Consider the following 115,343-nt stretch of genomic DNA (forward strand, 5'->3'; position numbering starts at 1 on the left):
AACCGTGTCTAACTTTTGGGGGTCACTTCATCGACGCAGAACAAGCTGGCTTTTTTTCATGAAACAATAAGGAAAGGTCCCTTTCTGAATATTGCTAAATACAGCCATGCTTGTATGCAAGACGACTGGCCGTATGCTGTTCCAATATGCGCGGCCTTGCTCCATCTACATCACCATTTCCAGCTAATTGTGAGGATCCATTTATGGCTCGTGAGGAGTTAGAGATAAGGGTCACAGATCAGATCATATATGTGTATCGCAAGTTTTTGATAGTTTCAGATAATTCCTGATTTCGCTGTTATATGATAATTTCCACGTTGTCTTCCGAGGTCAAGTCATCATATGCTATATAAAGGCCTATGCCTGCGGCGATTAGCACTAGAAGTGCCGCAATAAATGCTAATTGTTTAAGCGTAGCCGTATTCGAAGTTGCTTGCTGGTTTTTTTGATTTTTGCCCTGCGTTCCTTGGCCCATACTACATACCTCCCACTTCCCTGCCTTACCATAAATTATGATTCCAATATGAAAATGTTGTTAGGCAAACTACGCTTTTATAGTTTTCGTGACAAGAGTCCATGCACAGCTCCGGTATTTTGATCTGATTACACCCATCGCGGCCAAGTACAGACTGTAGCGGCTCCATTTCCCTTCACCGTCCTGAGGCGTCATGGACAGAAAGGGCTCTCTGCAGTTATTTGCTAATTCTATCTAGCTCTACTCCAAAAAACAAGACATGTCATAAGCAAGGCCATCAAGAAACTGCTGATCGCCGGTACGACTAACTGCAATATAAATGCCAAGCCATCTCCATCCACCACCGTAATCATCGCCATAACCATCATGACGATAAAGATTGCTGCCCACACACACCAAAATGGTAAAATCGGATGCTGATATTTCCTTTTCTCAGGCATTACGTACAAATGGCGATGAATCCACCATACGATCAGACCCAAACCGAGGAGGGTGCTGCCATGCTGGCACAGCTTATACACCGGGATATGTATAGATCCCATTTGAATTGTTTGTGTAAGCAAGGGAATATGATTGACGAGCCATGCTCCCTTGTGCGTAAACTGATCCCACAGCAAATGTGTGGCAACACCTGTCATTCCCATGACAAGAACGAGGAGCCAGCCTTTTAATGATATGGGCAGCTTCCTTTCCCTACTCCAGCGATATGGGAACCATGAAGGTAAATACACGTGTAGAACTGGTCTTGCGACACATTCAAACAACAGGTAAAGCAGCACGATCATGGGCAGATTGAACAAAATAACGCCTAAGCCCTCGTGGCTCCATACCGAAGCCGCTCGAAACCGGATAAAATACTCGAAATCCGGTGCCATGCAGCCGATTACGAGAGCAGATACTGGCAGCAATTTTTTCCTCCACCAGGGCATGGTAATGACAGGATGAGCAAATGTAAAAGGCATGGCTTCTCCTAATTTCTTCATAATTTAAGCGAATACGTTCCTTACCTTTTAACGCTCCACACGCAAACAAAGTTGCTCTCCTGCATCTGCTTCCAACCTGTTGCCTACAACACAAATGCATGAAAAAAACGCCAAGTCTCTTCAGTCGAGGACTTGGCGTTTGATTTGATGAAATCTATCACGAGCCCAGCAGTTCGCGAGCCAGCAGCCGATATACCTCAAGCCGTTTCTCCTGCGAATGGGGAATGCTGCATATCATCGCTTCCTGGAATCCGTACTGGGCTTGTTCTTCCTGCAAGCGTACGGCGATGTCTTTAACCGCCCCAACCAGATGGATCTTGCGCCCTTCTGCGATGGCCATCCGGTCGATTTCCGTTAAGGATACCTCTTGAGCCTGCTCGGGTGTCAGCACTTGAGTAATTCTGCCTTTACTCATCATCAGGCGAAAGATATCCTGCGGTAACGCCTCATACTCGGCTTCTTCCTTCGTTTCAGCTGTAGTCACCATATAGGATACATTAATCTCCGGCTTGTCCATGAAGACAGAAGGCTGGTAGTTATCCCGGTAATGGTCCAATATCTCATTACTCATCGCACCGTTGAAGAATTGTGCGAAGGAATACCCCACTCCCATCTGCGCAGCTTTGAGTGCACTATTGCCGCTGGAGCCGAGCAGCCACACCTCCGGGAGTGCTACATCTGTTGGAGCCGCGAGATTCTTCGTATACAGCTCATCTTCTGGAATCTGGTCTTGAAGCAGCTGCATCGTAATACCGAGTTTGTCATACATGTTATGCAGCATTAACTGGCGCCCTTCAGACAGTGCATACATGGCACTTGTATCGCCGCCGGGAGCCCGTCCGACGCCGAAATCAATTCTGCCCGGGGAAAAAGCACTTAGCGTTTTAAACACTTCCGCCAGCTTAAGCGGAGAATAATGCATCATCATCACGCCGCCGGTGCCGATTCGAATACGATTCGTTCTGGCGGCCAGCCGGGCTGCCGTTACTTCCGGTGCTGAACTGGCAAAGGTATTTCCGCCATGGTGCTCTGCCATCCACATTCGGCTGTATCCCAGTTCATCGGCCAAGACAGCCAGTTCTTCTGCTTTATTCAAGGCACCCTCCGCTGTATTGCCACTTGTCACGGGGGCCTGATCCAATACGCTTAATCTCATGCAAATTCCATCCCCTTCTTCGGTTAGACGACCATTTTGTTGTTAATCCATTCCTCCAAAGCTGCCACTTTGTCCTTAAAGCGTTCACCACACATCTCCTCCGACAGCGAAGCAATGGTCTCCCGCTTCAATACAGCTTTCCAGGAGGATTCAGCTTCTTCCATCAAATTCGTTAACAGGCAGCAGCTTTCTTCCTTTTCCAAATCCAGCATGTCCACCAGAATTCCGTGGGATGAATACAGCGACTGCTGTCCTTCCACCGCGAGGTAAACATCGTATACACGAATATCTTCAGGCTTCTTCTTTAACCTGAAGCCACCTTTAATGCCGGGCACAGACGTAATAATGTCGGCTGTGACCAGCTTTCTTAACAGTTTTTGAAAATAGGTTGCCGATGCTCCAAGCTGTTGGCTAATCGCTTCTCCAGGCAGCACCGCTTTGTCGGGCAGCATGTTGAGCAGGACCAGAGCATACACCGACTGTTCCACCCCTGTTTTCATATGCATGAACAGCACCTCGATTTTAGGTAAGTAGCGTGACTCAAATTGCAGTTTCTCAATTTATGCTTAAAGCGGATAATCATTATCCACGTTATATATTATATCAGTTTGCCCCGAAAGTAAAACCTCACTGAGCTCAAATGCAATGAATTCTGATAAAACAAAGAACAAGATGGCGTCACCAACGCCATCTTGTTCAGTTTCAACGTATTTCCCTCGCATAACTACTATAAGTAATGAGGGGGCCAATTGGTATGACCATTACATGACAAAAGGCATGACATTTGTATGATCCTTATATGACTTTTATATGACAGGAGTAACTGTTCCAAACGACGATCAAACCCTATACTCGTAGATATGCATGACAAAAAAACACCACTTTCCATAGAAAGCGGTGTTCTTGAAGATCAAAAAAATGTCAATCAAAATCTCTAAGAGCATGTTTAAGCAGTGGAATGGCCTTGGTCCGATCATTCATGCCGATTTTCTCATAGATGACGCTAATGTAGTTCCGAACCGTTCCTTCCGTGATATATAACATATCGGCGATTTCCCGATTATTCTTATATTCCGTCATCAGCTTTGCAATCTGTAACTCTCGTGGTGTCAGATTATAATGTTGTGCCGGAAACTGAGGAGCTCCGGTTGTCCTTAACCGGGCTGCTAATTTTGCCGCCACCTTCGAGGGGAGCATCATCTCGCCGCGGACCGCCTCTTGGATCGAAGTAATGATTTTGTTGGAAGAGAAGTCCTTAAGTAAATATCCCGATGCTCCATTGGCAAGACACTCTATAATGAAATCCTCTTCTGTGAACGTCGTGAGGATCAGCACGATGGTTTCCGGATGTGACTGCTTAATCTGGCGTGTTGCCGCAATTCCGTTCATAACCGGCATTTCGATGTCCATTAACACAAGCTGAGGGCGCAGCTGCTCCACCAGCTCGCAGGCGGTCTGTCCATTGTCCGTGGTGGCAACAACATCCATGTCGGGCTCCAGATTGATAATCGTCTCCAGGCCCTCACGAACAATGGTTTGATCCTCTACAATAAGTATGGTTATGCTTGACATATCTGATCACTCCTTAAGCGTGGATCGGGGCATGGTGAGTACTAGCATACAGCCTGCTCCATCCTTCGTGCTGACCTGGAAGGTACCGCCCCTTCGCCGGGTAGTTTGGCGCATCATAGTCAAACCGAATCCAAGCCGTTCGGATTCGAAGGGAAGTCCATTATTCTCGAGTGTAAACCGAATGGATTCTTCGGTCTCTATTAATTCAAACCGGAAGATTGTACACTGCCCGTGACGTATTCCGTTGGTGATCCCCTCCTGCAGGGCATGGCGGATCAGCTTCTCAGCCTCCGGCTCGAGACTGCCATCCGAAACTTCAATTTTGTGCTCCACTATAACTTCCGCATATTGCTGGGAGTCATTGATAATCTGCAGCAAGGAGTTCCGGAACGTTGCCGAGGCAGCCTCCTCCTCGGCAAGCATATGCACAGATTTCCGCATTTCATGAAGTCCTCTGCGGAGCAGGTCCGATGCATGTTTCAGTTTCTCTGTTGATTCCGGTGCGTTATGGGCAGACATTTTCAAACCGGCCTCCAGCTGAACAACGCTGGCTGTAAGAATATGCCCCACGTGATCGTGGATATCTCCAGCAATCCGATTCCGCTCTGCCAGAACGGAAACCTTCGACATAGCCCTGGCCCGTTCTTCCAAAGAATGCTCAAGCTCAATTGTTCTTGCCTCCACTTCGCGTTCCAGCGTTGCATTCCAGCGTGCCAGTTGGAGATGCAGCTCCAGACGGGCTAACAGCTCCTGCTTGGCAACGGGTTTGGCAAGATAATCATTGCCGCCGTGTTCGAAACCGGCAACGAGATCCGTCATTTGACTTTTTGCACTGAGGAACAGGATAGGCAATTCCCCCGAGTTGTAATGCTTGCGTATTTCTTCTCCTAGCTGAAGTCCGGATACATACGGCATCATGACATCCAGCAGCGCGATATCCGGTTTATATCCATTCTCGATCCACTCCAAGGCCTCTTGTCCGCTGCATGTCGACCTGTGTGAATACTTTCCGCCCAGGAACTGCAAGAGCACCTGGACATTAATCGGATCGTCATCCACGATAAGCACGGAGGGCAGCTGCATGTTAGAGTTCGCTGGCTCCCTCTCGGTCTGAACGATCTCCCAATGGGGGAATGACTCGGTCTGGATATAGTCTGTGACGGGTAGAGGAGATTCCTTCGGTTTTCCCTCACCAGCCAAGGGAAGTGTAAAGCTGAACGTTGATCCTTCACCAAGTCTGGACGTTACTCCAATGCTGCCATCATGCAGCTCGATTAACTTCTTAGTAATGGAGAGTCCAATCCCGGTACCGCCTTGCTGCGATCGATGCAAGGGATCAACCTGCTCGAAGGATTCAAAGATGCGGACCTGATCTGCTTCTGCGATCCCGATTCCGGTATCGCTTATCTGAACCGATACCTGTCCATACATTCTCCTCGCCGTGACAGTAACGGTTCCATTTTCCGTGTATGCAATCGCATTGCCGATTAAATTATGCAATATTTGCTGCAGCCTATTCTCGTCTGCCATCACGTAGATATCGTCCGGCAATTGGTGAGATAATAGGAGCCCTTTCTTCTGGGCCAATGGGTTCAGCACTTGAAGGGTCAGCTCTACGGACAGACGCAAGTTAACCGTCACGATGACCAAGCCAATCTCCTGATGCTTTAGCTTTGAGAAATCCAGTATATCGTTTACCAAATGCGCAAGCCGCTGACCGCTAACCTTCATTAGCCGCAACAGATCGACAACGGGGGATGGCAGCTTGCCGGAGCTCCCATCAATCAATGCATCCGCTAAACCGATAATGCCATGGAGCGGAGTACGCAGCTCATGCGAAGTTTTTGCCAGGAATTCATCCTTCAGCTTGTCCAGCGTTAACAATCGCTCCGATAAACGCTCCACCTGGGAAAATGCCCGGGAAAATTTCATGGACAACAATAATGCCTGCAAAAAGACAAACCCGAGTACGCCGAATTGCAGCAAAGCTGGTGTGGCCAGGACTCCATTGCGATTTAAGGTATCATTAACCGCTGTCAGGAAGATGAGACTGAACCCGAGTATGAGAAGGACAGCCCCTTCTTGTCTTTGTCTTGCTAGCCGAATGGATGCATAGACGGCATACAGGACAAGCCCTATGGAATAAATCTGAAACGGGATCAGTGAATAATCATACACCCGAATACGGGTTGTAAGCACCAGCACAGTTAAGCCCATCGTGAATAACTGCGTCAAACGCCATACCTTGCGGGACAGAAATTGAGGAAACAAGTGATAGATATATGAGATCAAAAAGAACTCGCCGACGTAAATCGTTAGATACGATGCTTTGGCAAACCATTCCCATGAGAACGCTGGGAATACTTCCAGTACAAATCTCGAGCCAACCAGCATCGTTCGAACTGCAATGCAAATACAGAACAACCCGAAGTACAGCGGAGTGACGTCGTTGCGCCTCAGCATGTAAAGGATTATATGATAAACGGCGATAACCAGCAGGGAGCCGATGACAAGACTGTCTCGTACAAGCTCCTTTGACTTCTCCAGTTGCAGTTGCTTGGCATCTCCAAGCTCAAAGGCGTTATTAATTCCTCCCTTGGGATACGTAAAATTGGCAACCTGTATCAGCAGTGTTAATCGTCCATCCAAGTCGGGCTGCACGGGTACGACTAAAGATGCACCGTACTTCGGAACGGTGGAATCAGGCGTTGATCCTGGTTTTCCGGCCGAAGCTGCCAGGGTATCGTTCACCCACAAGTTGTAAGAGGAATATGTATTACGCAGCTTGAGTGCAATGGACTGTTCTGAATCAAGTCCGTTAATCGTCAAACGATACGTTGCATATCCGTCGGCTGGAAGTTTCATTCCATTTAAGGTATAGTTCGTCCAATAATCGGGGACATTCACGTAGGCGCTGACTGAAGGAATCGTTCCCTGTTTCAGGTCAGCAGGCTCTAGCAGCTGATTCCAATAAAATGCCCACTTCCCGTTCAGCTCCAAACTCCCATCTGTGGCAAAATTCCATTCTATAAACTGTAACTCACCGTCCTTCACCGAAGTGGAGGACTCGGCTGCCGCAACCTTCGAATGGCAATCCACAGACAGGATCAGGTAAAAAAAATGAGTGCCGCCGCGTGTTTACGCCATTTCATGTGAGAATCGACGCTGCATCAATGTAAATTTCATCGCTTAATCTAGCATTTCCCAGCAGAGAAAGATGTCGCTTCGACGTAAAATCTTTGGGTTCGTAACTGTTAGGTGCCTTAGCTGAGGATAGCAGTTTTAATTGGATATAAGTTTCCGCCACCAGTTTACTACAAAAAAAGTCGCGGAAGGAAGATGTAATGCCAAACTTGCCTTCGATGATTTCCCAATACATCTGTTTTTTATCCGGAAACACGGCATCATGCACCTGCTCGATAAAATGATCCAGCTGCTCATACATTTCAGGTGTTCGATCAGCATGCAGATGACGGATCGCAAACATCGTATCATAATGGTTACTAACATCCGTTGACAATCGATCCCGCAGCTTCACAATCTGAGGACCTGACTTTTTGACATGTAACCATGAATCCTCCAGATTATCGAGCGATGTGGATTCCCATAAGAGCACTTCATCGTTCGGCGCACGTACGACCATCGCAACATGTGACCATGGGCAGTGCTCCAGCTCTTCAATGCGCAAACTTCCCTTGGCTACACCGTGAGCGAGCAGAATATCTCCGGTCTGCAGCTGCGGCTCAATCTCGTTATAAGGCACAGTGGTTTGGTTCATATTATCCCCCTTGGCTGGTGATGATCACCATAAAATTTATCCTTCAGTTTAATACTAAACGCAACCCATAAATTGTCAATCACTGATATTGGTCTCTCGCATCCTATTTGTCCATTTCAGCATCCATTTTTACTAGATACAGGTAGATTTCACTTCGTATTGGGCAGCAGTCGATTCATCAGTGAATCTGCACAAAAAGGCCAGCCAGGATTATACTCCGTGGCAGGCCTGCTTCATGTATATAGTCCCGGTCAAACTCGCCTTACGATTCGCTGATTTGCGAGCCTCTGCTGCTAGACTTCCTCCCATACTCGTTATCGAAATGGGCCGCATAATCGGCGATCTGCTGGCATCCTTTCCCAATCCATTTCAGGTGGGGTTCCAGATAATCGATGCCCATCTTCTCTGGAGGTAGCGTGAATGCGTGAATGCCGTCACATCATGACGCATGTGCTTGATTCCTAACCTGCGAACCATATCCACATGGCGTTTAATCCGCTCAACTTTTGCTTCAAAGTCATCTCTGCCCTCCTGGACAAAAATTAGCAGGCATGGAATAGTTGCATAATGCGATACCGGCCGTGTCGGCCCGTTCACGTAGCGTAGATCATCTGCTGCGCAGGTGAAATGTTCAGACCCAAGATCACATCAGGATAATCCTCGCTGGCAAGCACCAGATTGAGCTTTTTTTGTGCTCTATCACAGATTAATGGAGGCTGCGGGCCAGCGATATTCGCAAAAGGTGAAAAGAAATGTTGATTTCATTCAAAATGACAATTTATACAAAGTGATAGACTAATTGTGAAATTTGGTTATGGTCTTCCCCATCCCTTATACTGGATAAGAAGCTAACATTTTCGAGAGGAGACCCTAATGTATGAGTGCGAACGAATCTCTGAAAAATGCGTTGTTTACTGAGGAATTCACCCAAAACCCTTATCCTGTTTACGAGAAATTAAGACAAAGCGAACCGATTCTGAATCTGAAGTTTCCTGATGGTCGCTATGGATGGCTGATCACCCGTTACGACGAGGCGGTTGCCGCGCTGAAGGAAGGCCGGTTTATAAAAGACATTACCAAAGCTTACGGAGCAGAACATACCAGTGTATTCAGCACCAACATGCTGTTCGCCGATCCGCCGGATCACAAACGCCTCCGCGGACTGGTGCAGAAAGGCTTCACTCCCCAGAGAATTGCTGATATGCGGAGCCATATACAAGACATTGCCGATACCCTTCTGCATGAAGCCTCCGCCAAAGATACGATGAATCTCATTGATGAATATGCCTTTAAACTTCCTATTATTGTGATCAGCGAAATCCTTGGTGTACCTACGGAGGACCAGGACAAGTTCCGGCTATGGTCCAACTCCATCATCGGCGCTTCGAATCGGGAAACAAGCGAAGAGGTCGCTCAGCATATGCATGAATTTATCGCCTACTTGAAGGATTGGTTTGCCAAGGTTCGCGAGAATCCGGGCGATGATATGATCAGTCAGCTGGTCATGGCCGAGGATCAAGGGGATCGTTTATCTGAACAGGAGCTGTATGGCGTAGTCACGCTTATGATTATTGCCGGCCATGAAACAACGGTTAACCTGATCGGCAATGGCGTGCTTGCACTGTTGGAATATCCGGAGCAGCGCAAGCTGCTGCAGGAACAACCCGAACTCATTCATGGCGCTATTGAAGAAATGCTTCGTTATAACGGTCCAGTTGAATTCAGCACCTCACGCTGGGCCGCGGAGGATATGGAGTTTCACGGTGTTCAGATGAAAAAAGGCGATTTGGTCGTGGTTTCCCTGAACTCCGCAAACCGTGACGCAGGTCCATTTGAACATCCCGATCTCTTTAATATTACGCGGGAGAAGAGCCAGCATTTAGCTTTTGGCAAAGGGATACATCTATGCCTGGGGGCGCCGCTAGCCAGACTTGAAGGCGAAATTGCAATCAACACGCTGCTCCGACGCTATCCTCATTTTGAGCTTCAGGCTGGTGTGGATGAACTTAGATGGAGACCTGGCATGATCGTCCGGGGCGTGGAAGAAATACCGCTGGCCCTCCACCCTGAATCATGAGCAATCCTGGAATCATAGTCTTCAAATAACAGGAGGCGAATCCGCTAAACGGGATTCGCCTCTTACTTATAGAAAACAACACGGGATACCCGTATCGATTTCCACAACTAATTTGTGTGCATTTCACATATATACCATAATAAATATTATGTAAACTAATGTACAGGTCAGCAGCGGTTATTTACGGGACAACTGGCTGGCTCTGCGACATCAACCGATCAACGTTTACGCTTTTCCAGCGCGATGAAGGATCTTGAGCAGCAAGGCGTGACCTTTGTACCCGGTCGTGTAACTTCTCAGGATTTGAAATCCCGGCTGTCACCGATTCCGGTCGTGCCACGATTTTGTTTATTGAAGCTGTTCCAGATGGGATATTGGACACATTCAAGGGGATTAAAACTTCCGAAGCGTTCGAAGAACGTATGCGGATCACTGTCGAGGTCGAGGAATATTTTCCGGAAATCGCTGCTCGTAATCACTCCTGTTTCATTGTGGGCTCCTTGATGAACAGGCTTATCTTCAGACAGCGATCACTTCGATCATTCACCGCCCTTATGTCATGGAGAACCACACCCTTATTTTGGGATGCGGCGACAGTGTCTTTTTGACTGATCCGATTACAGGTCAGGGCTGTAATACGGCATCCTATGCGGCTGAGCAAATCTATGAAACCCTTGTAACAAACAAGGAAGCCGCATGGGATGAAGCTGTTAGCGCAGCTTATTGGAACCGGGTAAAGGCCTATATCGTTGCGGTTACGGAATGGACCAACGCAATGACACAGCCGCTTCCCGAGCATATTGCAGGACTACTCATGAAGGCCGCCGCTGACCAACAGACGGCTGATGAAATCGCGGCCTGGTTCGAAGACCCCATCAAGGCAAGGGAAGCTTTCATTGGCAATTCCATTAATCCCCGCTGACAGGATTGTGCAGGCTGTCTTTTGTTTCCTCCGGCAATCGATTCGATATGCTAGGCACATTGCGCGGCTTGTATTCAATGAGCTCAGAGGAAAATATGGATACCGTCATTCTTCCGCCACTACCGTAGGCCCGAATTAGAATAGGCTGGTTATATGCATTCTCAAACACAAAGTCAGGTCCGCCCCAGCTGACCGTCGCATCCCGCCCCGGAAGCACATAGGGAACATTACGGCTGTGGGAGTACCGCTTGACGATTTGCAATCCAGCCCGGTCGATGGCATTGAACAGTGTGGAGGATACCTGACAGATTCCTCCCCCCACTCCCTCTGACAGTTCACCTCTTACAATAACGCCTGCACGCTTATAACCTCTGTCTATCGTTCGCATGCCCACAACCTCATTGAAGGAAAAGGTTTCGCCCGGAAATACGACGGCACTATCAATCGCTTTTGAAGCTAATGCAATATTATGGGAACGATTTTTATTGCTGGAGTTAAAATAAGTGACATAGTAACCGATGGGTTTAACCCGGATTGCCGCAAGAAGCTCCGTGTCCACCTTGGGATAAGTCGGGTACCATGGAGCCTCGATGGAAGCAGATCCGGTGCCGTACATATAAGCATAGTATTGCTCCAGCAGCTTACGACGGTTCAGCCGATGACCGTTCTGTCCGGGAACGAATCTGTCCGCTGCTGCCAATGCGGGCATTCTGTGCTTCAAGATATGTTTTCCGATCAAGCATATCCACCCACTGCTCGTATTTATCCATGTCCAGCAGCGGGAACACGTCAAGCGCATGTTCGCTACGACTTACACTGGTCATGACTTTTCCTTCTTGCATAATCGTTAAATTGTTGTTATCCGGTTCATTCTCTTGCAAGAGTAAGAACAATAGGCTTACAACCGACATCCATCTCAAACCAGTTCACCCGCTTTTTCTTTAGGTTATCCTCTGTCCGTGCTTGCTCGGTCTACTACTCCGTATATTTCTTCTCTATGGTATTATGATTGCTTAACAGACAATTCATGCAAAGCCTTATAAAATGTTAAAAGAAACCCGCACCATGAAAGGTCGGGTTTCTACACAAGGTACTTATAGTGCAACGTGAGTGTCTTTGCGGCGGGTGAGCGGCATGACCAGGAATAAAAACGAACTGATCGCCAGCAATTCTGCAATGCCGATTACCGTTCCCATCGGTGCCGCCGTTGTGCCGTCACCCAGTCCCACCAGGGGACTGGCCGCTGCACCTAACAACAAGGGCAGCAAACCAAGCAGTGCCGAGGCGCTCCCCGCTGTACGGGCTTCCTGCTTCTGCATCGCGAGCGATGTTGTCGTAGCACTTACCATACCGACGGCCGATACAATCAGGAACAGCATCGGTGCAATGAATAATAATCCTCCGCCAAGCCATGTGATGACGAATAACGAGGTCCCTCCAAATGCGGCAATCACAAGTCCTGTCATTAACAGTTTCGTTTCACCGGTGCGAGAAGCCAATCTGCCTGTTATCTGCGAGAACAAAACAATACCAATTCCATTCACGGCAAAAAACAGACTGTACATCTGAGGGGAAACACCGAATATATCCTGCAGAACGAACGGAGATCCCGAGATATAAGCAAACATTGCGGCGGATACAAACGCTTGAGACAGCGCATAGCCAACGAAAACATGGTCCTGGATCAGTGTACCGAATGTGCGAAATGTCTGCTTAATGCCACCGGTTGCTCTTTTCTCCCGGTTCAGCGTCTCGGGAAGACCGAAGAGGACAGCAAGCAGCATCAACACACCGATCAGGAACAATACAACAAAAACCCCGCGCCATGAAACAAAGTTAAGGATAAATGCTCCGAACACAGGCGCAATAATCGGTGCCAAACCATTGATTAACATCAGCAAAGTGAAGAATTTGGTCAGCTCGGAACCGGTGTATAAATCCCGGACGACTGCCCTGGAGATAACAATGCCCGCCGCTCCGCTTGCTCCCTGTATGAAACGAAGTGCAACCAGGACCCATATGCTAGGCGCAAATGCACAGAGCAAGGAGGTCACCGAATAAATAATCAGTGAGACGATCAGCGGCCCTTTCCTCCCCCTTATGTCACTTAACGGTCCGGCTACCAATTGTCCGAGTGCAAGTCCGAGCAAGAATGCCGTCAGGCTGAGCTGAGCTAATGAGGCAGGTGAACCCAAACTTTCTGACAGCTTGGGAAGCGCCGGTAAATACATATCAACAGATAATGGCCCAAATGCTGAAAGTGATCCGAGAATCAGAGCAAACTGAAGCCTCTTTCTGCGCGTTAGTACCATCGTAGAGCTGGCTTCATTGGTGGAAATCGACATACGAACGGTTACTTCCTTTCCTGCAACACAACGATGCATATCATGATTAATCTCTTCTCTAAAACATCCGACTGCTAAATAACTATCCTATCATAGGATATATTCCACGATATTGCTATCCATTTTTTCTAGGCCAACGGAATCCGCAAGGTAAATGTCGTACCCTTACCAAGCTCACTTTGTACGGTAATTCTCCCGCCATGATCCTCTACAATTTTCTGACACAGGGACAGTCCGAGACCCGTGCCCTCTTCTTTGGTTGTATAGAACGGATCAAAAATTTTCGCCAGATTTTCATCAGCAATCCCTTTACCTGTGTCCTCGACCCTTACCACTGCAAGCGCTTCTACTGCCTCTAGCGAGATACGAACCGTGCCGGTATGCTCCATCGCCTGAAATGAATTCCGGATCAAATTAATCAGCACCTGAATGATCTTGTCGCGGTCCATGACGATATGGATCGGATCATCGCTTAAATCGAGCGTAAAAAGATGTCCATGGGAAGCAGCTTCGGATTCACATAGGGAATAGACACGGGTCATACAATCCGTAAGCGACTCAACTTTCATGTTGCTGGCATGCGGCTTGGAAAAATGCAGAAACTCCGCTGTCAATTCCCCTACCCTCGTGATTTCGCCCATAATCACCTCATACCAGGGCTGTATGTTATAGCTTTGATTTTTCGAAAGTTGTATGAAGCCTTTAATCGAAGTGAGGGGATTCCGGATTTCATGAGCCATCCCGGCAGCCAGCTCTCCCACCATCTTCATCTTTTCAGTTCGAAGGATCTCCTCCTGGCTTCTCATCCAGGAATTGCGCCGCATCTGAAATATCCGGTCCTCCGCGGTGCTGAGCATCTCCTGATAGGTTAACGCTTCATGGGGATAACACGTAATGCTGTATGTCACCTGAACACCGATATGCTCAAAGTTAAACATGCTGCTCTCGATGTTTACATGCTCCGGGAGCAGTATAGCAAAGCGATCTCCTGCGTACCGGGAAGCTGCAAGCATATCGTTCAGGAACAGCTTGCGCAGTGCGCGCGAGAAACTGATAAGAATCTCATTGGCGGTCGATATATCTTTGGCATTCAATGATTTGAAGTTGTTGATATCCAGCAGCACCAATTGAAAAGGCTTGTTCAATTTAATTAAATGCTGAACTTTATGCAAATATCCATCATAATTGAGCAAACCCGTTAAAGGATCGTGATACGTCAGATAATCATTTTGCTTATATAACTTCTTCTTCTCCGAATCGAGAAAGTTCACGAAATGAAAAGAGATCACGATGACAAAAGACGCCAAGGTATCAAACACAGAGACCAATATATGATACTTCGTTAATGGCAAATAGGTCAGACGAATGACGGAATATTGAAGAATCATGAGAAAGCACAGCGACATCGAGTCTCTAAAATTCTCTTTCTTATGAATGAGATTAATAATAAATATGTAATACAAGAGAATGCACCAATTCAATTGGCTAACATAGTGAAAGGCCCCGAGGAAGAGAAATTGAACATTGCGGAGCCATTCATACTTTCGATCGAACACGACGGATAAGTACAATAGTGTTGCCAATAACAGCATCATAGGGATGGATGATTGGTAATCCAGATAAACCGACGACACGATAATAAAGACCGATATCAAAGGAACAAATAGGAGCTTAAGGACAATAAACGGCAAAGCGAATCACTCCTAAATCGCTATATACTGGCGCAAAATGTAGAAATAACGGAGGCAAGTATCACCAAATATGGTACACCATAAGCAGACGTCTGAACAGCAGGAAAACACGACTTTCAGAAAAGCATGTGTAATTTTTTTCCTGAAAATGGTGTTATCCCTGCTTCCAAACCGATATTCCTTTTAGAATTCCTCGTATCGTATCGTTATGAATTGATCCGTGGTCGGATTGAACACAACGATCGCATAAACGCCGAATTCACGGGTTCCCTTCTTCAACCAAAGCTTGAATTTCTCCTCCGCCAATTCGCTGGATTTCGTGGTTCTCCCCATATAGAGATAATCAATTACGTCCATATGATAATGGTCCTTCGTTTGATTTACTGCGAGATTCCCCCACTTCGCATAAGTCGGGTCTTTGCTATCAACGACATGAATTAGAGACTGCGCGATTTCTGTCAACTCCTGTTGACTGATTGCCGACGAGGCTTGATTGGCTGCCGTCAACAGATACTGCCAGTCGCCTTTTTCGAATGCCAATAGCTGGATTGAGTTGATGGGTCCCATGTAGAACTTGGCCACGTTATGATCCGCAAGCTCCGTTTCATCAAACGACAGATAATTCATTTGTTGTCGGTTCTTTCTTGGATACAGCTCGATTGTATACTCATTCTCAGGCTTGTGTTGATGTTGATAATGAATCTCCAAATGCTCGTCCAATCCTCCCTGTGTGTCATAGCAGCGACCATACTGATGCGTGAAAGATACGGATGGCAGCTGCGGAGGCAAAAGGATCTTCTTTCCGAAATGTACCTCACAAGTCCTCACGGCCTCTTCGACGAGCTGGGCGCCGGATTCAAGAATGGCCTGCTGGTAGTCATTAATCGAGGATTCTTCCATGCTCTGATGATCACCGGGACTTATCCCGAGCCATAATATCCCTGTCAAAAAAAATGCTGTTCAGCATGTAACCCCTCCTGCTTATCCTTAATATCAACCCTGTCTGAGCCTAAGGTTCCCGCTAAAGATGTTCCTATGCGCGATGTGGCATTCGTTGGATATTCGTTAGATATATTTTAAGAGGAATAGAACATCTTCGGTTAATTATATGTTAATTTATCTAACATAAATATTGACTAACTTTCTATGGAGTGCTACATTTATCCAAAATAAACACCATTACGCAGCTTGTCAGTCTACATTCACAATTATGTGTTATGTATTCTGACGCAAATTATTGCAAAGGGAGTGACTTGGATGCATCTTACTTACCAAGAGAGTGACAAATTATTGCTTTTTCTAGCGTCTGAATTAGCGCAGAAACGTTTGGCCCGCGGGTTGAAATTAAACTATCCTGAAGCGGCCGCACTTATTTCAGGTTACGTTGTTGAAGGTGCTCGTGACGGCAAGTCTGTAGCGGAGCTAATGGAAGAGGCGCGCCATGTCCTGTCTGCGGATCAAGTCATGGATGGAGTTGCCCATTTGCTTACAGAAGTCCAGGTGGAAGCTACTTTCGTGGATGGCACCAAGTTGGTCAGTGTTCATGATCCGATCCAAGGCATTCTCGCTTCAGCGGGTATGATTGCCGGGGAATACGATCTTCGTGATGAGCCCATCGAGCTGGTTCCTGATCGGCCCCGCATTAAGCGTGAAGTAACGAATACCGGTGATCGCCCGATCCAGGTAGGCTCACACTTCCATTTTTACGAATGCAACCCGGCCCTGCAATTCGATCGGAACGGCACGCAAGGATACAGGCTCGATATTGCCTCTGGTTTATCCACAAGGTTTGAACCCGGGGAAACTTCAGAGGTTGTCCTTGTGCAGATTGGAGGCAGTCAAGAAATTCATGGCTTTGCTGGTTTGATAAACGGAAAAACGAATGGGATGGTGAGCTTATGACAAAGATTGATCGCGCTACCTACGCCAGTATGTATGGGCCTACGACAGGAGATCGCGTAAGACTCGCCGATACCTCCCTCTGGCTTGAGATTGAAAAGGACTTTACCGTTTACGGGGATGAATGTGTTTTTGGAGGCGGTAAAGTCATTCGTGACGGCATGGGTCAGCATCCACTGGCGACCCGTGCGGAAGGCGTACTGGATCTGGTCATTACGAATGCCATCATCATCGACACCTGGGGCATCGTCAAAGCCGATATCGGGATTAAGGACGGATTCATTAGCGGCATTGGTAAAGCGGGGAACCCCCTGATGATGGATGGCGTTACCGACGGCATGATTATCGGAGTTGGTACCGAAGTCATCTCAGGCGAAAATTTGATTGTAACGGCTGGCGGCGTGGATTCGCATGTACACTTCATCAGTCCGCAGCAAGTGGAAATTGCACTTCAAAGTGGTGTGACCACATTTGTTGGCGGAGGCACTGGACCCGCCACGGGTACGCTGGCTACGAACTGTACTTCAGGGGTATGGAATTTGCAGCGCATGCTGCAGGCAACCGATGCATTGCCGATTAATATGGTATTTCTGGGGCGCGGGAACAGCAGCCGCCCTGAAGCGCTGGCGGAACAGGTGCATGCAGGCGCTGCCGGACTTAAGATTCATGAAGACTGGGGCAGCACGCCTTATGTCATCGATAAATGCCTGAATGTCGCTGAAGAGCTGGATGTACAGGTTAATATTCATACCGATACACTGAACGAAGCCGGTTTTGTTGAAGACAGCCTGCGCGCCTTTAACGGCCGGGCAATTCATACCTATCATACCGAAGGCGCCGGAGGCGGCCATGCACCTGACCTGCTTCGGGTGGCTTCCATGCCGAACGTTCTCCCCTCCTCTACCAGCCCAACGATGCCATATACCGTCAATACGCTGGATGAACATCTGGATATGCTGATGATATGTCATCATTTGGATCCTCGCATCCCGGAGGATGTTGCCTTTGCCGCTTCCCGAATCCGGGCAGAGACGATTGGTGCGGAAGACATCCTGCATGACATTGGAGCCATCAGCATGACCAGCTCCGACTCTCAAGCCATGGGCCGTGTTGGTGAAGTCGCCATCCGCACATGGCAAACGGCGGACAAAATGAAACAACAGCGCGGTCCGTTAGGTCCGGATACAAATGCTGACAATTTCCGGATTAAGCGCTACATTGCCAAATACACCATTAACCCTGCCATCACCCATGGCATCTCGAATTATGTCGGCTCCATTGAAGTGGGGAAAATGGCCGACCTCGTGCTCTGGAAGCCCGCCTTTTTCGGCGCCAAACCGGAGATGGTGCTGAAAAGCGGCATGATTGTCCATGCGGTCATGGGAGATCCGAACGCTTCGATCGCCACACCGCAGCCCTATATGTATCGGCCGATGTTTGGCAGTTACGGTGGAGCGCAGGCTGCACTTAGCGCGACCTTTGTCTCGCAATCCTCCCTAGAAATGGGGACGCTGGATCCATTAGGATTGCGAAAGCAGCTCCTGCCTGTTCAGAACTGCCGGACCGTGAGAAAAGCGGATCTTATCCACAATGGTGAGACGCCGGAAATTATGGTAGACCCTGTGACTTACGCAGTTACCGTGAATGGCGAGAAGCTGACAAGCGCACCATCTGCCAATCTGCCCCTGTCACAGCGTTATTTCCTCGTTTAACCCCAAGATATATAAGACTTCGGGATAGTAATACTAAAAAACCATGAACTGCTTACCACGCGTTCATGGTTTTTTGTTCATGAGAAGTTTCTTAGCAGCGCATGCGAGCATGCGGTTTGAAGGTCCCTCCAGCAGCGGTTCACTTCCGCATCCTCCATAGCTGCGGACAGTCCCAGCAGTGGAAACAACTGCTGACCACAGGATAAAGCCGTATTTGCCGCTGCTATGCTCTTCGCCGTTACCTCGGCCTCTGTCTCAGCTGACAATCCGCCGACGCGAAGCAGTTCCTCCCATGATTTCTCTACCGTCACATAAAAGACGGACATGGCTTGCTCCAGCGCTGCCTTACATTCCTCCAGCTTGCCGATGACGTAAGATGAGCTTCCCCGCTGGACCGCAAGTACCTCTGCCGCCTCCAGAAAATGCTCTGCGATCCCGGCCGCAACACCTGCAAAAGAAACTTGTGCAAAAGGAAGGAAGGGATAGCGATAGATGGTTTCTCGCTCATATCCCTTGGTCTCCGTGAGCAAGAATGTCATGTCATCCGGTACGAATGCATCCACCGCCGATATCGTATGGCTTCCAGTTGCTCGCAGACCGAAGGCGTTCCAATCTGCCAGAATGTCAATCTGCTCCGGATTCAGGATGAAGGAACGAATCTCGGATTCGCCAAGTGCTGAAGAGGATACGGCATCATTACGGTTGGGCGCTGGCTCAATGACAGCATTGGCTGTAAAGGTGGTCGCATAAGTAGAACCGCTGCAATATCTCCAGCTGCCGTTCACAACATACCCGCCTTCTACCCTTGTTGCAGTCCCGGACGGCATCCCACTGCCGGCAATCACAGCTTCCCTGTATGCGAATACGCCGCGGCTGACTTCCGGATGCAAAGAACCCACCGCCTGCCCCAATCGTAACCAGCCACCCCAAATTCCCATCGATTCTGGCGCTCTCCTGAAAAATACGTGTTGCCTCAGGAAGCGGAGTCATTCGACCTTCAAGCTCATCAGGCACAAACAAGTGAAACAGACGATGATCATATAGGATATCTAATACTTCCTGAATTACTTGTCTTTCCTTGTCCATACTTAGCGCATGCTCTCTAATGGTTCGTAGCTGCTGATTCGTAAATAACATATCGCCACCACTTTCCGTCATTCTCTGTCTATTCTATTGGCACCGCACCCAGGTTGTACAGACTGGCCTACTCTTTATGAGTATCCTGATGCATGTGGTTTAACATCTTGCCCAGCGATTCCATGATGGATATCCGTTGTTCTTTATGTTGTTGGTAGGTAATCAACAGTTCATCTAATAGAGCTTGGATACCACCTTCATCCACTTCCGGCTGAGGAGAAGGAGGTTTGCCGAGAGCGGCAGCATCCAACTGGCTCAATTGCTCCATCACGTCTTTCTCCGAAAGATTGATCTCCATCATCTCACGGAGCAGCGACCTCACCTTCACGACCTTGGCCAATCGCTGTTCATGGCTCCATTGCTCCTCAGGTATCGAAGGATCCACAAGAGACACGCTGTAGTTACGCATTGTACTCAGATCACCGGTATGAACTAAAGCTCCTTCCCGAATCAGGTGGCGAACCCTGTACTCAACGAATAAGTCCGGAACGGTCAGTTCGCCATTGCCGATCACATCGCCAATGATACGGGCTGATTTCTTGAAGAACCCGTGTCTGGCTTCAACCCGATATGCGGCTTCTAATATATCACCATCATAATAAGACACCGATACCGTGTGCAGCTCCTTGCCTTTCAGCACCCGAAGTGTCCCGTCTTCGTTCAACAGCCGACTCCACTCCTCGCGGTAACCAGCCTGCTCTTCTGGCGATAGCCTCACAAGCTCGGATACGTTCAGTACGGTTTGGAGTTTCTTCGGAGTCATCTCATATGTTCCCTTATACCAGGTATTTGGATCTTGTTCATGAAGAATGCTTGTTGCATTGATCACCATGGCATCGGGATGGTCTGGCATCAAGGACAACAGCCTGCGCAGACCTAATTGTTCAGAAGCGGAATCTCCAGCCCATATAAGACAAGGCACCTCCATCAACTGCTGTGGCCATATGTGCCAACTAAACGCCGCTTGCAGCATGCTCTGCTTCCTGTCGTCTGCATATGCAGTGCTGTATCGCTCCTGAATCCATTCATTTCTGCCGGAGAACGAATGGGAGAAATCACGGTCGTTCGGAAGCGGTCCGACCATGAGGTTATCTCCCAGTGTAACTACAATCTCCCCGGGGTTCGATTGCAGCATTAATTTTAACGAGCCGGCGGTAGAGTCATCAAACGAAATATGAACTCTGGTTACATTGCCGCGGTGAATGGGAGATTCAGACAGGTATGCGTTATTCCCGATCGCCCATTCCTTGTCGAACGCTTGCAGGAAAAGTTCGAGACTCTGATGCTTGTTATCTGCAAGAAGTCTCGCTGATTCCGTGTTCATTCGATCCTTCAGCTTCAGTAGTTTCTCGTAGAAATGGTTGATGGCCGTGCTTTCACCCGACCGGTATTCCTCTTGCGTCATCTTCTCTCGAAGAGGAATGAAAGGATCATACATCTTCTGCCCCTTCCAGCCGGAATAAGCAAAAGTACGGGCAATGCCGATGACGCCAAGCGCATCCAGACGATCGGCGTCCTGCACGATTCGGCCTTCCAGGGTCCGCATTGTATTTCCCGTTCCGCCTGAAAATGACATCGTGTTTATGATTTCAAGCACTAATTCCCGGTCAGTGGTCTCAACACCGGCTTGCATCAGCCAATTCTGAACCCGCTCGTAACCCGCTTCCTTGGATTCATTTAACTTCTCGTCCGCCACGTCATGAAGCAGCGCCGACAGCTCACATATGTATACATTGGCACCTTCAAGATTCGCCAGGATACGGGCGATGCGGGTGACGCGCTGGATATGCCACCAATCGTGACCGCTCGAATCCCGTTCAAGAATCGAACGTGCAAACTCCTGGGCGTGCAATATGATCTGACGCTCATTTGACTTCATTAGATTCGTACCCCCCCCTCCATCTATAAATCCGGACACCAAGCTCTATTATTCCCCATTTACCAGATGGTCGCAACCCAAGAGAATGTGAGATGCGATTTGTATCCGCCCCTCATGTAGGGGCATACGATAACAAGGAACCTGCATCATATCCATTGCACCTATGTACATATGCAGCCTTAAGGACAAGACGAGGGAAAGGAACGTGAGCGGATGTTGGTATTTATTCTACCGGGAACGCATTCTCAATTAAGCGAGAGCACCCTATCCTCGGTTCAACGCGTTTTTCCGGACGCTCGTCCGATTGTGATTCCAAGTGAAGAACGCGCTGCATGGGTCATGAATGAAGCCTTGTCCGTGGAGATGTTTCCCTGGTTTATGACGCTCTACGCTGGTGATGATGTACAGCCTCATGCAAAGATCGAGCTGGACCGATGGCTGCGAACCACCTCTGACCAACTAGCAGGTTTTATTCTGAATCCCGTCCATACATTAGGTCAGCCACAAGTTTCGTCTTCCAGGGCCGCTTCACCTCCCCACATTCCCAGAGGACCCCTGATATGGCGCACGCAGGCTGTAATGAACGGCCATCAAAAGGGTTTTGCAACAAAGGATCAGCTTCCGTTTCAGAAATATGTGTTAATTGATAAACAGCTCCAATTATCCGGCCAATATGAATGGTCTGAAATTGATTGCCAGGCCATATTGTGTCATCATCGCAGGGCCCCTGCCTGGATGAAGGAAGCAGAAGAATGGTTGGCGGTGTCGCCGCTTCTTCTTGCAGCTGCCCATACCCATTCACAGCGGGCGGAGGCGGTTAGCCCCCCGCTTGTCACAATTGCTCTGTGTACTTATAATGACAGCGAGTATCTGACTTGGGCTGTCCGATCCGTGTTGGTACAGAGCTGTAAGGATTGGGAGCTTGTAATCCTCGATGATGGTTCAACGTCTGAAGAGACAGAAGCCTGCCTGCAGCATCTGCCCGAAGATTCCCGCATTACAATAGTAAGACAGCAAAAGAATCGGGGTAAAGCGCATGCATTAAACCGAATATTGCATCTATCCCATGCCCCCTGGCTGCTAGAGCTGGATGCCGATGATTGGCTGGCACCAAATGCGCTTGAAGTCCTTCTGCGAGAAGCCCATAGGGTGCAGCATGCTGACGTTATTTACGGCAATCATGTAGAATGGCTTGAGCGTGCAAACAAACAGCTGGTGTATCAAAGAGTACACACGGCCCCCTCTTCCCTGTCTTGCGATAGTCTGCGAAACGATGCATATGCTATAGCTCCGCGCATGTTTAATGTTTCTTCGCTTAAACAGGTAAAAGGCTGGAACGAAGACATGCTTTTTGAAGGAAGACTCTATGAAGATATCGATCTGCTGTCCAGACTATCCCTTCATCACAAGCTGTACCATGTACCAGAGTCGATATACCACCGCAGACTCCGAAGCTCCAGCACCACTCATCGCCATCCTCTGCACTATTCAGCATGGAGAAACTCTACAAAAGATGTGTTCAATGAATTGGAATAAGCCGATCACTCAAAGAGGCAAAATGCGAACAAATGAAATGCTCTCATTAAGTACTGTGACCACTTGTGATGTAGGGATATAATTTGAGCTTACAACCTCCACTGTAATGAATCCATCCGTTGCGGATCGTAACTGTCCCTGCAGAAATTGATTGGTTTGGATGATCTCTACCGTCCTGCCTATGAAAGTCGCCAGAATTTCCGAAAAATCCATTGTGTTCCCCTCCTCGGACTGTGATCAAGAAATAGATAAGAAGCTGCGCATCGGTATGATGGCAATACTGCCATTCGGCTCTGCGATCTGAACGAAATCCTCACCGATCGCGATCAGCGTTCCGAATACGGAGCCCGCCGTCGTTTCAACCGTCAGCCGAGTATTCAATTTTCCAGTTAACAAAGCGGTGACACTGCTGCTTGGACCTCCTTGCCGTTCGTTCACCTGCTCCTGTAATGCTTGAACCCGGGCAGTTAACCGGCTAAGCTGCAACCGGATCTGTGCCAAATTCCGTATGAGCTTACGATGAAGCATCCGGAGTTTACACCATATCGAATGTGAAGGTCGCCCCTGTTTCTTCTTTCTTCGCCCCGTGATCTCCTTACACTCCCCTTGCTGCCCCCGGCTCCAATATCTCCTCACTAGTGCATCCCCCCTGTATATACTCATTGGTACCGTATGTTACGGTCAGGACAATGGCAACCTGGAATGCCAAAGATAAGAAAATGGCCTACTCCGAGGGACATTAGGGTTCAATCAAGCCATAAGGAGACCCCGAACATTTTGGGTATTTCCGTTCCAAATGGTGATCTACCCATACAGATGATTTAGATGATACATATTTTGTTAAATAGACCTTTGCACCAGAGAGGAGGCTAATCTTGAATAAAATCAAGCACGACCGCCGACCGCAAGTCTTCGTTCCAATCGATCGGCCTCACGTCAGTGGAAAGCCCGCCACAGACAGTCTGAACGTTCAACCGAAAGAAGTCGGTCGGCTTCCAGGGTGTCCCCCGTTGTCTCGCTGCCAATGACGTATTCGCGGTCTTTGTTGCATACTGAACCTGAGCCTGAAAAGTCTGGGGAAGCCGACTTGCAGACGGCCGAGAAGACCGAACCTATATCCGCGCCTCTATACGATATCATGCGTTTTCCCGTAATTGACTGGCAGTTTCGATGGCAGCGTCCCCAGCAGTTATCGGAGCAGTTTGCGCAGCAAGGACATCGGGTTTTTTATGTAACGACGGAGATGGTTGGTTTAGGTAAAGAGGAAGCATCAAGGGAAGAAATCAGTCGCCAGGTAACGGTTAAAAATATTGATCGGAATGTTTGGCTTGTCACCTTATGTGCCAATCAACCGTTAAATTTGTACCAGGACGAAATGGATCTGTGGGATATCCAGTACCTGAAATGGTCAGTTGAGTATGTCCGGGATAAATTCGGACTGTTTCAATTGGTCTCCATCGTGGATCTTCCGTTCTGGACTCCACTCGTGACGGCAATGGATCAGCATCATATCGTTTACGATTGCATGGATCACCATGCCGGTTTTTCAACCAACGACCAGACCATGCTCCATCAAGAAGAACAGCTACTGCGTGAAGCCGAGCTTGTTGTAACCACCTCACAGCATCTGTACGATTGGGCCGCTCCCTATAATCCGTCCACAGTACTTATTCGCAATGCAGCAGATACTGTTCATTTCTCCAAACCGCCTAATGATAATGAACCTCTGTTCGAGCTTGAAGGGATCGATCAGCCGATCATTGGTTATTATGGCGCCATCTCCGACTGGTTTGATATTCAGCTGATCGAATCGCTGGCTCGACATCGGCCGGATTGGACGTTTGTCCTCATCGGACACACCTTTGGCTGCGATACCTCAGGCATTGAGGGTCTAAGCAACGTATTGCTGCTCGGGGAGAAGCCGTATCATGAACTCCCGGCTTATCTGCATCGATTTCAGGTCGCGTTAATACCGTTCATAAAAAATGAACTGACGCAAGCTACCAATCCCGTCAAGCTGTACGAATATTTGGCGGCCGGCAAGGCGGTTGTCTCTACGGAGCTACCTGAAGTGAAGACCGTTGCGGGCGACATGATCTCGATTGCCAATACGGCTGCCGAGTATGAGGAGGCAATTGAAGCTGCACTGATTGAAACCGAAGCTGGCGTTATGAAGCAGCGGCAGCAATTTGCGGAGCATAACAATTGGGAGCATCGTTATGAAGCACTGAATACCCATATTGTGCAGAAGCTGTATCCCAAGGTCAGTGTCATCCTGGTGGTTCATAATAACTGCTCCTACACGCAGCAATGCCTCCACCGGCTGATGCAGCCGGGTCATTACCCTAACCTGGAGGTTATTATTGTAGATAATGCCTCAAGGGACCAAACCTCCTCCTATCTTAGAAGCCTGAGCAATCCGCTCATCAAGGTTATAACCTCGCCTACGAATCTTGGCTTCGCCGCCGGAAATACGCTGGGGTGTGAAGCATCTACGGGAGAATTCATCATATTGCTCAATAACGATACCATCGTTCCGGATGGGAGCTGGATCTCCCGTCTGCTCAGACCTTTTCAAGAGGATGCCTCGCTTGCCATGACAGGACCGATGTCCAATCATGTGGGAAATGATCAAGCGCTCGATCATTTCATAGGGGATGCTGTACAAGGCGCCAGTCCGCGTTGGCTTAGCGAGTTCTACGAGCGGTACCGGAGAAGAACCCGTTATACGGATCTCCTAGGATTCTTCTGCGTGGCTATTAAACGGAGTGTCTGGGAACGTGTAGGAACTCTGGATCCCGCATTTGGTCTGGGGATGTTTGAGGATGATGATTATTGCGAGCGCGTAAGAAATGCCGGGTACCGCCTGGCGATTGTCGAGGACGCTTTTGTATACCATCACGGCAGCGCTACGATCAAGAAGCTGAAGAATAGCGTGTACAACTCGCTATGGAACAAGAACAAAGCATATTACGAGCAGAAATGGAACAAGTCGTGGAGATTGCCAAAAGGACCGCATAGCATTTTTCATATGGTGGATCAACCTTCGGAAATAGCGTCCAGGATCCGGCAAACCGGTAAGCACGTTGTGCTGGTGCTCGGACTCACTCTATGGGAGACCAACTCAAGGCGATGGCAGCAGATCGTGAAGGGATTAACCGAAGATGAAGATCTGTTGGTGATTGTGTATACCCACTTATACCATGGCAATCTTATTGTGGGCACTCGGAAGATCGGGCCACAGCTTTATTTTACGAACCGGATTGATCTGTTCTCTGAGGTGTTATTCGATCAGGTCATCTACTGCGGATCCCCAGTTGTTCATGCGCAGATTCACTCCGAACAGTACTGGGCCGATCCCCTAAGCTATCATGAGCAACAGCTTACATCCTTGCAGACTCGATTACCGAATCTCCGGATACTGGAGCGGATCGCAGTATCTCAAGTCGTAAACGATCTGCGCTGCTCTGTGGATCATGTAACAAAATAAAGATACTCTAAAAAAAAGGCGCCTCCGCTCTGACTGAGTTCCGCTCAGCTCTAGGAGGGGCCTTCTTTCTTCTATTCTTCTATTGTTGTATTCTTTTATCCGAAACACGCTGTTCAGATCCTCAAATCCCCTGCCGACTCAAATGGTTGATGATCACTTCCGGATGCTGGCCTTGATAAGGCTTGGTGACGATTTCATATTCCTCGGGTCTGTAATTCCAATCCGGCTGTCCGTCATTCAGCTGCACATTTACGTCGCCTCTTCGATTGTCATTAAATTTGATTTTGTTGCCCAGTGCATAGTGATAGTGATACACGTTCACATCACAGCGCCTGCGGGGAATGCTCCATATACTCCGCCCTTCCGCAGCTTCCAGCGTACAATGATGCTTCTCGTCGCGATAACGTATGCCCTGATGAGCCCGCCACATTCTGGTGATGTCGTTGGACCAGCGTTCATCCCCGGGACTGTTGACCCGAATCGTCCAAGGATCTCCCCAGAAGTTGACGAAGGGAAACTGATAGACGTCCACATCTGTACGATTCATGAGCTCTGGCAAAACCTCGACAAAACGGTCATCCATGAGCTCGTCGATGTCCAGATTCATGATCCAGTCTCCCTGAGCCTGTTCAATCAGAACATTGCGGACCACGGACTCGTTCCAATCCTCGGTATAGGGCAAGCCCTTTTGTTGAACATGCAGCAACCGGATCGGATACCGATTCTGCAGACTGTCTATTTGTTCTAACGTTCCGTCCGTACTGCCACCATCGGCGATGATGATCTCATCGGCGTATCGGCTTACACTTTCTATATATAAGGGGATAAAAGTGATTTCATTTAATACCGGAACAATGACTGACAGTCTCATCGCTAGGGTACCTCCTTATTAACAAGTTTGTTCGTGAATCAAGTTCAGCATGGCGGACATGTGGCCGCGTGCCTTTTGATACCGCTGGTATAACGCGTAATTTGAATCGTAGTTGGGATTCCCGGAAGGCCCAACGAATGGGTGCCACAAGTGAACCATTTCTCCGTCCAGTCGAACATGTTGGCCAATCAGCGTATCCAGCGCGTACGCAAATGCTTCATCCTCCCCGCCCCAGCCGATAAACCGTTCATCATAACCTCTTACCGTTTCATATGCCTCGCGGCCAAGCACATTAAACCCTCCTACAAAAGAAGATGCCTGTTCTGCTGGCATGTCAATCTTTATAGACAAGGGCCATTCGCTTGCTTGCTGCAGCACAAGCCCGGTAATATCCTCGGATAAACGCAGAATTCGGCTGAAGGGGATTACCCACTGTCTGCTGTTCACGAGCGCGATGGATTCCTTCAATAGATACGGGTCATAAGCGATATCACTGTCTGCAATGACAATAATTTCTTTGGTAGCCTGAGTGTAGGCTCGATTGATGGCTTTGGATCTGCTGAAGGGCTCCTCGGTCCCGGATATTTCGCCTATGCATAACTCGATTTCCGGCATGGACTTCGCATAGTAGCCTAACACCCATTCCAATGCACAATCTCTGGGTCCGTTACCATCCGATTGATACGGAATCAGTACCGATACGCGGTCAAACACATCCTTCCCTCCTTACTCCTAGGCGCTTCCTATTTCTTTAAATTGAATAATACGGATAACCAGAGCGGGATCACTTGATCCATGGTCCAAAATGATTCAATGTGACGTCTGCACTTCTGCCCCATACCAGCCAGCTCGTGCTTCTGTCCGATCCACTGATGGATCGAAGCAATAAAATCTTCCGGGTTGTCGCTATCCAGTATCAACCCATACGCATCCGGATGAGCCGCGGCCTTTATGTTGCCCACATGAGTGCCTAGAACAGGCACTCCACATGCATAGGCCTCCAGCGCGGGTGCTCCGCTCCCCTCATTGGCTGCTGTGATCAGCAGCAGATCCAGCTGTTGATAGAATCTCGGCATCTCTTCATATGCATACGCTCCGGCTGTTTCCACGAACCTGATCCGTTCATCATTCCGGAAGTGCTCTCGGATGTGTTTATATAATGTATTATAATTTTTGGAACGTTTGGCAGGATCCCCGGCCCAGCCAACCACCAAGTGAGCACGGCCCTCGCGGGGCGTATCTAACGGTCGAAATAATCGGTGATCCACAAAATGCCCGATATACTGCACGTCTGCCTGCGGAGCAGTCACTTGCAAAGCGCGGCTCAGCCGCTCATTCATCGCGCCTATGACTCCAACTCGGGGTATGACTAACCTGAGGAATTCCGGATCGGGGATGAGCTCATTATTCGTCCATTCGCGATATGTCTCGTAATTCTGACTGAAGTAATAATAGGAGACTGCGGCAGAGGCATCAATACGAATATGCTTGAATATACAATAGGCAGCGATGCCCAGACACATCGCACATGTTCGGTCATAAGCCTGATTAAGCTCTTCGCTGCTGTGCTGCTCCAAATACCGATCCAGATCCTGAATGGACATCAGGTATAGATCAGGATGATGACGCTGTATGACCTTTGCATGTTTCCCTAATATCCACCAGTCCACATCATAGATCAGCAGATGCCTTCCCATGAATCGCACACTCCTTTTTGCTCATAATAGATTATATTCGTCTTCGAGCCTCCAAGTTTGCTCCTTGGACATAAATGATGAATTGGTCCATATTTGCATGAAAAAAAGCCGCCCCTTGCAGATGATATTCTGCATGGTAACGGCTCTTTAGATGAAATGATGATCAAGCTGGATCAACTATCGACTAGACACTTTGATCCACGATATGCCTGTTCACTTCGTTAACGCTTAGTTGAATAAATCCCTTAAGCAAGCTCTGCAGCACTGCATAGACCAGCTCGGAATCCTGAAGCTCGTTCGCCTGAATCCGCCGCAAGCATTCCTGCACGCTCAGCCGGACCACGTCAATGTTCTCATATCCTTCGAGCTGTTGTTCAGCTTGTCTGATTCCGTCATCCGTATAATAGACATGCGCAATCTCATTGCATCTCCAGGATGCCGGGTACAGCCAGCCCAGATAAACAAGCTTGCCGCAAGTGCAGCCTGTTTCCTCCAGCAGCTCCCGACGGGCTGCAGATTCCAGATCCTCCCCTTCATCAACGCCACCTCCAGGGAGCTGAATAACATCTTCATCCACGGCAGCGCGATATTGGCGGATCAGCAAAAACTCCTCACCTTGCTTAGCCAGAACAACAACGGATTGATGATGTTCCTTGGTATAATAGATTTTACCTGACGCTTCTTCGTAAATCGATATCCCATGATGACGAATCAACAATTCCGTTTTTCCCATGACGGTAGAATCCCCTTTTCAACCCTATGTATTTCAAGCTTCGAATTCTTCTTTCAGGAGGGAAAACAGATAAGAATCGTGGTATCCGCCTTTAAACCATAAGTGCTGCCGCAGATGCCCTTCCTGCTTCATTCCAATGCTGCACATCACACCTGCTGACCCGACATTGCCGGGCCGGCACGTAGCGAATATCCGGTTCACGCCCAGCTCTTTGAAGCCGAACTCAGACATGGCTCTTGCAGCTTCCGTAGCATATCCCTGACGCCAGTAATGAGAATTCAAGCAGTATCCAAGCTCCGCATTCGTCTTGGAACGATGAAGACCCACACCGCCGATTAATCGGCCGTTTTCCTTCAGTACGATCGCTAACTCATAGCTGTCCCTGGGGTTCTGCTTCATCATCTGAAAAATCTCTTTCAAATAATTCGATGTATCCTCTTCCGTGTTCGGTCCCCACATCGTGTATTCAGTCACCAACGGATCTGAAGCATATGCGTGGATGCTTGCCCAATCCTCTTCCTGAAAATCCCGGATCATTAGTCTTTTCGACTCCATCTGCATATGGACGCACTCCTTGAAAACGGCTATCATTTCATGCCGCTACAGAAATTTTACTAATTATACCACATGGCTTTGAAGGTTACGTTATAAAAAAAGAAGCCTGGGCATGCTATTCGCCCAAGCTTCTTGCAACACGTAATGTCAGGATGTACCATCCAGTTTCTCCTGGCTGCCGTGCGTATTGAATTTATGAAGATAACGGGAAAGCACGCCATGTTTTGGAGAGAACAGGAAGCTGATGAGAAATACGATTCCTGTTGCAAAAGCCATCGATCCTGAGATCGAGGTGTCCAGCCATACCGCGATATAGTAACCCGTGAATGCGGAGATCACGCCGAACGCTCCGCTTAACACCAGCATAATCGAGAGTTTATCCGTCCACAGATAAGCAGCCGCTGCAGGTGTTATCAGCATGGCCACCACCATGATTGCCCCCACGGCATCAAACGCGGCAACGGTTGTGATCGATACCAGCGACATGAATACATAATGCATCAACACCACGGGAATTCCGATGCTGGCAGCCAGAGCCGGGTCAAAGGATGTGATTTTCCATTCCTTGTAGAACGTCAAAATCACAATAACAACGACAAGTAATACGGCACCCAGCATAAAGGTTGCTTTCGGGACCTCACCTAACAACGGAACATGCATCAAATCCCATGGCACAAATGTAATTTCCCCCATGAGGGCATGCTTGGTATCCAGATGGGCATTGCCTACTTGGGTTGCAATCAGAATCACACCAATCGCAAACAGGGTAGTAAATACAACACCGATAGATGCATCCTGCTGGACGCCCCGGGAATTAAACCATTGAACGAGCACTGCGGTAAGCAATCCCGCCACAATAGCACCGATTAACATATGAGGACCACTTAGTTCCCTTGTGATGAGGAAAGCTGTTACGATTCCAAGCAGCACCGTATGGCTGATCGCATCTGCCATCATCGCCATTCTGCGCAGAATGAGGAACACCCCAACGATCCCGCAAGACAAACCGACAAGTGAGGCGGTCAATAATATCCATCCTGTATACGTCATTGATGGCTCCCCCTCTCCGACAGCTGTGGTTTTATAACGGCTTGATTGCTGGATTCGATATGCTCCTTTTTCTGGGAGCGCAGCTGCATCGCCTGGATAAGGAGTCCCTTCTCTGCACCAAATACGAGTGAAATGGTAAATAACACAGAGGAAGCGACTACGATGAATGGCCCTGTTGGCCATCCTTTTCCGAGTGTGCTGATCAACGTGCCGATAAATCCGGAGCCGCCGCCAAATACAGCAGACAGGATGACCATCGTTCTAAACGATTGTGTCCAGTATCTTGCACTGACTGCAGGGATGATCAGCATCGCTGCCATGAGAATGACGCCAACGGCCTGGATGCCGATGACAATCACGAGAACCAGCACCCCCATGTAAAGACTGTTCATCAGTCGGCTGTTCAGCCCCAAACCACGGGCAAAATCGGGATCGAACAGGAACAGTTTCCATTCCTTAAAACCGATCGACACAACCAGGATAACCAATACAGCCAGAATTAGCATCGTAAAGACATCCTTGCGCACCATGGACGCTGCCTGACCAAAAATAAAGTTATCAAGGCCACTTTGATTCCCGCCAGCCGTACGGTTAACAATCGTGAGCAGCATAATGCCTAAACCGAAAAATACGGATAAAATCATGCCCATTGCCGTATCTTCCTTAATGCGGCTGGAGGAACGAATCCACTGGATCATCCATGCCCCGATCAATGCGCTCACGGCTGCTCCGAGAATCATGACCAGCAGGTTCTTGCTCCCCGTCAATGCAAAAGCGATCACGACACCAGGCAGAGCCGCATGCGACAACGCATCACTCATGAGACTTTGACGCTTCCAATAAGCCAGACAGCCGATCATACCTGCTGCCATGCCTAATATCAATGTGCTTAACAGCACCCATTGCGTGTTCGGTGATAGTAGTGAGTTCAGCACAGGTTACGCCTCCTTCATCCAGCGAAGCGTACCGCCATATGCGCGGTATACATGCTCCTTCGTGAATGCTTCTTCCGTCTTGCCGTGCGCGATGACCGTACGGTTCAGGAGCAGAACATGGTCAAAATAATCCTCAACCGTTTGCAGATCGTGATGGACAACCATAACAGTTTTACCTGCCGTTTTGAGATCCTTCAGCGTGGTCATGATGGCTCTCTCGGTTGCTGCATCAACACCTGCAAGCGGCTCATCCATGAAGTATAGATCGGCATCCTGTACAAGCGCCCGGGCGAGAAACACCCGCTGCTGCTGTCCACCGGAGAGCTGGCTGATCTGTCGGCCGGCAAAATCGGCCATGCCCATCTGCTCAAGGGACGCCATTGCTTTCTCTTTATGGCTCTTGTTGGGACGTTTCAGCCATCCCACGCGGCCGTATAAACCCATCATGACAACATCCAGTGCGTCTGTTGGAAAATCCCAATCCACGGACCCGCGCTGCGGCACGTAGCCAACGCGGGTTTTGGTCTTGCTTAAGCTCGAACCGAAGAAGGAAACATCGCCAGATAGACTTCGGGTGAAGCTCCAGCATGACCTTTAACAGTGTCGATTTACCGGCACCAATTCGGTCCGACGATACTGGTTAGAGAACCTTGCTCCACTTCAAAGGACACATCGTGAAGCACTTTATTTTTTCTGTAGGATGCATTGAGGCCTTGAACTTGGAGTACAGACATTTTATTCACCACTTCCTGTTAGTGCATGGTAAATCGTTTCGACGTTATGGCGGTACATTCCGATATAAGTTCCTTCCGTTGTTCCTGCTTCACCCATTGCATCGGAGAACAACTCGCCACCAAGCTTTAGATTAAGGCCATTCTTGGCGGCACCTTCGATGACGGCATTGATGGAAGCAGGATTGACACTGCTCTCAACGAATACGGCAGGGACTTTGTGCTGAAGCAAAATATCTATCGTTCCATTGATATCCGATAGGCCGATTTCATCCTCCGTACTAAGACCCTGCAGGCCCACCACCTCCAGCCCATACATGCGGCCGAAGTATCCAAAGGCATCATGCGCGGTAACCATGATCCGCTGCTCTTCAGGAACCTGACTCAATTTATCCTTGGCTTCTGCTTGTAATTCGTCTAATTGCGCAAAATACTTCTGCTTGTTCTCTTCAAAATACGCCGCATCATCCGGTGACAGAGACTTCAGCTTCTCTACGGCAGAATCCAGGGAGGTTTTCCACAAATCGATATCAAACCACACATGGGGGTCTGTAGCCTGTGTATCATCCTGCAGCAGCTGATCCTTCGGAATGGCGTCAGCAATGGCCAGTACAGGTTTATTCTTGCCGATCTGCTCGAAAATTTCCGTCATATTTCCTTCCAGATGCAGCCCGCTGTAGAATATGACATCCCCGCTGTCCAGTTTCTTGATATCACCTTGAGTTGCGTTATATAAATGCGGATCAACGCCTGGTCCCATCAAGCTGAGTACCTCCACGCGGTCTCCCCCGATAACGGAGATCGGTTCCGCAATCTGTCCAATGGTCGTGACTACACGAATTTTCTTATCGGGCTGCTCGCCTGCCGCACCCTCCTGATCAACTTCCCCCGTTGCGCATGCAGATAATACCAGCAGCAAACTCAGTATGGCAGCCCCTATCAATATCCTGGTTCTTCTAGTCCCCTTGTTCTTCATCTTCTTCTCCTCCACTCCAATAAATGATGAGTTCGCTCAATTCATTCAGATAAAATGTATAATCCCCTAAAACTCGTCCTGCCATTTGCCAATTATTTTGCTCTTGTGCAACTTTAATTCCCATGTACAAAAAATAATCCATCTATAGGCTTTTGTCAATGCAAATTTTATACTTTTTTGGTTCTCACCCTTCCTCTTCTTTTAGGAAAAGCTTGTTTTCATTAGTTTAATCGATGATTTACAGCTTGTTTTTTCATATGCGCAAAATATTTAGCTCTATATAAATATTTTAATATGATTGAAATGAAATCAGCTCCGCGACCGCAAAAAGACGACTTCTCATGAAGAGAAATCGTCTTTTTGATAATCCTGATTCAGATCTAGCTTAATATTCCACACCGCGCACTTTAGAATAGATCTTCAAGTGAGAAAATCCGCCAGAATCATTAGGTTTCACATTACGCAATACACCTTTCCAATATGAAACCGCAGTTCTCACGCGACTCTGACACTTCAATCATGTCTGGAAAAGACAACAAGATCGGATTTTTCTCCATTGGTGTTTCCATTCCCATTCAATCCTTCTCCTTGTTTAGCCACAGACTATCCAAAAAAACGGATATGTGCGAGTTTGGTTCTTATTCGGTCGATTGTTTTCTTAGCAGGGCTTCGATGATCGGGTAAAAGATCCACACGCGCCAAAGCGCCAATTGTCTCCACCACTGCATCAATCGTTAAATGGTCGGTATCAATATGATGGCGGAACACTTCACTTGAGAAACCGTCGATGCAGCGATCGATTTGCTGAGCAGCCCATGAGTTTGGACCTTCCCCTCTGCTTCGCAAACGTCGGAGGAGTATTTCCTTGGATGCGCACAGTGTAAAGTGCTGCACTGCAACCCCATCACGTCTTAAATGACCGACAATTTCATTGAAATAATCAGCATTTGTTATCGTCATCGGTGCAATGATTAATTGATTGGATTCCTGATCCAGATACTTAAACATGGAGTAGTTGAATTCCCTCCACATGGGATAGTGCTGGAAATCACCACGTTTGACATCGGCTGGTAGATTGTCCCGAATGAAATAACCGGCATTCTCAGGATCATACACATACGAATTCGGAATTCTTCGGTGAAGCTCGTACGCTGCCTGGGTCTTACCGGAACCAAATGCTCCGTTAACCCATATAATCATCGGTGAATCCTCCCTTCTAAGCAGGGTTATGCGCAAGGATTCTGACATCCCTTACTACCGGAATCAGCATCTTTAAGGAGGCAATTACTCTTTTTTAAGAAAATCCGGTCTTCGGCTCAACGTCTTCCCGTGGTCACGGACAAAACCATATTGCTCATAGAGACCATGGGCATCTTGTGTTGACAAGATTCCAAATAAATTGCGGTAAGTTTCATGGGTGGTAATCGTTTCGATTAATTTCTTACCCACTACCCAGTCCGCGGCAGGCAGTATCCACAAACACATCACATAACCAATATACCGTGGCACCATCGGTAACGACTCGGGCAAAGCCGATCTGATGATCGTTATAATAAGCCCCAAAGCATGTAGAACCCTCAAGCGACTTCTGGATTTTCTCCTCTGACCGTTCCTTAGCCCAGTAGCTCTGGCGCAGAAAGTGCACAATTGCCTCAACATCCAACAGTGCGGGGTCACTGCTAATCAAGACCTGTTTTATGTCGATGTTCTTCATCGATCCGTTAACTCTTTTTCCCCGAGCCAAAAGCGATAACATAGTTGTCCGGATCTTTAATCGCAAAATCCTTCCATACGCCCCAATCCGCCTCCATTAATACCGGCTCCTGTACCACTTCTGCCCCTTTGGAGGTCAACTCTTCATACAATTCATCAAGTTCATGATGTGTATCCACATATGCATATGTATCCCATGGCGTCTGTTGATCCTTGCCTGCTTGGTTTGGCGTTACGTCTGTAGCAGAATTCGCCTGAAGCAATTTGAAGCCGAGCGCAAAATCATCCCGCACAGCCCAGACGTCGTTCACGTCACATCCAAGCACCTCTTCGTAAAATAACTTGGAACGGGTAAGGTCTGATACTAAACGAACTTGAACCGAGAATTGAATTTTGCTCATTAGATCATCTCCAGCTATATTTTTCTTCCATAATACAACCGTCCAGTTCGCTTAACAAGAACTTTCCGTAAGTGGGAGCGTCCCGCCCTTCAACCTATCCAGACCGGCAGATGAATGGAACTTATGCAATCGGAGTTCCGTTGGGGAGGTCGAAATCCGGCTTCAGGAGCACAACATCCCCCTGCTCCGGAACTCCGCCGATGACGAGAACCTCAGAATCATAGCCCGCGATCCGCCTAGGTGGGAAATTCACGATTGCTACCACTTGTTGTCCGACGATCGAATTCTCATCATACCGCTTCGTAATCTGCGCACTGGTTCGTTTAATCCCAAGCGGCCCGAAATCGATCTTCATCTTAATAGCCGGAACACGGGCTTTAGGGAAGGGTTCTGCCTCTATAACCGTCCCGACTCGAATGTCCAATTGGGTGAAATCCTCAATAGTTGCCATAACGATATCTCCTTAGTGAGTAATGAAGCATGTAATGTACACTCCACAACACGAAATTTTTTATGAAACATCTTATCATTGGGGTACGTGGCACTTCAAGGGAGAGATCCGTTAAATAGGTTTTGTCCCTGATAAATCAAACAAGAGACCACCTCAGGCGCTCATTATAATTTATGACTTCATGCTGGAATTCTTACTAAATTATACCTTAAAACCATCCGCGAAGAGCATAGTCATCGCAATCATATCCGCATAATTTTACCTGTATGTACAAAACCTAGGAACAAATAAACGTGAGTCCCTGACTCACCTCACAGGAGATGGAATAATGCAGGGTTGGCATAAAATTAAAAAATACCTCGTAGCTGACCTGTCTCAGACCCAAAATCCAAATGCTCCATTCGCATTGAGACCTTTAAAAAATGATGAAGATGCCGGATTGTTGAATGGACAAGAACCTGCCAGCATGCCACAAATCAAGCCTTTGCTTGGGGATAATGGTCCCCTCGCGATGACGTCGACATTAGAGCAGAATATCAATTGGCTGAAGGGGCATTTCTCATATCCTCAGAACAGCGGATTGGTCTTTCGTCCTTTTGTCATCGAACAAACAGGGGCGGTGGTTCAGGGCATGATTGTCCACTTGGAGAGTCAGGTGGATTCGCAGCATCTCAACCAATTCGTCATTCATCCCTTGATCAATGCCAAGCTGACGGAGGATCAGCCTTTAAGCGTGGATACTTTGAAAACTCATATTGTCACAGACTGTCATTTAACATCAACCTCTTATTTCGGAGAAATCGTCCATGAGATTCTGAACAGTTCCGCCGCTATTCTCATCGATGGATTAGATACTGCGATTCTGGCTGATGTCAAAGGCGGTGAGAAAAGAGGTCTTGAAAGTCCAAAAACGGAAAATGTAGTGCGCGGCCCACAGGTAGGCTTCACTGAAGATATGCAAACCAATTTGTCTTTGCTCAGAGGACGTCTTAGCACTTCCGATCTGATCGTTGAATCCGGTGTTGTAGGCACGGTCTCCCAAACAGCCGTTTCTATTGTGTATCTGAAATCTATCACGAATGCCGAACTGGTCAACGAAGTTCGCCGGCGTATAGCCGCAGTTCGGATCGACTACATCGGGGATAGCGGAATGCTAGAACAATTGATTGAGGATAAGCCCTATTCCATATACCCGGGGATGCTTAGTACAGAGCGTCCGGATCATACGGCAGCTCAAATTGCGGATGGCTATGTTGCAATTCTGGTTAACAACTCGCCCTTCGCTCTCATCGTACCGACACAATTCCCGCTGTTCCTGCAAACCGCCGAAGACAGATATCTTCGTTGGCAATACAGTTCCTTCCTGCGAATCATACGGGCGATTGGATTTCTCATGTCCCTTTATTTACCAGCGGTTTACGTGGCGATTGCTAACTTCCATCATGAGATGATACCGACTACTCTCGTTCTTGCCATTGCGGGGACACGCGAATCGATTCCGCTTCCCGTGGCGGCAGAAGCATTTCTTCTGGAATCCATGTTTGAGCTGATCCGGGAAGCAGGCGTCCGCATTCCGAGTGTCATCGGTCCCACAATCGGTATTGTCGGCGCTCTTATCCTGGGACAAGCCGCCGTCCAAGCCAATATTGTAAGTCCGATCATGGTTATCGTGACAGCCGCCACGGCGCTCGCATCCTATACCATTCCTAATTACAATATGCAATTCACAACGCGAATCCTCCGTTTCGTTTATTTGGCATTCGCATCTTTTATGGGATTAATCGGCATCGTCTTGCTCTCCATCATTCTCTGGACAAGCTGGATGTCTGTGAACCGATTCGGCGTACCGAGTCTGGCACCCCTTACTCCTCACCCTAAAAATAGAAAATACACTGCTTCGCGGCCCCCTGCAGAAACCGCTCGCGCGGCCCTTCTCTGTGCGCCCGCAACGATCAAAGAAAAAGCCGGATGGACAAGACGGTGCTCCCGAGCAAGGGGGAGAAAACTAATGTACCAGCATCATATCGGAATAAGGGAAGCCGCATCCATTGGGATCATTTTCATCATCACCAAGATATTCCTTCCTTTTCAGAGATCACTGGCGGAAGCAGGAGGTACGGCAGGATGGATGATAGCCATTATCGCCGCCATCTTCTGTCCGTTGACGTGGTGGGCGATCCGCGGTGTTCTCCGGAATGCGAAGCAAGGCTCCACGCTGATCGAAGCTACGGAAGAAATATGGGGCCCCTGGGTGGGGACCTTTTTGAATCTCGCTTACTTTTGCTTTTTCTTTGCGATAACCTTTCTCGTGCTGCGTGAATTTTCGGAGCTTCTATCCTCCGATATTTTACCGCGTACGCCGATGAATATGATTCTGATCTTTCTGATCGTTCCGATCGCCTTTGTAGCGTACTGCGGAATCGAGTCATTGGGCCGAATCTGCTGGCTTACCATTGGTTTGATTATCGGAAGTGTGCTGATTGGTGATTGGTGGTCTGCTGACACACGCAGAGCCCAATGCGCTGTCCCCTTTTTGGGGAACGGGGAAATCCAGGATCATCATGAGCGGGATTGCCAAAAGCTCACTGTTCTCGGAGATGCTGGTCTTTGGTTTCCTGCTGCCCCGAATGCGCAAATCCCGGGAATGGGGACGTGCGGTCTGGTGGTGCATCGCAATCTCATCCATCACCCTATTCAGCACCACTATTGTCTATCTTTATGTATTCCCGTATCCAACCGCCATTCGATTAAACGTTCCGATGTTCGAAGTCAGCCGACTGATTATATTCGGCAGGTGGATTCAACGCCTGGAGAGTCTGTTTCTGATTGCCTGGCTGATTAGCGCAGCCCTTAAACTGGCCATAGGATTATATTGCACCGCGGCCACCATGTCTCAGATTCTGCGATTACCCAGGGTCCAAACCCTCATCTTTCCACTTACACTGCTTGTTTATGGATTTGCGCTGCTCCCGAACAATGAAATGACAGCCGTGTCTATGGGATGGCGGGTTTTTGCGTACCTATGGATCTATCTTCTCCATAGCTCTACCCATGTTGACCTGGTTCGCCGGAATCATGAGGCACAGAATGAGGAGACGAACTGCATGAAACTTATGAGACGGATCATTCATTGCCTTCTCATCCCTGCGATATGTATTCCCATGCTGACGGGTTGCTGGGATCGGCTGGATCCACGAGAACATGGCCTTTATTATGGCAATTGGAGTGGACACCGGCCCGTAAAATGACTATATCTATACATTTGCCGTCGCCATGCCGAAAGCCAGCAGCGGAGCAACTGCTTCAAGCGTAAGTGGATCGGATCAGAGCAGCAATAAGGTCGTCACAATCTTCTCTGAGGAAGGAGCCAATTTGTCTGCTGCCCTGCTGACAAGTCAAAGTTTTGTCGCCAGACGACTAACCTTGATCCACTCCAAAGCCCTTGTCCTAGGGGAAGAGCTTGCGCGTCAAGGCATCCTTCCTGTTGTTGGCGAGGTTGTTCGGAATACGGAGTTTAGGCGGAACGTTAACATCCTGACAACGAAGGGTCGTGCCCAGGAATATATGCATTACATTAAACCCAAGATGGAAAATGACATTAATCTATGGTTCGAACTGGAATTAGACCCTCACAATATAGGGGCAATTACACCCAAGCAGGCACGATTTCATGATTTTATATTGGACATGGAACAGCCGGGTAACGGCGCAACGTCCATTTTAACGGCTGTGCGGCCTGATATCGACAAGGGCAGTGAGAACTTGCATGATGGTGAATCTGCCAACAATTCAAATACAAGCCAGCCACTGGTTAGTGAGCATAAAGCGGGAGATTTACCAAGAGCTGGAGAAGTTCCTATCGATTTTTTTGGCACCGCAGTGTACAAGGGGCAGAAATTACGGGGATTCCTTAACGGTATGGAGACCAAAACACTGAATATGCTGCGCGGCCAGTTCGAGAAAACCGTATGGGAATTTCGCGACCCTTCCGATCCGAAGCTGAACATCAGTATCAACATGGGCACACTCACCAATAAAGTCATGCATGCACAACGTTTCGATGATCATATTCAGATAACCTTCAATATAACGATGGAAGGTGATCTGTTAGGTTCGGTTTCCGATGTTGATTATACCCAGTCGGAAAATACGAAGAAGCTGGAAACATCCATCGAGGAGCAATTAAAGGAAAGAGCTTCTAAACTGCTAAATAAAATGCTGTATAAATGGGAAGTCGATTGCTTCCACATCGGGAATCAGATTCGCGGCAGCTTTCCCACTCTTCAGGATTGGTACGCCTACAAATGGAGAGATCACATCCACACGGCCAAATACGACCTTAATATCCAATTCAAGATGAGAACGTTCGGAGACCAAGTCGGTCCCGTCATTGAAGGAGACCAGATGACAGAATGATGCTTCAGATTGCCAAGCTTACTTTGGTCGGAATCTTTTCCTTGTGGGCAGCCTTCTATGTTGGAAGTCTGACCCCTCAGCTATGGCGTCAAAAAAATTACCGCGGAGCCATCGGTGCTGCGGTTCTTGCGGGTATGACCATGGTCGTGCCAGTCCTGTTTACGCTGCTGAATGAATACTAGTCCATCCCTGAAATCAAGCGGAGCAGAGATTTATCTCCGCTTCTTAAAGTCGGAGACCTCCCTCGTCAGGCTTCATTTGCTGCTTAATTCTTCCTGTTTATGTTATCATTACTACCGAGGATGCTTTAAAGCGCAGCTGTATGCAGTTCCTCGTAAAGCAAATTCAAAGGTTTCATTAATTGATGACAAGGAGAAGATGCACTATGGCACAAAATGAAACTCAGCGACCGTCTCGTGTGGTTATTATCGGGACAGGAGCGGTTGGAGCAACGACTGCGTATACCTTGTTCTTACGAGAGAGAGTATCTGAGCTGGTGTTGATCGATGCGAATCACGATAAAGCGCTTGGTGAAGCCTTGGATATGAACCATGGTCTCCCCTTTGCAGGAGGAGTTAAGCTGTGGGCTGGAGATTACAGCGATTGCAAGGATGCAGATATCATTGTCATTGCAGCAGGCTCCAACCAAAGACCCGGTGAGACACGGATTGATCTGCTGAAGCGAAATACGGCCATATTTGACGATATTATTCAGAACATCGTGAAGTACAATGACCACGGCATCATTCTTGTAGCTACCAACCCGGTGGATATTCTGTCTTACGTTACTTTGAAAAAGAGCGGTTTCCCTGTAAATCGGGTTATCGGTTCGGGTACGCTTCTGGATAGCGCCAGATTCCGCTATTTGATCGGACAGAACAAAGGAATTAATCCGCGCAGCATTCACGCCCATATTGTCGGAGAACATGGCGATTCCGAGCTGCCGCTGTGGAGCATTGCCAACATAGCCGGTATCGGCATTGATTTGTCAGATGATGAAAGAGATGATATTTTTGACCGGACCAAGAATGCTGCCTATGAAATCATCAATGCAAAAGGCTCTACCTCTTATGCAATCGCGTTAGCGCTTGACCGGATCATCGTCTCCATACTGCAAAATGAAGGGTCGGTGCTTAATGTGTCGACACTGCTCACCGATTATCACGGCGTGTCTGACGTATACCTGGGCGTGCCTTGTGTGGTTGACCGCACAGGGGTAAGGGAAATTCTCAATCTTGAGTTCAATGACGAGGAGCTCACCCAATTTCACGCTTCCGCTAATAAGCTAAAGGAACAGATCTCCAAAATCTTTGAATAACGCCCAAGGCTTAGCGGATCCGTGATCCGTAAGCCTTTTTTTCGTCCAGCACAGGGATAATATCATGGTCACTGAGGACAAAATCAGCTCACCGTAAAGACAGAAAAGGCGCTATAAATGAGAAGCAACCCCATAAGTATATTGAATGGGCGTTCATATCGGGACAAAAGGCTCTGAAACAGCGAACCGCATAATGCCCAGGTCATGTTAGCGCAGAGGCCGACCAGCGTGAGTATCACCGAGAATAATGCCAGATGGGCATGCGATGAATAGAAAGGAATAACGAATGTTGAAATCGCCGTAATTCCGTATAAAATGACCTTGGGATTGATGAACTGGAAGATGAATCCGAAGAAAAAGCTGTTGAAGCCCTCCTCCTTATCGCCCCGCTCCTGTGGTTGGCTGCGTATGATTCTTACGGCCAGATAGAGCATATACAGACATCCAATGATATTCATTACGAATTGGATCTTCGGGATGAATTGATATAATACCAGATTGAAATAACTGGAGAGCAGCATAATGACCAAACATCCGGCAGCTACCCCACCTATAAATTGCAGCGTTTTTCTAAAACCATGATTTCGTGCGTTGGTCATTGAAATGATGTTGTTGGGACCTGGCGTGAATGAAGCGACAATCGCATAAGTCAACAGCGGAACGATAAACAAACTACCCACCCCTTTCTTGTATGTGTGTATGCTATAATGTAATGAAATGTACGTTATAACGTCCGTACGCTATGATTATACATTAAGTATGTTATAACGCACAATATGTATACGAAGGTGGTTGATGACGTTGAAACCCATTCATCTTATATTGGCTCATAATTTGAAGAGTCTCAGAGAGCAAAGAAAGCTGAGTCTGGATAAAGTCGCGGAACTGACCGGAATCAGCAAGACCATGCTGGGGCAGATTGAACGCGGCGAATCCAGTCCCTCCATCACAACCGTATGGAAGATTGCGAACGGGCTGAAGCTTTCATTCACTTCCCTGATCCATGAACCCTACTCGAATACAGTCGTGGTACCAAGGGATGATGTGCAGGCACTAATAGAAGATAATGGAAGGATTCGGATTTATCCGCATTTCCCTTTTGAGGACGGACGGCGCTTTGAGATGTATTCCCTCGAAATGGACAAGGGCGGTTATCTTACCGCCGAGTCCCATATCGAGGGTACTGAGGAGTTTATCACCGTATTCCAAGGAGAACTTACGGTGCGCATCGATAACGAAGAATATACAGTGGGCCATGGTGAAGCGATTCGATTCACAGCAGACAAACCCCATGCTTACCACAATTCCGGCGATTCCATGAATCGCTTGAGCATGGTTATCCATTATCCCAAGTAACAGTAGGTGTGAATTTCATAAACGCAAAACGCACCCTCTATCAGAGGGTGCGTTACGTTGTATATGAAGCCATCTCTTCACCGTCGCAATGAATTTGCGCTGACTACGCCGTATCGGGACAATAGCTTTCGGCCCAGCAATCCGACAGCACGATCTGTCAGGAATCCCATGAATCCGAGGCAGATCAGCCCGACAAAGATCCAGTCCGTACGGAAGAACAAACGTGAATTCCAGATCAGATAACCCACTCCTTCATTGGAAGCAATCATCTCTGCTCCGATAATGGCCATGAACGATGTTCCCATCGCAAGCCGAATGCCGGTGAACATGTACGGTACCGTTGCAGGTATGATCACATGAAGCACAATCTGCCACTCCGAAGCACCCATGCTGCGGGCGGACCTTATCTTATCCTCTTCCACTGACAAGACTCCGGTCAACGTGTTCAGGACCACAATGAAGAAGGTCGCATACATAATAAGCATGACTTTGGATGTCTCCCCAATCCCGAACCAGACCAGGAACAAAGTGATGAATGCGATGGGCGGAATGAACCGGATGAAATTAAGGAAGGGTTCCGCAAAGACCCGAATCGTCCCAACCTTCCCGATAACAAGTCCAGCCGGGATCGCGATCAGACTCCCAAGCGTCCACCCGAGCAGCACCCGGTATGAACTGATTCCGATGTACTGTAACAAGGTGCCATCCATCAATAGTTCGTATCCGCCTTTCGCAGTATAGATCGGTCCCGGCAGAATTTCGGGTCCGTACACAAGGGACAGCAGCTGCCATATCCCAAGTCCGGCCATCCAGAACAGGATAGTGCAGCAACCCTTTTTTTAGTCTGTTGCTCATGTGGTCTTCACCTTCTCTCTACTCATCAAAGTGCGATTGGATTTGGTTGTACAGCGTATGAAAGCCGGGATCTGACAAGTCTCTCGGGTAGGCAAGCGGCACCTCGTAGATGTCCGTTATTCGGGAGGATGGACCCTGTGACATGATGCCGATTCGTCCCCCCATCAGAAGCGCCTCCTGGATATCATGCGTCACGAAGATAACGGTTTTGTCCGTGTCTTGCCATATCCGCACCAATTCCCGCTGCATCGTTCGCCTTGTCATGGCATCCAATGCACCGAAGGGTTCATCCATGAGCAGAATTGCGGGATCATTGGATAGTACCCGAGCGAGCTGAACGCGCTGTTTCATCCCGCCCGACAGCTCTCTTGGATACTTGCTCTCATGGCCTGAAAGCCCCACCAGCGAGATGAATTGATTGGATATTTCCTCTCTCTTCGCCACAGGAATTCGTTTCATGCGGAGACCAAATTCCACATTTTCTCTAACGGTAAGCCATGGAAACAACGAAGAATCTGCCTGCTGGAATACAACCGCGCGGTCTTGGCCCGGGCGCTCCACCTCCTTCTCCCCCACTCTCACTTGACCGGAGGTCTTGGATACGAAGCCCGCAATCAGACTGAGCAGCGTTGACTTTCCACACCCGCTCGGACCCAGCAGAACAAAGAATTCTCCGCCCTTTACCGCCAGATTGACATTCTGGATAATATAATGCAAATCACCGGCTGTGGGCTGTGCGTAGCTCTTATTCAACTGTTCGATATGGATTTCATTCTGACTTGACACGGCTCTCATCGCCTTCATCTCCTTACTTTAAATCGATTACACGTTCCGGGAATGCTTCTCTTACCATATCCAAATTCAATTTATCGTTCAGCTCAAAATCTTGCTCGATCATCCCGTTAGCTACCATATAATCCTTCTGTCCCTGTAATCCTGCATAGGCCTTATCCGTAAATCCAAGCTTCCATGGATTCTTTGGCAGATCCTTTAAGGTGGCTTCTCTCGGCTGCTTGACTTCCTCATACATGATGTCGGCGGTTTCCTCCGGATGGGCCTGGGCATAAATCGATGCTTCATCCAGCGCCTTCAGAAACTGGACGAAAACTTCCCTGTGGCCCTCCAGCAGCTCGTTTGAAGCGATCAGTCCTGTTCCGAGCCGTACCGGGGTCTTCGACATATCCGACAGCTCTTTCGCTTCCGCAAGTGCGCCAAACTTCTCGTTCAGCACTGCACCGTATACCCAAGCCGCGTCAATCTCGCCTTTTTTGAGCGCTACGTAGGCTTCGTCAAACCCTCCTTGTCCGATTAACTCCACATCGGACAGGGCAACCCCGTTTTCCCCAAGGTAAACGTCCCATAGATAAGGCACGAACGTCCCCCTGGAGAAGCTTAGCTTTTTACCCTTAAGCTCAGCTGCACTGCCGATTTCTTGACGAACGAACAGCTTCCATTCACTTGCACTCAGATCCGTCGCTGTCCCGGATGAAGCGAATATCGAGTAATCGCCTTTGCTAACAGCATTCAGAAGTGGAAAATCAGCTCCGAATGCCACGTCCACCTGCTTAATGAATAAGGAGTTAACGCCTTCTGCCGGCGTGGCGAAGTTTACCAGTTCCGCATCAATTCCATGCTTCTCGAAGATCCCTTTGTTTTTTGCCACCCGAAATACGGTATTTGTGGAGATATCGGCGATTTTCAGTTTGAGGCGTCTTCCTTGCTGATCGCCTGAGGCGTTTCCGCAAGCACCAAGTACGCTGGTGGCGAGAATTGTTCCCAGCAGCAGAACACACCAACGCTTCCAAATATGTCGGCTTCTATTCATCGCGATCCCTTTCTTTCTGCACGACTTCATCCCTTCGGGCTACGCAAAGCGCGCCTTCACCATACGAGATCGTACCTTCAACCTCCACACTGGTTACGGCACCTCTGGGCGCCGCGCCCGGAAGGCGGTAATCGGCAACATCGATCGGCACGAGTTCCGTTTCCACAGGCAAATCGAGCTGAGGCACCCATTCATATGGAACCCGGTAAGCGCGATAGACCATGTTGGAATTGCGGCTGTTCTTATAAGGAGAGATATATTCCCACACCAGCTCAAATTCTCTTGTCACTTCGAATATCCGACCGTCTGCGCCTTCGGTTATCAATGTGTTGCCATTCGGAAGCCGCTGGGCCGAACTGATATAGGGGCTGTAGAAGCGATAAGAATCGAGCGGCGCCTGAAAGCCGGCCTCTGTTGGTGTATACTGCCATTCAATCTCCAAAGTGACCGGGTTAATCTCCAGAATGCGGGAATGGTCGCGACGGGCGATTTTCAACCCATCCTCCGATTCGGGGTTTGGCCGTCCATACCCGCCCCAGCCGCCGTTGTCGAAGATTAGGATGTTGCCTTCTCCCGGAAGGCCCTTCGGAATGAGATGGGCATGATGCTGGCCGATGATCCAGCCGATATGCTTGGTTTCCGCGGTTGAATAGTCGGGGCCAAGCCTCCACACGATATTCCCGGTGCTTTTATCAATGATGGCAATGATACTGCTCTCCCGTGCGTCCCAGATGATATTGTCGGGATGGAACCGTTCGTCTCCTGCGTCATAGAACTTGTTAGGGCCGAGCACCGAGGCCGAATTGATGTGCATCCAGTCCCCTGCGTGGGCACCGAAGCCACGGGTATTGGGATCACGGGATAATGCCAGCTTGGCATCCTCATCAAATCCGAGCTCATGGAAGTGGTCGCTGACCGCCCACTCCCAGATTACGTTTCCTTCCCAATCCACTTCGATAATCGTGTCATCGAGCAGCTCAATATCGGATATATCGGGACGCTTCACATTTTTATGTGCCAGAATAAGGGTGTTACCGGAATCCACCTTCGGTTCTTGCCCCGGAACATAATAACCGACGGGATTCCCCTCACGCTGGTAGTCATGATGCTGGCGAGCCATCCACTGAGCCGGATGTCCCGGGTCCTCTATGTATTCATAGTGATCAAACTTCCAGACGATATTGCCGTCCCAGTCCACCTGCACGAGATTGGTCTCATCCTGAAATCCGTATTTCGGATCACGCTCGGATGTGCTGCCAAGAACATAGCCTCCCGGGAACAACTTATTCGGAAACCCCCGTAGTCCTTTCCACAAATGAACCTCCCTGCCATTCATGTCGATTAATAGCGCACCTGTCTCCGCCGCTTGATAGATCGTGTAACCGCTCCATGCCTTCGCAGGGTTATATACCGTTGTGCCTGTTGGATAAATCGTCGGATGTCCCATCGTTCTCTACTCCCTTTCGTTGATTAATGAATAGATTCAATAAGAGATAAATTTGTTCGTACGCTTCGGATGGCTTACGTTTGTCTGTGAAATGTCTGCGAATGACTTATCAGCTGAATGGGTCTGCCCGAGTACGGAGACCGCAAATCCTTCCAGACGATCATTCAGCTGTTTAAAAAAAGCGATTTGATCGCTTAACTCCTCTTGCGAGAACGCCCCGCCCCGGATGTGAAATCCAGCTGTTCGGCTAACTCGCCCAGTCTCTGTTCCCCATCATCGCGATGTATCGTATTTAGAATCAACAGGCCGGGTAACGAAATGCCTCCCACTGATATTTTGTCGCGCTCCTTCACGAATCTGCGAACCATCCTGCGAAAATGCCAATCGGCTTCCTCCAGCAATGCCCAATCCTTCTCTTCCATGCCGCTCCTCTCCCGGGTCATACACCTCCGTATGCCAACCTATCAGCCTATGGGTTTGTTCTCACTACAACCTGGTGTGGTCGTTATGAATATACAGAAAGGCCCCTATTTACGCTTCTCGCTGCAATCACGAAAAACAGTAAACAGGAGCCTTTGGTGGACCAATCGGCTGATCATATTGTTTAATACTGAGATAATGAACAATCATTTAATGATGGCTAAATGAAATTGCTTGTCGCTTAGATTAAACCAATTAATGACACCTGTCAAGTAGGGATTAATTTTAAAAAAGAGAGGACTTGCTGTTTAAGCGCCCTCTCAGTCAGAATTCGTTCGATTATCTCGATAACAAGCAATGGTTAAATAGGCACCTGCTTTTTTTGGAGCGAGGATGTTAAAAAGCAGCTGCCATGATGACAACTGCTTTGATAACAATCAATTACATCATAGACTATTTGCCAGCCTTCAGTGCCAGCGCAGGTCTTGTTAAGGAATAGACAGCACAGACCAATGCCACTATAACGACTCCTCCGCCTACCCAAGCCGTGCTGGCAACCGAGCCGCCCTGTTCCAATACGAGCCCTCCGATTGCTGATCCCATCGCGATTCCGATTTGCAGCGCGGAATTGTTGAAGCTCTGCTGAATATCGGACGAAGCGGGATCGACTTGAATCAGGTAATTTTGCAGTGGCGGAGCCAGGCTCCAGCTTAATGCGCCCCATACCATCATCACGACTAAAAATACACCAATCGAGAACGTTGAGAAGGGCAGCAGGAACAGCACCAGGATAAAAGAAGTGATAATAATCACGATACTCTTGTGTGATCCGATCCGATCGGCAAGTGCGCCTCCGAACGCCCCGCCTCCAACGGCCGACAGTCCGAACAGGAAGTAACAAATGCTGATCCAGTACGGAGTCAAGCCGAGTTCCGATTCGAGAAATGGCGTAAAATAAGCGTAAATGGTGTAATGCCCTGCCAGCATAAACAAGGTCGCCAGATGGGCACCAGCGATTTTGGACTTGCCCAGCGCTTTGATCTGCTGAGACAACGGTATTACATTTTCAGGCTTGATCCGATCCAGGAACATATAGATCAGCACCATGGAACCGATGGACAGAATGCCGATGCCAAGGAACAATACTCTCCATCCAAAAGCTTCACTGATTAAAATACCAAGCGGCACCCCAAGCACCAATGACGAGCTAATCCCCATATAGATAACGCCCAGTGCTTTTGCCCGATGTGCGGGTTCAACGACTTTAGCTGTAATCGTAAGCGATAAGACGATGATAAGAGCAGTACTCATAGCAGTTAATATTCTGGCACCCATCAGCAGCACAAAGTTCGGGCTCACGTACGCCAGCAAGTTACCGATGAAGAATACAAATAAGGAAATGATATAGAGCCGTTTGCGTTCCACCTTTGCCGTAAGTGCAAGGAGAACCGGTCCCGAAATCGCATAGACCAATGCGAATACCGTAATCAATTGCCCTGCCGTGCCAAGCGAAATGTTTAAATCATCTGCAATCAGCGGCAGAATTCCGCCAACAATAAGTTCTACCAATCCTACGGATATGGTTGAAATCGCTAGAATTAATACTTTCAGATTCATCTGGAATGAAATCCCCTTTCTTCGAAGTCATATTTGCTTATAGTCAACCAAAAAAAATAAATCCCGATTACAAAAAATGAGATACATTTTCTGTAATCAGGATTTTACGGTTCCTGGTAGAGACCCTCAGACCATATTAATGAGGTTATACATTCAAATTCAAATATTCAGTTCCGTTGCGCAACAATCGATGATTAATTTATCATATCCCTTACAACATAGTCAAGCCCAATTAGGATTCCAGCAAACCTCCCAGAGATGTCCGTCCGGATCGAGAAAATGACCGGAGTATCCTCCCCAGAATGTGTCTTGTGCCGGCACGGTAATCGCAGCTCCCGCCCTTTTGGCTTGCTCCATCACCTCATCCACTTCTTCCTTGCTGCCCACATTGTGTCCGATGGTTAACTCTGAGGAACTCACAGGAGACAAAGGAACATTCGCTTCAATCGACAGGTCTTTGCGATTCCATATCGCCAGCTTCACGCCCGCCTGCAGGTCAAAGAACGCTACCGCTCCATGCTCAAATTCAGTCCCCATGATCCCTTCGGTCGGAAGACCGAGCCCATCCCGATAAAACTTTAGTGAGCGCTCAAGATCATCAACGCCAAGTGTCAATACGGATATGCTTGCTCTCATTTTGCATGACCTCCTGTACATCATTATCATAACCTCTTACTCATTTTCGTTGATTTAGGCAATAAAGGATTGTAAAAAACGGACATCCTTGAAGCTTTCACACCTTCATTTCTATCCCTTAGGGCATAAATGCCTGTTTTGGTGACATGCCGTATAAACGCTTGAAGCTGTTAATAAAATGAGGCTGATCATAGTAGCCGTATTGTGCAGCGATTTCGGGAAACCGGGTGGGTTTGGTCCGGCGCATCTCCTGCAGCAAATTTTGAAATCGAATAATATCCGTCATTTCCTTCGGACTGACTCCCAGTTCCTTCTGGAACGTTCTTCGTATGTTTCTCTCGCTATAATTAAGCTTGTCGGCCAAGTCATGAATCGTCATTCTTCCTCTTGCCGCGTACAAATACTGCATGCCATGCTTCAGCAGCGGCTCGGAACGGACATGATTCAGTCTGATGACGTTCAATAAAAACGTTTCAATCAGTTCGATCCTGCGTAAGTATTATAGCTTCATAACCGGACATCAGACCGGCAATAAATCCAGAGGTTGATGCTTCCAGCGACTTCAGATTAAATATAATATCTACGCAACCATCCGGAAGAATACGATGAAGACGATGATGTTGAAACGGTAAAACTTCATAATGCATTGTCCAATAACAGGCCACATAAGGAGTCAATGACCAGCTTGGCAGGTATTCCTGATAGGTATAAGAAGAATCAGCAGATCGATTCTCCAGCGTCGGTGCTTGTACAGGGACATAGTTCCGCATGTGCTCACCCTTTAATCAATGGATTAGCTAATTAACCCGTATGACTTTTTACTCTAGGTCCTTTACGTGGAGGGACTCGCTATGCTCCCTAATAAACTTCCCGATCCGCTGTGCTGCTTCCTGCAGGGCTGCCTCTTCCTGGACAAGTGCTATCCGCACATAACCCTCGCCTTCGCTGCCAAAGGCATCTCCCGGGATAACCGCTACCCCGGTTGCAAGCAGCAGCTCGCGGGCGAAACGGCGTGAGCTCCATGGCGCCGATGAATTGCGGAACCCCTCTGGGAGCCGAGCCCATAGAAACATCGTGGCTTCCGGCTTCGGTACGTTCCATCCTGCTTCGGCCAGTGAGGCTACCAGGATGTCGCGGCGCTGCTGATACAATGATGCCACGCCATCCTCCTCTTCGCTATATGCCATTGCCTGTTCTAACGCATAAATAGCTGCGGCCTGAATCGGCTTGAATATGCCAAAATCAATGTTGCTTTTTAACTCCCGGAGTGCTCCAACCGCATCTGCGTTCCCCGCAACGAATCCGATGCGGCAGCCGGCCATGTTAAAGCTTTTTGAGAAGGAATGGAATTCAACCGCAATCTCCCGGGCGCCTGGAACCTGGAGAACGCTAACAGGACGGTAACCGTCAAAGCCCATTTCAGAATAAGCAAGATCATGCACCACGAGCACGTTCCATTTTTTCGCCAAGCCCACCAATTTTGCAAAAAAAGCCAGATCCGCCCGCACCGCTATCGGATTCCCCGGAAAATTCAACAAAATAAAAGTCGCTTTTGTCCAAATCTCCTCGGGGATGTCATCCAGATCGGGCAGAAATTCGTTCTCTTCCTTCAACGGAAGATACCAAGGAGTTACACCCGCAATCGCAAGGGCTCCCGAATAGATCGGATATCCCGGATTCGGCACAATCGCAATATCTCCAGGATTACATACAGCTTGAGCCAGGTGCGATAATCCATCCTGAGAACCCATTAAAGACAGAAGTTCGGTCTCTGAATCGACTTCCACGCCAAATCGGTGCTTCATCCATGCTGCTGATTGTCCGCGGAACTCCGCGCTTCCTCTTGTACCCGGATATGTATAGTTCTCTTCTTTCAGCGCCTCCTGGCTCAGCGACTCACGAATTTCAACTGAAGGACCAAGATCAGGGCTGCCAATGCTCAAATCGATAATATGTCGTCCTGACTGAAGCGCCTCCAGCCTCCACTCGCTAACCTCTGAGAATATGGAAGAACCAAGCTGTGAAAGTTTGTCCGCACGCCATGATCGCTCCGATGTATGTTTACTCAAGGTTTCCACCTACTCCGTTTTTTCCTCATATTATAGCATGAACCCCATCAGTCTCGAATACCTGCCTGGAGCTGCAGTCGCGTTTGCTGTAGGTGTATTTGCCGTAACGTCACGTTGTCATAGGCTGGATCAAGAACATTGATAGGCATAAAACATCTGGAGTTAAAGCTTCATAATGGAATCCAGCATAGCCCAGACCATACATCATCGTAAAAACAAATACCTTTTCGAAAAAATGATACACTAAAAACGTTTTAATTCGATGGTAAACTAATCCAAAGAAAGGAGGAATTGTACTTTTGCAAACGCTTAATCCAAATGAATTGAAGGGGGTTTGGTCATGTTAAAGTTCAAGTTGAATATGAAAAAGCCGCTGCTCTTTCTATCCATGCTGTCCGTAATATGGAGCGGCTCGGCCCTGAGTTCTCTGCCGATTAAGGCGGCGGGACCATCGGTTGAGGTCTGGATGACTCGCGATAATCTTAGCACTGCTTTGCAAAGGCAGGGCGATATCGTCTTCCAGCAGGACAGTCTCGGTAATCAGCGAACCATTGATGTGAATGACTTTTTGAAATATCAGCAAATGGATGGTTTCGGTGCCTCTATGACCGACTCATCCGCATGGCTAATCAGCCATCAGCTGTCGGATTCGAAACGTGCCGAGGTCATGGAGCGATTATTCGGTCAAAGCGGCATCGGACTCAGCATGCTGCGCCAAACGATTGGCGCTTCGGATTTCAACTGGGAAATGTACAGCTATGCAGATACAGCCTGGGACTGGAACCTGAACAATTTCAGCATTAACCGCGACAAACCTTACATCATTCCCATGGTCAAAGCAGCCCTGACGAAAAACCCACAGATTAAGGTGATGGCTTCTCCTTGGAGTGCGCCGGGCTGGATGAAATCCACCGGTTCCATGATAGGCGGCTATCTGAACCATGATTCTTACGAGGTATACGCACAGTACCTTCGTAGATTCATTCAAAGCTACCAGTCGGAGGGCATTCCGATTTATGCCATAACGCCTCAGAATGAACCGTTGTTTAACGGTTCGAACGAATATCCGACCATGTATATGTCGGTGGATGATCAAACTAAATTCATCCGCGATCATCTGGGGCCTGCCCTTCGCGGCAGCGGTTTACAGACCAAAATCATCGCTTATGACCATAACTATGATCAATATGCGTATCCGCGGGACGTCTTGAATAACGCGGCCGCCGCCTCTTATATTGCCGGCAGCGCTTTCCACCATTACGGCGGGGATGTCACTGCCATGACGACGCTTCATAACCTGCATCCGAACAAGGATATCTGGTTTACCGAGGGAGGCTTCGGCTCATGGAATGACGGCTTTAAGAACCAGGTCCGGGAGATGATTAACGTTACCCGGAACTGGTCCAAATCGTACATTTTGTGGAACATTGCGCTGGATCAGAATAACGGCCCTTCCCTGCTCTCCAACAGCATTAACTATGGTATGCTGCGAATTCGTTCGGATGCGCAAGATCAAGTCACTTATAACAATCAATATTATGCGATGGGACACTTAAGCAAATTTGTCGTACCTGGAGCATACAGAGTGGATACCAATACGTATGCTAACAGCCTGGATAATGTCGCTTTTCAAAATCCGGACGGGTCCAAAGTGCTCGTAGTCGCGAACTCCGAGAATCAGAACCAGACCTTCAAGGCCCGCTGGGGCAATCAATCATTCACCTACACCATTCCCGCTGGTTCTGCTCTGACATTCAAGTGGTACGGGGAGACAACCCGGGACGTGATATCGTTAAAAGCATCGGCTAACGGCAAATTCGTCGCTGCTGAGGACGGGGGCAACAGTCCCTTGATCGCCAATCGCGATGCCGTGGGCGGCGCGTGGGAATCCTTTGAACGAATCAATCTGGGCAGCGGAAATTATGCGTTTAAATCCATGGCCAACGGACGGTTTGTTGCTGCAGAGAACGCGGGGGCCTCGCCATTAATCGCTCGAAGCGGCTCCATCGGGACATGGGAAACGTTCCAGGTTGCCAGCGTTAGCGGCGGCGTTACCTTGCGAGCTGCGGCGAATAGCCAATTTGTCAGCGCGGATAATGCCGGGGCTTCTCCCCTCATTGCCAATCGGAGCACTGCATCGGGATGGGAAACCTTCCAGATCAGTGTTCATTAATGTATGATCCAAAAAAGCGTACACCGCCTCACAAGGGGTGTACGCTTTTTTTCTTGTTGCGATCAAGACCAGACCTTAGTGCTTCGAACAGAATCCTTCTGATAGTCCGAATATTTCCGTTCAAAAATATCGTACCCCAACTGTTCAGCAGCCATCAGCGGCGATTGGATATCCAGCGCTACCTCACCACGGCTGTTACCTACTCCACGAACTGCCCCAACGAATTCAGAATGAGTGTAACGAGCGTATTCCTGTATCTGATGAATAATGCCTAAGGCCGCACCCGGATAGGTTTCCTCCGATGCAAGCGTCAAACCAATCCGTTTGTTAGACATTCCTTCCGATATCACAGACGAATTTTTGTACGAGGCCGCGTAATAACAGAACAAGCGATCGAAGAATGCTTTCATCTGGGCAGATAAGCCATACCAATAGATCGGGGAACAGAATATTACGCCATCCGCCGGGACAAACTCTCCCATGATTAAGGATTCATAGTTATCCTGTATCGAGCATTCTCCACTTGGGAGCCGGCAAATCCGGCAGTCATGAAGAAAACTAGAGATGAAGTCATCTACAAAATGCAAAGCCACCTGCGTGCCCTTCTTCTCGGCCCCTCGCTTAACTGCGGCAGCCAGCGTGGCAGAGTTCCCGTCTCGTCTCGGGCTTCCAACAAGCCCTAACAATTTCTGGTTCATGTTCTGGTTCTCAAGTTCTGGTTCTCAAGCATCATCCGATCCCATCCCTTCATGCACGTGGTCTAATTCTATCTTTTAGCATAAGGTCATTGGGAATCGTTGTAAAATCGTTTGTATTCATGACGATATCATTCATTTTGATGACCATGTCGACTTGAAATCTTGTATATAACCGATGCTCCCCTCTGTAAAACACAAAAAACGACTGCGTGAGCAGTCGTTTATCGAATAGTAAATGTACAATTACTTTATCATAGCCATTCGTTGCACGAATCAGCTAAGGTCTGCAGATCTTGGAAGAACAAACTTGCATGATATCCATCGCACACGGCATGATGTACCTGCAATGCGATGGGTAACAACATGCGACCGCCTTGCTCGGCAAATTTGCCCCCGGTAATGATCGGCCGAAAATCGGTGTTCCCGTTCGTCATATTCAGATTGAAACCGCTAAAGCTTGCCCAGGGTATCATCGATATGAAAAATGTATTCGGAGGGGGATTTTCTTTAACGAAGATTCCCTTCACGTCACGATAGCGTTCCATATCCTGCTCATATCGATTATGAAACCGAGAGAAATCATCAGAAAACTCAGTCCATACGCAGGAGAAGGTCTGGTCATCGTGATGAAAATAGGTGTAGCTCGGTGTCATGGAATCCCAGTAACCTAACAACGGTTTGGGATGATATGAAGTTCTGAACTCTACCCGCTCGTTGACCACTCTAGTTACCATGTAAATAAAAGCAGGATAGAACTTTAATCCCCTAGTCCTCAACGACTGAAGCAGCAAAGATACATCAACGTTTAAAGTCATGCTGTACGTGCATTCATGAACGGACGTATAATGCTCGAAATACGGTTTTCTGGGCCACTGCTTAATATCAATCACATTAAAATTCATCGGTCTTATCCCTCCTAAAAATATAAATCATTTCATTTTAGGAGGGTACATCCACTGATTTGACCACCATTCATCACTCCAGTATGGTCCGTCAACCCGACGGAGTCTATACCCAACACTTTATCATTCATCTCTTCATTTTCCAATAAAAAAAAAGACCTCATCACTCTTCAACCTGTGACCCGGTCTTGAACCAGGTACAAACTGAAGTGATGAAGTCTTCCGTATGGTGTATTAATGAACCGTGTCTGGCATCTGGGTAAACAGCAGATTGACGGGCAGGTTACTTCCCGGCGCTGCTGTAAGCATAATTTCAACCTTTTGCTCGTAATCACCTGTGCGATACAGAACCGCTTGCTCGCCAGGAGATACCTGTCCGAGGGAATAGATTGGTACAATCGTACCATTCATCATCGCATAGCCAGAGTATTTACCGCCCCTAGGGTTAAAGGAGATCAGTGTATTTGGAGCCACGCGATCCAGCGTGATTTTGTACAAGACGCCGAAGTTGCCTGTATTGTGCGTGATATCTCCGACCATAGGATCCATTCCCTGCAAGTTAGGGTCATCCTGGTTATCTCCCAGAACGAGACGCTGGGATTCCGCACCAACGAGCTCGGAATAACGGATGATGCGTGTTGAATCCGGGTAAGTTCCGCGGTTATGCACCCCATCGCGGTCCAGGATCGGCAGTGTTCCCAGCACCTTCAATGGATCGGACTTCTCATCGATCATAACGACATCGAATTGAATCGGCTGGTCGCTGTACATATCCGAGTAAAGGGAAATAACATGTCCCTGTTTCATTCGGATCTCGCTCAGCTCTGTCATAACCAGCTTCTGTTCACCTGGAGCAAGCGTAACCGATGTTCTCTTCGATCCATCCTGCATGGATTGGAAATAGTATTGCACGGATTTTTTGCCTGCAGCCGTCGCAATCGGGGATGGCCCAGCAAATCCCAGGTAATCTTGTCTCAATGTCACAGGTGTACTGTTCTTGTTCGTTGCAATTACGTACATTTTGACATTCTTGTTCAGATTGTTCACATGGTGAATCATGAAGCGCATGTCTCCAACCGCTGTCTCACGATAAACGATACCTTCTGAATTTACCGTTTCAGGGCTGTTACTGCGGATCAGCGTGCTGGGCTCATCGTTAAAATCATAATTGATTTTCGGACGGGACGTCACGTTGCCAAGGAACGAGAATTTCTCCCCTTCCGGAATGAAGAGCATATTAAAATCTTCTTCTGTATACAGTGTTTCATTGGTTACATAGACCGTCGATTCATAACTGGAGCTAAGTCCCTTCTTATCGGTAACGGTCAACTTAATGGTATGAACGCCGGGTGTAAAGAAGGCATAGCCCTTGTTCTCCCACTTATACGTCAGATCCTCGGTCTTGTCTTGATCATCCGAGCTCTTGTCCGTATACGTGATCAGCTCACCCATTTTATATTCCGACTTGTCAGTTTCGAACATTGCCACAGGCGGAAGATTAGGCTGAATGACCGTGATCGTTTGACTGTAAGGATCACTCCACGTTCCGGTAGAATCCTGTACAGAGTACGTGACTATGTATTGACCTGGTGCATCGAAGATATCCTGATTGCCTTCCCAACGCTCGTTGATAATCTCGCCTTGCACATTCTCAACTTGCGGTGTGTAGGTAACTGTAGTTTCTCCTGCGAAAATCTCTTTAGGCCCTACCGTAAATTTGGCGACCGGCTTGCTAACCAAACTCATGATGACACGTTTACCTACGTTATCCACTTTATACGGGATTTCCAGCGCCTGCGTAATCGCTGTCAGTGGAACCATGAACGTGCTGTTGGTCTGATAGGAAGTCCCTTTCATATCCTTGGATACACCGTTTACGGTATACTTGCTGCTGTCAGTCTTAAAACGAAGCTCGTTAGTTCCTTTTGTGATAACCGTTTCCTTGGTCTTCTTATCGTAAGTGACCTTGAAGCCTACGCGGTCCACAAGAGCACGAATGGGAACATAGGATACTCCCTTTTTGACTTGCATGGGTTGTGGTGCATTGTAGGTGACGCCGTCTTGAATCATTTTTGTGCTGTTAAAAAAAAGAATAAGTTCTTTTCCGCTTGCGACTTGCTGGCTATTGCTGTTGTTCTGGTTGCCTTGCACTTCCGTTGCCGTGGCTGGGTCTTTAACTTCACCGGTTTCCTCAGTAACAGGCACGTCCGTTGTTCCTGCGTTATTCGTCTCTTGAGCCCCTTCTGTCTCTGTTGTTTCAGGTGTCTCTTGAGTCGTATCGTTGGCCCCGGATTTCACTGCGTTAGATGCCGCGGTGTTTTGCTCATACACTTCTTGGGTGACTGGTGGCTGTGTCTTGTCTGCGGCATTTGCATCCGCGCTCGCCGGATAAGCTGCAGCTAATTGGGCAACAGCCAGTACGGTAAGCAATGATCGTTTCTTCAGTTTCATTCCATAACTCCTTCTAATCCTTTTTTGATATTTAATGAGGTCATACTATTAGACGTAAATTTTGGTAAAAAAGTTTCTCTGATCCGTTAATAATATTTAAGATGATGTAGAACTGTGTCACAAACTTAGTAAAAAACCCGTAACACCAATGTGACCGTTACGGGAGAGACTGAACCTATCAGGTCGCAGCCAAATGCTCTTGCCAATTCGTTGCCATTATGACCTTTTTCCCACTCGGTTCATATTGCCATAGATGGACGCCCGTATCGCCAGTAGGAATGAATATCTCGGAATGATAGGGAAGATTCAAGAAAGCTCGAAATAACATCGAGATCATGCCACCATGGGAAACAATACAGACTCTTTGTAACTCAGGCTTGCTATCCATTGTCGTAAACAGCTTGGATATGAAGTGTTCCGCCCTTGCTCTGAACTGTACTTCAGATTCTCCGCCCTCAATGGCATCATGCCGCTTTCTTCCCCCGGCCGGTATCGGATACTTCATTAATGCTTCATCTCTCAACATCCCAGCGATGACGCCATTATTCTGCTCCATGAGATCATTGTCATAGGTTACAGGCACTTGCGTCAATTCAGCAATAGCTGCCGCGGTTTGCTTGGCCCGAATCAAGGTGCTGCAAAAAATCGCATCCAAGGCGTAATTACGCTGAATCCACTCGGCCAGAAGCTGTGCTTGCTGCAACCCGAGATCGGTAAGAGAAAAGTCAGCCCGTCCTTCACACCGATTCAAAATATCCGCTTCCGATTGTCCGTGTCGTACAACCATAATCTCAACCATGTGTAAGCCTCCGTTTAACATCCGCACTCAGGTTTGTTGTTTCTTGCCAACGGCAATCCAGCGCCCATCCACATCCTCAAACACAAACTCATGGTTGTTATAATCCGTCGTGGACAATGGTCTGACAATCTTCACATCCAGGTTCATTAAATCTTCCTGAATTTCGTACTGATTACAAGTAATAAAATACGCATCATATCCGTAGCCATAACGAATCCGATTCGGCACGACTTCAATCTCCGACTTGGTTAACACGATCTCTATGGAATCCTGATAGAGACACACATGCGGTTCTCCTGAATCCAGATAGGCAACCGCACGAAACCCAATCCGCTCATAGAACTCGATTGTTTTTTGAAAATCAGCGGTCGGAAAGATTTGCAAGCAGTGCGTAAAACCTCTATCCATGATCCTATCTCCTGTCTTGTTATCAATTATTTGTCTTTCTCGTTTTCTCGCTTAAAATTCCCGGTCACTTAGCCATGATCAGTTGGACATCTTTAATGTTTGCTTCTTTTCATCTATCCATGTTTTTTGCTGTAGTACCAAACAGATGAAGGATACCCAAGTAGAATGGGTACAAGGCCAATGCAGCCATGGCAATAAGTCCTGTCACAGGGTTAGGTTGATCTGCTGGTTCGGTGATCGGCAGCCATGAAACGAGAATACTGACCAGTATCACGAAATAGGGAAACCACAGGATAAGCGAAAAATAACTTGCTTTACGGCCATCCAGCCAATGCCTGATCAGCTTCGGAAACGCAATGTTGGATACGGTGATGCCAGCCACGCAGAAGGCCAGGATTAGCTTGTTCACATGACTTAACTCCCAACCTGTTACTCGACTGATTCGGTAAACATTGGCCATCAGTTCAAGGACTGCGAAAGGGAACATTGCATACAAAAAACTCGAAACATTTAATCGAATGAAGAATCTCATGTACCCATCTCCCGGCAATCCTAAGAATTGAAGAATTTATCCTCAGTGGAAAATGATTTATTTCCCTAACTCCTTAATTAGATATAAATTCAGATCATCATCAGCGCATACCATTTCGCCGGGAACAACAGGCACAAGGTTGTACATAATGCCGTTTCCGTCGGGAATGTAACCGCGCCGGGCATAGATTCTTTGTGCTGGACCATAGTCCTTGTACAAGCCCACACCAATTCCGATACGCGGCAGCTTTTTACTCACGATGGTTTCGAATTGTTCAATGATCCTGTTCGCTACACCGTTCCTTCGGTACTCAGGAAATACGTTCAGATCATTGATCTCCGGAATGTTCTGATCTCGAAAGTACGGATAGTCCGATTCATATTTCAAGTGGGCAACTCCGGCCAATTTGTCATTAACAAAAGCTAACATGGTGACACGAATACCAATCTGGTTTTCAAATTCACACAGATTATAATACTCTTCCGAACGGTGTATATTTTGCTGCTGGAATCCTTCTTTCCAGGTGCATTTAAGCTCCGTGCTATCTAATACTTTCAATATAATTTCCATACGATGTACCTCACTGATATGTATTTTATGGGAGGAGGCTTCCTTGTCCTCCGGATAACTCCAATACTCGGTTTACAAAATCTGATTTTCCTACCGTATAGCCCTCGCGATCATGCCGGAAGACGGTGGACAACTCTTTCTTCAAAATGGCGTATTCCACAACCCATTCTGGATGATGAAGGAGTGCATCCCGAAAAACAATATGCCTATGCAATTCACGGCTTTTTTGATCGCAGACATATACATGTTGAGCAAGTTTCAATTCAAGCCCATCGCTGTAGGGGACATAATCATCCTTTCTCCCAAAAGCCTCTCGGCCCTCGACGCCTAAATTCCCCTGATGATAATAACCTAGGGTTTCGAGTTTCGCTATAACTGTAGGAAGCGATTTCATAGAATCGATCACTACATCGATATCCAGAACAGGTTTTGCAGCCAGCCCCGGGATGGAGGTGCTCCCTACATGCTCGATTCTCAATACATCGTTACCAAGCGTATGCTCAAGTATGGTTTTGATCTCAAGAAACTTTTTTGGCCATTCCGGATTGTACTCTTCGATGATTACGGGTTTTGGACTCATATGTACGAGATGCCTCCAGTAATTGTGTAATGTGTAACGAACAGGTCTATGATGATTTACCTGTAAGACCGTATTTCAGCCTCAATCGCTTCCGCATCTTGATGCTCTAGCCCATGCAAAGCCTCTTGCAAATGCCGTTAACCTCTATTTTAATAGTTTTCCTGATGTTGGTAAATCATTAAGAAACAATATTTATAATTTTGTCACCATTTCTCTGACAGTATAAAGCGCGGTTCCATATAAAAAGCGGCCAAGACACTCGTCTTAGACGCCATTTCCTCCTGTACCATACCAGATCATATACCGCGTTCCACGTATACTGCAACAATGGCCCGTCTAGCCCCTATTTTCTTGCCGATATCAATAGAAACATGGGGCGATGGCATTCCTCTTCCCATTCCGGATGGGACATGATCTGTTCATCGGACGGCCCCCAGTCTTCTACATGGGTAATCGTGAAACCCAGCCCTATCATCATATTCAAGTAGGTTCCCATCGTCCGGTGCTGCTTAACAACGCCTTCGGCTAACCAATTCGTCGTACGCATCCCCTCATATTGGTAGTTATCAACAGGCCATGTGTTGTGTCCATTTGGATGCTGGATCCATTCAGGACGGATCGATGCGGTGTATATCGGATGCTCAACAGAGCACACCAAGCTTGCCCCAGGTTTGAGTGATGAGTACACTTCCCCCATCAGACCCGACAAGTTCTTAATATAATGAAAAGCCAGGGAGCTGTAGACCAAGTCATATGACTCCGGCTCTAATTCCAGGACCTCCATATCGGCTCGAATATAAGTAATATGAGAATCCTGCGTTTCGGCCCTTCCCCGCGTCAGCATGTTCTCGGATACATCGACCCCTAACACCTTAGTGGCACCGTGTTGTCTGGCCCAGCGGCTGAACCATCCGAACCCGCAGCCTAAATCCAGCACATGAGCTCCGGTTAGATCCGGCAGCATGGATCGCAGGCTCGACCATTCAGGAGCACCATCCAGTCCGTGGACAGATCGGCTAAGTTGACTATACCCTTTAAAGAATTCATCATTATCATATATGTTTTGAGTCATAAACATGAAGCTCTCCCTTCTTAGTTATACCTGATCTAAACTTAGCTTCTTTAGGCTGACAACTCAAGTTCATGTTTAATTCTGAATGAATCAGGATCGCGCGAAAGAAGACATAAAGCGACATCTGATGAATCCGCGTGGGTATCATCGAATGTCGCTTTATTTCTAGAGTTTCATTTTCTCACTCCGAATAATTCTACGGATGGATGGCTCCGTTAAATAATATCGCTCGGATAGGGCTTGAATGGAATCACCCTTCACATAGCTCTCCAGAATCATCTGATTCCGGTTATTCAGAGCCTTCTTGACCCCGGTTTGCTCTCCCCAGGACTTCCGATTCTCCGACTTTCTCGGAATATAAATATAACTTCCATCAATATAATGTTGAATGGTTTTGACTATGTGTTCAGGCAAAATATCTAGTGCTTTCTCGTATTTCATTCTCCCTGCTCCTATCTACATAGAATCGTGTAAATAGCGAGCAAAGCACTCACATGAAATATAAGCCGCTATGGGTATAGAAGTAGGCTCCGAACAAATCTTTGTTCGCTTATCTCCGTGCTGCTTTGCTCGGAGCCTGATTTAACGGTTTGAACGGTTGTGCTTCTACTATGAGCCATGCATTTCACCTCGCTGAAAAGAATGGGATCGTTCATTATTATTTTCTATTCTAACAAATTCAATTTCCCTCGTGCCAGGTTCAAATAACAACATGGTAGAAAATTGGCAAACATGCCCGTTTGAACCCAGTTGAAAGGTCACGGACGTTTTAATGTTAAACACGGCAATATAAAGTTCAAACTGGAGGTCGCTAACGTGTGTGAGGGGGAACTGCATGGAATTGAAGGTTGCCCGAAGTTCTCCCTCATCCAGCTCAACAACCATTTTGCCGTATCCCGGGTGTTCATAGGCTCCCGTAAAATGCAGTAATGAGAGCGTTAATGGAATGACGGGTGCTTTCACGTCCGGAAGTGTCTCACCCTCTGCTGTCGGCTTAATTTCCACCTCGGATGCTTTCATTTTTTCCAGCGCTTGCGCACTCCAATCCTCTACCTCTCCACCCAGCATACGGTCAAAAATATGATTGGCAATCAGCACGGGCAGGGGGGTGCCATTGAGATTCGATAAAACAACGACACCTATTTGCTCCGCCGGAATAAAGGCGACATGAGCAGTGAACCCATCAATATTACCTCCATGATATACCATGCGTGATCCGCGATACGGCTCGATTGCCCAGCCAAGACCGTAACTCGCCATATTCGTCTGGTTCTGATTGATCTCCGTCATGTCACATACCATGTGGGGCGAATGTATAGCTTGAAGCATTTCTTTTGACACGATGTGCTGGTCATCATAGATCCCATGATTTATCTGAAACTTTACCCAGTGTGCCATGTCCTTTATGTTGGAATTAATTGAACCCGCCGGACCAATGGTATCGATGTTGCGGAATGGTATTGGTTTAGCTTGTTCTTCGAGAAGTATGTAAGGCATTGCAAAATCGTGCTGAAGCTGCGTCTGATCCACCGAGAACTGACTTGAGGTCATACCAAGCGGTGTAAATATCCGGTTCTGCACAACCTCTTCCCAAGAAGAATCACTTACATATTCCACAAGATATCCTGCCACCATGTACATTATATTCTGATACTGCCACTTCGCCCTGAAATCCTCATTCGGCTCCAGATATTGCAGACGATGTATGATCTCTTCTCTCGTCAGGGCGGAATTGTACCACATCAGATCATGTCTGGGTAAACCGGAACGATGGCACAACATGTCCCTGATGGTGATTCTCTCCGTTGCAAAAGCATCAAACATTTTGAAGGTAGGGAAATATTCCTTGACGGGCTTGTCCAAATCCAGTTTCCCTTCATCCGCCAGGATTCCAGCAGCGAGCGCAGTAAAGGCTTTCGTGGATGAACCGATGGCAAAGATGGTCTCACTTGTCACAGGAAGTCCCTGATCGATATTTCGATGACCATAACCCTCCATCATGATGATCTCATGATTCTTCACAACCGCAACAGATAATCCGGGAACCTTCCACGCCTTCATCTGCTCTTTGATATAGGTATGGATCCCGTTCAATGATTCCATACCGGTTAATAACTCACTCATATCATCGGCCCTCTCCCTCACGCTTCGTTCATTCGATCACAATGATTTTGTGCAACTTGTAATCTTGGACATTCGACGTGCCCACACGGGATACCTTGTAGTACGGTTACAAGTAACCACTATTCTCTGACGCTTATCTATTAAGAAGAGAGGGATCAAGAAGAGTTTGGGATGTACGAACCCGGGCCTCGTCCCCTATACGCGAGTCAGGATCAATATGTGGAAAACTTGAAACAAGCATAGTTGTATACGTGACAAAAAAGAAGCCTAAGGATCTATATCCTCAGGCTACGATCAACAACACGATCCATTTGTTTTACACGCTGATTAAATATCTTTACCTAAATAGATCACTGTCAGGTTATGATTCATAACCTTTTCCTTAAACTTGGTATAACCTAATCTTTCGTAAAATGCGAGATTTTTCGTGCTTTTGTGACCTGTGAACAGCTCTGCCCGGTTAACATCACTATAATGGTTCTCAACAGCGTTCATGTAAGCATCGTGCTGTAGGTCAAGTATTGCAGGTAAATCCCCGATTTCTGCTTTGCCGATGGCGATCATTTTCCATGAGCTCCTCTCCATATAGGTCCTTTTTATGGCTGCACAGCCTCTAGCAGCTTCTCATTCAACACACGGAAGGCTTCTTGAATGGCTTCCCTCGGCGTCTTGCCGTATCGTTCCCCTATATGAACCTCAGATTGGCAATGATCTTCACTTGCCTCTTTAAGATAACTGATAAATCCGATGCCGGTCGTATTGTAAATATCCATTAGGATCGGTTCAAGCTGATTCTTGCCCAGTTGAAAGTACACATGAAACATGTTGGATACCGGAACTATAGGCTTAGTGACAACGGCATGACACTGATTAAACATCGCAGCCAGCTCTTTGGCCTCTTCATAATAACGGCCCATCTTCTCTATTCTCTGTTTATAATAGTACTCCGAGCTGATGATATACGGGTACAGACTGACTAAATCACCGCCATGACGCCGCTTCCATACTTTGGACTTAGCCAGGAAATCATTGTCGCCAGCCAGAATGGCTCCGGCAATCCCTCCGATGCCCTTGTAGAACGACACATATACACTATCAAAAAGCGAGCAGATCTCTGCAGCGGTTCTCTGATAATAAGGCGTAATTTCAAACAATCTTGCCCCATCCAGATGCAGCTTTATGCCTTGAGATCGACAATAGGCCGAAATGGCCTCAAGTTCCGCGTAATCGGGCAGCTGCCCTCCGATTTCACGCTGCGGCAGTTCAAGCAGCAAACAAGCAATGTCGCTATTCAGATTCTGAACATCTTCGAGTGTGATCAAACGATCCTCGCCAGCAAGGAGAATTGTCTCAATCTGATGCAGCTCCTTAAGCCCATCCTCTTCGTGAATCTCCAAATGGCACAGCGGGTGATACGCTACCCGTTTCAGTTCGGCTTCATCACACCATATCCGCAGGGCAATCTGCTGCGCCATCGTTCCGCTTGGAAAAAACACGACCGATTCCTTCCCTAATTCGTCTGCCATAAACTTCTGAAAATCTTCAATAACGGCACCATTGCCGTACATATCTCCTGCCTGAGACCCGTCAACAGGCTGAAATGCCTCCAATAACACCTCGACATTCCTGCGGCTATGCCCAATCAATGGATATGTAGTCTCATTATAAGCTTCGCCAAGAGATTTATGTTGTTCGTTCATAAGGTCAGTCACTCCTTCTGTTCAATTGAGTGGATATGGCCGTGCCGGATGATGAATCGCCTGCCCCTTAAGCATACTAGATAACGAAACAAGTGAGAATTAAATTAATTTCAATTGAATAATTCCCGGAAAAACTTGACAACTCCTAATTAAAGAAATAACATTATATATGAACATATGCTCATATTTAATTCATGCTTGTATTACAACCATTTAATCAAAATGTTAACATCATTCATTTGGAAGGGGAGTTTTTGATTATGCATCAACATAACCATCAACACGGACATGATCATAGCCATCATGATCATGCCCGGTCAGGGAATAAGAAAGGACTTCGCATTGCCTTGATCATCACGGTTGGCATCATGATTCTGGAGTTTGTCGGAGGATTGCTGACCAATAGTCTGGCTCTGTTATCGGATTCGGGCCATATGTTAAGTGATGCCAGTGCTTTATTGCTCAGTTTGGTAGCTCTATGGTTTGCCACAAAGCCTTCATCACCGAATAAAACCTATGGATTTTACCGTTTTGAAATCTTGGCGGCTCTTTTAAATGGTGTCGCATTGTTTGTCATTGCCGGATTTATCGTGTGGGAGGCGATCCAGCGTTTCAATGACCCTCCGACTGTTGCCAGCGGGAGCATGATGCTGATCGCCGTTATCGGATTGCTAGCGAACCTTCTCAGTGCCTGGTTCTTAATGCGAACGGGTGATGTGAAGAACAATGTAAATCTCCGCAGTGCTTACCTTCACGTCATTGGGGATGCGCTTGGCTCTGTGGGTGCTATTGTCGCCGGGATTGTCATGATTGCTTTCGGCTGGTATATTGCCGATCCCATAATTTCCATCCTGGTATCGATATTAATACTCAAAAGTGCCTGGAGAATCATACAGAATACGGTTCATATTTTAATGGAAGGGGTACCGGCATCCGTAGACCCAGAGGCCGTAACGAAGTCATTGTTATCCATTACAGGGGTTACAGGTATCCACGATCTTCATATTTGGACGATTACGTCCAATTTCGACTCCTTGAGCTGCCACGTTGTTATCGCAGATGACATAGATAGCTTTGATGTTTTACAGCAAGCCATCGACCTTCTGGACACCCAGTTCCACATCGAACATGCCACGATTCAGATTGAGAATACCGCTATCGTTCATAAGAAGAATAAAGTCTAAAGCCCTTCCCTGCGGCAGCCCTGTAGTTCGTTAAAAGGGGAAAATCTGCTGCTCATGTTTACCCTTTTTACAAGTTCGGTGGACCTCCATAATGAAAGTATCAAGACATTCCGCATGGATGAAGCGAATTTATGAATGTCTTGCAGGGAGGTCACATGAACAACGATATATATACGCTGGAGAAGTTACATGAGTATCAACAGACAAGATTGGATGAACTTGATCGTCAGGGAAGATTCGTTATTTATGACGAGACAGGAATAAGCAAATCCCAACGCGCCGCCAAAAATGTCCGTCTTCTCGATAAGCTTTATGGCTTCTTTCGAAAACGCAGATCACGAAGAAGCCATCATAAATCTTTATAAATCAAAAAGAGCAAGCGAGGGTGTTCTCGCTTGCTCTTTTTGTTGGCGGATCACACCCGCCAAATTTGCTTAAAATCCAGCCAGCCCAGATTATTGATGACTACACCCTTGTATGATGAATGTAACTGCGCTTGAAACTTGGAATGAATCAAGAATGAGACCTGTGCCTCCTCCCGAAGCCTTTCCTCAATGTTCGCCAAGAGATTCAGCCTTTCCTTGCACTCCTCACTGGCAAGCGCATCATCAATGCATTCTTTCACCCAGTCGTGCAGCAACGGATCCATGAATTCCTTGACAACGCTGTCCTCCTGCTCGTAATTTTCGATCAAGCATACTTCTTCACCAGGCAGAACAAGACCTTGCAGGATACAATCCATATTACTCATCACTTCTGGTTTGTGAATGGTGTCCATCTTCTCTTCGCAGATGATCAATTGAATGCCAATGGCAGCGCATTGATTCTGAACCCATTCCGCATCTTTCATATGATGAGCGAGAGAACCCATTCGAATGGGGGAACCGTCATAACCTGACTGCTGCAGCAGTTGTTTAGCCAAATCCGGATCGAATCGATCTTTGTGGTAAGCCGCTCCATCGTCTATCAGAAAACCTCTGGCCGGATACAGTCTGTACTCCCCTAATTCACGTACCATTCCGGACCGATTGAGAATCAGGCTGAAAGCACGTCGAAATTCGATGGATTGATATGGCCCCGGCTTCCTCATGTTCCACGTAATCAAGGTGGTACAGCCGTTCAGAGATTCAACGGTGTCCATGCCACTCATCTCTTCCGTAGGATCGCTTGGATCCGAATCCTGCAGCAACCGCTCCCACCTGACATCAGAGTGCTCTGCATCTTCCGGCATGAAGATGATTTGGACGCTGTCCAAGTGCGGCCGCCCCTGATAATAATAGGGACTCGCCCGAATAGACAATCGATCCTCCGTCCATTCCTCTACCTGAAAAGGTCCCGTCCCCACAGGAAGCTTCCAGTATTGCTCCTCATTGAAACGGAGCAAATGCTGCGGCACAATCGACATGCACGTGGCAGAGAGATACCGTATAAAGATCCGATTCGGTTTATTGAGGATAAATCGAACTTCCCGAGGAGAGACCACTTCAACGTTTTTTAGTTCGCGTAAAATCCAGCGGTTTCTTTTGCGTCCCAAGCGTTCCACCGTAAATTTCACATCATCTGCGGTTAATTCTTTGCCGTCATGAAACAGAATCCCTTTCCGAAGATGGAAGGTCCAGACCGTTGCGTCATTGTTGTTCTCCCAGTGATGTGCAATCGCCGGAAGATACTGATCCGTAGCGTTCTCATAGATCACCAAGCGGTCGAATATCTGCTGGATCATATGAGCCGGAAAGCTGTAGTAGCATTCTGCGGGATCCAGCGTATCAATTAACCGGTAGACGGGAAGCCGCAAGGAATCCCTTGCTTCCTCTCCCTCCTTCTCCTCCTTGCAGAACCCGAAATGCCCATTCATCCATTCCACATAAGACTCATGCGTGCGGATTTCCTCACCGTAGTTGCGCATCAGCTCAAAGGCTTGTTTATATTCTCCTTTTTCCGTGAGCTGTTGTGCCGCTTCCTGCAGCAGCGCTTCCTTATCCGCCTGAAAAGTCAGCATGGAACGTATCCCTCTTCCACGGCCTGCCTTCCAGATGATCCATTCCTTCTCTTCCAGCTTGCGCAGAACCAGCTTGGCGTTTCGAGCTGAACAATACAGCGTGTTGGCAATCTGTTCAAGTGTTACTTCCGTAGCCATGCTGGCTGGAGCGTTAACAGCAAGCTTTTGGTGCAGCATAAAATATTGTTCGTGCAGCATTGCAATCCGCTCCCTCCTGGTAAATTCTATACGTTTTATTTTACTCGGAGATCGATGGGAGCGCGAGTGCCTTTTCGGTAGAAATCAATTATAGTCAAACATGACAAAAACGAGTTCAATGAATATTTGCATGGGACAATCTTCCTACACGTTATAAAGGACCTCCTCGAAACGTAGAGCATTATTTTCCACGACCGGCCTTTTTGTTGTTTTAAGCCAGAACGAATAAATTTCCTTAATCATGCAAGACTACCTGTATCTAGAGCAACATCATAAGGTGGTTATCCGCATGATACGATTTAGAAATCGAAAAAAACCGCAAAAAAATCCGAATCTGACCACTCGCAGAACGCCTGGTACACCAGAGAAACTGACGGGCTGCTTAGAGTCTGATTTAATGATCGTACGCTCCTGCTTAGGAGACAGTGACGACATCGAAATTCGCCATCTGCATATTTTCAATGAATTTCAAGGCGTTATCATCTACTACACAACCTTGGTTGACACCCTATCCATATATCGTGATATTCATAAACCACTGATGTATAAGCCTCGTCATCTGGAGGACAAGTCTATTCATTTGGATAATCTGATGGACACCCTGATGAATGAGACCTTGTACATTAGCGAAACGGCACGGGTATCTGATGGAGCTGACATTCTGGATGCCATTACAGAAGGCAGCACCGTGCTGCTCATCGATGGCATTCCCGGCGGCCTTGTGCTCGACACAAGGCAAATTGAGAAACGAGGTATCGAGCAGCCCCAAACCGAACATTCCATTCGAGGTCCGAAGGACGGGTTTATCGAGGTATTGGATTCCAACATCTCCCTGCTGCGTGCTCGTATCAAAGTGGGCGATTTTCGAATAAAAATTGTTCGCATTGGAAAAAGAACGAAAACCCGAGTCGCCTTATGTTACATCGAGAGCATGGCCAATCCCAAACTATTGAAGGAAGCGGAGAAACGACTTTCCAAGATTGACATCGATGGCATCCTGGATTCCGGCTATATTGAGCAGTTCATAGAAGATCATCCCTACTCCCCATTCCCTCAGGTTCAAAACACAGAACGACCGGATAAGGCCACTGCCTCCATCCTCGAAGGAAGAGTTATCATTATGGTCGATGGGTCCCCTTTCTCCCTTATCATTCCGGCGGTGTTCAACCAATTCTATCAAGTGACGGATGATTATTCGGAACGGTTCATCATGGGGAGCCTGGTTCGATTTATCCGGCTTCTGGCGATCGTCTTCTCCCTTATATTTCCTGCCCTGTACGTCTCCATTATCTCCTTCAATCCGGAGATGATTCCGACAGACTTCGCCGTGGCCGTGGCCGGTGGGCGGGCCGGTGTCCCCTTCCCTGCCGTTGTGGAAGTATTACTCATCGAGGTGTCTATGGAAGTGCTGCGGGAAGCGACGCTTCGATTACCGCAGCAGATCGGCGGTGCATTGTCCATTGTCGGCGTGCTTGTTGTTGGCGAGGCCGCCGTAGGGGCAGGCTTTGCCAGTCCGATCACGGTTGTCGTCATCGCGCTGACCACGATCGGTTCTTTTGCTACACCAGCCTACAATGCGGCCATCTCGATCCGAATGCTCCGATTCCCTCTGCTGATCGCCGGTGGGATGTTCGGGCTTTATGGCCTCATGATCGGTCTGATCATCATCATGAATCACCTGCTGTTCCTTGACTCGTTTGGCGTTCCATATATGAACCCGGTAACTCCGGTAAGCAAACAAGGGCTGAAGGATTCCTTGATTCGAGGACCGCTCTGGAGTTTCAAGAAGCGGCCCAGCCATCTGCATACCCTGGATGATGATCGATTAGGCTACGAAGGAGTGCCGAAAGCTGAACCTGTTCTTCAATCCAACAAGCAAGGAGAATAAGTCATGCAAGCTTCCTCACATATCACGGAGCGGCAGGTCGGTGCAGTGGTCATTAGTGCCATTATTGGTGTGGGCATACTTGCCCTGCCGCGAATAGCCGCAGAAGAAGCCAACACGGGGGCTCCTCTTGTCACACTGCTTGGAATCGGAATCGCGTTTATCGGTTTGCTCCTGCTCACGCTGCTGGGCATTCGCTTCCCTCGTGAGAGTATTTTCGAATATGGACAGAGAATTATAGGGCGCCCCTTGGCTTATGTGTTTAATACATGTCTGGCCGTCTTCTTCATCTTGCTGACCGCTCTGGCGGTGCGCGAATTCGGAGAAGTCATTACATCAGCCGTCCTCCGGCGGACTCCAACAGAAGTCACCATTATCACCATGATGATATTAGTCGTAATGGCTACAAGACAGAAGCTGTTGAAATTCACATACTTCCATGTCTTCTATCTCCCGTTCATATTAGTCCCGGGGCTTGCCATCGTCCTGGTGTCCTTGCAAAATGCTGAACTTCTGAATCTTCAGCCGATTATCGGGAACATTCCTGCACGATACGGAAAAGGGGCATTAACGATTGCCGCCTTGTTCCAGCCGGCTTTTATCGTTACACTGCTGATCCCGGCTATGCAAACGCCAAAAAAAGCAATCAAATCCTTTCTGGGCGGCATTTTCATATCAGGTACGCTGTACATGCTGATTGTCTGCGCCGCTGTAGCTGTATTCGGACCGCATGAGATCAATCATCTCATGTGGCCGACTCTGGAACTCGCGCGGGCCACCACCATTCCGGGTGACACCTTGGAGCGCCTCGATGCTATTTTTATCATCGTATGGGTGGTCTCGGTCTTTACCTCACTCGCAGCAAGCTACTATATATCGATTAATGGTGCCCAGAAGGTATTCGGAAGTCAGGATCATCGTTTCATTAGCCATTTCTTTCTCCCTTTCGTCTTTATTCTGGCGATGATCCCCAAAAGCGTGTTTTCCTTGTACGTGTTTGTGGAGATTGTGGGAATAATCGGACTGGTGCTGACCATAGGCTATCCCTTCATATTACTGATCGTGGCTTTATTGAGGAAAGTTAGAGGTGAACCGCATGGGAATTCTAGCGAAGTGCAAGAGACAGATTAGCTTTATGCTTCTGGTTTTATTAGTGCTCTCACTGACAGGCTGCTGGGATCGAATTGAAATCGAGGACCGGGCCTTGATTCTGGGGATTGGCATTGATGAGGCTGAGGAAGGGGCAAGCAGTACAGAAGATTTAACTACCCATTCCAGGGAAGAAGCAGCGCCGCTGGACAATCGCATGATTCGATTAACGGCGCAGATTGCCGTACCCGGCCGTATTCCGTTAGGTCCTGGCGGTAATGGAGGCTCGGCCGAGGGCAAAGAAGAACCGGTCTGGGTGGTTAGTGTCGTGGGACATACCATTAATGATGCCATGAATAATCTGCAGCAGGAAATTGCGGATCCCCGGTCATTGATTCATCTTCGAGTCATTGTTGTCAATGAGAACGTTGCACGTAGAGGCATGGACGATCTGAATGATTATTTGCGCCGTAATCAGGAGGTTCGCCGATCCACATGGCTGCTGATAACCGATAACAAAGCGGCGGATTTAATGGGAGTTGCTCCGCCATTAGAGCGGGTACCTACCTTATATTTATTGGCCATGCTTGAGAAGGCTGCCGACATGGGGAAGTTCCCGAAGAATTCTCTCTCCAACTATTGGAATAGTGAATCGAAGCTGGGGCAGAACGCCTACCTGCCCTACGTATCGATTCGTCAAAAAGAAAACATTCTGATTAAAGGCTTGGCCTATTTTAATTCCAATAAGCTGGTCGGTACGACCACACCCATCGAAATCGGTGCTTACATGGCGGCTAAGGGATTTAATCCCGGGGGTTATACCGCAATGTACAATGTTCCGGGTATTGGATTTGTTACGATCCGTGCTACAGAGCGCCAGTCCAACATCAAAGTCGACATACGGAATGGTAAACCTCACGCAACGATAAACGTCCGAATCCAGGCTGAATTGGCCGAGAAATACAGTCCCAAGCCAGGGATGGACGATCAGGAAGAGTTGAACATGGCTGAGAGGGGATTTAACCGGTTTGTCAAAGAAATGATCACGAGTTTACTTGAGAAAACTCAAAAAGACAAATCGGATATTATAGGTTTCGGTGAGATCGTAAGAGCAAACAACCGGGATTACTGGCACAAACACATTCGTGACAAAAATGACTGGGCCCTGTTGTACTCCAACATGACGTACACTATTCATGTGAGCTCCGATATAAGAAGAGTCGGCATGAAGGTAGATTAGGGGGGAATTGATATGGTTTCTGTGTTTAACTCTGCAGCTTATGCAAGCGTGATGCTCCTTGGGTCGGGTCTAATGATGCTGACGGTTGACCGGAAAAATTATAAAGCAAGAAATATGAAAAAGGAGTACCGCTATTCCATCATTTTAGGAGTACTGCTGATCGTGCTGTCCGTCCTTGCCATCTGGAGTTACTTTACGATATTTCATACTTGACCGATGGTATGTAGATGGAAAGACCCCGCGCTGCCGCTTCCGGCAATGCGGGGTCTTCGTGTATCCAAGCTGATGCAAACCGCTTGGTTCATGCGTGTTGATTCATGAATTCTGCTTCATGAATGCCACGACTTCTTCAAGCCGCATCTGAACCTCCGTATTCTCGTGCATATCCTTCAATCGCACCTGTCCCGCAGCCGCTTCCTCTTCGCCGATCAGAATGACATACGGGATGCCATCGGAAGAGGCCTTCGACAGCGTCTTTTTCAATTTCCGTCCGTTATGAGCGAATTCGGTACGTAATCCTTGGTTTCTGAGGACTGCAGCTGCTCGAAGCCCTTCCGGAATGGCATCTCCTATCGGAATAACAATCACCTGCGGCTTGCTCGTTCCCATTGGGCGGTTGCGGATCATTTCCATGATGGATTCCATTCCGAACGACAGCCCAACCGTCGGATAGGCAATATCATCCCTTCCGACGAGGTGTGCGATAATGGCATCATATCGTCCCCCTCCGCCCAGGCTTGAACGGTAGCTGCCCGAGACATCAAAGATTTCATATACGGTACCCGTATAGAAAGACAATCCGCGTGAAAGAAATGGATCGAACACACAATCCTGCTCAAGCCCTACTCGCTGCAGCATGTCTTGCAGCATCTGGACTTCACGTGCACCGGGGTTGTCGCCTACGCGGTATCTCCCGACAATCTGTTCGAAGGACGGCTCTTTAAGATCAACAAACTCAAGGATGTGATCGCAAACCTCAGGAGCCAGCACCTTGCTCACCAGTTCTTGCCGAACTCCTTCCCTGCCAATCTTCTCGATCTTGTCGAGCGTTAGCATTACCGTTGATTTCATCTCTGCGGGAACGCCCATCGATTCAAGTACCTCCCCCAAAAATCGGCTGTTATTCCATCGGAGGAGAACCGGAATCTCCAATCTCCGAAACGCTTCAACTGCGAGCTGCATCAGCTCGACCTCCGCTTCCGGACCCGGAATCCCCACCACATCGACATCGCATTGCAGAAATTCCCGCAATCTTCCCCGCTTAACGGGTCCATCCCGAAAGACCTTCCCCATCTCAAACCGTTTAAACGGCAGCTCGATACCGGGGTTAAAGGCAATCACCTTGGCAAATGGAATCGTCAAATCGTATCGTAGACCCAGGTCTCGCTTTCCCTGATCGGTCAGCTGATACATCTCCTTCTGAATTTCTTCTCCGCCTGCATACTTCGAAGATAACAGTTCCCGCTCATTCAGGATGGTGGATTCCATCTCCTCATAATCATAGCTCTCAAACACGTCGCGCAGTGTGGACTGCACCTTTCGCCGAACGGCCTGCTCCTTGCCAAAATAGTCGTATGTCCCTTTTACGTTCTGCACCTTAGATCATCCTTTCTTCTTCTGAAAATAAAAAACGCGCCGGACCTCTTGGTCCCGCGCGCTTGGTATGCGGCAGGGAGGCCAACGCGAACAGCGTCAGCCCACCCTGATTGGTTACAGGTGTGCTAACGCTGCTTGTGATGATGAAGTTGATTCCATTGGATGTTCATCATGATATAATCCCCTTCACTCCATAAATGATTAAAGGGAATTATACCTTAATCCATTCCTGTATTCAAGCAATACCCAAAGTTAAATAGCGCGCGTCCAATGACGATGCGCAGCGATTGCCTCCATGAAGGCTTGTCCGAACGGTTTAAGCTCCTCATTCTCCTGAGCAATCACGATACCTTCTCCATTTGCGGATGGCAGCAGATTAGCCCCTTCCGCAATAGCGCCGATTGGCTTGAAATGCTGGTAGGCTTCCTTGATAAAATCGAGAGTCTTCGGCTCAGTCAGGAGCTCCGACACGCTTAAGGCGCCCCCTGCGACAAGCACCGCGTCAAACAAGACCGAATCAGCCCCGAGGAGGGAATGCTGAACCTCCAGCTCCCCGCTGGTTTTACCCTTAATGGTCCCCAGCTTCGGACTAACCACTTCGGCGATGATGCCCGCTTGCTGCAGCTGGGATAACACAAACGGCAACTCGTCCGTGAATCCGTTACCTGCAAGCACAGCCACCTTACGCGTTAAGGGCAGCTTTACCGTATTCATCATGCTCAGCGCAGGCGAAGACTCACTGGAAGCCGAACCGCTGGTTTGGGGAGGAATCGTTCCGATGCCTTCCGAAATGCGGGTTGCGAGATCACTGTCGACATGAGCAAACAGATCAACGACCTGCTGGCGGATTTCCTTCCGCTGCACCTTGCCAAGCTCGAATTGGAAAGCGGATACGATATGCATTTTCTCCACATCCGACATACTGTTCCAGAACATCGCCGCCTGGCTGAAGTGATCCTTGAAGCTATCGCTGCGGGCCTGGACCTTGCGTCCCTCAACCTTCTCCGTATAGTGCTCGTAGCCGCCTTTCTCAGGCGGAACCGGCTTCGGCGTATTGCCGGCGATGCCGTTCTTGTGATAGCTGACCGGTCCCTTATTAATGGTCATGCGGTGCATACCATCCCGCTGGTTGTTGTGAACCGGCGCAACGGAACGGTTGATCGGAATTTCATGAAAATTCGGTCCGCCCAGCCGGGATAGCTGCGTATCGGTATAAGAGAACAGACGACCTTGCAGCAGTGGATCATTCGTGAAATCAATACCGGGAACGACATGTCCGGGATGGAATGCGATTTGTTCCGTTTCGGCAAAGAAATTATCCGTATTGCGATTCAGTGTCATTTTGCCGATGATTTTTACCGGAATGATCTCTTCAGGCCATACCTTCGTCGGATCGAGGATATCAAAGTTAAAATCGAACTCGGCCTCCTCCGGAATCATTTGCACGCCAAACTCATATTCCGGATAATTCCCGGACTCGATGGCATCCCACAGATCACGGCGATTAAAGTCGGGGTCCTTCCCTGCCAGCTTCTGCGTTTCGTCCCATAAGAGGGAATGTGTGCCGAGTACCGGTTTCCAGTGGAATTTCACGAAATGCGCTTTTCCCTCCTCATTCAAGAAACGGAAGGTATGCACGCCAAAGCCCTCCATCATCCGAAAGCTTCGCGGGAGCGAGCGGTCGGACATTGCCCACATAATCATGTGCGCACTTTCTGTGTTGTGAACAACGAAATCCCAGAAGGTATCATGAGCGGACTGGGCCTGCGGAATCTCGTTATGAGGCTCCGGCTTTACCGCATGAATGAAATCGGGAAACTTCATCGCATCCTGAATAAAGAATACCGGCATGTTGTTGCCCACCAGATCATAATTTCCTTCTTCCGTGTAAAATTTGGTCGCAAAACCGCGTACATCCCTGACCGTGTCAGCTGAGCCTCTGGAACCTGCAACTGTGGAGAAACGGACGAATACCGGTGTGACCACGGAAGGATCCTGAAGGAACTTGGCTTTTGTATAGTCTTTCATCGATTCATATACCTGAAAATAACCATGTGCCCCGAAACCGCGGGCATGCACGATCCGCTCCGGAATTCGTTCATGGTCAAAATGCGTCATTTTTTCCCTGAAGTGAAAGTCCTCCATCAATGTCGGACCGCGTTCACCAACTTTAAGCGAATGTTCATCCTCAGAGACGTTCAGTCCCTGATTGGTTGTCAAGTTCTTGCCGTCATTGTCTACCGTGAATTGCTCCAGCTGTTGGTCCTTGCTTGTCTTGTTCTGGTTGTTAACATTCGGATTGGAATTTGAATTGTCCATTTGTCGGAACCTCCTGGTATGTAGTAGATGAGCATCTGACGAGTGCAGCGATTGGCAACAGATCCGCTCGTGAACCCGAGATTTAATTACCCTGCAAAATGGAATGCGAATCCAGTTTCATCATTCCTTCATAAAATGCTCATGGAATGAACGCCAGCGGTTCCAGCCCCACCGGTATTAACCAAAAAAGCAGCCCACTCCGAAGAGCTGGACTGCTTATAACCTGAACCGCATGCCTTCCGGCATGAGTAGTTCATACCTCCGATGCTGGCGGTCCATCTCCTTTTTTATATGCGATTTGCACATAACACGAGATTGGAGCATGTTTTGTGACACCATACAGAAGAAAAAATGATCTCAATCCACTCAGTCCGGCTCAGCCGACTCTGCTGCCCTGTCACTTGATGGCAGATGCATTGATTCTGTGTATCTCTTATACCTTCACACGATCCGCTATCTGAATCAGACGCCTGATACCTTCTTCCAGCTGGATCTCACTGATATACGAATAACTGAGCCTGATCCACGAATCCATCCTATCCAGAGGATCACAAATACGCCCGGGAACAAAGGCTATCGACTCAGCAAGACATTGCCGCAATAACTCATCCACGTTGACGTTGTTCGGGAGCTCTATCCACAGATTCAACCCTCCTCCCGGGCTGGTCCATCGCCAATCCGTAGCCTCCAGTAGCTTCTCCATTCTGGCTTTACGAAGCTCCAGCGCAATTCGAAGCTTAGCCACATGCTCCTGAAGCCTGCTGGAGAAGAAATAATGCTGGAATATCTTCTGGGTCAGTAGCGGCGTTCCATTGTCCGAAAGGGCCTTGATCGGAATAATGGCATTCATCAGCTCCGGACGGGCAGCCAGCACCGATATTCGCAAGCCGGGAGCCACACTATTTGCTGAAGCTTCGAATGTGAATGACATACCCTTCGGTATCGTAATAAAAAAAGGGCAGCGGCGGCGGATCTCCGAAATAGATGTTCGTGATATACCTCATCCTCCACCAAAATGCATTGATACCGTTCCGCCAATTCAACCAGCGCCTTGCGCTGTCTGACGGGAACCGTATATCCCGTGGGATTCTGAAATGTAGGGTTCATATAGAACAGCTTCGGCTGCTCTGTACGCATAAGAAATTCGATCTGTTCGAGATCATATCCTTGCGGCGCAATCTCGACGGGAAGCAGCTTCACATTCTGCTGCACAAACAAATCAATCGCCGGACTGTATGTCGGCCGTTCAATCAATACGCGATCTCCGTCTTTCACCAAGGAACGTGAAATCAAGTCAATTGCCTGTTGAGAGCCCGTTGTGATCAGCAGTTCTTCCGGATGTACCGTTATGCCTTGTTTCTCCATAAAATACCGGGCCAATTCCGCTCGCAGCTCTATATCTCCGGACACCGAGGAATAAGTGCTCAGCACCTTCGGATACATATCAAACACTTGTTTGACATGATTGGACAGGTAGGCATTGGGCAGCAAACCAGGATCAATCAGGGCTTCGGACATTTGGTAATCCACTTGCTGCCTGTGAATGTCAGATAACCGGCTGCGATGGACATACAGCGATCTGGCCTGATAATCCCATGATCGGCTGTCCCGATGCGATGCTGGCGATGCATCGGCGGCTGCCGATTCCGATGCCGATACGAAATATCCCGATTTGTATTTTACATGAACAATCCCATCTTCCAGCAGCTGCTGATAAGCCTTCAGCACCGTCAATCGATGAACGTTCATTCTCCCGGCCATCACTCGCACGGAGGGCAGCTTGTCCAGTTCCTTCCACTCACCTTGGGTTATGCCATCCACGATAGCGTCATAGACAGATTGCTGCAGCTTCCGTTTTTCATGTTTAGCTCCCACCGTTGTGATTTCCATAGATGTTTCCCCCAATCTGTACCATTGGCGCATCTGTTCTATCTTCTAGCGATCTGGTCTACTAACTACCCATTATAGTATAGAAAAAGGAGGATGCTGCATGATTATTTTCAACTACTTGCTAATGTGCGCTATTTTCAGCACAACGTTTCTCGCCATCAAGGTTGGCGTTGAAGCCGGACTGCCGCCCTTTTTCTCGGCAGGGATTCGATTCCTTCTGGCGGGCGCACTCATCTTCCTGTGGATGATATCACAGCGTAAAGTGAAGTTGAACCTGCTCCTGCGCAAGGAGTTCATTCTGATTGGAATGACCAGCACGTTTATGACATTTGCAACACTGTACTGGGCTGAGCAGCATATAACTTCAGGAATCGCTGCCATTCTGTCGGCAACAGGTCCAATGATGATTCTGATAGTTCAATCGGTTGTGATGAGGAAAAAAGCCCGGCGCAGCGATTATTGGGGATGCGCCGTCGGTTTTGCGGGGGTCTGCGTGCTCATCATGCCAAATCTGGTGCTGGGGAGCAATATGATTTGGATTCTGAGCTGTATCGTCATTCTAATCGGGGAGATCGGATATAGCGTGGGCTCCCTGGCTACCCGCAAACTGTCATTTGACATGCCCGATATCTCGCCGATCACGATCAATGCGGTCCAGATGATGTATGGCGGAGCTGCGTTATTGCTTCTGTCGGTATTCAGTGAACAAGTTCGGTTGCATGATATTCTGACCCTGCCTGCTATAGGCTCTGTATTGTATTTGATGATCATCGGCTCGATGCTGGGCCATAGCCTGTATGCCTGGCTGCTGAAAGCAACGAATGCGTTTTTCCCTTCCACCTGGCTGTTTGTTTCTCCGATTATAGCACTGGGACTGGGCGTGCTCCTGTATGCTGAAGGCATTTCACTCTATTCAATCCTTGGCAGTCTGTTGATTATTGGCGGGATCGTCGTCATCAATCTTCCCGAACTTCGAGCACGCATGAGCGCAAGACGCTTGGCGTCGAACACGCTTTAGAAATAGCACTTGGAGAAAAAAATTAAAACAGCTGCACCTCGTAACCTTCGTTACGAACGCGCAGCTGTTTATGTTTTAATATCCCAGATTATGGTTCAATTGTTAGTCCACTTTCGCACGATAAGATTCAGCAGTCAGCAGCTTCCCGAGAGCTTCCTCCAGCTCACCCTCCACCTCAACCTCAATAATCCATCCGCCATCGTACGGCTCTCCGTTTACAAGCTCCGGCTGGTCTTCCAGTGAATTATTCACTTTGGTAATGGTTCCGGATACAGGGGAATACAGCTCTGATACGGTTTTTACCGATTCAATTGTACCAATGCTATCGCCTGCGGAAACCGCAGCACCTGCCTCAGGCAGCTCAACGAATACGATATCGCCCAGCTGGCATTGCGCATGATCGGAAATGCCGACGCGCACCACGTTTCCTTCTACCTTCAATGCCCATTCATGATCGTCGCTGTACACCAAATTCTCTCTGATTTCACTCATTTACGGATACTCCTCTTTTCTTAAAGAAATGAAATTAAGGTGAATAAATGGAAAAAAAGAACACAAAAAAGGCATTCGCCTTCTCTCTGTCCTCGGTACCTGAGAGTTTGTGATCGACCACGTGTCGCCTTGGTCTTATCTTTCCCCTTGGGTGGCTTGCGCACTCTCCAGAGCTGCGTCAGATGGCGGTACTTTTACCTGAGAGATTACTCGTCAGCCCGGCAGGCACAACGGTTTGCTCCTTCGGTGCCGCCCGGCAGCAATACCCTTTTCGGCGGTCTCTCCCATCCATCGTCATCCGCATATTCGATTGGCTTATTCTCCCACAGAATAAAACAGGGACGAGGCGATGTCAAGATATCTGACAAAAATTTTAGCATTGAAAATATTTAAGTGAAATAAAGGTTGACACTTTATGGAGAAAGACGTTTATAATAATCACAAGAACATAGGAAGATCATTACAACTCAATATATTTTCACGCGGATGATGGTAGCGGGAGAGATTACCAACAGGATTGACAGGTAACGCCGAAGGAGTAAGCCGTAACACGGTGAATCTCTCAGGCAAAAGGACCTTTACCGGACGCACCTCTGGAGAGAATTCTAAATGCAGAATCACCCACGGGGAAACTCACACACGCTTTACACAATACTAACATGACATGTGGGGTAACTCTCAGGTACAAAGGACAGAGCAGAAGGATGATTTAATGAGCGGGCTTTTTTTCGAGCGCCTCTTGTTATCCTTCTGCCTGTCCTTTTTTTGGTGTTCCCCCCTTAATCATGCCAATTAGAAGAGGTGAAGAGATGAGTTCATTACAACGTACACCGCTCTACCCGCTTTATTCCGATTTTCCTTCGGCTCGCTGCATCGACTTCGGCGGCTGGGAGCTTCCCGTGCAATTTTCCGGCATTGTTCAAGAGCATGAAGCTGTGCGCAAGCAGGCTGGGCTGTTCGACGTTTCCCATATGGGCGAATTTATCGTCACAGGAGCAGACGCTGAAGCCTTTATCCAGAAGATGACTACGAATGATGTAACCCGATTATCAGCTGGTCAGGCCCAATACACCCTAATGTGTTACGACAACGGTGGTACGGTTGATGATCTGCTTGTCTATAAACTGTCGGCGGATCAATTCATGCTGGTTGTGAATGCCTCCAACATCGACAAGGATCTCCAGTGGCTTCAGGATCATCTTGCGGGTGATGTCATAATCCGGAATGTATCCGCAGAGACAGCGCTGATTGCAATTCAGGGGCCTGACGCTGTAAACATCATGGCGCAGGCTACCTCCGAGACACTAAGCGAGCTCCCTTCCTTCCATTTTATTCAGAACGCTCAAGTATTCGGCACGACAGCGCTGCTGTCCCGGACCGGTTACACCGGGGAAGATGGCTTCGAAATCTACTGCTCCGCTGCAGATGCACCTGCCATTTGGAGTGGTCTGTTAGCCGCTGGACAATCTCATGGACTCATTCCAACTGGACTCGGTGCCCGTGTATACGACTTCGCTTCGAGGCGAAATTGCCATTGTACGGGCAGGAACTTTCAAGCACGATTTCTCCGCTTGAAGCCAGCCTGGGTTTCTTCGTGAAGCTGGACAGCGGTGATTTCATCGGTCGGGAAGCGCTTCAGCAGCAGAAAAATGCGGGTGTACCGCGTAAACTTGTCGGCATAGAACTCATCGACCGCGGCATTCCTCGCTCCCATTATCCTGTATTCAACAGTGAAGGCGAACCCATCGGCGAAGTGACAAGCGGTACTCAGTCCCCAACGCTCAAGAGAAATCTAGGCCTGGCCCTGATCGAAACCGCCTATACAAGCCTGGATTCCGAGGTATGGGTGGAAATCCGCGGTAAGAAGTTAAAAGCCAAAGTGGTTAAGACACCATTCTACAAAAGAGGAGCTGCCTTATCATGAAGCATCGTTACTTGCCTATGACCGATCAAGATCAGGCCGACATGCTTGCCGCAGTCGGTGCGGAGACGATCGAGGATCTGTTTGCCGATATCCCGAAAGCTGTCCGTTACAACGGAGTCATCCCTATGTCGAAACGACTGGGTGAGCCGGAACTTCTGAAGCATATGTCGCAGCCTGTCGGATCGCAACGCCGATTTTGATCGCTATACAAGCTTTCTGGGCGCCGGTTTATATGACCACCATATTCCCGTTGTGCTCAATCATGTCATCTCCCGCTCCGAATTCTATACCGCTTATACGCCTTACCAGCCGGAGATCAGTCAGGGCGAGCTTCAAGCAATCTTTGAATTTCAATCCTATATCTGCGAATTGACCGGCATGAAGGTCGCGAATGCCAGCATGTATGACGGATCTACGGCACTTGCCGAAGCTGCAGCGCTTGCCAGCGGGGCGACTAAACGCAAGAAAATCGTCATTTCCCGCGCTGTTCATCCAGAAGCACGGGAAATCGTTCTCACGTCGGCTCATGGCCTCGACCTGGAAGTCGTTGAAGTCGGCATTGTGAATGGGGTTACCGACCAGAAAGCTCTCGCTGCCGCGATTACAGAAGATACAGCGGCCGTACTTCTGCAATCGCCGAATTTCTTCGGCTGCATTGAAGATGTGAGGTCGATCGAACCGTTGGTGCATGAGAAAAAATCGCTCCTTGTGCTAAGCGTTAATCCGCTCTCCCTTGGTTTGCTGGAATCTCCAGGCGTCCTTGGGGCCGACATTGTGGTCGGCGATGCTCAGCCGCTTGGTATTCCTGCATCTCTTGGTGGACCCACCTGCGGTTTCTTTGCGGTATCCGAGCCGCTGATGCGCCGGATTCCCGGTCGTATTGTGGGTCAAACCGTTGACCAGGACGGCAAACGGGGATTCGTGCTAACCCTGCAAGCGCGCGAACAGCATATCCGCCGCGAGAAGGCAACGTCCAACATCTGCTCGAACCAGGCCCTGCTCGCTTTGTGTGCGTCCGTTTATATGTCCACCCTGGGCAAAGCGGGCATGCAGGAGGCAGCTCTTCTCAATGTGCGCAAATCCCATTATGCTGCTGAGCGTGCATCCCATGGGTCCCTCTCCCTTCCATTCAGCTCTCCCTTCTTTAACGAATTCGTAGTGAAGCTGCCAGAAGGGACTAACATCAAGGAGCTCAACTCGAAGCTGCTGGGTGCAGGTTATATCGGCGGATATGATCTCGGTGTCTCCTATCCCGAGCTTCAAGGATGCATGCTGATTGCCGTAACCGAGCGGCGAACGAAGGAAGAAATCGACCAATTCATTGGCGAACTGGAGGCGATCATATGAAACCGGAAAAAGCATTGATATTCGAACTCAGCAAGCCGGGGCGTGTCGCCTATTCCCTTCCTGAGTGTGACGTTCCGGAAGTGGACGCTGCATCCCTCATCCCAGAAGATCTGCTTCGCAGCAATCCGGCTGAGCTGCCGGAAGTATACGAAGTAGATGTGATACGGCACTACACCGAGCTGTCGAGACGAAACTTCGGTATCGATAACGGCTTCTACCCGCTCGGTTCATGCACCATGAAATATAATCCGAAGATTAATGAGGATGTTGCCCGCTTTGCCGGGTTTGCCAAGATTCATCCGTACCAGCCTGAAGAAAGCATTCAGGGGGCTCTGGAGATGCTCTATACCCTTCAGAACGATCTGGCGGCACTTACCGGCATGGATCAGGTAACACTGCAGCCTGCTGCGGGTGCCCACGGTGAATGGACGGGTCTTATGCTTATCCGTGCTTACCATGAGAGCCGCGGCGAGAAGCGCACCAAGGTGATTGTTCCCGACTCCTCGACACGGTACGAATCCAGCCAGTGCGACAGTAGCCGGTTACGACACCATCACGATCAAATCCAACGAGCGCGGTATGGTGGATCTGGATGCTCTGCGCGCAGTTGTTGGTGACGACACGGCCGCCCTGATGCTGACGAATCCAAGCACACTGGGTCTGTTCGAGGAGCAGATCGTGGAAATTGCGGAAATCGTGCACGAGGCAGGCGGTCTCCTCTATTATGACGGAGCCAATTCCAATGCGATTATGGGTATTACCCGACCAGGCGACATGGGTTTTGACGTAGTCCATCTCAATCTGCATAAAACAATGAGTACCCCGCACGGCGGCGGCGGTCCGGGTGTCTGGTCCTGTCGGTGTGAAGAGTTTGTTGATTCCGTTCCTGCCAAAACCGATTGTATCCAAACGCGAGGACGGCAGCTTCTATTGGGATTACGACAGGCCCCAGTCGATTGGCCGCGTAAAGGCATTCTATGGCAACTTCGGTATCCTGGTTCGTGCCTACACGTATATTCGCACCTACGGTCCAGACGGGCTCCGCCGCGTCTCTGAACTCGCCGTACTGAACGCCAACTATATGATGCATCGTCTGGCTCCATACTACGAGGTCGCTTACCCGGGGCTGTGCAAGCACGAATTCGTCCTGTCCGGCAGAAAGCTGAAAGAATACGGTGTACGTACTCTTGATGTTGCCAAGCGGCTGCTCGACTTTGGTTATCATCCGCCAACCATCTACTTCCCGCTGAACGTAGAAGAATGCATCATGATTGAGCCGACCGAGACAGAAAGCAAGGAAACACTTGACGGCTTCATCGACACGATGATCCAGATCGCCAAGGAAGCTGAAACCACGCCGGAGGTTGTCATCAACGCACCTTATACAACCGTGGTGAAGCGTCTTGACGAGACAACCGCTGCACGCAAACCGGTTCTGAACTGCACTTGCGGTTAATATAGAGTTTGAGCTGTTATACAAGAAAGGGTGTCCCTCGCCAGTTTCTGGCGATTGGGGCACCCTTCTTTTGTGATACGGCATAATATGAACATTTATAATACACTACATCTTCATCCACAAAGGCTCTCCGTTCACGGCATCGATAAATTCCAGTACATGCTCTTCCGTTGTTCCTTCCAGCTCTGCTCTCCTCTTGTAGACGGGATCATAGATTAATTTGTAGCATGATGTGTTGTCGTCACCGTCAATGAACCACCTAAGCGATACTTCGAGATGGTCCGCATAACGGGCAAGCGCCTCCTCGGGCGAAACCATGGACTCAAACCGGCAGGCCTCCAGCTCTAGAATTCTCTCCTTCGACACAGTGCGGTAGATAAGGACTTCACCTGTAATGGTACTTACGCTGATATGAACACGCTCGGTCCTGACCCTGTATTGATCAACAAATAACGGTAGATGGAAGTTCTCCCGCTTGCGCGGTTCAGCTGCGCCTTGTTCTTCCTCAAGCTCTTGATCCGCTACCGACTCCTCTTCATCCCACTCCACTTCCAATTGCAAGTATGCCGCATATTCAGGGAAGAACCGCTGCAAGAATCGTTCTGCGACCCTCCAGCATTGCTCACGCGTTAACACCGCTTCACCCTCAGGGCTCCTTTGCTTATAATGCAGCCTTTCCAGATGGCCCGTCGATTTATCAATATGTACCATATAAGCTGCATCAAAGTTTCGAAGTGCATCTCCCCATCGTCTTTCCATGTATCCGTCAACGGATAACGGGTCCGTTGTGGGACAACTCTCCTGATCCGCGCCAGCTTCATTGTTCGCGAGGTTTTTTTCAAAATAGTACAGAATTAGGTTCTCCTCGTCTCCTCTGGGCCGATCCAGAACGTACCTTGCGGTATCTATCCCAAGCTGTGCCTCCCAGAAGCGAATCAGGCTTGTGTATCCATCCAAGGACATATTCTCCGTTTCGGGGTTTGAATGAGCCATCGCCTCAAGCAATGCTTCTTCAGTCTCTTTGGACGGCTGCTGTATTTCATCATGAGCAGGGGGAATGGGAACCGTAGGCGGCAGCAGATCGTGCTGCAGAGCAAACAAGGGCTCACCCGTCACGGCATCGATCTTGCGACGTCCTTGAGCCGGTTCATAGACCAGACGATGCTGCTCCTCATTCCCTTCCAGTTCGTAAACTGACGGATATAATGTCGTAATGATTAACCCCATATGTATTTCCTGAATGATCCGCTCCTTCGCTGCCTCAGGGGTGACGATTTCAGAAGGCCAACCGGGAAGTTCCACCCCCGTGTATTCGTCCGCCTGATATCGGACCACATTTAAATTTTGATCAAGTCTGACTTCACATCCGGTATTAGGCAGAGGCAATCCTCCTACTTCGGCCCTGATTTCGACATCATAGCGGTTTCTCTTAAACTCAGCGTGAAGGGAGGTCAACACTTTATGATCCGGATGAAACTTGCTCATGAACGCTTTCGCGGCCTTCTTCGCCTGTTCAATTGCAACAGCCTCCTCCATCGATTCATGTGACTCCTGTTCGATTTCCAGCCTCATCAGCTGTCCGGTTTTCAAACTTAAAGATACCTCGATTTTATGATCTTTAAGCTGAGGATCCTCCCAAATAAACGTTCTTGCTCTTTCATTAAAACCCTTAGGGGTATTGTCCTCCATAACAAGTCTATAATGCTCAGGTATGAATGTTATTTTTCTAGCTGCCGTCCGAAGGGCGGTCATATCCATCGGCATAATCTCCACTCCGTTTCCTTCTCTATTAGAAAGTTCTGATTTATGATATAAAGTATATAATTATATTTCGCTACGTTCTACCAAGCTGACCAAATACGAAAGTTGCGGTGATGAAATGAATAACAAGGTCAATACCCTGGACATAAACCAGTATCTGGATCGTATTGGATACACCGGCCCAATTGTAAATAGTGCCTATATGCTTGCCAGATTGCAAGAGCAGCATGTGCACACCGTACCCTATGAAAATCTCGATATCCTGGACCGAATTCCCCTTTCCCTAGATATCCCCCATCTTTACGATAAAATCGTGACGAGGCACCGCGGCGGTTACTGCTTCGAGCTGAATGCCCTGTTTGGCTGGCTGCTGCAGGAGCTGGGTTTTGAGGTCACTCATTACTTCGGCCGCTTCTGGCGGGATGAAACCGATACCCCAGCCAAACGCAGGCATCATATTCTGCAGATAAATATCGGGGAGCAGCGCTTTATTGCCGATGTTGGTGTGGGAGGGGCAGGTCCGCGTCAGCCGCTGGAGCTGGTGGATGGCCTGGAGCAAACCCAGGGCAATGAAACCTACCGTCTCGTACAAACAGAAGCATACGGCTGGATGCTTGAGGAGTGGAAGAAGGAAGCCTGGGATCCCGTATTCTCCTTTACGGAGGAACCGAATCTCCCCCGAGATTTCATTACGACTTCATTCTGGTGCGAGCATGCTCCCGAATCGCCCTTTAACAAAACCGCCCGAGTATCCATCCGTACGGCAGAAGGCAGAAACACTGTTGACAATGACGAATTCAGAATCTACAAGCCTAGCGGCGTCCATTCCTTTAAGCCAGGCAACGAGCAGGAATATGCGAATGCGCTCAATACTTATTTTGGCATCAAAATTGCCAAGTCATAAACAAACCCGGGCTACCCTTACAGGAAACCCGGGTTCTTCATGTTAATATTCAATTTTGCGCTCGGCTGAGCTCCAGGCTTGAAAGGGCAGCAAATAATCATCGGTCTGAATCTGCTTCATGGGAATCGAACGCTGTTCCATGGGTGTTGCAATCTCGTCATATATAAAATGATCATCAAACCCGATCTCGGCTGCCTCTTTTTTGGTGCTTGCATAATAGACGGCGTCCGGTCTTGACCAATAGATAGCTCCCAGGCACATCGGGCAAGGCTCGCAGCTGGTATAAATCGTACAGCCCTTTAACTGAAAATCCTCCATATGCAGGCATGCTTCTCGTATCGCTTGCACTTCGGCATGAGCTGTAGGGTCATTCAGAGCAGTAACCAGATTCCGGCCTCTGCCTATCACTTTCCCCTCTTTAACGACAATCGCTCCAAAAGGTCCACCCTCCACATTCTGAACGTTTTGATGGGCTTCCTCGATGGCTATCTGCATCCAGTATTCATGATTAGGTTCGGTCATTGCGTTAAGCTCCCCTCTATGGTCTCTACTCTCTACGCTCCCGTGGTCACAATCCCTCTACATTCTCCTCGGGGCGATTATGTATAATCATAGCATATCTTCCCTCTGTCTCCTCGAATTTTCCAATATCCTAAATAAATGGATTGACGAAATTGTATACGAACGTATACAATCAAATTATGAGGTATACATACGTATACAATTAATTTTGAAGGAGGTCGTGCTGCATGCGAAAAGAGGATCAGGATATGCCGGGCCAGAACCGGGAGGAATTCCGCCATCGCGATAGCCACCGTCAGGGCGGGCGTCACGGAAGACGTCTTGAGGAACACCACGGCGGCAGAGAAGGCGGTAAGATGGCGCAGACGTTTCGCAGGGGGCGTGCGCTGTCTTTTCTAGACCATTTATATGTGAAACGGGATACCTTGAAGAAGCAGGTAAATGACCCCGACTTTCAAGCAATTAAAGACGTGGTCAGCGGAGAGCTGAAGGCCGTGGATCAGATCATTCACGAGTACATTCAAGCTTTTGAGTTGTATGATACGAAGCAGCCCAGTGACAGCCGTTAATGGCTGTTAGACATTGTTTATTCAAACCCATAACCCTGACAGAGGTATAACTTGGAGCGTGATGATACTTGATCAGAAAGTTTTTTTCGTACTATCGTCCTTATAAGGGATTGTTCATTCTTGATTTTACGTGCGCGGTCATCGCCGGACTCCTTGAGCTTGCTTTTCCGCTGGCCGTTAGCAAATTTATTGATGATCTGCTGCCAAGCCAGGATTGGCCGTTGATCCTTATCGCCTGTATCGTCCTGCTGTCCATCTATGCGCTGAACACCGCGCTGCAATATATTGTGACCTACTGGGGACATATGCTGGGCATTAATATTGAAACGGATATGCGGGAGAACATGTTCTCTCATATTCAGAAGTTATCCTTCCGTTTCTTTGACAACAACAAAACCGGCCACCTCATGGGCCGCATCACGAATGATCTGAACGATGTCGGAGAAGTAGCTCACCATGGGGCCGGAGGATGTGTTTATTGCCATCATGACATTGCTCGGATCGTTCTCCCTAATGGCTTACATTAATCTGGAGCTTGCACTGCTAACCTTCATCATCGTGCCATTCATGGCATGGCTGATCATCAAATTCGGCGGGAGGATGACAACAACGTATAGACAATTGTTCGGGAATGTAGGGAATTTCAATGCCCGCATCGAAGACAACGTTGGCGGTATCCGTGTCGTTCAGTCGTTTGCTAATGAAGAACATGAGAAGAAGCTGTTTGCCGAGGAGAATAAGCAGTTCCGTGCCACCAAGCTGCTGGCTTACAAAACCATGGCAAAGAGCATGTCGGTCAGCTATATGCTAATGAGATTAATCACGGTGTTTGTTATGATCTGCGGTGCCTGGTTCTTTATCCAGGGCAAGCTTGAAATGGGTGAGTTCATGGCATTCCTGCTGCTCTCCAACATCTTCTTCCGCCCGATCGAGAAGATCAATGCGGTTATCGAGAGTTATCCCAAAGGCATTGCCGGCTTTAAACGTTACCTGGAGATTATGGAAACCGATCCGGAAATCGCGGATGCCCCTGATGCCGTTTCCCTCTCCTCCGTCCGGGGAGATATCCGCTTTGAAGGGGTAACCTTTGGATATGAGTCGTCAAGAACCATTTTGAATAACATTCACCTGTCGATTCGTGCCGGGGAAACCGTCGCGTTTGTCGGTCCTTCCGGTGCGGGCAAAACGACGATCTGCAGTCTGCTCCCCCGCTTCTATGAGGTGGAGCAAGGCAGCATTACGGTTGATGGAATCGATATCCGGGATGTCCAATTGCGAAGCCTGCGCAAGCATATCGGCATCGTGCAGCAGGATGTCTTCCTGTTCTCCGGCACGATCCGGGACAATATCGCGTATGGCGATTTACATGCAACCGATCATCAAATCTGGGAAGCCGCTCGGCGCGCATCGCTGGATGACCTGATACGCAGCCTGCCAGACGGCATGGAGACCATCATCGGGGAACGCGGAGTCAAGCTGTCCGGCGGTCAGAAGCAGCGATTATCCATTGCGAGAATGTTCCTTAAGAACCCGCCGATTCTGATCCTGGACGAAGCCACGTCCGCACTGGATACAGAGACGGAGGCCCAAATCCAGAAGTCGCTTGCAGAACTGTCGGTGGGCAGAACAACGCTGGTTATCGCTCACCGCCTGACCACGATTCAGAGTGCGGACCGGATTATCGTCGTGAATTCCGATGGCATTGCCGAACAGGGCACACATCAGGAATTGATTCATTCCGGCGGCGTGTACAGCCGGCTTCATCAAGTTCATTAAGCATATGAAAGAAGGATGGTTCCCGGTTGTAAGGGAGCCATCCTTTTTATGTTGCCAAGCACACTCTTCGCTTGCACCGAAGGCCTTACAAAATTTCAGCAGGACTGCACAACAGCATTCGTTCAAATTGTCCATGGATAAAAAAGTTGTTGCGAGGAAACATTAATGGCGTACCGCAATGACTATGGTTATAGGAGGCGCTTTATGTTCTACATCTACAGTATCGGCTTGCTCTTCGGCGGTCTGTCGATCATCAATCTCGTATTTTCATACCAAACCAAGCATATCCAGCATCTGTTCTGGCCTACGCTGCAGTTTCAGTTGTTCATGCTCCCCTTGTTCCTCATTGCCAATATGTGCATAGGATACGGGATCCGCTATGGATACAAAGCTACCGATCAATTAGGCTACACCCTCATCTTCTCTAAATGCTTGGAAATCCTGATTTCATTAGGAGTGGCTTACTTGTTCCTGAAGGAAGTTCCGACTTGGAAGAACTGGGTCGGCATCGGAGTCATTGCGGTTGGCATCTTCCTTGTTAAACAGAAATGAACACACCATGCACCGGTTTCTTTTGCTGGAATCTTAAATTTCGTGTCCTCTTCATCCCTTAAACCGATTGGAGATTGGTATCATCTGCGGCTATACTTACGATCTCTTTCCCATCCAGCCTTGCTCAAAGGCATAGCGGGTAAGCTGAACCCGATTCTCCAAATGCAGCTTTTGCAAAATATTTTTCAGATGATTCTTGACCGTATTCTCGGATATGCACAAGGCGACAGAGATATCGCGATTGGACAAACCTTCGGCCACGCGGCCCAGAATTTCTCTTTCCCGTGCGGTTAGCGGACTGTTGCCTGGATCCGGTTTCTCTTGCTGCGAGAACTCCTTTAGTATTCGAAAAGCGAGTTCACGGCTCATCGGCGCTTCGTCCACGGCTATAGCTTTCAGATATTCATGCCACGATTCAGGATTCAGGTTCTTTAACAGATACCCCTGCGCTCCGCGCTTCAAGGCATCAAACAGATGGGCGATATCATCGGATACCGTGACCATCACGATTTTAACGTAAGGAAACTTGTCCTTGACCTGCTTGGTCGCTTCTAGTCCGCCCATTCCAGGCATCTGAATATCCATCAGGATGATGTCAGGCATCCATTTCTCCGTGAGCTCCAGGGCTTCCTCGCCGCTCTGCCCCTCAGCTACCACCTCAAAGGTAGAATCACTGCTCAAGATGGTGCGGATTCCTTCTCTCGCAAGATCGCTGTCATCGATGATTAATACCCGAAAAGGCTGTTTATTCATTAGGTGATCTCCTTCCGAATGCTAATAATCGTTTTGTTATGCAGTCTTTCCATCATGAATTTCCAGCCCATGGCCTCTGCCCGGTCTCTCATAATTTTGATCCCGTATCGGTTGCTGCTGAGCGGCTTGTTCAACTCAAAGCCCCTTCCATCGTCGCTGACGGAACACTTCCAGCCTGAGTCCGTTTCTACCGCCGTTATGCATACATGCTTCGCTTCGGCGTGTTTGTGGATATTCAATAAGGATTCCCTTATTGAGGCCAGAAGCTCCACTTTTTCCTTGGCAGACAGCATCGTGTCCGGAATATCCCACTGTATATCAAATTGGAGGTTGGTCTCCTGCTTAATTTCAGTTATCAGACTGTTCATGCTCTGCATCCAGGAGACCGACTCCGGATCTATAGGGTATCTGAGATTGGCGATTGCCTCTCTCACATACGTATTGGCCCGATGCACACTCTCTTTGACCTCCTGATACGGAAGTTCCCCGGAGTCTCCGATGGCCTCCATCCGATCGATCTGAGCATTCAGCAAAAACAGGGATTGTGCAATGCCATCATGAAGCTCGCGGGCAATTTTCTCCCGCTCCTGCAGGGATGCATGCAGCGCCCGGGCTTCATTCAGCTCCGCCTGGTTACGCTCTATCAACGAGAACAGCTGCGTCAGAAACAGAATGGATACCAAAAACACAATCACCGGCGCAAGCCAATTCCCTAAATCCATCGATATATAAGGCAGCAGGAACTCATGGCGAACATACTCCCAGATGCCAATCGTCAAGGTTGGAATGATTAAGATCAACCATTTCATTTGTTTATAGGACATGTTATTTCCCGCCTTCGTTAATTTCATGACTTATCTCGTGATGTCTGGTCAAGCTCGTTATTCCCTCATTGTAATCAATATCATTATATATCGGTATGGCTCCAAAGAGCTATTGGAGATCGGATTGGCTTGACTGAACCCGCTGCATAAGACCCAGGATACGGCTGTAATCATCCAGCTCGCCGACGACGCGATCAACCATGATGCCGTTCTTATCGATCAGAATTGTCGCTGGCAAACCTGTGATGCGGTACAGGCGTTTCACTTGATTGTCCTGATCCAGCAAGATCTTGAATTCCAGATCATAGCGTTCTGCAAACCGCTCTACGATGGCTGCGTCTTCTCCGACATTGACGGCCACCACCTCCACGCCATGCATTTTCTTGGAAGCCTCGTTCATAAGAGGGAGCTCGTTAACACAAGGGTTGCACCAGGAAGCCCAGAAATTGAGCAATACCCCCGATCCCCTGAAATCACTCAGTTGTATCTCCTTTCCGTCCATCGTGGTTAACGTAAAATCAGGGACTTCATGGCCGATTCGAACATCGGCTTCGTTAGCGGTGTATGTAAGAACCGACTTCATTGTCAGAATGACAATGAGGATCAGTGCACCCCCTAACAACAGGTGCCGGATCACTCGAATATTTCCTGTGGAAATTTTGCGAATCATATTGACCTCCTTTAAGCATCATCAAAATATTGTCAAAAACCGATGAAAATGACTACTTCGAGCCATAGGTGCTAGATAGAGTCGCATCTATAATAACAATTGTAAGAAAAATTCCAGTTTAACAGGGAGTAATGATTGATGAAAAGTATGTTAGAAGAGGATGCTATCACCCCAGCAACAAGATCCAAAAAACCGCGTGTCCGTTGGACGACTTCCCTTTATCAGTCGGTATGGAGATGGCATTTTTATGCTGGTATTATTTTCGCACCGTTTCTGATTATTCTGGCGTTCAGCGGGTCCATGTATCTGTTCAAGCCGCAGATTGAAGGGTACTTGTACAAGGACATGCTCACTGTACGCGAAGTGGGCTCGCAGGCACTCCGTCCATCCGAGATCATTGCCAAGACAGAGGGTGCTTATCCGGGTACCAAGATATCCTCGATCACCCTGCCTGATCACCCGGAGTCCACGTTCAGAATGTCGGCCATACGCAATGAACAATCCGTTATCCTGTATGCCGATCCCTATTCAGGCACGATCCGCGGGATTCAGAACAGCGACCAAACCTTCTCCGCTTTCTTCAAAAAAATGCACAGCCAATTGCTGATGAGCGGAACATGGCCGAACCGGCTCGTCGAGCTATCAGCCTGCTGGGCCGTCATCCTTGTCATTACAGGTCTCTATTTATGGTGGCCGCGCAATAAATCAGCGATATGGGGTACGCTGCTCCCCCGATTAGGCAAACGAGGCAGCCGCACATTCTGGCGTGATCTCCATGCCGTCCCTGCTTTTTGGCTGTCCATCAGCATCGTGATTCTCATCCTCAGCGGACTTCCGTGGTCAGGCGTACTGGGTAAACAAATCGATCGGTTTGCCAATGCCACGCATACCAATTATCCCCCGTATGCATTAGGTTTTATGGACAAGCCCCAATCGGTTACGGTCGCAAAAGATGTTGCCGAAGACATTCCATGGGCCGCCGAGAACATTCCGGTACCTGCATCGATGAGCGGCAGCTATATCCGTTTGGATGTTAATGAAATGACCGGAATCGCAGACCAGAAAAACGTTCAGAAGCCTTACACCATCTCCATGCCGAATGGAAACAGCGGGGTGTATACCATCTCTACCGACCATAAGAAGCCAGGTCTTAATGCTACGCTGCATGTCGATCAGTATAGTGGAGCCATCCTGACCGATGTTCGGTTTCAGGATTATGGCATCATGGCCAAAGCGATCACGCTCGGCATTGCCTTCCATGAAGGACGATTGTTCGGGGTTGCGAATCAGATTCTTGGCCTCTTGACCTGCATCGGCATCATGCTTATCGCGATCAGCTCCTACTTCATGTGGCGTAAACGCAAGCCTTCAGGGAAGCTTGGAGCACCGGGCCGAGCGAAGGACAAACGACTGACCATAGGGGTGCTGGCGATTATGCTGTGCTTTGGGGTGATCATGCCGCTGGTCGGTGTATCCATTCTGGTTGTCTTGCTGCTCGATGTACTGATCATTCGTCATATTAAACCACTAAAACACTGGTTTACAGCCTAGGAGGAGTTGCGCAAATGCCATCTAAAATAAAAACAGCTGTATTCGGTTTGTTGCTCATGATGCTCTTGCTGTGCGGATGCACTTCCCATGATCCGTCCCCATCGGCAGACGGCCTTCTCCCTCACCTGTCGGTTGACTTACAGATCACAACAAGGGCGGATTCGGACAACAACAAAACCTTCTCCGTTGCCATCGAGCACAATGAACAACCGTTCCAGGATGCCGATCGGGTGCAATTTGAAATTTTCCCTGAGAACGATCCGGAAGCTGTACAAATGGTTGAGGGTCACCAAACGAAACCGGGACTCTATGAAGCCAGCCAGAAACTGGATAAGGGACTCTATGTTGTAACGTGCCGAGTCCATTCGAAGGATTATCAGGTGATGCCTTCCCGGTATTTTGCGATTGGCAATGAAGCAGTCGAGAAGCTAGCTCTAATCGAACAGTCCCTTAAGGGTGACGCTGTCCAGACTCCTGACGGAGGAGGACACCACCATCATTAAGTACATACGATAAGCAAAAGAGCCGTCGTGAGCAGGTCAACTGTCACTTACGGCTCTTACTCATCTGGGACCATCGGCTATACCGAATAAATAATCGAATGCTTTCTCCATGCCTGATGAACCCAACTGCTGCCGAATATCTTCACCGGACCCTTCGAAACGAATCGCGCCTTCCTTGAGAAATAATATTCGATCTGCCAAAGCCTCCGCGATGTGGAGCTGGTGTGTTGAGAACAACACCGTCTGACCTCGGTACGCCGCTTCGCGAACCATTTCCACAAAGCTTTGCATCCAATAGGGATCCATACCGTTCGTGGGCTCATCCATGATGATAAGAGGGGACTGCCCCAACAATACTTGCGCAAACAAAACGCGCTGCCGCATCCCCTTGGAGAAGGAGGAGACCGTTTTGTTTCCGGTATGCTCCAATCCGACCCGGGCAAGCATATCATCGCCGTGCTTTGCCGTCAGTCCCTTAAGTTTAGCCCAGAAGGCCATCGTCTCCCTTGCCGTCAGTCCAGGACTGAATCTGTAATCGTCAGGCATATAACCGATAAGTTCCGCATATCCTCTGCGGTTCTCCTTCCAGCTCCAATCCCCTACCCGGATGTCCCCGCGGGTGGGCTGGATGATTCCGGCCAGCATCCGGAGAATCGTACTCTTGCCGGCGCCGTTTCCTCCCAGGAGAGCCACAACCTGTCCCCTTGGAATCTTCAGGTTTAGCTGGTTGACGATGATCTGACCCTTGATCGTTTTGCCTACATCAGTCATTTGTACAAATGTTTCACTCATCGCGCTCTCCCCCTCTCCCACAGCCAGTGAGTCAAACCGGTTGATGCCCCTACCCAGACCAGAATGGCTATGATATAACCCGCCGAACCCATCGGCTGCCGAATCCATCGGACCCAATCGTAATACTGCGGTCCGAGAACGGAGCCGCCGCCTAGTTTCACCACAGCAAATATCCGCGACAATTCTGCAGGATTAAACAAGGTAAACACAGAAATGCTGGGTTTTATCCAACCGTAAGGCATCATGCCAAGCACCGCAATAAGCAGAGGTGACCATGCGATAATGGCGAAAAACCATACCGCAACAGCAACGGTCAATGCTTGCCAGCGATTGACAGCCACGGTGCCGATCAGAAAGGATACCGCCAGAAACATAAGCGCCAGACTGATCGAATAGCCATATAACAGAATGTAAGTATGTGCGTCCAGACCTCTGCCCGTGATCCACCCCATAACGGCCGACAGGCCAAAGCCGAAGGAAACAAGAACAAACAGAACGACAGCAAGCCCCGCAAACTTCCCTAATATAAAAGACAACGTTCGGAGCGGATAAGACGATAGAAGCTCCCAGCTTCCGTCCTCCTTATCGCCTGTCAGGGAGAACGCGCCCAGCATCAACGTCATCAGCGGAAGCAGGTACAATATCAAATTCAGCATGGTACCCGTTATGCTGGAGTATCCCTCCACATAGCCGCCGTTATTAATAAGCAGCAAACATAACATAAACAATCCAAACAGTCCCATGAATGAATAGGACCACGGATTGCGAAACCCCATCTTCATTTCTCTGACGGCAATATGCACCGCATCATTTACCATGATGTTCTTCTTCCTTGTGGGTCTCTTCCGCATCAGCTGTTTCTTCAGTGTGGGAATGGTCATGTGATCCCATATCCATCATGTCTCGGTTGACTTCCCAGGAATGGTCCTCCAATTGTTCGGCTGTCATGAGTTTGCCTGCGCCTTGTTCCTTCATGAACGCCTCGGCCTCCGTTTTTTGTTCAAACGAAACCAGACCGTATGCCATCGGTGTTTTGATGGAGGCATCATAAACGTAATAGGCTTTTTCGTATTTCAGCCATTGGCTGCTGTTATAATCCCTGACAAACGTAGCGCCTACCGTATCGGTACCATTTTGCGTGATCCATTCATTCATGCAGCCAATATCATCAAATTTTAGCGACTGACCGTCAGTCGTGATGATTTGAGTCGCAAATACGTCATCTTTTATCGCCATGTTACAAATAACGCAGCGATCGGTTTCTTCATTAATAGCCTGCGGTTTATAGTCCTTGCTCCCACAAGCGGTCATCAGCCAAACGGCCAATATACACAGCGCAGTTAGCGAAACCCGGTACGATTTGGAACTTCTTGTCCATTTCATCATTCTCTTCTCCTTGCCCATTGTAAAATAGATAACGTTAAGATCAATAAAGCTGCTCCGATAAGTCCGCTTGCGGTAGACGAAGCTTTTTGGCCGGAAGTTTGATCAGAGGTCAACGGAACCATGAGCGGTTCCTCATCGGTGGTCCAGGTATTCTGGTCAGCCTGGTACAGCCCTTCCAGAAATACCATGCTCGGTGATTGGAAGAAAAGCTGGAATGCCGGTCGTTCTTTAATAAGCCCCTGAAAAAAAGGATTGATCGCATACGCAATGTTGCTGATGCCGTCGCCGTCCGTGTCAATCCCTTGGAACGAGTCCCAATAATTACGATCAAGTGAATTGTTGGCGCTGTCCTGGGCCAATGTTTCGGCAACATTCCCGGACAGGGTATTGCCCGTGATGAGGTTGTCCCGTGCACCCAAGAGCTGAATGCCGATAAAATTATCCGCAATCTCATTATTCTCCATCCGATTGTTCTCGGATTGTTCCAGATACAGACCCACCCGGTTTCCAATCACCTTATTATCCTTAAATAGAGAGTCCTGTACCTGAAAGATCAGGATTCCTTGCGAGTTTACGTTCTCGCTTTGTTTTCTGAACACGTTCCCGGTTAACTCTACCTCACGGCTCGCCATGATCATCGCCCCGGTATAATTGAAATTCCCTTGGTTATTCTGAATAACGGCTCCTTTTGAATACATGCTGTGAATCCCGTAACGGGAATGTTCAATCACATTAAAGGTCAGTCGATTGTCATCGCTATTCTCCATATAGATCCCATCATGCACTCGCTGAATCGTATTATCGCGAATGATGTTCCGATGCGAATTATACAAGTCGATCCCGTTTCCCTTATCAAACAGCTTCACGGCCCGGCCTGCCGCCGAGTCACTCCACTGAATGATATTGCTCCTGAATTGCCCATCATTCGCATCCTCGAGGACTATTCCTTGTGATGCTGTCTGAATATTCATGTTCTCCACAACGGTGCGGTCCCCTGTTATGAGAAGCGCAGGAATTTTAGATGGAGACTCGTTAATGATCTGAATACCCGAAATTTCCACATCATCTGCTGCAATATGTATGACTGACCTCGTGTTAGGGTTGGCGTTTACGATGGATACGCTTCCTTCCGTCTCCGCTTCCAGCGTAATCTTCTTCGATAGTATTAATGACCCTTCATAAACCCCGGATGGAACCCGGATGCGCTCCTCTGGGTGCGCCTGATCAATCAGGGCTTGCAGCTCGCCGGTGCTCGAAGTTGTATTGGCCAGTTCTGCTTCGGCAGTTGAGACAGAGATGATTGCCTGTCCTATCAAGACGGCTGCAACCATTGTGAAACAGAGGATTGCGGTTTTATTTCGCCTTCTTGTCAACATATCGCATCGACACCATGAACTGGACGAATGCCAAAGACCATCACTCATTTCCCTCCCTGCTCGTATTGGAATGAACTGATTATATCAATGGAATTGAATTTGTCCTATGACCATATCGAGCTATATGCTAACGAAATCGTCTCTGATTTATGGACAGATTTTTCACAATTATGGGGTCATCTTCAGCCCTGAGATATTCCCTCACAGTGCTATGCACTGTAATAACCTATTTACAATCGGAGTACATATCGCTTATAAAGAGGTAAAGGTATCCATTCATTCCATTTCCGATGAAGGGGGCTGCCGTTGCATGGAGCAAAAAATTGCAGTGATCATTGTACACGGATTGGGAACACAGAAAAAAGATTATGCGGATAAATTTATGCAGAAATTAAAAGAAACCTTCTCTCGAACATCCGGAATTCCGCATGATCAATTGGCAATGGAAGCCGTGCATTGGGCCGATGTTTTTGCGTCTCGTGAAGATGAGTTAATCCGCAGCAGCATAAAGCCTTATCGTTTGCGTTACCAGGAGCTCAGGCAGTACGTCATTCATAATCTGGCGGATGCGGTAGCTTATCAGCCCGTGGAATCCGAAGACCAGAACTACGAAGCCGTCCATCGGACCATCAGTGAAGCCCTCCACAGACTAACCTTATCCGCCGGTCCCCATGCTCCGTTATGTGTCATCTCGCATAGCCTGGGGAGCGTGATCGCAAGCAATTTCTTCTATGATCTGCAATTCTCCTCCCGCGGACACCGTCTGGTCATTGACCCGAAATCTCCCTTGGAGCGAGGCGAACTGCTGACGTTGTTCTACACTCTGGGTACTACCTTGCCCCTGTGGAGCATGCGCTACCGTGACTTTGACAGACCGATCGAGGTTCCTTCCGAGCAGTTGAAGAACTACCATCACCAGCTTCTCGGCGAATGGGTTAATTTCTATGATGCAGACGATATCCTCGCATACCCCCTCAAAAACGTAAATGAAGAATATGATCGCACCGTGCGTAAAGATGTGGCCGTTAATGTCGGAAACTGGTTGACAAGCTGGAATCCGCTCGCTCACAGCGGTTATTTCTACAGCAAACCGATACTGGAATATATCGCCTCTAATTTAGAAGCTACTTGGCGTGGAATCAATCAACTTTAACAAGATAAATAAGCAATGCCGCAAAGACGAAAGGTCTTTGCGGCATTGCTATGATGCGGGACAATGAACGCTACCCGTTATGAGCTTGCTTTTCTCACCCTGTTTCTTCACCGTACCACAGCTGACGGAAGCTCTCGCTTGAACGCAGCAGCTGCTCTGCTGTACCTTCAGCTTCGATTACTCCACCATTTAATACTATGATATGGTCGGCATGATGAAGCGCCGCCTTCCGATGAGACACAACAAGACATGTCGCGCCGTCTCGATCGCGGAAGAGCCGCTCCCATAACTTCCGCTCTGTCTCTACATCGAGTGCGCTGGACAAGTCATCGAACACATACAACTGTGCGTCCCGCACCAGCATTCTGGCGGCAGCAGTCCGCTGCGCCTGACCGCCGGACAGCTTCACCCCGCGCGGACCGACCATCGTCTCCAGACCATATTCCAGATGCTTCATATCATCTTCCATAACGGCTGCATAAAGCGCGCGATCCAGGCTTCCCGGCTGTTCGGATATTCCAAGAAGGATGTTGTTGCGCAGTTTGTCGCTATACAGCCTGGGTATCTGAGCGGTGTAAGCACTTTGAGGTGGAATGAAGAAATCCGCTGGCTCTGCCACCTTCTCGCCGTTCCACCGAATTTCGCCGGCTTCCGCCGGCAGCAAGCCCAGCAGTGTGCGAACCAGTGTCGTTTTGCCGCTGCCAATCATCCCCGTAACAACGGTAAAGGAACCACGTTTCAGCGTGAAGTCAATGTCCGAGATGCCGCGTCCGGTTTCAGGATATTGATAGGAGAGTCCCCGTACTTCCAATATCGAGAGGGGAGGTGCCTGAATATAAGTGCTCTCCCCTCCGTCTTCAGCCATGGAGATGGCTGAGTTCTCCATCATCCCCATAGCCTCTGAATCCCGTTCAGCCACACGACTTCCGGTTTCTTCGCCATGGCTCCTGCGTTTGCCCTTAACTCGACCGATACCGATATAGTTGGCTGCTGTAAGCAGTGACGCAGGCGCCCCTTGCAGCATCGTTTTAATCCGCTGAAAGCTGACCGCCATCTGTTTGTAATAGGTCATGAAGTTGCCTACGTTGGATATGAGCTGGGTAACAAAAGTTAAATAATATACAAAGAGAGACAGGTCACCGACCGTAAAATCGCCATTCCGCATCTTGAAGCTGGCAAGGACAAGAATCAGCCCTGTACCCAAATTGACAGAGTTGGTGAATATGGAGGACAAGGTTTCCGTTAACAGCTTATCCTTAACCATCGATTGACGCCGTTTCTCACTAAGACTTACGAACCGATCGACTACGCGTTTCTCGGCGCCAGCCACCTGAATGGCCTGGACATTGGCAAACATTTCACTGATCGCACCGGTTACCTTAGCCGTTGATTCCCGGCTTGCCGCCCTGTATTTCTGAATGCGTGCCGTTGCGATTTGTGCTGCGGTTACCACCAGAATTAACGGGACAAATACGAGAATCGTAAGCTGCAGATCAATGGAGATGAGAATCCAGCTGGCAACCATAACAAAACCGATCAGTCCCAGAGTATCCACCGACCAGCTGGTCGCTTCTTCGGCCTGATCAACATCATCTCGGAAATTGCTGATTGCTTCCCCGGGGGAACATGGAATTGCCCGTGCTCCCGGTTCTTTCATAACATGGGACAGCATATTGCGGCGCAGCAAGGTGCTGATACGGAACCGAAAATGCACGTCTGTCATAAATCCGCCGTAGATAAGTGCGATCCGGGCTAAAGCTGCACCAATCAGAAGCACCGCAATCGCCCAGACTCCGTAAGGGAAAGTATATGTACCCTCCAGATGATCGAAGAAGGCCTTGGTCAGCAGTCCGGGAACCAGCGGTGCCATATGAATGAGGGACCATGCCAGCAGGTTCAAAAGATATAGACCGGGGCGGTAAAGAATCAGCCGCCAGAAAAAATGTCTTGTTTTCATGCCAGCACCTCCTCCATTCCAACGGCAAGCATGCGGCTAAACCGCGACTGCGGATCTGAAGCAAGCTCATCCCGGCGTCCGCTCTCAAGCGTTCTTCCATTCTCCAGAATGAGAATGCGGTCGGCACGTTGGACGGTAGCCAGACGATGTGCAATGATGATGCACGTCTTCTCCTGCAGCAAACGCGTAATGGCTGCTTCAATCCGGTATTCGGTTAACGGATCGAGTCGCGATGATGCCTCATCAAGGATAACGAGGCCTGGATCCGTCAGGAACACGCGTGCGAATGCCAGCAGCTGGGCCTCGCCTGCAGACAGGCTGCCACCGCCTGAGGCGAGGTTCGTATCTAATCCATTCGGAAGGGAGGCATACCAATCCCCGAGACCGAGTTCTTCCAGAACGGACACGATATCGCTGTCAGCGATTCCCTCATCAAACAAAGTCAGATTGTCACGGACCGTCCCTTCAAGAATCTCAATATTTTGCGTGACCATGGCAACTTTTCGACGCAATTCATGGAGCTTGCAGCCCCGGATATCCATTCCTGCAAGCTCGATGCTCCCCTCCTGGGGATCATAGAATCGCAGCAGCAGGCGTGCAATCGTTGTTTTACCGCTGCCTGTACGCCCTAACAATCCTAACGTCTGCCCAGGCTCCAGACGCAGCTGCAGATCTTCAAGCGTCGCTTTCCCACCTTCTTCATACGCAAACTTCAGATTGCGGAATTCCACTGACAACGGACCAGACGGAAGCTGAGCTCCCGGGCCGTCTTTAATCAGTGATTCGGTCGCGAGCAGTTCCCGGACCCGCATCAAACTGGCATCTGCCTTTTGCAGATCCTCCAGCTGGGTACGGATCTTCTCGATCGGCTTCGCAAGGAGTTCCGTGTAATAGAAGACAAGATAAATGGAACCGATCGTCAAGCCGCTCTGTCCATTCTTCCACAGAATGAAGCACACAATAAAAGCGGCGGCATTTCCGAGCGCAAAAACCAATATCGTTGTACTCCACATCAGAAAAAATCCAATGAACGCCCGAACGCGAACCGGCAGCATGCGTCTGGCCATCTCATAGAATCGGTTCATGACATATCCTGCGGCTCCATTGGCACGCGTATCCTCCGTACCTTCGAGGTGCTCTCCAATGAATCCATAGAAGTCCGCATTCAGCTCGCGCCACCGCTTCCATACCGGTATGGCAAACTGCCGTATCCGTTGAATAACGTAGATGCTTCCGATAACAAACACCGTCATCACAAATCCGATCCAGAAGTTCTCCCGGTACAAAAGTGCCAATATCCCGATCATGAGGATCAGATTGCCGAACAAATGGATAATGAAACTGGAGAAAAAATTAGCAAGTGCGTTGACGTCGCCGTCCACCCGCTCGATTAACGAGCCTGACGTTTGCGTTTTGTGAAAACTCATATCCAAAGAGAGACAATGCTCCGCCAATTCAGCACGCAGCTTGTTGGTTGTCGTCCAGCCCAGGTTCTCGCTGTAGTAGGCCGCCGCAATGGATACGCCTTGCTGAAGCAATGAAAATACGATAAAAAAACCGGCCGCGTAATAAAGGGAGGTCATGCTGCCCTCTCCTTGTGCCGTATCGATAAAATACCGGATGATCTGCGGATTAATCAGCTGCAGTCCAATGGAAAATAACAGCAGCCCCGTTAAAGCTGCCAGCAGCCTTTTGTGAGGGAATACATATCGGACAAGCATGTCCCGGTAGACACCAACACCCGCGGTCCTTCGCTTGCTTTTTAACTATTTGATTGCTTTGCATTCGTTCATAATCCCTCCCGCTTCGAGTAACACGTCGTAGGAAGCTGCTTCACAGCAATCCCGTTCAAACTATTCGGATTACACAGCGACAGAAGATTGAACAAGATCATGCCATTACCTTCCGTAATCCATCAGGAACATCGCTATGCTGCCTTTTCTAATAGCTGGTTCATTTCCGATCCCTATCGTTCATTCCTCCGCCCCCATCACTTGAAGTCAACGTTTAAACAACCCTATTGATAATAATAAGCTTACTGGGAAGATATGACAAGAACGTGGGTTCCCGTTTTTCAAAAAAATCACAGCAATCTTGAATTCATCTAATTAATATTTAATGATGTAAATTAAATTGCAAATTGAAAGCCCCCATCCCCCAGCCTTTATCCAATCATATAAAAAAGCCCTGGCTCCGAATGGCGGAACCAGGACTGTTGACGCTTTAATTGCTATTGGAATACATTGAACTCGCGAACCGACCACCAGTTTGATGCGGTGCCCGTCTGTACAACTTTGATGTAGCGTGCATTTTGACTCGCAAAATTCACCGTAATCACAGGTCCGTTTCCGCTGCCGCTGGAAACTGCATTTCCCCAACTCGTTCCGTCATTGGATACATAGACTTCATAACCGCGGGCATAATCCTCATCGCTGCCCGTGGAATCCATCACAATCTTGCTAAAGCTCTTCGCGCTTTTCATATCAACAACAAAGTATTGGCCCGGCGCCATGGCTGCACCCGTGCTCCAGCGTGTCGACATATTGCCATCCAGGAGGTTAGCCGGTATATCTCCACTGGAAGGTGTGGACGCTGCGGTCCAAGTGGTACGGTCAAGCGCAGCGCCTCCCCCCGTGTTCTCCGAACCGTACACATTCAACTCGGTAATCGACCACCAGCTGGAGGCCGTACCGGTCTGTACTATCTTAATATACCGTGCATTTTGATTCGCAAAATTCACCGTAATCACAGGTCCGTTTCCGCTACCGCTGGAAACCGCATTGCCCCAATTCGTGCCGTCATTGGATACATAGACTTCATACCCACGGGCATAATCCTCATTGCTGCCCGTGGAATCCATCACGATTTTACCAAAGCTTTTTGCGGCCTTCATATCCATGACAATGTATTGTCCAGGTGCCATCGCGGCTCCAGTGCTCCAGCGTGTCGACATATTGCCATCGAGCATATACTCAGGCACATCCCCGCTCGTTGGAGAGGAGATGACGGTCCAGCCGCTTCGGTTCAGCGGCAAGCTGCCACCGCCACTGTCTGGAGCCGTTACGGCTGTTACCGTGCTGCTGTAATCCGATAGATTGCCTGCTGCGTCCTTAGCCCTTACAGCATATTGATATGTCGTTGCGGCAGCTAATCCGTAATCGGCGTAAGAGGTTTGTGCTGCGCTGCCAACCAGGACTCCATTACGGTAAATGTCATACCCGGTTACACCCATATTATCCGTCGCAGCGGTCCAGCTCAGATTGATTTGGCTGCTGCTGACAGCCGCTGCCGCTAAGTTCCCGGGTACCGTTGGCGCTGTTGTATCACCGGAACCGCTGCCAGCGTATTCGACTACCGTTTGCCGCATGGCTTCAGCAGGCGAGTTCGCATACACTTTTCCGCCTGTATTATTAATGACATGCGTGATTTCACTGCCTGGTACTCCGTTAAGCCAGATGGTGGTGGCATGGTGAATTTTGACGCCGGGCACATTCGGCACTTCAATGGCGCTTTGAAGTTTCACAGCGGCGTCTCTGAAATACGAGTACACGCCAAGCCCCCACGCTTCATGGCTGGTGACGTGATCAGCCACCTTATACGAGGCAAACCCGTTAACGCTTCCGTTCTTGCTCATCCAAGAGGGTTGGTTAGGAACATCGTAAGGGATTTCCGACTGATAGAAATATAGTCGACCCCCGTTTCCGTTCCATACCGTCTGATATTCGTTATGGTGTTCGTTAAACAGTCCGTACAACGTCACGTTGTTGCCGTTAACGACAAGACCATTCTTGGACACATTGGTGTTCCAGGCTGCCCCGGCACCGTGGTCTGCGCGCCAGATCCAGAAGTGATCGCCAATCACGTTGTGGCTGTTGATGACAATGCCTTTATCGTATTTCCCGCTAGTGGCTCCTCCGGTTCTTACTGTAATATCATGGAGCGATGTCGGATTAGCAGCATGCAATCCCGAGCTTCCATTCGGGCCAATTTCGAGCATGACGGGAGATTCCTGAGGCCCTGCATCAAGGACCAGACCCGCTATTTTTACACCGTCCACGTCCGCAACCGACATCGCCGCTTTTCCATTGTCCGGGATGAGCGTAGGGAGTCCAATCCCCAGTACAACCGTGTTCGGGTTATTGACCCGAATCGTATCGTTCAGATGATAATTTCCCGGTGTAAACAGCAGATGTTTGCCTTGGCTTAGCGCACTGTTAATGCTGGCTGCTGTTGCTGTTCCAGGCTGCGCAATATAGAATTGATCGATGGATATCGATTGGCCCGGTGTCGAACCATTCGCCCAGCTGACCCCTTTGCTGTTAGTTTGAAGCGAGGGAACAAACACCTGATACTGTCCGGCCTGATTAACGTAGAGGTATGGTTTCTCGCGAATTACCGGCGTTCTGTCAACCACGGTATACGGAGGATCAGGAAATTGCCCGGTCGGTGTATTGTTGCTGCCCACGAACACCATATTCCAGACTCCATTGTTCCAGTTGGCCCACTGACTGTTCCGCGAGAACCATTGCTGCTGGGAGGCGGGTACCACAATGCCGTCAACCATGGAATCTGCCAAGAATCCCCCGCTGGCCCAGCCTGCATTCCAATTGTTATCAAAATCAAACAGATCCAGCTCGCCCTTAATATGGAGACGCCGCAGGGGAGCTGCCTGAGAGACCGCAATTTGCGTTTTGCCGCTGGATGGAGTAATACTCAGATTCTCGATGGCACGCCAGAAGTTACGCGTTGCATTCCCGTTGTCCCAGTCCGCATTGACATTCAATCCCCCGGTAATATTAACGTCCGATGGATTCTGTCCCAAACCGGCTACATGCGTATAAAATCCGACATTAAAATTAACGTTATACGATCCCGGCTTAAACAGGAAAGCGTACCGGTTGCTGCTGAACTCATTCGATTCCATCTGACTGAACACGGTGTTTGTGATATTGTTTATTTCGGCGACAGGAGTTGAAGGATCAAATACATATACATTCGGTCCAAAAATACTTGAATTCGCAGCGGTTACTTCGACATCTGCCGCTTCCGTGGCGGCGGGGTTCACTGAATATAAACCGAGTACGATAGCCAGAATGGATATCGATGAAACGAACCGTTTCATGTTCAAGATTTGCTACCTCCTTGTTTGTCCTTAAAATATTCCTGATTCCCACGGTGTCTTTAACAGCTAGCTGTTATATTCTTAATCACAGGCTCCTCTCCAAGGTAAGCGCTTGCATAACGGGCGTTCGTTTCACCTTCTTTCTCTGAGGTACTTCCACCAGACACTCATTGTTTACGTATTTCTCTACGTCGTCCATGAGAATGTCCCCCCAGTGCATTTGAAACAATTATCGGGCCAAATAACATTTTATGGAATGTATTGATTTTTAGATGTGAGGTATTATTTTTATGATCATGATCCGGAACTGCACAGCAACGTGTCAAAAAGACCAGCCCCTTACATCGGGACTGGTCTTCATAAAGGTTACGTATTGGGACGCAAGGCGAACTTACTTATGTCTCTGCTACGATTTTTAAGAATTGATCAATCATTTCTGTTGTAATCTGTTGGTCTTCATGCGATTGGGCTGTTGAATTCTTATTCACGGATTGAATGGCCACGTTGGGTCTGACTGCGCTTGAAGCCATGCCGGATTGGGCTTGTCCGTCCTGGACATGATCATTGCTGGCAAGCATCATCATCAGGAAAGCACTTCCCAGCCCAATAGACCACATATTCATTTTATTCTTCTTGTTCATCTGCGTTGCTCCTTCCATCACTCTTAGTGACATACTTAGTATAAGGTCCGAACCTTAGCGAGAGATGAAGACAACCTAAAAACAAATTAATTTTAAAGACGGCAATGATGATTTATCCGTCAAACCAACCCACCCAAACATTTAGTTTACATAATATAATTTATGTTTCTTTTGCAAAAATTTATTCCCAAACTTGATTTAGTTTGTCGGAATAGAAGACAATAGCTCTCTGGTAACGATGGATTCCCTCATCGCTGCTCGTTTCGCCAAGCTCCTTCAGCAGAAACTCCATCGCTTTATCGTATTGACCGAGATTATGCAATGTCATGGCATAGAATACGTTAAACTCCCTCGCCTGAGGGTAATCCTGCCTTCCCCGTTCAAAAATCTCCTTGGATTTATTGTACAAGCCTAGTGTACGGTAAGTACTTCCAAGACCAAGCAAAGCGCCGCGCCGCTCGGGATCTTTCAACCCGGAAGAAATCGCCTTCTCATAATAAGGTACTGCTTCACCTTCGAGCCCCATTAGATCATGTACCCAGGCCAGTTGATACAGAATGTCGGGATCTTCGGGCGATTGCTCCAGCAGACCCAGAAGAATTTGCTTGGCTTCCTCCGACTTGCCTGCTGACCGAAGCTCGATTGCCGTTTGTATCGTCGACATAGGTCACATCCCTCTCGATTCCTTTTTCAAAACATTCTCTTCCTTATCTTACCAGCGCTCCTCCGTACAAGTCAAAACAGAAGACAGCCACCCTCGATTCCCTAGTCCATCCTAAGAAATAGAGGTGGCTGCCTACTGAATTGTTGTATTTATCTAATCGTCACGGCACAAATCTGTTCGAATACTAACGGCTAATCCCTTCGCTTCTACTTGACCAGACAGAAGTTGCATTCCTATACGATGCGCTGCACTCTAACTTATGCGTTGTTCTCGACTTGCAGTGGTTGTTTCTCTTCTGTTGCCATGTGAGATTTACTTGGCCAGAACGCCCCACTTGCCCAATAGCGTTGTTATTGCAGGCACCAGGAATGGTCTGACGATAAACGTATCCAGCATGACTCCGATTGCCGTGATAATCCCAAACTGCACCAATACCTGAATCGGAAGAGTTGCCAATACGGCAAACGTTCCTGCCAGGATTAATCCGGCTGATGTAATCACCGAGCTGGTCTCGCCAACGCCTTCCTTAATCGCTTGCTTCAGCGGCATCTGCTTCCTCTTTTGCCATATGCTTGAGATCATAAATATGTTGTAATCCTCCCCCAGAGCAACCAGGAATACGAAGGAGTACAGCGGTATCGCTCCCTGGATGGCTTCCGCTCCGAGGCCGTAGTGAATAATGATCCAGCCAAGGCCCAGTGCCGAGAAGTACGATAAAATTACGGTGGCTATCAGATACACAGTCGCAACAACGGATCTCAAGTAGACCAGCAGCAGCAATGTGATCAGTCCAATGACAACCGGAATAATCAATTTGGCATCATGTTCTCCCGCAATTTCCGTGTCATACTGCGTAGCCGTTTGACCACTAATCCACACCGCTTCACCGGGGTTTGAAACGCCTGCCTCCCGAAGAGAAGCTTCTGCGACTTCACGCAAATCCGGAATATGCTGCATCGCTTCCATAGAGTATGGATTCATGGCAAGCTCAATGTCATAACCGATAATGTTGTTATTCTCCGCACCGTTCTGCGGTTCCGACACCCGATCCACGTATTCGAGTGACTGCAGCCGTTCCCCCAAATCCAAAGTTTGCCCGTTGCTGTTAACCATCAATCGAACGGGTGCAAGCTCTCCTTCCGAGAATTGTTCCCCCATGATGGCGAAGCCCTCACGCGAAGGAACATCTTCCGGGAAAGACGAGAGCAGATCATAGGTAAACTTGATATGGGATGAGAATGTCGCAAGCCCGCCAAGTAATACCAATGCAACCAAAACAACGGTCCATGGTTTCGTTGTCACCACGCGACCGATCCAGCTCTCCTTCTCTTTATGCGGAGCTTTGACGGGTTTTCCTTTTTTCTGAGCGTGTTCGGCTTGCATCTCCGGGGTTCTCGGGATGAACGGATAAAACGATCCTCTGCCGAAAATGGCCAATAATGCCGGAACCAATGTCAGACTGGCTATGAACATAATTAGAATCGATAAGCTGAAGGGTACGGCAAAACGCTGATAGGCCCCGTACTGGGCCAGAAGAAGTGCAAACAGCGAGAGCACCACCGTGAAGCCGCTCATGGCAATGGCGCCCGATGAACTTGTAATTGCCTGGAACAAGGCTTTGCGTTTATCAGGTTCATGCCATAACAGCTGACGGAATCGTGAGATCAGGAACAGGCAGTAATCCGTCCCCGCCCCAAAGAGCAGCACCGTCATAATCGCAATGGATTGGGAATCCACTGTTATCACTCCTTGATCGGCCATAAAGCCGAGGATCGGGCTTGTTACCATATAAGCAAAACCAACTGCGACCAGCGGGATCAAGGAGAGTATTGGTGAACGGTAAATGAGCAGCAGTAATATAAGAACCAGCAGCACGGTAGCGATCATCAGTGACACGTCTGCGTCTGCAAACAATCCCGTTGCATCGATGGAGATTCCAACAGGCCCTGTTATTCGTGCACTGATTCCGTCCCCGCTCTGAATAGGTGCCTGAAACGGATTGCTGCCAAGCAGCTGTTCCGTCCGGAGCTCGAGCTCTCCCGTCCCTTCCTTGAGCTGATCCGTTTCCTGATCCTCATCAAACAACACCGGCATTACCAGTGTGCTCTGATCCTCTGACAGCTGCGCGGTCAACGCTTGCGGCGGAAGTTTATGAAAGGGAACAACGAAGCTCTGATAAGGCAGCGGGTCTGACTCAAGACTCGCTGTCAGCTCTTGGAGCTGGGCCAGATCGCCTTCATTCAAGCCATTCTCCTTGTGCCATACGATTAACGCCGGAATTCCCCCATTGCTGGGAAATTCTTGATCTGCAATCGCCTCTGCCATTACGGAAGGGACATTCTCCTTCAGATTGGCTGCATGGTTATCCTCTTTATCTCCTACAGCAGGCCATAACAAATTCAAAGCCAATGCGATGAGCACCCATACCAAGAGCGTGACCCATTTGCTTCTCTTTCCAGCAACCCATTTCCCATAGCTCGGTCCTGTTCCGTGCATATGTAGATCCTCTCCAATCGGTGTTATTCCTCATACATATCATGATTCTCTCTTAATAAATCTGGGAACATAACAGCGCAAAATTAATTATATATACCGGAAGGTTAATTATCAATATTTATTTTGAAAAAGCACTCCTCATGTCTTACACTATAGACAGGAGGTCATCATGACAAAAATACGTAACCCCCGAAATCCCGGACGTCCCAAAGCTGCTGCCGATCAGGCGCCAGTCCAGGATACTATTCTTTGGACTGCCTCTAAGCTATTTATGGAGAACGGGTACGAGTCCGTATCCTTGCAACAAATCGCGAAAGCTTGCCAAGTGACCAAGGCTTCCATCTATTATCATTTCACAAGTAAACCTGAGCTGTTTAAAATAGCGGTAACCACGATCCTTAATAAAGCATATGCTTCAACACGCAGGTTCCTGGATGAAGCGGATACCCTGGAATCCGGATTAATCCGGGTGGCTGAAGCGAAGATTGCAAAGCCCCACGCTGAGATGGAGACCATGATGCGGGAAGCAGAGCCCTTCTTATCCAAGGAGCAAATGGCTGCAATCCGTGAAGCAGAACAGCGTATTCATGAGGTTCTCTCTGAGCGCTTCAATCAAGCGATGCTCGCCGGTGAACTTCGGAAAGGCAACACAATGCTGATGGCGCAGGCTTTCTCAGCTATGCTGATGCTCGGTAATCGCGAAGATACCCGCAGCGGTTATGCTGGCCCCCGTGAGATGGCTATTGAGATTGTGGATTTGTTCATGCATGGAGCCGTGAAACTTTCCCATTGATTCTTCACTTTTCAGGCCATACACAAAAAAGAAGGAGATCATCATGATGATCCCCTTCTTTTTTGTATAACGATTTATATTTCATTCCAGAAAGCAACGTCTTCGAGCGGCAGTCTTACCGTCGGCCGTCCCGGAGCGGCTGCTTTTCCGATTGCAATCAACATCACACTGCGGTAGTGGGAAGGAATATGGAACTCTTCCACAAATTTGACTTTGTTATATCCGCCCATCGGCACGGTGTCATACCCTCTGGAGCGTGCACTCAGCATTAGCTGCATGGAAATCAGTCCCGCATCCACGTCGATAATGCTTTCTTTCACGTCATTATCCATACCGGCGTAGATATTCTCCGCTGCATAGATAAAGCGCTGCTTCACCTCTTCGGTCATATAACCTGCTTCTTCAGACATTGAATAGATTTTCTCGCCCTTCTCATACCATTTCAAGTCTCCCAAAACAGCAATGACTGCGGACGCTTGAAGTACATGCTCCTGATTGTTGGCAATCGGGTGCAGCTTCTTCAACAGCTCAGCATCATCAATCACCAGAAAGCGCCAAGGCTGCAGGTTGCTTGAAGAAGGTGCCAATGTAGCATCCTTCAGAATCGCTTCCATCTCTTCTCTCGGAATTTTCACCGACGGATCGTATTGACGAACAGAATGACGTTCCTGAATTACAGTTTGGAAATCAGGTTTGGTTACAGTAGACATGGTTTATTCCCTCCACATTTTATATTGTGCATTTTTCTGCACAGTTTATATCGCGAGTTAACTGTGTTGTTTAATGCACAGTATATAGCAGACATAAATTCGTTGTCAACACATTTTATATCGTCTGTTCTACCATGTCGGCAATAGTACGGGATTCCAATATTTTCAGCGTGCTTTCCTCAATCTCGGATAAAATTCCGGCAAAGGACTCCCTGATTTCCGCTGCAAAGCAATGCCCGGTCGTGGCATCCAGCATGCCGTCGCTTATGGAGTTATGAACCTGGAGTATCGAATATACTTCAGCCAGTGTGATATCGCTGGCATTCTTCTTCAGGCGGTAACCGCCGTCCCTGCCTTCACGCGACTCAATCATATCAGCATGGGCGAGTGTTTTCAGAATACGACGAATCAAGGTGGATTCCAAGTGCAAATACGAAGCAATATCACCGCTTGAGCATTTGCCGGAGTGACGTTCGAGAGCTACCAATGCTTGTACTGCGAGACTGAATGTTTTGAAGGTGGACGGGCAGGCCGTTGCAGGTTTCTTGGTGGCCGCTTCTTTATGGATGCTCATGTTCCTCCCCCTCGTTAAGAATTAACTGTTCCTGATGGCAAGTGGGCAGCAAAAGATGCTGACCCCATGCTTCTCATTATTGTAACGTAAACCTGTCACTCCATCAAGCAGAACGAGGGCTCTCCCTTAATGACCCTCGTTCTCAACCAGTTCTTGAGACTCGAATAAGTTCGCCTCGCGATAATTTACATCCATCCTCAGATGGTTTGCCAGCGCACGATCCACCTCTCCCTGTTCAAACATTCGCTGAATCTCGTTACGCTCCGCTTGAATTGCTTTAAGCTCAAGCTCTCTGCGCTCGCTGCTCAGCTCGGGTTCCATTCGGCTCCATATTCGATCGTTCTCGATGTGATGCTCCATCGCGCGATAATCTGCGATAACGGCATGGGCAATTTCCAGGTTCTCTATAGGCTGCATGGCTTCGATCTCATGTATCGCTGTGCGGATCGCCTCCAGCTTCAGATCTTTATATATCTCCCAATCCGGATGACCGGGAGACATGGGGGTCTCTTTATGCTCCGGTTTTTGCAGCAGACCTCTCAGATGCCGCCATGATGCTTTCAACAGAAGTTTAAACTTATAACGGCTGCTAAGCAGCATTTCTACCCTGTTGAGCGAAGATTGGAATAGCTCCGCTATGTCAGGGGATACTCTTTTTTCCTTAAGCCAAACCTCCGCAACGTTACGTTCTGCTTCCAACGCCTTCTGCCGAATCGCAATCGCAGCTTCCCAAAACTCCCGCATGTCGGCCTTATCCGAAATTTGAGATTGCTGAAGACGCTTGGTATATACGTAGATGAGCTGAAGGGCCTGCTCTTTGTTCTCATCCGTCATTTCTTCCCGCACAGCCCGAAGACCCGCTTGCAGCATATGCATCCGCGCTTCACGCTCATGATCTTTTGTTGAAACCGTCTCGGTATTCTT

Annotated in this window: 98 protein-coding genes, 10 pseudogenes and 4 riboswitches (1 of these 112 running past the window's edge); of the genes and pseudogenes, 31 read left to right on the forward strand and 77 right to left on the reverse strand. The window is 48.5% G+C overall.

Annotated features, from left to right (window positions below; genetic code table 11):
* Positions 1 to 298: 298 nt before the first annotated feature.
* From PVOR_RS31050 to PVOR_RS29740, 8 genes are all read right to left on the reverse strand, one after another.
* Complete coding sequence (locus tag PVOR_RS31050) at positions 299 to 475, reverse strand: hypothetical protein (RefSeq protein WP_006210706.1); 177 nt, start codon at positions 473 to 475, stop codon at positions 299 to 301.
* 230 nt (positions 476 to 705) lie between these two features.
* On the reverse strand, positions 706 to 1,458 hold the full coding sequence (locus PVOR_RS17300) for a DUF4184 family protein (RefSeq protein ID WP_234973007.1): 753 nt from the start codon (positions 1,456 to 1,458) through the stop codon (positions 706 to 708).
* A gap of 157 nt (positions 1,459 to 1,615) precedes the next feature.
* Positions 1,616 to 2,614 (reverse strand): LLM class flavin-dependent oxidoreductase, encoded by a 999-nt coding sequence (locus PVOR_RS17305; protein WP_006210708.1) that lies wholly within the window; start codon positions 2,612 to 2,614, stop codon positions 1,616 to 1,618.
* 23 nt (positions 2,615 to 2,637) lie between these two features.
* Positions 2,638 to 3,120: an Rrf2 family transcriptional regulator gene (locus tag PVOR_RS17310; protein WP_006210709.1), complete on the reverse strand. Its 483-nt coding sequence runs from the start codon at positions 3,118 to 3,120 to the stop codon at positions 2,638 to 2,640.
* A gap of 415 nt (positions 3,121 to 3,535) precedes the next feature.
* Positions 3,536 to 4,186 carry a response regulator transcription factor gene (locus PVOR_RS17315; RefSeq protein ID WP_006210710.1) on the reverse strand — a complete coding sequence of 217 codons (651 nt, stop codon included), beginning with the start codon at positions 4,184 to 4,186 and terminating at the stop codon, positions 3,536 to 3,538.
* Between the two features lie 6 nt (positions 4,187 to 4,192).
* Complete coding sequence (locus tag PVOR_RS17320) at positions 4,193 to 7,285, reverse strand: ATP-binding protein (protein ID WP_052649295.1); 3,093 nt, start codon at positions 7,283 to 7,285, stop codon at positions 4,193 to 4,195.
* A 49-nt stretch (positions 7,286 to 7,334) separates the two neighbouring features.
* Complete coding sequence (locus PVOR_RS17325) at positions 7,335 to 7,964, reverse strand: hypothetical protein (RefSeq protein WP_006210712.1); 630 nt, start codon at positions 7,962 to 7,964, stop codon at positions 7,335 to 7,337.
* A gap of 369 nt (positions 7,965 to 8,333) precedes the next feature.
* Positions 8,334 to 8,561: a hypothetical protein gene (locus PVOR_RS29740; RefSeq protein ID WP_006210714.1), complete on the reverse strand. Its 228-nt coding sequence runs from the start codon at positions 8,559 to 8,561 to the stop codon at positions 8,334 to 8,336.
* 280 nt (positions 8,562 to 8,841) lie between these two features.
* Here PVOR_RS29740 and PVOR_RS17335 point away from each other — a divergent pair, with 280 nt between their 5' ends.
* The 3 genes from PVOR_RS17335 (at position 8,842) to PVOR_RS29265 (ending at position 10,963) form a co-directional block, all read left to right on the forward strand.
* The gene (locus tag PVOR_RS17335; protein WP_006210715.1) at positions 8,842 to 10,041 is read left to right on the forward strand and encodes a cytochrome P450 family protein; all 1,200 of its coding nucleotides are present in this window, start codon (positions 8,842 to 8,844) and stop codon (positions 10,039 to 10,041) included.
* A 344-nt stretch (positions 10,042 to 10,385) separates the two neighbouring features.
* Positions 10,386 to 10,649 (forward strand): hypothetical protein, encoded by a 264-nt coding sequence (locus PVOR_RS33050; protein WP_419144515.1) that lies wholly within the window; start codon positions 10,386 to 10,388, stop codon positions 10,647 to 10,649.
* Entirely contained in the window at positions 10,601 to 10,963 is a 363-nt protein-coding gene (locus PVOR_RS29265; protein WP_160164010.1) for a hypothetical protein, read from the forward strand. The genes PVOR_RS33050 and PVOR_RS29265 overlap by 49 nt, the downstream gene beginning before the upstream one ends.
* Here PVOR_RS29265 and PVOR_RS17345 read toward each other — a convergent pair.
* From PVOR_RS17345 to PVOR_RS17360, 4 genes and pseudogenes are all read right to left on the reverse strand, one after another.
* A pseudogene (locus PVOR_RS17345) lies at positions 10,950 to 11,874 on the reverse strand (VanW family protein). The gene PVOR_RS29265 and the pseudogene PVOR_RS17345 overlap by 14 nt on opposite strands.
* 183 nt (positions 11,875 to 12,057) lie before the next feature.
* Positions 12,058 to 13,308, reverse strand: a complete 1,251-nt coding sequence (locus PVOR_RS17350; protein ID WP_006210720.1) for a multidrug effflux MFS transporter — start codon at positions 13,306 to 13,308, stop codon at positions 12,058 to 12,060.
* A 128-nt stretch (positions 13,309 to 13,436) separates the two neighbouring features.
* Positions 13,437 to 14,999: an ATP-binding protein gene (locus PVOR_RS17355; protein WP_006210721.1), complete on the reverse strand. Its 1,563-nt coding sequence runs from the start codon at positions 14,997 to 14,999 to the stop codon at positions 13,437 to 13,439.
* Positions 15,000 to 15,182: 183 nt separating this feature from the next.
* Entirely contained in the window at positions 15,183 to 15,947 is a 765-nt protein-coding gene (locus PVOR_RS17360) for a DUF3889 domain-containing protein (RefSeq protein ID WP_040680718.1), read from the reverse strand.
* Positions 15,948 to 16,256: 309 nt separating this feature from the next.
* Here PVOR_RS17360 and ureA point away from each other — a divergent pair, with 309 nt between their 5' ends.
* On the forward strand, positions 16,257 to 16,901 hold the full coding sequence (ureA, locus tag PVOR_RS17365) for an urease subunit gamma (protein WP_006210723.1): 645 nt from the start codon (positions 16,257 to 16,259) through the stop codon (positions 16,899 to 16,901).
* Positions 16,898 to 18,610, forward strand: coding sequence for an urease subunit alpha (gene ureC / locus PVOR_RS17370; RefSeq protein ID WP_006210724.1), 1,713 nt, complete (start codon positions 16,898 to 16,900; stop codon positions 18,608 to 18,610). The genes ureA and ureC overlap by 4 nt, the downstream gene beginning before the upstream one ends.
* A 77-nt stretch (positions 18,611 to 18,687) precedes the next feature.
* On the opposite strand, the gene PVOR_RS17375 is transcribed toward ureC, so the two are convergent.
* On the reverse strand, positions 18,688 to 19,548 hold the full coding sequence (locus tag PVOR_RS17375; RefSeq protein ID WP_006210725.1) for an acyl-CoA dehydrogenase: 861 nt from the start codon (positions 19,546 to 19,548) through the stop codon (positions 18,688 to 18,690).
* Positions 19,549 to 19,814: 266 nt separating this feature from the next.
* Complete coding sequence (locus tag PVOR_RS17380) at positions 19,815 to 21,626, reverse strand: DUF3658 domain-containing protein (protein ID WP_006210726.1); 1,812 nt, start codon at positions 21,624 to 21,626, stop codon at positions 19,815 to 19,817.
* Positions 21,627 to 21,839: 213 nt separating this feature from the next.
* Here PVOR_RS17380 and PVOR_RS17385 point away from each other — a divergent pair, with 213 nt between their 5' ends.
* The gene (locus PVOR_RS17385) at positions 21,840 to 23,162 is read left to right on the forward strand and encodes a glycosyltransferase family 2 protein (protein ID WP_006210727.1); all 1,323 of its coding nucleotides are present in this window, start codon (positions 21,840 to 21,842) and stop codon (positions 23,160 to 23,162) included.
* A gap of 9 nt (positions 23,163 to 23,171) precedes the next feature.
* Here PVOR_RS17385 and PVOR_RS17390 read toward each other — a convergent pair whose 3' ends face one another.
* A complete protein-coding gene (locus tag PVOR_RS17390) occupies positions 23,172 to 23,375 on the reverse strand; it encodes a hypothetical protein (RefSeq protein WP_006210728.1) in 204 nt (67 codons plus the stop codon).
* 24 nt (positions 23,376 to 23,399) lie between these two features.
* On the reverse strand, positions 23,400 to 23,798 hold the full coding sequence (locus PVOR_RS17395) for a hypothetical protein (protein ID WP_040680719.1): 399 nt from the start codon (positions 23,796 to 23,798) through the stop codon (positions 23,400 to 23,402).
* A 388-nt stretch (positions 23,799 to 24,186) separates the two neighbouring features.
* On the opposite strand from PVOR_RS17395, the gene PVOR_RS17400 reads away from it, so the two are divergent.
* Positions 24,187 to 26,652 (forward strand): glycosyltransferase, encoded by a 2,466-nt coding sequence (locus tag PVOR_RS17400; protein ID WP_006210730.1) that lies wholly within the window; start codon positions 24,187 to 24,189, stop codon positions 26,650 to 26,652.
* Positions 26,653 to 26,773: 121 nt separating this feature from the next.
* On the opposite strand, the gene PVOR_RS17405 is transcribed toward PVOR_RS17400, so the two are convergent.
* The 14 genes and pseudogenes from PVOR_RS17405 to csaA all read right to left on the reverse strand — a co-directional run bounded on the left by PVOR_RS17405 (position 26,774) and on the right by csaA (position 36,765).
* A complete protein-coding gene (locus PVOR_RS17405; protein ID WP_006210731.1) occupies positions 26,774 to 27,523 on the reverse strand; it encodes a glycosyltransferase in 750 nt (249 codons plus the stop codon).
* An 18-nt stretch (positions 27,524 to 27,541) separates the two neighbouring features.
* On the reverse strand, positions 27,542 to 28,237 hold the full coding sequence (locus tag PVOR_RS17410) for a galactosyltransferase-related protein (RefSeq protein ID WP_006210732.1): 696 nt from the start codon (positions 28,235 to 28,237) through the stop codon (positions 27,542 to 27,544).
* 29 nt (positions 28,238 to 28,266) lie between these two features.
* A complete protein-coding gene (locus PVOR_RS17415) occupies positions 28,267 to 29,220 on the reverse strand; it encodes a glycosyltransferase family 4 protein (protein WP_006210733.1) in 954 nt (317 codons plus the stop codon).
* 184 nt (positions 29,221 to 29,404) lie between these two features.
* Positions 29,405 to 29,953 carry an NUDIX hydrolase gene (locus PVOR_RS17420; RefSeq protein WP_006210734.1) on the reverse strand — a complete coding sequence of 183 codons (549 nt, stop codon included), beginning with the start codon at positions 29,951 to 29,953 and terminating at the stop codon, positions 29,405 to 29,407.
* 33 nt (positions 29,954 to 29,986) lie between these two features.
* Complete coding sequence (locus PVOR_RS17425; RefSeq protein WP_006210735.1) at positions 29,987 to 30,514, reverse strand: GNAT family N-acetyltransferase; 528 nt, start codon at positions 30,512 to 30,514, stop codon at positions 29,987 to 29,989.
* Positions 30,515 to 30,655: 141 nt separating this feature from the next.
* On the reverse strand, positions 30,656 to 31,558 hold the full coding sequence (locus tag PVOR_RS17430) for a metal ABC transporter permease (protein WP_006210736.1): 903 nt from the start codon (positions 31,556 to 31,558) through the stop codon (positions 30,656 to 30,658).
* Positions 31,555 to 32,493 carry a metal ABC transporter permease gene (locus PVOR_RS17435; protein WP_006210737.1) on the reverse strand — a complete coding sequence of 313 codons (939 nt, stop codon included), beginning with the start codon at positions 32,491 to 32,493 and terminating at the stop codon, positions 31,555 to 31,557. The genes PVOR_RS17430 and PVOR_RS17435 overlap by 4 nt, the downstream gene beginning before the upstream one ends.
* 3 nt (positions 32,494 to 32,496) lie before the next feature.
* Positions 32,497 to 33,227: pseudogene (locus PVOR_RS17440) on the reverse strand (metal ABC transporter ATP-binding protein).
* 1 nt (position 33,228) lies between these two features.
* Complete coding sequence (locus PVOR_RS17445) at positions 33,229 to 34,200, reverse strand: metal ABC transporter solute-binding protein, Zn/Mn family (RefSeq protein WP_040680720.1); 972 nt, start codon at positions 34,198 to 34,200, stop codon at positions 33,229 to 33,231.
* Entirely contained in the window at positions 34,181 to 34,342 is a 162-nt protein-coding gene (locus PVOR_RS30725; RefSeq protein ID WP_160164011.1) for a hypothetical protein, read from the reverse strand. The genes PVOR_RS17445 and PVOR_RS30725 overlap by 20 nt, the downstream gene beginning before the upstream one ends.
* 461 nt (positions 34,343 to 34,803) lie before the next feature.
* Positions 34,804 to 35,400 (reverse strand): AAA family ATPase, encoded by a 597-nt coding sequence (locus tag PVOR_RS17450; RefSeq protein WP_006210742.1) that lies wholly within the window; start codon positions 35,398 to 35,400, stop codon positions 34,804 to 34,806.
* A gap of 241 nt (positions 35,401 to 35,641) precedes the next feature.
* Positions 35,642 to 35,914, reverse strand: coding sequence for a GNAT family N-acetyltransferase (locus PVOR_RS32835; RefSeq protein WP_006210744.1), 273 nt, complete (start codon positions 35,912 to 35,914; stop codon positions 35,642 to 35,644).
* 7 nt (positions 35,915 to 35,921) lie between these two features.
* The gene (locus tag PVOR_RS17460; RefSeq protein ID WP_006210745.1) at positions 35,922 to 36,314 is read right to left on the reverse strand and encodes a VOC family protein; all 393 of its coding nucleotides are present in this window, start codon (positions 36,312 to 36,314) and stop codon (positions 35,922 to 35,924) included.
* A gap of 121 nt (positions 36,315 to 36,435) precedes the next feature.
* Entirely contained in the window at positions 36,436 to 36,765 is a 330-nt protein-coding gene (gene csaA / locus PVOR_RS17465) for a chaperone CsaA (protein ID WP_006210746.1), read from the reverse strand.
* Positions 36,766 to 37,276: 511 nt separating this feature from the next.
* On the opposite strand from csaA, the pseudogene PVOR_RS29270 reads away from it, so the two are divergent.
* From PVOR_RS29270 to PVOR_RS17490, 5 genes and pseudogenes are all read left to right on the forward strand, one after another.
* Positions 37,277 to 39,232 (forward strand): annotated as a pseudogene (locus tag PVOR_RS29270) (GerAB/ArcD/ProY family transporter); the annotation flags it as partial.
* A gap of 16 nt (positions 39,233 to 39,248) precedes the next feature.
* Positions 39,249 to 40,013, forward strand: coding sequence for a GerAB/ArcD/ProY family transporter (locus PVOR_RS33055; protein ID WP_419144516.1), 765 nt, complete (start codon positions 39,249 to 39,251; stop codon positions 40,011 to 40,013).
* Positions 40,014 to 40,017: 4 nt separating this feature from the next.
* Entirely contained in the window at positions 40,018 to 41,181 is a 1,164-nt protein-coding gene (locus PVOR_RS17480) for a Ger(x)C family spore germination protein (protein WP_442952225.1), read from the forward strand.
* Positions 41,178 to 41,363 (forward strand): hypothetical protein, encoded by a 186-nt coding sequence (locus tag PVOR_RS17485; protein ID WP_006210750.1) that lies wholly within the window; start codon positions 41,178 to 41,180, stop codon positions 41,361 to 41,363. Before PVOR_RS17480 ends, PVOR_RS17485 begins: the two co-directional genes overlap by 4 nt.
* Before the next feature lie 203 nt (positions 41,364 to 41,566).
* A complete protein-coding gene (locus tag PVOR_RS17490; protein ID WP_006210751.1) occupies positions 41,567 to 42,499 on the forward strand; it encodes an L-lactate dehydrogenase in 933 nt (310 codons plus the stop codon).
* A gap of 83 nt (positions 42,500 to 42,582) precedes the next feature.
* Here PVOR_RS17490 and PVOR_RS17495 read toward each other — a convergent pair whose 3' ends face one another.
* Positions 42,583 to 43,170 carry a LysE family transporter gene (locus PVOR_RS17495; protein ID WP_006210752.1) on the reverse strand — a complete coding sequence of 196 codons (588 nt, stop codon included), beginning with the start codon at positions 43,168 to 43,170 and terminating at the stop codon, positions 42,583 to 42,585.
* Between the two features lie 130 nt (positions 43,171 to 43,300).
* On the opposite strand from PVOR_RS17495, the gene PVOR_RS17500 reads away from it, so the two are divergent.
* Positions 43,301 to 43,855 (forward strand): helix-turn-helix domain-containing protein, encoded by a 555-nt coding sequence (locus tag PVOR_RS17500; RefSeq protein ID WP_006210753.1) that lies wholly within the window; start codon positions 43,301 to 43,303, stop codon positions 43,853 to 43,855.
* A gap of 77 nt (positions 43,856 to 43,932) precedes the next feature.
* On the opposite strand, the gene PVOR_RS17505 is transcribed toward PVOR_RS17500, so the two are convergent.
* The 10 genes and pseudogenes from PVOR_RS17505 to PVOR_RS17545 form a co-directional block, all read right to left on the reverse strand.
* Positions 43,933 to 44,664 (reverse strand): ABC transporter permease, encoded by a 732-nt coding sequence (locus PVOR_RS17505; protein ID WP_006210754.1) that lies wholly within the window; start codon positions 44,662 to 44,664, stop codon positions 43,933 to 43,935.
* Between the two features lie 64 nt (positions 44,665 to 44,728).
* Entirely contained in the window at positions 44,729 to 45,505 is a 777-nt protein-coding gene (locus PVOR_RS17510; RefSeq protein ID WP_006210755.1) for an ABC transporter ATP-binding protein, read from the reverse strand.
* A 13-nt stretch (positions 45,506 to 45,518) separates the two neighbouring features.
* A complete protein-coding gene (locus tag PVOR_RS17515; protein ID WP_006210756.1) occupies positions 45,519 to 46,535 on the reverse strand; it encodes an ABC transporter substrate-binding protein in 1,017 nt (338 codons plus the stop codon).
* A complete protein-coding gene (locus PVOR_RS17520; RefSeq protein WP_006210757.1) occupies positions 46,528 to 47,982 on the reverse strand; it encodes an aryl-sulfate sulfotransferase in 1,455 nt (484 codons plus the stop codon). Before PVOR_RS17520 ends, PVOR_RS17515 begins: the two co-directional genes overlap by 8 nt.
* Positions 47,983 to 48,200: 218 nt before the next feature.
* Positions 48,201 to 48,404 (reverse strand): annotated as a pseudogene (locus tag PVOR_RS31055) (MarR family winged helix-turn-helix transcriptional regulator); the annotation flags it as partial.
* A 451-nt stretch (positions 48,405 to 48,855) separates the two neighbouring features.
* Positions 48,856 to 50,019: an MFS transporter gene (locus tag PVOR_RS17530; RefSeq protein ID WP_006210759.1), complete on the reverse strand. Its 1,164-nt coding sequence runs from the start codon at positions 50,017 to 50,019 to the stop codon at positions 48,856 to 48,858.
* Positions 50,020 to 50,092: 73 nt separating this feature from the next.
* Positions 50,093 to 50,192, reverse strand: a riboswitch (purine riboswitch).
* A gap of 49 nt (positions 50,193 to 50,241) precedes the next feature.
* Positions 50,242 to 50,655 (reverse strand): VOC family protein, encoded by a 414-nt coding sequence (locus PVOR_RS17535; RefSeq protein WP_006210760.1) that lies wholly within the window; start codon positions 50,653 to 50,655, stop codon positions 50,242 to 50,244.
* A gap of 118 nt (positions 50,656 to 50,773) precedes the next feature.
* Entirely contained in the window at positions 50,774 to 51,118 is a 345-nt protein-coding gene (locus PVOR_RS31975) for a helix-turn-helix transcriptional regulator (RefSeq protein ID WP_228029974.1), read from the reverse strand.
* 10 nt (positions 51,119 to 51,128) lie between these two features.
* Entirely contained in the window at positions 51,129 to 51,425 is a 297-nt protein-coding gene (locus PVOR_RS31980; RefSeq protein WP_234973008.1) for a DUF6597 domain-containing transcriptional factor, read from the reverse strand.
* Positions 51,426 to 51,473: 48 nt separating this feature from the next.
* On the reverse strand, positions 51,474 to 52,733 hold the full coding sequence (locus PVOR_RS17545; protein ID WP_006210761.1) for an aminotransferase class I/II-fold pyridoxal phosphate-dependent enzyme: 1,260 nt from the start codon (positions 52,731 to 52,733) through the stop codon (positions 51,474 to 51,476).
* 331 nt (positions 52,734 to 53,064) lie between these two features.
* Between PVOR_RS17545 and PVOR_RS17550 the strand changes: the two genes are divergently transcribed.
* A complete protein-coding gene (locus tag PVOR_RS17550) occupies positions 53,065 to 54,897 on the forward strand; it encodes a glycoside hydrolase family 30 beta sandwich domain-containing protein (RefSeq protein ID WP_006210762.1) in 1,833 nt (610 codons plus the stop codon).
* Positions 54,898 to 54,959: 62 nt separating this feature from the next.
* On the opposite strand, the gene PVOR_RS17555 is transcribed toward PVOR_RS17550, so the two are convergent.
* The 13 genes from PVOR_RS17555 to PVOR_RS17615 form a co-directional block, all read right to left on the reverse strand.
* Positions 54,960 to 55,595: a flavodoxin family protein gene (locus PVOR_RS17555; protein WP_006210763.1), complete on the reverse strand. Its 636-nt coding sequence runs from the start codon at positions 55,593 to 55,595 to the stop codon at positions 54,960 to 54,962.
* Between the two features lie 251 nt (positions 55,596 to 55,846).
* The gene (catA, locus tag PVOR_RS17560; protein WP_006210764.1) at positions 55,847 to 56,497 is read right to left on the reverse strand and encodes a type A chloramphenicol O-acetyltransferase; all 651 of its coding nucleotides are present in this window, start codon (positions 56,495 to 56,497) and stop codon (positions 55,847 to 55,849) included.
* A 234-nt stretch (positions 56,498 to 56,731) separates the two neighbouring features.
* Complete coding sequence (locus PVOR_RS17565; RefSeq protein WP_006210765.1) at positions 56,732 to 58,948, reverse strand: stalk domain-containing protein; 2,217 nt, start codon at positions 58,946 to 58,948, stop codon at positions 56,732 to 56,734.
* A gap of 178 nt (positions 58,949 to 59,126) precedes the next feature.
* On the reverse strand, positions 59,127 to 59,747 hold the full coding sequence (locus PVOR_RS17570; protein WP_006210766.1) for a histidine phosphatase family protein: 621 nt from the start codon (positions 59,745 to 59,747) through the stop codon (positions 59,127 to 59,129).
* A 27-nt stretch (positions 59,748 to 59,774) separates the two neighbouring features.
* Complete coding sequence (locus PVOR_RS17575) at positions 59,775 to 60,155, reverse strand: VOC family protein (protein ID WP_006210767.1); 381 nt, start codon at positions 60,153 to 60,155, stop codon at positions 59,775 to 59,777.
* Between the two features lie 109 nt (positions 60,156 to 60,264).
* Positions 60,265 to 60,564: a hypothetical protein gene (locus PVOR_RS17580; RefSeq protein ID WP_231888069.1), complete on the reverse strand. Its 300-nt coding sequence runs from the start codon at positions 60,562 to 60,564 to the stop codon at positions 60,265 to 60,267.
* Between the two features lie 180 nt (positions 60,565 to 60,744).
* Positions 60,745 to 61,257: a GNAT family N-acetyltransferase gene (locus PVOR_RS17585; protein WP_006210769.1), complete on the reverse strand. Its 513-nt coding sequence runs from the start codon at positions 61,255 to 61,257 to the stop codon at positions 60,745 to 60,747.
* 25 nt (positions 61,258 to 61,282) lie between these two features.
* Positions 61,283 to 61,837 carry a GrpB family protein gene (locus PVOR_RS17590; protein ID WP_006210770.1) on the reverse strand — a complete coding sequence of 185 codons (555 nt, stop codon included), beginning with the start codon at positions 61,835 to 61,837 and terminating at the stop codon, positions 61,283 to 61,285.
* A gap of 343 nt (positions 61,838 to 62,180) precedes the next feature.
* On the reverse strand, positions 62,181 to 62,909 hold the full coding sequence (locus PVOR_RS17595; RefSeq protein ID WP_040680729.1) for a class I SAM-dependent methyltransferase: 729 nt from the start codon (positions 62,907 to 62,909) through the stop codon (positions 62,181 to 62,183).
* A 165-nt stretch (positions 62,910 to 63,074) separates the two neighbouring features.
* Positions 63,075 to 63,350 (reverse strand): CD3324 family protein, encoded by a 276-nt coding sequence (locus PVOR_RS17600; protein ID WP_006210772.1) that lies wholly within the window; start codon positions 63,348 to 63,350, stop codon positions 63,075 to 63,077.
* 168 nt (positions 63,351 to 63,518) lie between these two features.
* On the reverse strand, positions 63,519 to 65,033 hold the full coding sequence (locus PVOR_RS17605) for a serine hydrolase (RefSeq protein ID WP_006210773.1): 1,515 nt from the start codon (positions 65,031 to 65,033) through the stop codon (positions 63,519 to 63,521).
* 327 nt (positions 65,034 to 65,360) lie between these two features.
* Positions 65,361 to 65,597, reverse strand: coding sequence for a hypothetical protein (locus tag PVOR_RS17610; protein WP_006210774.1), 237 nt, complete (start codon positions 65,595 to 65,597; stop codon positions 65,361 to 65,363).
* Positions 65,598 to 65,629: 32 nt separating this feature from the next.
* Positions 65,630 to 66,733: a threonine aldolase family protein gene (locus PVOR_RS17615; protein WP_006210775.1), complete on the reverse strand. Its 1,104-nt coding sequence runs from the start codon at positions 66,731 to 66,733 to the stop codon at positions 65,630 to 65,632.
* 260 nt (positions 66,734 to 66,993) lie between these two features.
* Here PVOR_RS17615 and PVOR_RS17620 point away from each other — a divergent pair, with 260 nt between their 5' ends.
* A complete protein-coding gene (locus PVOR_RS17620) occupies positions 66,994 to 67,917 on the forward strand; it encodes a cation diffusion facilitator family transporter (protein WP_006210776.1) in 924 nt (307 codons plus the stop codon).
* Positions 67,918 to 68,332: 415 nt separating this feature from the next.
* Here the strand turns inward: PVOR_RS17620 and PVOR_RS17630 are convergent, their stop codons facing one another.
* Complete coding sequence (locus tag PVOR_RS17630; protein WP_006210778.1) at positions 68,333 to 70,114, reverse strand: ABC transporter substrate-binding protein; 1,782 nt, start codon at positions 70,112 to 70,114, stop codon at positions 68,333 to 68,335.
* Between the two features lie 289 nt (positions 70,115 to 70,403).
* On the opposite strand from PVOR_RS17630, the gene PVOR_RS17635 reads away from it, so the two are divergent.
* From PVOR_RS17635 to PVOR_RS17650, 4 genes are read left to right on the forward strand one after another with little or no spacing between them, the layout of a single operon-like run.
* A complete protein-coding gene (locus PVOR_RS17635) occupies positions 70,404 to 72,002 on the forward strand; it encodes a spore germination protein (protein WP_052649297.1) in 1,599 nt (532 codons plus the stop codon).
* Positions 72,003 to 72,005: 3 nt separating this feature from the next.
* Complete coding sequence (locus PVOR_RS17640) at positions 72,006 to 73,130, forward strand: GerAB/ArcD/ProY family transporter (RefSeq protein ID WP_006210780.1); 1,125 nt, start codon at positions 72,006 to 72,008, stop codon at positions 73,128 to 73,130.
* 4 nt (positions 73,131 to 73,134) lie between these two features.
* Positions 73,135 to 74,328 (forward strand): Ger(x)C family spore germination protein, encoded by a 1,194-nt coding sequence (locus tag PVOR_RS17645; protein ID WP_006210781.1) that lies wholly within the window; start codon positions 73,135 to 73,137, stop codon positions 74,326 to 74,328.
* 12 nt (positions 74,329 to 74,340) lie between these two features.
* Positions 74,341 to 74,541 carry a CLC_0170 family protein gene (locus PVOR_RS17650; RefSeq protein ID WP_006210782.1) on the forward strand — a complete coding sequence of 67 codons (201 nt, stop codon included), beginning with the start codon at positions 74,341 to 74,343 and terminating at the stop codon, positions 74,539 to 74,541.
* Positions 74,542 to 74,643: 102 nt separating this feature from the next.
* Here the strand turns inward: PVOR_RS17650 and PVOR_RS17655 are convergent, their stop codons facing one another.
* From PVOR_RS17655 to PVOR_RS17665, 3 genes and pseudogenes are all read right to left on the reverse strand, one after another.
* Positions 74,644 to 75,924: a histidine--tRNA ligase gene (locus PVOR_RS17655; RefSeq protein ID WP_006210783.1), complete on the reverse strand. Its 1,281-nt coding sequence runs from the start codon at positions 75,922 to 75,924 to the stop codon at positions 74,644 to 74,646.
* A 252-nt stretch (positions 75,925 to 76,176) separates the two neighbouring features.
* A complete protein-coding gene (locus PVOR_RS17660; protein WP_006210784.1) occupies positions 76,177 to 78,243 on the reverse strand; it encodes a catalase in 2,067 nt (688 codons plus the stop codon).
* Positions 78,244 to 78,676: 433 nt separating this feature from the next.
* Positions 78,677 to 80,133, reverse strand: a pseudogene (locus PVOR_RS17665) (aminotransferase-like domain-containing protein).
* Between the two features lie 100 nt (positions 80,134 to 80,233).
* Between PVOR_RS17665 and PVOR_RS17670 the strand changes: the two are divergent.
* Positions 80,234 to 81,151, forward strand: coding sequence for a DMT family transporter (locus tag PVOR_RS17670; protein ID WP_006210785.1), 918 nt, complete (start codon positions 80,234 to 80,236; stop codon positions 81,149 to 81,151).
* 102 nt (positions 81,152 to 81,253) lie between these two features.
* Here PVOR_RS17670 and gcvH read toward each other — a convergent pair whose 3' ends face one another.
* Positions 81,254 to 81,643, reverse strand: a complete 390-nt coding sequence (gcvH, locus tag PVOR_RS17675) for a glycine cleavage system protein GcvH (protein WP_006210786.1) — start codon at positions 81,641 to 81,643, stop codon at positions 81,254 to 81,256.
* Positions 81,644 to 81,819: 176 nt separating this feature from the next.
* A riboswitch (glycine riboswitch) is annotated at positions 81,820 to 81,941 on the reverse strand.
* Between the two features lie 188 nt (positions 81,942 to 82,129).
* A riboswitch (glycine riboswitch) is annotated at positions 82,130 to 82,231 on the forward strand.
* 3 nt (positions 82,232 to 82,234) lie between these two features.
* Positions 82,235 to 82,340: riboswitch (glycine riboswitch) on the forward strand.
* Between the two features lie 112 nt (positions 82,341 to 82,452).
* On the opposite strand from gcvH, the pseudogene gcvT reads away from it, so the two are divergent.
* From gcvT to gcvPB, 3 pseudogenes are all read left to right on the forward strand, one after another.
* Positions 82,453 to 83,567: pseudogene (gene gcvT / locus PVOR_RS17680) on the forward strand (glycine cleavage system aminomethyltransferase GcvT).
* Positions 83,564 to 84,914: pseudogene (gene gcvPA, locus PVOR_RS17685) on the forward strand (aminomethyl-transferring glycine dehydrogenase subunit GcvPA). Before gcvT ends, gcvPA begins: the two co-directional pseudogenes overlap by 4 nt.
* Positions 84,911 to 86,370, forward strand: a pseudogene (gene gcvPB / locus PVOR_RS17690) (aminomethyl-transferring glycine dehydrogenase subunit GcvPB). The pseudogenes gcvPA and gcvPB overlap by 4 nt, the downstream one beginning before the upstream one ends.
* Before the next feature lie 105 nt (positions 86,371 to 86,475).
* On the opposite strand, the gene PVOR_RS17695 reads toward gcvPB, so the two are convergent.
* A complete protein-coding gene (locus PVOR_RS17695) occupies positions 86,476 to 88,134 on the reverse strand; it encodes a YcdB/YcdC domain-containing protein (protein WP_040680733.1) in 1,659 nt (552 codons plus the stop codon).
* 115 nt (positions 88,135 to 88,249) lie between these two features.
* Between PVOR_RS17695 and PVOR_RS17700 the strand changes: the two genes are divergently transcribed.
* Positions 88,250 to 89,035 (forward strand): arylamine N-acetyltransferase family protein, encoded by a 786-nt coding sequence (locus tag PVOR_RS17700; RefSeq protein WP_006210795.1) that lies wholly within the window; start codon positions 88,250 to 88,252, stop codon positions 89,033 to 89,035.
* A gap of 42 nt (positions 89,036 to 89,077) precedes the next feature.
* Here PVOR_RS17700 and PVOR_RS17705 read toward each other — a convergent pair whose 3' ends face one another.
* Positions 89,078 to 89,557 (reverse strand): nucleoside deaminase, encoded by a 480-nt coding sequence (locus PVOR_RS17705; protein WP_006210796.1) that lies wholly within the window; start codon positions 89,555 to 89,557, stop codon positions 89,078 to 89,080.
* A 227-nt stretch (positions 89,558 to 89,784) separates the two neighbouring features.
* On the opposite strand from PVOR_RS17705, the gene PVOR_RS17710 reads away from it, so the two are divergent.
* From PVOR_RS17710 to PVOR_RS17720, 3 genes and pseudogenes are all read left to right on the forward strand, one after another.
* A complete protein-coding gene (locus tag PVOR_RS17710) occupies positions 89,785 to 90,126 on the forward strand; it encodes a hypothetical protein (protein ID WP_006210797.1) in 342 nt (113 codons plus the stop codon).
* Positions 90,127 to 90,194: 68 nt separating this feature from the next.
* Positions 90,195 to 91,902: pseudogene (locus tag PVOR_RS17715) on the forward strand (ABC transporter ATP-binding protein).
* Positions 91,903 to 92,106: 204 nt separating this feature from the next.
* Complete coding sequence (locus tag PVOR_RS17720) at positions 92,107 to 92,454, forward strand: hypothetical protein (RefSeq protein ID WP_006210800.1); 348 nt, start codon at positions 92,107 to 92,109, stop codon at positions 92,452 to 92,454.
* A gap of 96 nt (positions 92,455 to 92,550) precedes the next feature.
* On the opposite strand, the gene PVOR_RS17725 is transcribed toward PVOR_RS17720, so the two are convergent.
* From PVOR_RS17725 to PVOR_RS17735, 3 genes are all read right to left on the reverse strand, one after another.
* Positions 92,551 to 93,207 (reverse strand): response regulator, encoded by a 657-nt coding sequence (locus tag PVOR_RS17725; RefSeq protein WP_006210801.1) that lies wholly within the window; start codon positions 93,205 to 93,207, stop codon positions 92,551 to 92,553.
* Positions 93,207 to 94,031: a sensor histidine kinase gene (locus PVOR_RS17730; RefSeq protein WP_006210802.1), complete on the reverse strand. Its 825-nt coding sequence runs from the start codon at positions 94,029 to 94,031 to the stop codon at positions 93,207 to 93,209. Before PVOR_RS17730 ends, PVOR_RS17725 begins: the two co-directional genes overlap by 1 nt.
* Positions 94,032 to 94,140: 109 nt before the next feature.
* On the reverse strand, positions 94,141 to 94,701 hold the full coding sequence (locus tag PVOR_RS17735) for a redoxin domain-containing protein (RefSeq protein WP_006210803.1): 561 nt from the start codon (positions 94,699 to 94,701) through the stop codon (positions 94,141 to 94,143).
* Positions 94,702 to 94,839: 138 nt separating this feature from the next.
* On the opposite strand from PVOR_RS17735, the gene PVOR_RS17740 reads away from it, so the two are divergent.
* Both PVOR_RS17740 and PVOR_RS17745 read left to right on the forward strand, forming a co-directional pair.
* Positions 94,840 to 96,252 (forward strand): PepSY-associated TM helix domain-containing protein, encoded by a 1,413-nt coding sequence (locus PVOR_RS17740; RefSeq protein WP_006210804.1) that lies wholly within the window; start codon positions 94,840 to 94,842, stop codon positions 96,250 to 96,252.
* 14 nt (positions 96,253 to 96,266) lie between these two features.
* Positions 96,267 to 96,755 carry a FixH family protein gene (locus PVOR_RS17745; RefSeq protein WP_006210805.1) on the forward strand — a complete coding sequence of 163 codons (489 nt, stop codon included), beginning with the start codon at positions 96,267 to 96,269 and terminating at the stop codon, positions 96,753 to 96,755.
* 60 nt (positions 96,756 to 96,815) lie between these two features.
* Here PVOR_RS17745 and PVOR_RS17750 read toward each other — a convergent pair whose 3' ends face one another.
* The 4 genes from PVOR_RS17750 to PVOR_RS17765 are packed head-to-tail and all read right to left on the reverse strand — an operon-like array spanning position 96,816 to position 100,309.
* Positions 96,816 to 97,547: an ABC transporter ATP-binding protein gene (locus PVOR_RS17750; protein WP_006210806.1), complete on the reverse strand. Its 732-nt coding sequence runs from the start codon at positions 97,545 to 97,547 to the stop codon at positions 96,816 to 96,818.
* Positions 97,544 to 98,365 (reverse strand): ABC transporter permease, encoded by an 822-nt coding sequence (locus PVOR_RS17755; protein WP_006210807.1) that lies wholly within the window; start codon positions 98,363 to 98,365, stop codon positions 97,544 to 97,546. Before PVOR_RS17755 ends, PVOR_RS17750 begins: the two co-directional genes overlap by 4 nt.
* Positions 98,355 to 98,933: a nitrous oxide reductase accessory protein NosL gene (locus PVOR_RS17760; RefSeq protein ID WP_228029969.1), complete on the reverse strand. Its 579-nt coding sequence runs from the start codon at positions 98,931 to 98,933 to the stop codon at positions 98,355 to 98,357. The genes PVOR_RS17755 and PVOR_RS17760 overlap by 11 nt, the downstream gene beginning before the upstream one ends.
* Positions 98,930 to 100,309, reverse strand: coding sequence for a right-handed parallel beta-helix repeat-containing protein (locus PVOR_RS17765; protein ID WP_006210809.1), 1,380 nt, complete (start codon positions 100,307 to 100,309; stop codon positions 98,930 to 98,932). The genes PVOR_RS17760 and PVOR_RS17765 overlap by 4 nt, the downstream gene beginning before the upstream one ends.
* 310 nt (positions 100,310 to 100,619) lie before the next feature.
* Between PVOR_RS17765 and PVOR_RS17770 the strand changes: the two genes are divergently transcribed.
* Positions 100,620 to 101,462: a hypothetical protein gene (locus PVOR_RS17770; protein WP_006210810.1), complete on the forward strand. Its 843-nt coding sequence runs from the start codon at positions 100,620 to 100,622 to the stop codon at positions 101,460 to 101,462.
* 94 nt (positions 101,463 to 101,556) lie between these two features.
* Here PVOR_RS17770 and PVOR_RS17775 read toward each other — a convergent pair whose 3' ends face one another.
* The 6 genes and pseudogenes from PVOR_RS17775 to PVOR_RS17800 all read right to left on the reverse strand — a co-directional run bounded on the left by PVOR_RS17775 (position 101,557) and on the right by PVOR_RS17800 (position 112,342).
* A complete protein-coding gene (locus PVOR_RS17775; protein ID WP_006210811.1) occupies positions 101,557 to 103,419 on the reverse strand; it encodes an ABC transporter ATP-binding protein in 1,863 nt (620 codons plus the stop codon).
* Complete coding sequence (locus PVOR_RS17780; protein WP_006210812.1) at positions 103,416 to 105,140, reverse strand: ABC transporter ATP-binding protein; 1,725 nt, start codon at positions 105,138 to 105,140, stop codon at positions 103,416 to 103,418. The genes PVOR_RS17775 and PVOR_RS17780 overlap by 4 nt, the downstream gene beginning before the upstream one ends.
* A gap of 509 nt (positions 105,141 to 105,649) precedes the next feature.
* Positions 105,650 to 108,541, reverse strand: coding sequence for a discoidin domain-containing protein (locus PVOR_RS17785; RefSeq protein ID WP_040680734.1), 2,892 nt, complete (start codon positions 108,539 to 108,541; stop codon positions 105,650 to 105,652).
* A 395-nt stretch (positions 108,542 to 108,936) separates the two neighbouring features.
* Positions 108,937 to 109,182: a hypothetical protein gene (locus PVOR_RS17790; protein WP_006210815.1), complete on the reverse strand. Its 246-nt coding sequence runs from the start codon at positions 109,180 to 109,182 to the stop codon at positions 108,937 to 108,939.
* A gap of 181 nt (positions 109,183 to 109,363) precedes the next feature.
* Entirely contained in the window at positions 109,364 to 109,846 is a 483-nt protein-coding gene (locus PVOR_RS17795) for a tetratricopeptide repeat protein (RefSeq protein WP_006210816.1), read from the reverse strand.
* 257 nt (positions 109,847 to 110,103) lie between these two features.
* Positions 110,104 to 112,342 (reverse strand): annotated as a pseudogene (locus PVOR_RS17800) (MMPL family transporter).
* Between the two features lie 169 nt (positions 112,343 to 112,511).
* Here PVOR_RS17800 and PVOR_RS17805 point away from each other — a divergent pair.
* The gene (locus PVOR_RS17805) at positions 112,512 to 113,135 is read left to right on the forward strand and encodes a TetR/AcrR family transcriptional regulator (protein ID WP_006210818.1); all 624 of its coding nucleotides are present in this window, start codon (positions 112,512 to 112,514) and stop codon (positions 113,133 to 113,135) included.
* A 74-nt stretch (positions 113,136 to 113,209) separates the two neighbouring features.
* Here the strand turns inward: PVOR_RS17805 and PVOR_RS17810 are convergent, their stop codons facing one another.
* From PVOR_RS17810 to PVOR_RS17820, 3 genes are all read right to left on the reverse strand, one after another.
* The gene (locus PVOR_RS17810; protein WP_006210819.1) at positions 113,210 to 113,845 is read right to left on the reverse strand and encodes a nitroreductase family protein; all 636 of its coding nucleotides are present in this window, start codon (positions 113,843 to 113,845) and stop codon (positions 113,210 to 113,212) included.
* Positions 113,846 to 113,960: 115 nt separating this feature from the next.
* Complete coding sequence (locus tag PVOR_RS17815; protein WP_006210820.1) at positions 113,961 to 114,419, reverse strand: RrF2 family transcriptional regulator; 459 nt, start codon at positions 114,417 to 114,419, stop codon at positions 113,961 to 113,963.
* A gap of 126 nt (positions 114,420 to 114,545) precedes the next feature.
* Positions 114,546 to 115,343, reverse strand: the end of a protein-coding gene (locus PVOR_RS17820; protein ID WP_006210821.1) for a Na+/H+ antiporter. 1,206 nt of this gene lie beyond the right edge of the window; only the last 798 of its 2,004 coding nucleotides appear in the window; its start codon lies off the right edge, out of view; its stop codon occupies positions 114,546 to 114,548.

It is taken from the genome of Paenibacillus vortex V453, assembly GCF_000193415.1.
Classification (GTDB): domain Bacteria; phylum Bacillota; class Bacilli; order Paenibacillales; family Paenibacillaceae; genus Paenibacillus_AQ; species Paenibacillus_AQ glucanolyticus.

What these genes read in the sequence shown, in the direction of transcription:
- PVOR_RS31050 (WP_006210706.1), bottom strand. Translation starts at nt 475, where the DNA reads ATGGGCCAAGGAACGCAGGGCAAAAATCAAAAAAACCAGCAAGCAACT.
- PVOR_RS17300 (WP_234973007.1), bottom strand. Translation starts at nt 1,458, where the DNA reads ATGAAGAAATTAGGAGAAGCCATGCCTTTTACATTTGCTCATCCTGTC.
- PVOR_RS17305 (WP_006210708.1), bottom strand. Translation starts at nt 2,614, where the DNA reads ATGAGATTAAGCGTATTGGATCAGGCCCCCGTGACAAGTGGCAATACA.
- PVOR_RS17310 (WP_006210709.1), bottom strand. Translation starts at nt 3,120, where the DNA reads ATGCATATGAAAACAGGGGTGGAACAGTCGGTGTATGCTCTGGTCCTG.
- PVOR_RS17315 (WP_006210710.1), bottom strand. Translation starts at nt 4,186, where the DNA reads ATGTCAAGCATAACCATACTTATTGTAGAGGATCAAACCATTGTTCGT.
- PVOR_RS17325 (WP_006210712.1), bottom strand. Translation starts at nt 7,964, where the DNA reads ATGAACCAAACCACTGTGCCTTATAACGAGATTGAGCCGCAGCTGCAG.
- PVOR_RS17335 (WP_006210715.1), top strand. Translation starts at nt 8,842, where the DNA reads ATGAGTGCGAACGAATCTCTGAAAAATGCGTTGTTTACTGAGGAATTC.
- PVOR_RS29265 (WP_160164010.1), top strand. Translation starts at nt 10,601, where the DNA reads ATGGAGAACCACACCCTTATTTTGGGATGCGGCGACAGTGTCTTTTTG.
- PVOR_RS17350 (WP_006210720.1), bottom strand. Translation starts at nt 13,308, where the DNA reads ATGTCGATTTCCACCAATGAAGCCAGCTCTACGATGGTACTAACGCGC.
- ureA (WP_006210723.1), top strand. Translation starts at nt 16,257, where the DNA reads ATGCATCTTACTTACCAAGAGAGTGACAAATTATTGCTTTTTCTAGCG.
- ureC (WP_006210724.1), top strand. Translation starts at nt 16,898, where the DNA reads ATGACAAAGATTGATCGCGCTACCTACGCCAGTATGTATGGGCCTACG.
- PVOR_RS17375 (WP_006210725.1), bottom strand. Translation starts at nt 19,548, where the DNA reads ATGGGAATTTGGGGTGGCTGGTTACGATTGGGGCAGGCGGTGGGTTCT.
- PVOR_RS17380 (WP_006210726.1), bottom strand. Translation starts at nt 21,626, where the DNA reads ATGAAGTCAAATGAGCGTCAGATCATATTGCACGCCCAGGAGTTTGCA.
- PVOR_RS17385 (WP_006210727.1), top strand. Translation starts at nt 21,840, where the DNA reads ATGTTGGTATTTATTCTACCGGGAACGCATTCTCAATTAAGCGAGAGC.
- PVOR_RS17390 (WP_006210728.1), bottom strand. Translation starts at nt 23,375, where the DNA reads ATGGATTTTTCGGAAATTCTGGCGACTTTCATAGGCAGGACGGTAGAG.
- PVOR_RS17400 (WP_006210730.1), top strand. Translation starts at nt 24,187, where the DNA reads ATGACGTATTCGCGGTCTTTGTTGCATACTGAACCTGAGCCTGAAAAG.
- PVOR_RS17405 (WP_006210731.1), bottom strand. Translation starts at nt 27,523, where the DNA reads ATGAGACTGTCAGTCATTGTTCCGGTATTAAATGAAATCACTTTTATC.
- PVOR_RS17415 (WP_006210733.1), bottom strand. Translation starts at nt 29,220, where the DNA reads ATGGGAAGGCATCTGCTGATCTATGATGTGGACTGGTGGATATTAGGG.
- PVOR_RS17420 (WP_006210734.1), bottom strand. Translation starts at nt 29,953, where the DNA reads ATGGGAAAAACGGAATTGTTGATTCGTCATCATGGGATATCGATTTAC.
- PVOR_RS17425 (WP_006210735.1), bottom strand. Translation starts at nt 30,514, where the DNA reads ATGCAGATGGAGTCGAAAAGACTAATGATCCGGGATTTTCAGGAAGAG.
- PVOR_RS17430 (WP_006210736.1), bottom strand. Translation starts at nt 31,558, where the DNA reads ATGACGTATACAGGATGGATATTATTGACCGCCTCACTTGTCGGTTTG.
- PVOR_RS17445 (WP_040680720.1), bottom strand. Translation starts at nt 34,200, where the DNA reads ATGAAGAACAAGGGGACTAGAAGAACCAGGATATTGATAGGGGCTGCC.
- PVOR_RS30725 (WP_160164011.1), bottom strand. Translation starts at nt 34,342, where the DNA reads ATGGATTATTTTTTGTACATGGGAATTAAAGTTGCACAAGAGCAAAAT.
- PVOR_RS17450 (WP_006210742.1), bottom strand. Translation starts at nt 35,400, where the DNA reads ATGATTATATGGGTTAACGGAGCATTTGGTTCCGGTAAGACCCAGGCA.
- PVOR_RS32835 (WP_006210744.1), bottom strand. Translation starts at nt 35,914, where the DNA reads ATGAAGAACATCGACATAAAACAGGTCTTGATTAGCAGTGACCCCGCA.
- PVOR_RS17460 (WP_006210745.1), bottom strand. Translation starts at nt 36,314, where the DNA reads ATGAGCAAAATTCAATTCTCGGTTCAAGTTCGTTTAGTATCAGACCTT.
- csaA (WP_006210746.1), bottom strand. Translation starts at nt 36,765, where the DNA reads ATGGCAACTATTGAGGATTTCACCCAATTGGACATTCGAGTCGGGACG.
- PVOR_RS17485 (WP_006210750.1), top strand. Translation starts at nt 41,178, where the DNA reads ATGATGCTTCAGATTGCCAAGCTTACTTTGGTCGGAATCTTTTCCTTG.
- PVOR_RS17490 (WP_006210751.1), top strand. Translation starts at nt 41,567, where the DNA reads ATGGCACAAAATGAAACTCAGCGACCGTCTCGTGTGGTTATTATCGGG.
- PVOR_RS17505 (WP_006210754.1), bottom strand. Translation starts at nt 44,664, where the DNA reads ATGGCCGGACTTGGGATATGGCAGCTGCTGTCCCTTGTGTACGGACCC.
- PVOR_RS17510 (WP_006210755.1), bottom strand. Translation starts at nt 45,505, where the DNA reads ATGAGAGCCGTGTCAAGTCAGAATGAAATCCATATCGAACAGTTGAAT.
- PVOR_RS17515 (WP_006210756.1), bottom strand. Translation starts at nt 46,535, where the DNA reads ATGAATAGAAGCCGACATATTTGGAAGCGTTGGTGTGTTCTGCTGCTG.
- PVOR_RS17520 (WP_006210757.1), bottom strand. Translation starts at nt 47,982, where the DNA reads ATGGGACATCCGACGATTTATCCAACAGGCACAACGGTATATAACCCT.
- PVOR_RS17530 (WP_006210759.1), bottom strand. Translation starts at nt 50,019, where the DNA reads ATGAATCTGAAAGTATTAATTCTAGCGATTTCAACCATATCCGTAGGA.
- PVOR_RS17535 (WP_006210760.1), bottom strand. Translation starts at nt 50,655, where the DNA reads ATGAGAGCAAGCATATCCGTATTGACACTTGGCGTTGATGATCTTGAG.
- PVOR_RS31980 (WP_234973008.1), bottom strand. Translation starts at nt 51,425, where the DNA reads ATGCGGAACTATGTCCCTGTACAAGCACCGACGCTGGAGAATCGATCT.
- PVOR_RS17550 (WP_006210762.1), top strand. Translation starts at nt 53,065, where the DNA reads ATGTTAAAGTTCAAGTTGAATATGAAAAAGCCGCTGCTCTTTCTATCC.
- PVOR_RS17555 (WP_006210763.1), bottom strand. Translation starts at nt 55,595, where the DNA reads ATGAACCAGAAATTGTTAGGGCTTGTTGGAAGCCCGAGACGAGACGGG.
- catA (WP_006210764.1), bottom strand. Translation starts at nt 56,497, where the DNA reads ATGAATTTTAATGTGATTGATATTAAGCAGTGGCCCAGAAAACCGTAT.
- PVOR_RS17565 (WP_006210765.1), bottom strand. Translation starts at nt 58,948, where the DNA reads ATGAAACTGAAGAAACGATCATTGCTTACCGTACTGGCTGTTGCCCAA.
- PVOR_RS17570 (WP_006210766.1), bottom strand. Translation starts at nt 59,747, where the DNA reads ATGGTTGAGATTATGGTTGTACGACACGGACAATCGGAAGCGGATATT.
- PVOR_RS17575 (WP_006210767.1), bottom strand. Translation starts at nt 60,155, where the DNA reads ATGGATAGAGGTTTTACGCACTGCTTGCAAATCTTTCCGACCGCTGAT.
- PVOR_RS17585 (WP_006210769.1), bottom strand. Translation starts at nt 61,257, where the DNA reads ATGGAAATTATATTGAAAGTATTAGATAGCACGGAGCTTAAATGCACC.
- PVOR_RS17590 (WP_006210770.1), bottom strand. Translation starts at nt 61,837, where the DNA reads ATGAGTCCAAAACCCGTAATCATCGAAGAGTACAATCCGGAATGGCCA.
- PVOR_RS17595 (WP_040680729.1), bottom strand. Translation starts at nt 62,909, where the DNA reads ATGACTCAAAACATATATGATAATGATGAATTCTTTAAAGGGTATAGT.
- PVOR_RS17600 (WP_006210772.1), bottom strand. Translation starts at nt 63,350, where the DNA reads ATGAAATACGAGAAAGCACTAGATATTTTGCCTGAACACATAGTCAAA.
- PVOR_RS17605 (WP_006210773.1), bottom strand. Translation starts at nt 65,033, where the DNA reads ATGAGTGAGTTATTAACCGGTATGGAATCATTGAACGGGATCCATACC.
- PVOR_RS17610 (WP_006210774.1), bottom strand. Translation starts at nt 65,597, where the DNA reads ATGATCGCCATCGGCAAAGCAGAAATCGGGGATTTACCTGCAATACTT.
- PVOR_RS17615 (WP_006210775.1), bottom strand. Translation starts at nt 66,733, where the DNA reads ATGAACGAACAACATAAATCTCTTGGCGAAGCTTATAATGAGACTACA.
- PVOR_RS17620 (WP_006210776.1), top strand. Translation starts at nt 66,994, where the DNA reads ATGCATCAACATAACCATCAACACGGACATGATCATAGCCATCATGAT.
- PVOR_RS17630 (WP_006210778.1), bottom strand. Translation starts at nt 70,114, where the DNA reads ATGCTGCACGAACAATATTTTATGCTGCACCAAAAGCTTGCTGTTAAC.
- PVOR_RS17635 (WP_052649297.1), top strand. Translation starts at nt 70,404, where the DNA reads ATGATACGATTTAGAAATCGAAAAAAACCGCAAAAAAATCCGAATCTG.
- PVOR_RS17640 (WP_006210780.1), top strand. Translation starts at nt 72,006, where the DNA reads ATGCAAGCTTCCTCACATATCACGGAGCGGCAGGTCGGTGCAGTGGTC.
- PVOR_RS17645 (WP_006210781.1), top strand. Translation starts at nt 73,135, where the DNA reads ATGCTTCTGGTTTTATTAGTGCTCTCACTGACAGGCTGCTGGGATCGA.
- PVOR_RS17650 (WP_006210782.1), top strand. Translation starts at nt 74,341, where the DNA reads ATGGTTTCTGTGTTTAACTCTGCAGCTTATGCAAGCGTGATGCTCCTT.
- PVOR_RS17660 (WP_006210784.1), bottom strand. Translation starts at nt 78,243, where the DNA reads ATGGACAATTCAAATTCCAATCCGAATGTTAACAACCAGAACAAGACA.
- PVOR_RS17670 (WP_006210785.1), top strand. Translation starts at nt 80,234, where the DNA reads ATGATTATTTTCAACTACTTGCTAATGTGCGCTATTTTCAGCACAACG.
- gcvH (WP_006210786.1), bottom strand. Translation starts at nt 81,643, where the DNA reads ATGAGTGAAATCAGAGAGAATTTGGTGTACAGCGACGATCATGAATGG.
- PVOR_RS17695 (WP_040680733.1), bottom strand. Translation starts at nt 88,134, where the DNA reads ATGCCGATGGATATGACCGCCCTTCGGACGGCAGCTAGAAAAATAACA.
- PVOR_RS17700 (WP_006210795.1), top strand. Translation starts at nt 88,250, where the DNA reads ATGAATAACAAGGTCAATACCCTGGACATAAACCAGTATCTGGATCGT.
- PVOR_RS17705 (WP_006210796.1), bottom strand. Translation starts at nt 89,557, where the DNA reads ATGACCGAACCTAATCATGAATACTGGATGCAGATAGCCATCGAGGAA.
- PVOR_RS17710 (WP_006210797.1), top strand. Translation starts at nt 89,785, where the DNA reads ATGCGAAAAGAGGATCAGGATATGCCGGGCCAGAACCGGGAGGAATTC.
- PVOR_RS17720 (WP_006210800.1), top strand. Translation starts at nt 92,107, where the DNA reads ATGTTCTACATCTACAGTATCGGCTTGCTCTTCGGCGGTCTGTCGATC.
- PVOR_RS17725 (WP_006210801.1), bottom strand. Translation starts at nt 93,207, where the DNA reads ATGAATAAACAGCCTTTTCGGGTATTAATCATCGATGACAGCGATCTT.
- PVOR_RS17730 (WP_006210802.1), bottom strand. Translation starts at nt 94,031, where the DNA reads ATGTCCTATAAACAAATGAAATGGTTGATCTTAATCATTCCAACCTTG.
- PVOR_RS17735 (WP_006210803.1), bottom strand. Translation starts at nt 94,701, where the DNA reads ATGATTCGCAAAATTTCCACAGGAAATATTCGAGTGATCCGGCACCTG.
- PVOR_RS17740 (WP_006210804.1), top strand. Translation starts at nt 94,840, where the DNA reads ATGAAAAGTATGTTAGAAGAGGATGCTATCACCCCAGCAACAAGATCC.
- PVOR_RS17745 (WP_006210805.1), top strand. Translation starts at nt 96,267, where the DNA reads ATGCCATCTAAAATAAAAACAGCTGTATTCGGTTTGTTGCTCATGATG.
- PVOR_RS17750 (WP_006210806.1), bottom strand. Translation starts at nt 97,547, where the DNA reads ATGAGTGAAACATTTGTACAAATGACTGATGTAGGCAAAACGATCAAG.
- PVOR_RS17755 (WP_006210807.1), bottom strand. Translation starts at nt 98,365, where the DNA reads ATGGTAAATGATGCGGTGCATATTGCCGTCAGAGAAATGAAGATGGGG.
- PVOR_RS17760 (WP_228029969.1), bottom strand. Translation starts at nt 98,933, where the DNA reads ATGATGAAATGGACAAGAAGTTCCAAATCGTACCGGGTTTCGCTAACT.
- PVOR_RS17765 (WP_006210809.1), bottom strand. Translation starts at nt 100,309, where the DNA reads ATGTTGACAAGAAGGCGAAATAAAACCGCAATCCTCTGTTTCACAATG.
- PVOR_RS17770 (WP_006210810.1), top strand. Translation starts at nt 100,620, where the DNA reads ATGGAGCAAAAAATTGCAGTGATCATTGTACACGGATTGGGAACACAG.
- PVOR_RS17775 (WP_006210811.1), bottom strand. Translation starts at nt 103,419, where the DNA reads ATGAAAACAAGACATTTTTTCTGGCGGCTGATTCTTTACCGCCCCGGT.
- PVOR_RS17780 (WP_006210812.1), bottom strand. Translation starts at nt 105,140, where the DNA reads ATGCTTGTCCGATATGTATTCCCTCACAAAAGGCTGCTGGCAGCTTTA.
- PVOR_RS17785 (WP_040680734.1), bottom strand. Translation starts at nt 108,541, where the DNA reads ATGAAACGGTTCGTTTCATCGATATCCATTCTGGCTATCGTACTCGGT.
- PVOR_RS17790 (WP_006210815.1), bottom strand. Translation starts at nt 109,182, where the DNA reads ATGAACAAGAAGAATAAAATGAATATGTGGTCTATTGGGCTGGGAAGT.
- PVOR_RS17795 (WP_006210816.1), bottom strand. Translation starts at nt 109,846, where the DNA reads ATGTCGACGATACAAACGGCAATCGAGCTTCGGTCAGCAGGCAAGTCG.
- PVOR_RS17805 (WP_006210818.1), top strand. Translation starts at nt 112,512, where the DNA reads ATGACAAAAATACGTAACCCCCGAAATCCCGGACGTCCCAAAGCTGCT.
- PVOR_RS17810 (WP_006210819.1), bottom strand. Translation starts at nt 113,845, where the DNA reads ATGTCTACTGTAACCAAACCTGATTTCCAAACTGTAATTCAGGAACGT.
- PVOR_RS17815 (WP_006210820.1), bottom strand. Translation starts at nt 114,419, where the DNA reads ATGAGCATCCATAAAGAAGCGGCCACCAAGAAACCTGCAACGGCCTGC.